The sequence below is a fragment of the Pseudomonas sp. FG-3G genome, assembly GCF_901007645.1.
Lineage (GTDB): Bacteria > Pseudomonadota > Gammaproteobacteria > Pseudomonadales > Pseudomonadaceae > Aquipseudomonas > Aquipseudomonas rhizophila.
This window is the reverse complement of record NZ_CAAKGZ010000030.1, coordinates 1-98223: the sequence shown is the minus strand read 5'-3', so window position 1 is coordinate 98223 and position 98223 is coordinate 1. Positions and strand designations below refer to the sequence as shown.

100 protein-coding genes are annotated in these 98223 nt (G+C 60.4%); 78 read left to right on the top strand and 22 right to left on the bottom strand.

Features of this window, described 5'->3' with window-relative positions; genetic code table 11:
- From PSEUDOMOFG3G_RS21220 to dapE, 3 genes are all read right to left on the bottom strand, one after another.
- Positions 1 to 369, bottom strand: a 369-nt coding sequence (locus PSEUDOMOFG3G_RS21220; protein ID WP_139051065.1) for a hypothetical protein, incomplete at its 3' end; no start/stop codon positions are given.
- 82 nt (positions 370 to 451) lie between these two features.
- Positions 452 to 1261, bottom strand: a complete 810-nt coding sequence (locus PSEUDOMOFG3G_RS21215) for a putative RNA methyltransferase (RefSeq protein WP_139051064.1) — start codon at positions 1259 to 1261, stop codon at positions 452 to 454.
- On the bottom strand, positions 1261 to 2412 hold the full coding sequence (gene dapE, locus PSEUDOMOFG3G_RS21210) for a succinyl-diaminopimelate desuccinylase (RefSeq protein ID WP_047227551.1): 1152 nt from the start codon (positions 2410 to 2412) through the stop codon (positions 1261 to 1263). The genes PSEUDOMOFG3G_RS21215 and dapE overlap by 1 nt, the downstream gene beginning before the upstream one ends.
- Before the next feature lie 399 nt (positions 2413 to 2811).
- Here dapE and tcdA point away from each other — a divergent pair, with 399 nt between their 5' ends.
- Positions 2812 to 3612, top strand: coding sequence for a tRNA cyclic N6-threonylcarbamoyladenosine(37) synthase TcdA (tcdA, locus tag PSEUDOMOFG3G_RS21205; protein WP_373685101.1), 801 nt, complete (start codon positions 2812 to 2814; stop codon positions 3610 to 3612).
- A 114-nt stretch (positions 3613 to 3726) separates the two neighbouring features.
- Here the strand turns inward: tcdA and PSEUDOMOFG3G_RS21200 are convergent, their stop codons facing one another.
- The 4 genes from PSEUDOMOFG3G_RS21200 to PSEUDOMOFG3G_RS21185 form a co-directional block, all read right to left on the bottom strand.
- Complete coding sequence (locus PSEUDOMOFG3G_RS21200) at positions 3727 to 4134, bottom strand: SufE family protein (RefSeq protein ID WP_139051063.1); 408 nt, start codon at positions 4132 to 4134, stop codon at positions 3727 to 3729.
- Positions 4131 to 5336, bottom strand: a complete 1206-nt coding sequence (locus tag PSEUDOMOFG3G_RS21195) for an aminotransferase class V-fold PLP-dependent enzyme (protein WP_139051062.1) — start codon at positions 5334 to 5336, stop codon at positions 4131 to 4133. Before PSEUDOMOFG3G_RS21195 ends, PSEUDOMOFG3G_RS21200 begins: the two co-directional genes overlap by 4 nt.
- Positions 5337 to 5412: 76 nt before the next feature.
- A complete protein-coding gene (gene dapD / locus PSEUDOMOFG3G_RS21190; RefSeq protein ID WP_047227554.1) occupies positions 5413 to 6447 on the bottom strand; it encodes a 2,3,4,5-tetrahydropyridine-2,6-dicarboxylate N-succinyltransferase in 1035 nt (344 codons plus the stop codon).
- Between the two features lie 32 nt (positions 6448 to 6479).
- Positions 6480 to 6842 carry an ArsC family reductase gene (locus PSEUDOMOFG3G_RS21185; RefSeq protein ID WP_076386191.1) on the bottom strand — a complete coding sequence of 121 codons (363 nt, stop codon included), beginning with the start codon at positions 6840 to 6842 and terminating at the stop codon, positions 6480 to 6482.
- Positions 6843 to 7161: 319 nt separating this feature from the next.
- Between PSEUDOMOFG3G_RS21185 and PSEUDOMOFG3G_RS21180 the strand changes: the two genes are divergently transcribed.
- The gene (locus PSEUDOMOFG3G_RS21180; protein ID WP_139051061.1) at positions 7162 to 8808 is read left to right on the top strand and encodes a Na+/H+ antiporter; all 1647 of its coding nucleotides are present in this window, start codon (positions 7162 to 7164) and stop codon (positions 8806 to 8808) included.
- A 474-nt stretch (positions 8809 to 9282) separates the two neighbouring features.
- Complete coding sequence (locus PSEUDOMOFG3G_RS21175) at positions 9283 to 9642, top strand: DUF6124 family protein (protein WP_139051060.1); 360 nt, start codon at positions 9283 to 9285, stop codon at positions 9640 to 9642.
- A gap of 318 nt (positions 9643 to 9960) precedes the next feature.
- Here PSEUDOMOFG3G_RS21175 and dapC read toward each other — a convergent pair whose 3' ends face one another.
- From dapC to map, 3 genes are all read right to left on the bottom strand, one after another.
- Positions 9961 to 11160 (bottom strand): succinyldiaminopimelate transaminase, encoded by a 1200-nt coding sequence (gene dapC / locus PSEUDOMOFG3G_RS21170; RefSeq protein ID WP_139051059.1) that lies wholly within the window; start codon positions 11158 to 11160, stop codon positions 9961 to 9963.
- Positions 11161 to 11296: 136 nt separating this feature from the next.
- Complete coding sequence (locus PSEUDOMOFG3G_RS21165; RefSeq protein ID WP_047227559.1) at positions 11297 to 13999, bottom strand: [protein-PII] uridylyltransferase; 2703 nt, start codon at positions 13997 to 13999, stop codon at positions 11297 to 11299.
- Between the two features lie 42 nt (positions 14000 to 14041).
- Complete coding sequence (gene map, locus PSEUDOMOFG3G_RS21160; RefSeq protein WP_047227560.1) at positions 14042 to 14824, bottom strand: type I methionyl aminopeptidase; 783 nt, start codon at positions 14822 to 14824, stop codon at positions 14042 to 14044.
- A 350-nt stretch (positions 14825 to 15174) separates the two neighbouring features.
- On the opposite strand from map, the gene rpsB reads away from it, so the two are divergent.
- The 23 genes from rpsB to ispD all read left to right on the top strand — a co-directional run bounded on the left by rpsB (position 15175) and on the right by ispD (position 41346).
- A complete protein-coding gene (gene rpsB / locus PSEUDOMOFG3G_RS21155; RefSeq protein WP_003198231.1) occupies positions 15175 to 15912 on the top strand; it encodes a 30S ribosomal protein S2 in 738 nt (245 codons plus the stop codon).
- A gap of 191 nt (positions 15913 to 16103) precedes the next feature.
- Positions 16104 to 16970: a translation elongation factor Ts gene (gene tsf, locus PSEUDOMOFG3G_RS21150; protein ID WP_047227561.1), complete on the top strand. Its 867-nt coding sequence runs from the start codon at positions 16104 to 16106 to the stop codon at positions 16968 to 16970.
- 210 nt (positions 16971 to 17180) lie between these two features.
- Positions 17181 to 17924 (top strand): UMP kinase, encoded by a 744-nt coding sequence (gene pyrH / locus PSEUDOMOFG3G_RS21145; RefSeq protein WP_024779012.1) that lies wholly within the window; start codon positions 17181 to 17183, stop codon positions 17922 to 17924.
- Positions 17921 to 18478, top strand: coding sequence for a ribosome recycling factor (frr, locus tag PSEUDOMOFG3G_RS21140; RefSeq protein WP_047227562.1), 558 nt, complete (start codon positions 17921 to 17923; stop codon positions 18476 to 18478). The genes pyrH and frr overlap by 4 nt, the downstream gene beginning before the upstream one ends.
- Positions 18479 to 18491: 13 nt before the next feature.
- Positions 18492 to 19247, top strand: a complete 756-nt coding sequence (gene uppS, locus PSEUDOMOFG3G_RS21135; protein ID WP_047227563.1) for a polyprenyl diphosphate synthase — start codon at positions 18492 to 18494, stop codon at positions 19245 to 19247.
- Positions 19247 to 20053 (top strand): phosphatidate cytidylyltransferase, encoded by an 807-nt coding sequence (locus tag PSEUDOMOFG3G_RS21130; protein ID WP_047227564.1) that lies wholly within the window; start codon positions 19247 to 19249, stop codon positions 20051 to 20053. Before uppS ends, PSEUDOMOFG3G_RS21130 begins: the two co-directional genes overlap by 1 nt.
- Positions 20050 to 21240, top strand: coding sequence for a 1-deoxy-D-xylulose-5-phosphate reductoisomerase (gene ispC, locus PSEUDOMOFG3G_RS21125; RefSeq protein ID WP_139051058.1), 1191 nt, complete (start codon positions 20050 to 20052; stop codon positions 21238 to 21240). The genes PSEUDOMOFG3G_RS21130 and ispC overlap by 4 nt, the downstream gene beginning before the upstream one ends.
- A 52-nt stretch (positions 21241 to 21292) precedes the next feature.
- Positions 21293 to 22645, top strand: a complete 1353-nt coding sequence (gene rseP / locus PSEUDOMOFG3G_RS21120; protein ID WP_139051057.1) for an RIP metalloprotease RseP — start codon at positions 21293 to 21295, stop codon at positions 22643 to 22645.
- Between the two features lie 74 nt (positions 22646 to 22719).
- On the top strand, positions 22720 to 25095 hold the full coding sequence (gene bamA / locus PSEUDOMOFG3G_RS21115; protein ID WP_139051056.1) for an outer membrane protein assembly factor BamA: 2376 nt from the start codon (positions 22720 to 22722) through the stop codon (positions 25093 to 25095).
- 45 nt (positions 25096 to 25140) lie between these two features.
- A complete protein-coding gene (locus tag PSEUDOMOFG3G_RS21110) occupies positions 25141 to 25644 on the top strand; it encodes an OmpH family outer membrane protein (protein ID WP_047227567.1) in 504 nt (167 codons plus the stop codon).
- 3 nt (positions 25645 to 25647) lie between these two features.
- Entirely contained in the window at positions 25648 to 26703 is a 1056-nt protein-coding gene (gene lpxD / locus PSEUDOMOFG3G_RS21105) for a UDP-3-O-(3-hydroxymyristoyl)glucosamine N-acyltransferase (RefSeq protein WP_139051055.1), read from the top strand.
- A 108-nt stretch (positions 26704 to 26811) separates the two neighbouring features.
- The gene (gene fabZ / locus PSEUDOMOFG3G_RS21100; RefSeq protein WP_047227569.1) at positions 26812 to 27252 is read left to right on the top strand and encodes a 3-hydroxyacyl-ACP dehydratase FabZ; all 441 of its coding nucleotides are present in this window, start codon (positions 26812 to 26814) and stop codon (positions 27250 to 27252) included.
- Positions 27249 to 28025, top strand: coding sequence for an acyl-ACP--UDP-N-acetylglucosamine O-acyltransferase (lpxA, locus tag PSEUDOMOFG3G_RS21095; RefSeq protein ID WP_047227570.1), 777 nt, complete (start codon positions 27249 to 27251; stop codon positions 28023 to 28025). The genes fabZ and lpxA overlap by 4 nt, the downstream gene beginning before the upstream one ends.
- Positions 28026 to 28027: 2 nt before the next feature.
- On the top strand, positions 28028 to 29158 hold the full coding sequence (lpxB, locus tag PSEUDOMOFG3G_RS21090; protein ID WP_139051054.1) for a lipid-A-disaccharide synthase: 1131 nt from the start codon (positions 28028 to 28030) through the stop codon (positions 29156 to 29158).
- An 11-nt stretch (positions 29159 to 29169) separates the two neighbouring features.
- Positions 29170 to 29814, top strand: a complete 645-nt coding sequence (rnhB, locus tag PSEUDOMOFG3G_RS21085; RefSeq protein ID WP_160891751.1) for a ribonuclease HII — start codon at positions 29170 to 29172, stop codon at positions 29812 to 29814.
- A gap of 96 nt (positions 29815 to 29910) precedes the next feature.
- Positions 29911 to 33432, top strand: coding sequence for a DNA polymerase III subunit alpha (gene dnaE / locus PSEUDOMOFG3G_RS21080; protein ID WP_139051053.1), 3522 nt, complete (start codon positions 29911 to 29913; stop codon positions 33430 to 33432).
- Between the two features lie 151 nt (positions 33433 to 33583).
- A complete protein-coding gene (locus PSEUDOMOFG3G_RS21075) occupies positions 33584 to 34531 on the top strand; it encodes an acetyl-CoA carboxylase carboxyltransferase subunit alpha (RefSeq protein ID WP_047227574.1) in 948 nt (315 codons plus the stop codon).
- Positions 34532 to 34662: 131 nt separating this feature from the next.
- A complete protein-coding gene (tilS, locus tag PSEUDOMOFG3G_RS21070; protein ID WP_139051052.1) occupies positions 34663 to 35964 on the top strand; it encodes a tRNA lysidine(34) synthetase TilS in 1302 nt (433 codons plus the stop codon).
- A 298-nt stretch (positions 35965 to 36262) separates the two neighbouring features.
- Positions 36263 to 37894, top strand: coding sequence for a CTP synthase (locus tag PSEUDOMOFG3G_RS21065; RefSeq protein ID WP_047227576.1), 1632 nt, complete (start codon positions 36263 to 36265; stop codon positions 37892 to 37894).
- A gap of 4 nt (positions 37895 to 37898) precedes the next feature.
- Entirely contained in the window at positions 37899 to 38744 is an 846-nt protein-coding gene (kdsA, locus tag PSEUDOMOFG3G_RS21060; RefSeq protein ID WP_139051051.1) for a 3-deoxy-8-phosphooctulonate synthase, read from the top strand.
- A 159-nt stretch (positions 38745 to 38903) separates the two neighbouring features.
- Positions 38904 to 40193: a phosphopyruvate hydratase gene (gene eno / locus PSEUDOMOFG3G_RS21055; RefSeq protein ID WP_139051050.1), complete on the top strand. Its 1290-nt coding sequence runs from the start codon at positions 38904 to 38906 to the stop codon at positions 40191 to 40193.
- 170 nt (positions 40194 to 40363) lie between these two features.
- A complete protein-coding gene (gene ftsB, locus PSEUDOMOFG3G_RS21050) occupies positions 40364 to 40642 on the top strand; it encodes a cell division protein FtsB (RefSeq protein WP_047227579.1) in 279 nt (92 codons plus the stop codon).
- Positions 40639 to 41346 carry a 2-C-methyl-D-erythritol 4-phosphate cytidylyltransferase gene (ispD, locus tag PSEUDOMOFG3G_RS21045; RefSeq protein WP_139051049.1) on the top strand — a complete coding sequence of 236 codons (708 nt, stop codon included), beginning with the start codon at positions 40639 to 40641 and terminating at the stop codon, positions 41344 to 41346. Before ftsB ends, ispD begins: the two co-directional genes overlap by 4 nt.
- Before the next feature lie 135 nt (positions 41347 to 41481).
- Here ispD and PSEUDOMOFG3G_RS21040 read toward each other — a convergent pair whose 3' ends face one another.
- On the bottom strand, positions 41482 to 42378 hold the full coding sequence (locus PSEUDOMOFG3G_RS21040; RefSeq protein ID WP_047227581.1) for a LysR substrate-binding domain-containing protein: 897 nt from the start codon (positions 42376 to 42378) through the stop codon (positions 41482 to 41484).
- Between the two features lie 107 nt (positions 42379 to 42485).
- On the opposite strand from PSEUDOMOFG3G_RS21040, the gene PSEUDOMOFG3G_RS21035 reads away from it, so the two are divergent.
- The 8 genes from PSEUDOMOFG3G_RS21035 to rpoS all read left to right on the top strand — a co-directional run bounded on the left by PSEUDOMOFG3G_RS21035 (position 42486) and on the right by rpoS (position 49757).
- Positions 42486 to 43598, top strand: a complete 1113-nt coding sequence (locus tag PSEUDOMOFG3G_RS21035) for an S-(hydroxymethyl)glutathione dehydrogenase/class III alcohol dehydrogenase (RefSeq protein WP_139051048.1) — start codon at positions 42486 to 42488, stop codon at positions 43596 to 43598.
- A gap of 82 nt (positions 43599 to 43680) precedes the next feature.
- Entirely contained in the window at positions 43681 to 44535 is an 855-nt protein-coding gene (fghA, locus tag PSEUDOMOFG3G_RS21030; protein WP_171061420.1) for an S-formylglutathione hydrolase, read from the top strand.
- Between the two features lie 93 nt (positions 44536 to 44628).
- Positions 44629 to 45102 (top strand): 2-C-methyl-D-erythritol 2,4-cyclodiphosphate synthase, encoded by a 474-nt coding sequence (gene ispF, locus PSEUDOMOFG3G_RS21025; RefSeq protein ID WP_076386175.1) that lies wholly within the window; start codon positions 44629 to 44631, stop codon positions 45100 to 45102.
- Positions 45099 to 46157: a tRNA pseudouridine(13) synthase TruD gene (gene truD / locus PSEUDOMOFG3G_RS21020; protein WP_047227584.1), complete on the top strand. Its 1059-nt coding sequence runs from the start codon at positions 45099 to 45101 to the stop codon at positions 46155 to 46157. Before ispF ends, truD begins: the two co-directional genes overlap by 4 nt.
- Positions 46145 to 46894: a 5'/3'-nucleotidase SurE gene (surE, locus tag PSEUDOMOFG3G_RS21015; protein WP_047227585.1), complete on the top strand. Its 750-nt coding sequence runs from the start codon at positions 46145 to 46147 to the stop codon at positions 46892 to 46894. Before truD ends, surE begins: the two co-directional genes overlap by 13 nt.
- 41 nt (positions 46895 to 46935) lie before the next feature.
- Entirely contained in the window at positions 46936 to 47571 is a 636-nt protein-coding gene (locus tag PSEUDOMOFG3G_RS21010) for a protein-L-isoaspartate(D-aspartate) O-methyltransferase (protein WP_171061419.1), read from the top strand.
- A gap of 226 nt (positions 47572 to 47797) precedes the next feature.
- A complete protein-coding gene (locus PSEUDOMOFG3G_RS21005) occupies positions 47798 to 48643 on the top strand; it encodes a peptidoglycan DD-metalloendopeptidase family protein (RefSeq protein ID WP_047227587.1) in 846 nt (281 codons plus the stop codon).
- Between the two features lie 106 nt (positions 48644 to 48749).
- Entirely contained in the window at positions 48750 to 49757 is a 1008-nt protein-coding gene (rpoS, locus tag PSEUDOMOFG3G_RS21000) for an RNA polymerase sigma factor RpoS (protein WP_047227588.1), read from the top strand.
- Between the two features lie 497 nt (positions 49758 to 50254).
- Here rpoS and fdxA read toward each other — a convergent pair whose 3' ends face one another.
- The 3 genes from fdxA to PSEUDOMOFG3G_RS20985 all read right to left on the bottom strand — a co-directional run bounded on the left by fdxA (position 50255) and on the right by PSEUDOMOFG3G_RS20985 (position 54319).
- Entirely contained in the window at positions 50255 to 50578 is a 324-nt protein-coding gene (fdxA, locus tag PSEUDOMOFG3G_RS20995) for a ferredoxin FdxA (protein WP_047227589.1), read from the bottom strand.
- 142 nt (positions 50579 to 50720) lie between these two features.
- Complete coding sequence (mutS, locus tag PSEUDOMOFG3G_RS20990; protein ID WP_139051046.1) at positions 50721 to 53300, bottom strand: DNA mismatch repair protein MutS; 2580 nt, start codon at positions 53298 to 53300, stop codon at positions 50721 to 50723.
- Between the two features lie 659 nt (positions 53301 to 53959).
- Complete coding sequence (locus PSEUDOMOFG3G_RS20985; protein ID WP_139051045.1) at positions 53960 to 54319, bottom strand: DUF6124 family protein; 360 nt, start codon at positions 54317 to 54319, stop codon at positions 53960 to 53962.
- A 645-nt stretch (positions 54320 to 54964) separates the two neighbouring features.
- Between PSEUDOMOFG3G_RS20985 and PSEUDOMOFG3G_RS20980 the strand changes: the two genes are divergently transcribed.
- From PSEUDOMOFG3G_RS20980 to recX, 38 genes are all read left to right on the top strand, one after another.
- Positions 54965 to 55699 carry an XRE family transcriptional regulator gene (locus PSEUDOMOFG3G_RS20980; RefSeq protein WP_139051067.1) on the top strand — a complete coding sequence of 245 codons (735 nt, stop codon included), beginning with the start codon at positions 54965 to 54967 and terminating at the stop codon, positions 55697 to 55699.
- A 515-nt stretch (positions 55700 to 56214) separates the two neighbouring features.
- A complete protein-coding gene (locus tag PSEUDOMOFG3G_RS20975) occupies positions 56215 to 56565 on the top strand; it encodes a phage holin family protein (protein ID WP_047229987.1) in 351 nt (116 codons plus the stop codon).
- A 47-nt stretch (positions 56566 to 56612) separates the two neighbouring features.
- A complete protein-coding gene (locus PSEUDOMOFG3G_RS20970) occupies positions 56613 to 57125 on the top strand; it encodes a hypothetical protein (RefSeq protein ID WP_139051044.1) in 513 nt (170 codons plus the stop codon).
- A gap of 3 nt (positions 57126 to 57128) precedes the next feature.
- Positions 57129 to 57740 (top strand): phage baseplate assembly protein V, encoded by a 612-nt coding sequence (locus PSEUDOMOFG3G_RS20965; RefSeq protein ID WP_076386163.1) that lies wholly within the window; start codon positions 57129 to 57131, stop codon positions 57738 to 57740.
- An 11-nt stretch (positions 57741 to 57751) separates the two neighbouring features.
- Positions 57752 to 58084 carry a phage baseplate protein gene (locus tag PSEUDOMOFG3G_RS20960; protein WP_047229990.1) on the top strand — a complete coding sequence of 111 codons (333 nt, stop codon included), beginning with the start codon at positions 57752 to 57754 and terminating at the stop codon, positions 58082 to 58084.
- Positions 58081 to 59076: a baseplate J/gp47 family protein gene (locus tag PSEUDOMOFG3G_RS20955; protein ID WP_139051043.1), complete on the top strand. Its 996-nt coding sequence runs from the start codon at positions 58081 to 58083 to the stop codon at positions 59074 to 59076. The genes PSEUDOMOFG3G_RS20960 and PSEUDOMOFG3G_RS20955 overlap by 4 nt, the downstream gene beginning before the upstream one ends.
- Complete coding sequence (locus PSEUDOMOFG3G_RS20950) at positions 59073 to 59708, top strand: phage tail protein I (RefSeq protein WP_139051042.1); 636 nt, start codon at positions 59073 to 59075, stop codon at positions 59706 to 59708. The genes PSEUDOMOFG3G_RS20955 and PSEUDOMOFG3G_RS20950 overlap by 4 nt, the downstream gene beginning before the upstream one ends.
- Complete coding sequence (locus PSEUDOMOFG3G_RS28160; protein WP_223194409.1) at positions 59709 to 61853, top strand: phage tail protein; 2145 nt, start codon at positions 59709 to 59711, stop codon at positions 61851 to 61853.
- Positions 61854 to 61858: 5 nt separating this feature from the next.
- Positions 61859 to 62260: a phage tail assembly chaperone gene (locus PSEUDOMOFG3G_RS20940; RefSeq protein WP_139051041.1), complete on the top strand. Its 402-nt coding sequence runs from the start codon at positions 61859 to 61861 to the stop codon at positions 62258 to 62260.
- Between the two features lie 100 nt (positions 62261 to 62360).
- A complete protein-coding gene (locus PSEUDOMOFG3G_RS20935; protein ID WP_139051040.1) occupies positions 62361 to 62570 on the top strand; it encodes a hypothetical protein in 210 nt (69 codons plus the stop codon).
- A 2-nt stretch (positions 62571 to 62572) separates the two neighbouring features.
- Complete coding sequence (locus PSEUDOMOFG3G_RS20930; RefSeq protein WP_139051039.1) at positions 62573 to 63739, top strand: phage tail protein; 1167 nt, start codon at positions 62573 to 62575, stop codon at positions 63737 to 63739.
- Positions 63739 to 64245, top strand: coding sequence for a phage major tail tube protein (locus tag PSEUDOMOFG3G_RS20925; RefSeq protein ID WP_076386151.1), 507 nt, complete (start codon positions 63739 to 63741; stop codon positions 64243 to 64245). Before PSEUDOMOFG3G_RS20930 ends, PSEUDOMOFG3G_RS20925 begins: the two co-directional genes overlap by 1 nt.
- Before the next feature lie 179 nt (positions 64246 to 64424).
- On the top strand, positions 64425 to 65000 hold the full coding sequence (locus PSEUDOMOFG3G_RS20920; protein ID WP_139051038.1) for a phage tail assembly protein: 576 nt from the start codon (positions 64425 to 64427) through the stop codon (positions 64998 to 65000).
- 128 nt (positions 65001 to 65128) lie between these two features.
- The gene (locus PSEUDOMOFG3G_RS20915) at positions 65129 to 67288 is read left to right on the top strand and encodes a phage tail tape measure protein (protein ID WP_139051037.1); all 2160 of its coding nucleotides are present in this window, start codon (positions 65129 to 65131) and stop codon (positions 67286 to 67288) included.
- On the top strand, positions 67288 to 67671 hold the full coding sequence (locus PSEUDOMOFG3G_RS20910; protein WP_076386147.1) for a phage tail protein: 384 nt from the start codon (positions 67288 to 67290) through the stop codon (positions 67669 to 67671). Before PSEUDOMOFG3G_RS20915 ends, PSEUDOMOFG3G_RS20910 begins: the two co-directional genes overlap by 1 nt.
- Positions 67664 to 67876 (top strand): tail protein X, encoded by a 213-nt coding sequence (locus PSEUDOMOFG3G_RS20905; RefSeq protein ID WP_047230001.1) that lies wholly within the window; start codon positions 67664 to 67666, stop codon positions 67874 to 67876. The genes PSEUDOMOFG3G_RS20910 and PSEUDOMOFG3G_RS20905 overlap by 8 nt, the downstream gene beginning before the upstream one ends.
- A 9-nt stretch (positions 67877 to 67885) precedes the next feature.
- Positions 67886 to 68902: a contractile injection system protein, VgrG/Pvc8 family gene (locus PSEUDOMOFG3G_RS20900; protein WP_076386145.1), complete on the top strand. Its 1017-nt coding sequence runs from the start codon at positions 67886 to 67888 to the stop codon at positions 68900 to 68902.
- 139 nt (positions 68903 to 69041) lie between these two features.
- Positions 69042 to 69626, top strand: coding sequence for a hypothetical protein (locus PSEUDOMOFG3G_RS20895; RefSeq protein WP_139051036.1), 585 nt, complete (start codon positions 69042 to 69044; stop codon positions 69624 to 69626).
- Positions 69623 to 69805, top strand: a complete 183-nt coding sequence (locus PSEUDOMOFG3G_RS20890) for a DUF2635 domain-containing protein (RefSeq protein WP_047230004.1) — start codon at positions 69623 to 69625, stop codon at positions 69803 to 69805. The genes PSEUDOMOFG3G_RS20895 and PSEUDOMOFG3G_RS20890 overlap by 4 nt, the downstream gene beginning before the upstream one ends.
- On the top strand, positions 69805 to 71301 hold the full coding sequence (locus PSEUDOMOFG3G_RS20885) for a phage tail sheath subtilisin-like domain-containing protein (protein WP_139051035.1): 1497 nt from the start codon (positions 69805 to 69807) through the stop codon (positions 71299 to 71301). Before PSEUDOMOFG3G_RS20890 ends, PSEUDOMOFG3G_RS20885 begins: the two co-directional genes overlap by 1 nt.
- 67 nt (positions 71302 to 71368) lie before the next feature.
- Positions 71369 to 71716 carry a phage tail tube protein gene (locus PSEUDOMOFG3G_RS20880; protein ID WP_003198314.1) on the top strand — a complete coding sequence of 116 codons (348 nt, stop codon included), beginning with the start codon at positions 71369 to 71371 and terminating at the stop codon, positions 71714 to 71716.
- Entirely contained in the window at positions 71713 to 72009 is a 297-nt protein-coding gene (locus PSEUDOMOFG3G_RS20875; RefSeq protein ID WP_047230006.1) for a phage tail assembly protein, read from the top strand. The genes PSEUDOMOFG3G_RS20880 and PSEUDOMOFG3G_RS20875 overlap by 4 nt, the downstream gene beginning before the upstream one ends.
- Before the next feature lie 130 nt (positions 72010 to 72139).
- On the top strand, positions 72140 to 73714 hold the full coding sequence (locus tag PSEUDOMOFG3G_RS20870) for a phage tail protein (protein WP_139051034.1): 1575 nt from the start codon (positions 72140 to 72142) through the stop codon (positions 73712 to 73714).
- Positions 73701 to 74939, top strand: coding sequence for a DNA circularization protein (locus PSEUDOMOFG3G_RS20865; RefSeq protein ID WP_076386137.1), 1239 nt, complete (start codon positions 73701 to 73703; stop codon positions 74937 to 74939). Before PSEUDOMOFG3G_RS20870 ends, PSEUDOMOFG3G_RS20865 begins: the two co-directional genes overlap by 14 nt.
- A gap of 3 nt (positions 74940 to 74942) precedes the next feature.
- On the top strand, positions 74943 to 75983 hold the full coding sequence (locus PSEUDOMOFG3G_RS20860; protein WP_107321591.1) for a phage baseplate assembly protein: 1041 nt from the start codon (positions 74943 to 74945) through the stop codon (positions 75981 to 75983).
- A 251-nt stretch (positions 75984 to 76234) separates the two neighbouring features.
- The gene (locus PSEUDOMOFG3G_RS20855; protein ID WP_076386133.1) at positions 76235 to 76744 is read left to right on the top strand and encodes a phage baseplate assembly protein V; all 510 of its coding nucleotides are present in this window, start codon (positions 76235 to 76237) and stop codon (positions 76742 to 76744) included.
- Positions 76744 to 77142, top strand: coding sequence for a phage GP46 family protein (locus PSEUDOMOFG3G_RS20850; protein ID WP_047230011.1), 399 nt, complete (start codon positions 76744 to 76746; stop codon positions 77140 to 77142). The genes PSEUDOMOFG3G_RS20855 and PSEUDOMOFG3G_RS20850 overlap by 1 nt, the downstream gene beginning before the upstream one ends.
- Positions 77132 to 78172: a baseplate J/gp47 family protein gene (locus PSEUDOMOFG3G_RS20845; protein WP_139051032.1), complete on the top strand. Its 1041-nt coding sequence runs from the start codon at positions 77132 to 77134 to the stop codon at positions 78170 to 78172. The genes PSEUDOMOFG3G_RS20850 and PSEUDOMOFG3G_RS20845 overlap by 11 nt, the downstream gene beginning before the upstream one ends.
- A complete protein-coding gene (locus PSEUDOMOFG3G_RS20840; RefSeq protein ID WP_139051031.1) occupies positions 78160 to 78759 on the top strand; it encodes a YmfQ family protein in 600 nt (199 codons plus the stop codon). The genes PSEUDOMOFG3G_RS20845 and PSEUDOMOFG3G_RS20840 overlap by 13 nt, the downstream gene beginning before the upstream one ends.
- A gap of 11 nt (positions 78760 to 78770) precedes the next feature.
- Complete coding sequence (locus tag PSEUDOMOFG3G_RS20835; RefSeq protein WP_139051030.1) at positions 78771 to 79940, top strand: phage tail protein; 1170 nt, start codon at positions 78771 to 78773, stop codon at positions 79938 to 79940.
- Entirely contained in the window at positions 79937 to 80446 is a 510-nt protein-coding gene (locus PSEUDOMOFG3G_RS20830) for a phage tail protein (protein ID WP_139051029.1), read from the top strand. The genes PSEUDOMOFG3G_RS20835 and PSEUDOMOFG3G_RS20830 overlap by 4 nt, the downstream gene beginning before the upstream one ends.
- A 27-nt stretch (positions 80447 to 80473) precedes the next feature.
- Positions 80474 to 81574, top strand: coding sequence for a phage tail protein (locus PSEUDOMOFG3G_RS20825; RefSeq protein WP_139051028.1), 1101 nt, complete (start codon positions 80474 to 80476; stop codon positions 81572 to 81574).
- A gap of 7 nt (positions 81575 to 81581) precedes the next feature.
- Positions 81582 to 82142, top strand: a complete 561-nt coding sequence (locus PSEUDOMOFG3G_RS20820; RefSeq protein ID WP_139051027.1) for a tail fiber assembly protein — start codon at positions 81582 to 81584, stop codon at positions 82140 to 82142.
- Between the two features lie 76 nt (positions 82143 to 82218).
- Positions 82219 to 82782 carry a glycoside hydrolase family 19 protein gene (locus PSEUDOMOFG3G_RS20815; RefSeq protein ID WP_139051026.1) on the top strand — a complete coding sequence of 188 codons (564 nt, stop codon included), beginning with the start codon at positions 82219 to 82221 and terminating at the stop codon, positions 82780 to 82782.
- Positions 82764 to 83300 carry a lysis system i-spanin subunit Rz gene (locus PSEUDOMOFG3G_RS20810; protein WP_139051025.1) on the top strand — a complete coding sequence of 179 codons (537 nt, stop codon included), beginning with the start codon at positions 82764 to 82766 and terminating at the stop codon, positions 83298 to 83300. The genes PSEUDOMOFG3G_RS20815 and PSEUDOMOFG3G_RS20810 overlap by 19 nt, the downstream gene beginning before the upstream one ends.
- Positions 83301 to 83369: 69 nt before the next feature.
- Positions 83370 to 83870 carry a CinA family protein gene (locus PSEUDOMOFG3G_RS20805; RefSeq protein ID WP_047230022.1) on the top strand — a complete coding sequence of 167 codons (501 nt, stop codon included), beginning with the start codon at positions 83370 to 83372 and terminating at the stop codon, positions 83868 to 83870.
- An 83-nt stretch (positions 83871 to 83953) separates the two neighbouring features.
- Positions 83954 to 85006 carry a recombinase RecA gene (gene recA, locus PSEUDOMOFG3G_RS20800; RefSeq protein WP_047230023.1) on the top strand — a complete coding sequence of 351 codons (1053 nt, stop codon included), beginning with the start codon at positions 83954 to 83956 and terminating at the stop codon, positions 85004 to 85006.
- Positions 85007 to 85014: 8 nt separating this feature from the next.
- On the top strand, positions 85015 to 85482 hold the full coding sequence (gene recX / locus PSEUDOMOFG3G_RS20795) for a recombination regulator RecX (protein ID WP_107321595.1): 468 nt from the start codon (positions 85015 to 85017) through the stop codon (positions 85480 to 85482).
- 46 nt (positions 85483 to 85528) lie between these two features.
- Here the strand turns inward: recX and PSEUDOMOFG3G_RS20790 are convergent, their stop codons facing one another.
- The gene (locus PSEUDOMOFG3G_RS20790; RefSeq protein WP_139051024.1) at positions 85529 to 86647 is read right to left on the bottom strand and encodes a TIGR00730 family Rossman fold protein; all 1119 of its coding nucleotides are present in this window, start codon (positions 86645 to 86647) and stop codon (positions 85529 to 85531) included.
- A 450-nt stretch (positions 86648 to 87097) separates the two neighbouring features.
- Here PSEUDOMOFG3G_RS20790 and PSEUDOMOFG3G_RS20785 point away from each other — a divergent pair, with 450 nt between their 5' ends.
- A complete protein-coding gene (locus tag PSEUDOMOFG3G_RS20785; protein ID WP_139051023.1) occupies positions 87098 to 87292 on the top strand; it encodes a hypothetical protein in 195 nt (64 codons plus the stop codon).
- Here the strand turns inward: PSEUDOMOFG3G_RS20785 and PSEUDOMOFG3G_RS20780 are convergent, their stop codons facing one another.
- Positions 87293 to 87715, bottom strand: coding sequence for a PA3611 family quorum-sensing-regulated virulence factor (locus PSEUDOMOFG3G_RS20780; protein WP_047230027.1), 423 nt, complete (start codon positions 87713 to 87715; stop codon positions 87293 to 87295).
- A 181-nt stretch (positions 87716 to 87896) separates the two neighbouring features.
- On the opposite strand from PSEUDOMOFG3G_RS20780, the gene PSEUDOMOFG3G_RS20775 reads away from it, so the two are divergent.
- From PSEUDOMOFG3G_RS20775 to PSEUDOMOFG3G_RS20765, 3 genes are all read left to right on the top strand, one after another.
- The gene (locus PSEUDOMOFG3G_RS20775) at positions 87897 to 88640 is read left to right on the top strand and encodes a tRNA-uridine aminocarboxypropyltransferase (protein ID WP_047230028.1); all 744 of its coding nucleotides are present in this window, start codon (positions 87897 to 87899) and stop codon (positions 88638 to 88640) included.
- A gap of 224 nt (positions 88641 to 88864) precedes the next feature.
- Entirely contained in the window at positions 88865 to 89518 is a 654-nt protein-coding gene (gene erdR / locus PSEUDOMOFG3G_RS20770) for a response regulator transcription factor ErdR (RefSeq protein WP_047230029.1), read from the top strand.
- A 69-nt stretch (positions 89519 to 89587) separates the two neighbouring features.
- Positions 89588 to 89950, top strand: coding sequence for a diacylglycerol kinase (locus tag PSEUDOMOFG3G_RS20765; protein WP_139051022.1), 363 nt, complete (start codon positions 89588 to 89590; stop codon positions 89948 to 89950).
- An 11-nt stretch (positions 89951 to 89961) separates the two neighbouring features.
- Here the strand turns inward: PSEUDOMOFG3G_RS20765 and PSEUDOMOFG3G_RS20760 are convergent, their stop codons facing one another.
- Positions 89962 to 90888 (bottom strand): LysR family transcriptional regulator, encoded by a 927-nt coding sequence (locus PSEUDOMOFG3G_RS20760; RefSeq protein WP_047230031.1) that lies wholly within the window; start codon positions 90886 to 90888, stop codon positions 89962 to 89964.
- Positions 90889 to 91009: 121 nt separating this feature from the next.
- On the opposite strand from PSEUDOMOFG3G_RS20760, the gene fpr reads away from it, so the two are divergent.
- Complete coding sequence (fpr, locus tag PSEUDOMOFG3G_RS20755; protein WP_003184787.1) at positions 91010 to 91789, top strand: ferredoxin-NADP reductase; 780 nt, start codon at positions 91010 to 91012, stop codon at positions 91787 to 91789.
- A 206-nt stretch (positions 91790 to 91995) separates the two neighbouring features.
- Here fpr and tsaA read toward each other — a convergent pair whose 3' ends face one another.
- From tsaA to rimO, 5 genes are all read right to left on the bottom strand, one after another.
- A complete protein-coding gene (gene tsaA, locus PSEUDOMOFG3G_RS20750) occupies positions 91996 to 92694 on the bottom strand; it encodes a tRNA (N6-threonylcarbamoyladenosine(37)-N6)-methyltransferase TrmO (RefSeq protein ID WP_139051066.1) in 699 nt (232 codons plus the stop codon).
- Positions 92695 to 92765: 71 nt separating this feature from the next.
- On the bottom strand, positions 92766 to 93227 hold the full coding sequence (locus PSEUDOMOFG3G_RS20745; protein ID WP_092401030.1) for a DUF1456 family protein: 462 nt from the start codon (positions 93225 to 93227) through the stop codon (positions 92766 to 92768).
- Between the two features lie 62 nt (positions 93228 to 93289).
- Complete coding sequence (locus tag PSEUDOMOFG3G_RS20740) at positions 93290 to 94000, bottom strand: rRNA pseudouridine synthase (protein WP_047230034.1); 711 nt, start codon at positions 93998 to 94000, stop codon at positions 93290 to 93292.
- A gap of 73 nt (positions 94001 to 94073) precedes the next feature.
- Positions 94074 to 94547: a GNAT family N-acetyltransferase gene (locus PSEUDOMOFG3G_RS20735; RefSeq protein WP_047230035.1), complete on the bottom strand. Its 474-nt coding sequence runs from the start codon at positions 94545 to 94547 to the stop codon at positions 94074 to 94076.
- Between the two features lie 157 nt (positions 94548 to 94704).
- A complete protein-coding gene (gene rimO / locus PSEUDOMOFG3G_RS20730; RefSeq protein ID WP_047230036.1) occupies positions 94705 to 96045 on the bottom strand; it encodes a 30S ribosomal protein S12 methylthiotransferase RimO in 1341 nt (446 codons plus the stop codon).
- Positions 96046 to 96379: 334 nt separating this feature from the next.
- Here rimO and PSEUDOMOFG3G_RS20725 point away from each other — a divergent pair, with 334 nt between their 5' ends.
- Entirely contained in the window at positions 96380 to 98221 is a 1842-nt protein-coding gene (locus tag PSEUDOMOFG3G_RS20725; protein WP_370695188.1) for a potassium transporter Kup, read from the top strand.
- Positions 98222 to 98223 lie beyond the last annotated feature (2 nt).

The following is a 98223-nucleotide window of genomic DNA, read 5'->3' as shown; positions in this document are numbered from 1 at the left end:
CTTCCAGGTAATCTCTTCTTCCCCATCGGCGCTGATGCGAATCCAGCGATCGGCCGACTCTTCACCTTCTTCCTCCACCCACGACCCAGGTGCGCAGCGCACTTCGACGTTCAGCGCGGCAAAGGCTGCACGGGCGCAGGCGATGTCGTCTTCCCACGGGGTCTGGTCGCTTTCCAGGTACAGGCTGTTCCATTTGCCCACAGCCTTGGGTAGCCAGGTCACCGGGATATCGCCGGCCTTGCACTTGTAGGTCTGGCCTTTCTGGACCCAGTCGCTGCACGGGCCCAGGGCCTGGCCGAGCCACGCGGCAATGGCCTTGTGATCGACGTCGGCGTCTTTGAGGTAAATCTCGATATCGGGTTGGCGCATGGATGTCCTCACTGCGGTCTTGAAAAATCCATTCGCGGATTTAACTGGCCTCTGGCGGTTGCCCGAGGCCGGGAATTAAAAGTTATTGAAGAACGAAATAATCGTAGCGCATCGACACGGTGACCTCGAACGGCTCGGCCTGCTCGATCACGCTGGCGCGGCGTTCGGCGCTGGCGCGCCAGCCGTGAGGCGTCATCGCCAACAGGTTGGCGCGGTCCTGGCTACTTGCGAGTGTGAGCTTGAACTCGAGGGTTTCGCTGTGATCGAGCACCATGCCCGACGGCACCAGGGCCAGGTGTTTGTCATCCGTGTACTGGCGCACTTCGTCGTACAGTCGCTCGCGCAATTCCATCAGGTGGCCGCTGGTCGGGCCGACCTTCATCAGGCCGCCACCGGGGCTGAGCAGGCGTTTGGCCTCCTGCCAGTCCAGCGGACTGAACACGCTGGCCAGAAACTGGCAGCAGCCGTCCGCCAGCGGTACGCGGGCCATGCTGGCGATCAACCAGGTCAGCCGTGGATCGCGTTTGCAGGCGCGTTTGACCGCCTCGCGGGAAATGTCCAGGGCGTAGCCATCGGCATCCGGCAAGGCGTCGGCGATCTGCGCGGTGTAGTAACCCTCGCCACAGCCGATGTCCAGCCAGCGACCGGGCGCGCGCTCGGCGGCCAGTTCGGCCAGGCGCCGGGCGACAGGGGCGTAATGCCCGGCGTTGAGGAAGTCGCGGCGGGCTTCGACCATCGCCTGGTTGTCGCCGGGATCGCGGCTGTTCTTGTGCTGCACCGGCAGCAGGTTCAGGTAACCCTGCCGCGCGCGGTCGAAGCGATGGCCGGCCGGGCACACCACGCCGTTGTCCACCGCGTTCAGCGGTTCACTGCAGATCGGGCAGGCGAGCATCAGGCGAGCAACTTGATCAGCGTCTTGTAGTAGATCTCGGTCAGTACGTCGAGATCGGCCGCCAGCACGCGCTCGTTGACCTGGTGGATGGTCGCGTTGACCGGCCCCAGTTCCACCACTTGGGTGCCCATGGTGGCGATGAAGCGGCCATCGGAGGTGCCACCGCTGGTGGAGGCTTTTGTCTCGCGACCGGTGACATCCTTGATGCTCGAAGACACGGCATCCAGCAACGCGCCTGGTTCGGTGAGGAATGGCAGGCCCGACAACGCCCAATCGATGTGCCAGTCCAGTTGATGCTTGTCGAGGATATCGGCGACGCGTTTTTGTAAGCCTTCGACGGTGGACTCGGTAGAGAAGCGGAAGTTGAACACCGCCACCAAGTCGCCAGGGATCACGTTGGTCGCGCCAGTGCCGGCGTTGAGGTTGGAAATCTGGAAACTGGTGGGCGGGAAGAAGTCGTTGCCGTGGTCCCAATGCTCGGCGGCCAACTCTGCCAGGGCCGGCGCGGCCAGATGGATGGGGTTCTTCGCCAGGTGCGGATAGGCCACGTGGCCTTGCTTGCCGCGCACCGTCAGTTTGGCGCCGAGGGAGCCGCGGCGGCCGTTCTTGACCACGTCACCCACCAGGGTGGTGCTCGACGGCTCGCCAACGATGCACCAGTCCAGGCGTTCCTGGCGGGCCTTGAGGCGCTCGACCACGGCCTTGGTGCCGTGGTGGGCCGGGCCTTCTTCGTCGCTGGTGATCAGAAAGGTGATCGAGCCCTTGTGGTCCGGGTAGTCGGCGACAAACCGTTCCGCTGCCACCACCATCGCCGCCAGGCTGCCTTTCATGTCCGCCGCGCCACGGCCACAGAGCATGCCGTGTTCATCGATGACCGCATCGAACGGGTCGAGCTGCCAGGCTTGCACCGGACCGGTCGGCACCACGTCGGTGTGCCCGGCGAAACACAGCACCGGGCCGTCATGCTTGCCATGGCTGGCCCAGAAGTTATCCACATCCTCGATGCGCATCGGTTCGAGCGTAAAGCCCGCGCTGCCCAGGCGCTGCATCATCAGTTTCTGGCAATCGGCATCCACCGGCGTCACGGACGGACGGCGGATCAGGTCGCAGGCGAGTTGCAGGGTCGGCGAGAGGTCGGCGTGGGCCGTCATGGAAAACTCCGAAAGCTGGAAAGGAGATCACAGTCCATGTGGGAGCGGGCTTGCTCGCGAAGCTTTTAGCGTCAGTGATGACGCCTTCGCGAGCAAGCCCGCTCCCACAGGTCCTGAGTTCGACCGTTGGATTGTATTCGGTCGAGGCTTACAAAATGGCGGTTATCTTATAGCAAAACGACCCCGGTGGGCCCCTGGTGCTGGTCAGTTGGACCACGAAACCTGTGGGAGCGAGCTTGCTCGCGATGGCGTCGGATCAGCCGCATCAATATTGACTGACACACCGCTATCGCGAGCAAGCTCGCTCCCACAAGGGAAATTGGTCGGATTCATTTCGCGACCGGCTCGAATTGCCGCAGCAAAGCCCTATAATGCGCGCCGGTTTTTGGGGTAATGGTCATGAGTACAGAAGATCCACGGTTTGCCGGTATCGCCCGTTTGTATGGCATCGAAGGCCTGGAGCGCCTGCGGGCGGCCCATGTGGCGATTGTCGGGGTGGGCGGCGTTGGTTCCTGGGCGGCGGAAGCCATCGCCCGTTGCGGCGTGGGCGAGATTTCGCTGTTCGACCTGGATGATGTCTGCGTCAGCAATGCCAACCGCCAACTGCACGCCCTGGACAGCACCGTCGGCAAACCCAAGGTCGAGGTGATGGCCGAGCGCCTGCGCGGCATCAACCCCGACTGCACGGTGCATGCCGTGGCGGATTTCGTCACCCGCGACACCATGGCCGAGTACATCACGCCGAACATCGATTGCGTGATCGACTGCATCGACAGCGTCAACGCCAAGGCGGCGCTGATCGCCTGGTGCAAACGCCGCAAGATCCAGATCATCACCACCGGCGGCGCGGGCGGGCAGATCGACCCGACGTTGATCCAGGTGTGCGACCTGAACCGCACGTTCAATGATCCGCTGGCCTCGAAAGTGCGTTCTACCTTGCGCCGCGATTACGGTTTTTCCCGTACCGTGACCCGCCATTACAGCGTGCCCTGCGTGTTCTCCACCGAGCAACTGCGCTACCCGAAACCGGACGGCAGCATTTGCTTGCAGAAGAGCTTTGTCGGCGATGGCGTCAAGCTCGACTGCGCTGGCGGGTTTGGTGCGGTGATGATGGTCACGGCGACGTTCGGCATGGTCGCGGCGACCAAGGCTGTGGATAAGATTGTGGCGGGTGTGCGGCGGCCGGCGGACCGGGTCTGACTGAAGATCGTTCCCACGCTCTGCGTGGGAATGCAGCCCGGGACGCTCTGCGTCCCTAATACAGCCGAACGCGGAGCGTCCGTAGAGGCATTCCCACGCGGAGCATGGGAACGATCATTGGCGGGTCAACTCAAGCATCCGCTGCAACACCGCATTCAAGCCATTGCTACGCGACGGTGACAACTGCCGCGACAATCCCAACTCATTGAACCACCCCGGCAAATCCACCTGCTGCAACTCCACGGCAGACAACCCATTGACCCGCGCCAGCAGCAACGCCACCAGCCCACGAATCAACCGCGCATCGCTGCTGGCGGCAAACTGCCAATGTCCGTCCTGCAGCCGTCCCACCAACCACACCTGACTTTCACAGCCGCTGACCAGATTGGCGTCGCATTTGTCCGCATCGCTCAAGGGCGGCAGACGCTCGCCCCATTGCATCAGCAGCCGGGCGCGTTGTTCCCAACCCGATGCGTCCTGAAACACTTGCAGCGCTGTGGCCGCGTCGGCCGGCAGGCTCATCGCAGCAGCTCCAAGGCTTGGTCCAGGGCTTCGAAGAAGCGTTCGATATCGGCGGAGTCGTTGTACAGCGCCAGCGACACGCGAATCGCCCCCGACAGCTTCAGATGTTTGAACAGCGGCATGGCGCAGTGATGCCCGGCGCGTACAGCGATGCCTTGTTCGGTCAGCAAGTGGGCCACGTCGGCGTTGTGCACGCCTTCGACCATGAAGCTGACCAGGGCCAGGCTCGGATTGCCCACCAGGCGGACGCCATTGCGCGCCAGCAGCCCGTGAAGCAGGTAGTCATGCAGTGCAGTTTCATGGTCGCTGACTGCCTGCGGGTCGAGGCCGGACAGGTAGTCGAGGGTCGCGCCCAGGCCGATCACACTGGCAATCGGCGGCGTGCCGGCTTCGAAGCCCAGTGGCGCCGGACGGAACGTGGCGCTGTGGTAGTCGGCCTGTTGCACCATCTCGCCGCCGAACTGCCAATGACGCAGTTGATGAAGCGCTTCGGTGCGGCCGAACAACACGCCCAGTCCTTCGGGGCCATAGAGCTTGTGGCTGGAAAATACATAAAAGTCGCAGCCCAGTGCCTCCACATCGTGACGGCCATGAACCACACCCTGGGCGCCATCGATCACCGTCAGCGCGCCTTGGACCTTGGCCAGGGCCAATAGCGCTGGCAAGGGCTGCCAGGTGCCCAGCACGTTGGACAGCTGGCTCACCGCCAGCAGGCGCGTACGTGGGCCGATCAGTTCGGCGGCGGCGCTGATATCGATCACCCCGTCGGCACCCAGCGGCAACACCACCAGCGTCAGCGCACGACGCTCGGCCAGTTGTTGCCACGGCAGCAGGTTGGCGTGGTGTTCCAGGGCACTGATGACGATTTCATCGCCCGGATTGAAAAGATGTTCCAGCCCATAGGCCAGAAGATTCAGCGCCGAAGTGGCGCCATGGGTGAAGACGATTTGCCCGCAATCCCCGGCATTGAGCCATTGCGACACTTTGAGTCGGCTGTCTTCGAATGCCTGGGTCGCATGGGCGCCCGGCAGATGCTGTGCGCGGTGCACGTTGGCCGCGCCATTGGCGTAGTAATGCGCCAGGGCGTCCAGCAGGGCTTGGGGTTTTTGCGTGGTGGCGGCATTGTCCAGGTAGGTCTGGCCTTGCCGTTGCAAGGCGGCGATGGCCGGGAAATCGGCGCGCCAGGGAGAGGGAATCAACATGCTTTCGGGCCCTGCTGGAGTTACGCCGGACCCTGTGGGAGCAAGGTTGCTCCCACAGGTGATGGTGTGAAGCGGCTTAGTTGTGGGCGTGCAGTGCTTCGTTCAGCTCGATGGCCGATTTATGGGTTTTGCATTCCACCGCGCCGGTCTCGGAGTTGCGGCGGAACAGCAGATCGGGCTGGCCGGCCAGCTCGCGGGCCTTGACCACCTTGACCAGTTGGTTGTTCTCGTCCAGCAGCGCCACCTTGGTGCCGGCGGTCACGTACAGGCCCGACTCCACGGTGTTGCGGTCGCCCAGCGGAATGCCGATGCCGGCGTTGGCACCGATCAGGCAGCCTTCACCGACCTTGATCACGATGTTGCCGCCGCCCGACAGGGTGCCCATGGTCGAGCAACCGCCGCCCAGGTCAGACCCCTTGCCAACGAATACGCCAGCCGATACACGGCCTTCGATCATGCCCGGGCCTTCGGTGCCGGCGTTGAAGTTGACGAAACCTTCGTGCATCACTGTGGTGCCTTCGCCTACGTAGGCGCCCAGGCGGATCCGCGCGGCATCGGCGATACGCACGCCGGCCGGGACCACGTAGTCAGTCATTTTCGGGAACTTGTCCACCGAGAACACTTCCAGCAGCTCGCCGCGCAGACGGGCTTCGAGCTGGTGCTCGGCCAGTTCGCCCAGGTCGATTGCGCCCTGGCTGGTCCAGGCCACGTTCGGCAGCAGCGGGAAAATACCGGTCAGGTTCAGGCCGTGAGGCTTGACCAGACGGTGCGACAACAGATGCAGCTTGAGGTAGGCCTCGGGCGTGGAGCTCAGTGGGGCGTCTTCAGCCAGCAGAGTGGCGACCAGCGGCTTGTGGCTCTCGGCCAGACGGGTCAGCAGCGCGGCTTGCGCGGCATCGACGCCCTTGAGCGCGTCAGCCAGTTGCGAAGCCTGTGCGGTGGTGAAGGTGATGGCCTGGTTGCCTTCGCTATAGCCCAGAATCGGCGCGATGGCCTTGACGATCTCGGCCGAAGGGTTGAGCAACGGTTGGGCGTAGAACACTTCCAGCCAGCTACCTTGACGGTTTTGCGTGCCGACACCGAAGGCCAGGCTGAACAGAGTATTGGACATGAAATTACCTCTACAAAATGGACTGGGCAGGCTTACTTGATCTCTGCCGCATAAATATCTGGCTTGAAGCCAATCAGGGTTCGGTCACCGAGATCAAGCACCGGGCGCTTGATCATCGAGGGTTGGCCGAGCATCAGTTCGATGGCTTTCGTCTGGTCGAGATCGGCTTTGCGTTCGTCGTCGAGTTTGCGAAAGGTCGTACCGGCACGGTTCAACACCACTTGCCAGCCATGCTCGTTGCACCATTGGGTCAGGTGCTCACGGTCGATGCCGGCGGTCTTGTAATCGTGAAAGTCGTAGTGCACAGCGTGTTCATCGAGCCAGGTGCGCGCCTTTTTCATCGTGTCACAGGCTTTGATACCGAAAAGGTGCAACGTTTTACTTGAATCGGTCAAGGAATTGCCCCCTTTGCAGGTGCTGGAAATAAAAGGTCAAGGATTATGCCATGACCGGACGGTTTCGCGACGCCAGATCGGCATGCACCCAAACCTGTGGGCGAGTCTGTGGGAGCAAAGCTTGCTCGCGATACAGGCGACACGGTTCAACTGCAAGACTGCGCCATCGTTCATCGCGAGCAAGCTTTGCTCCCACAGGCTCATTCCACAGGGCTGACTGCGACATAGGTGTAACGGCCAAGTTAATGCTAGGCGGTTAATATGGCACTTCAACGGCAAGCTGTTGCCGGATGTGTGTCGCTGTAAATGGAAACTCGTTATGCAAAGCGCTTATACCGTGCTGATTCTGTTGACGCTGGTGGGTGTTTCGCGGCTGATCGGACGGTTGATTCCGCTGCCGTTGCCCTTGGTGCAGATCGGCGCAGGGGCGTTGCTGGCCTGGCCATCCCTGGGTTTGCATGTAACGCTCAATCCGGAGTTGTTCCTGTTTTTATTCCTGCCACCGCTGCTGTTCTCCGACGGCTGGCGCATGCCCAAGCGCGAATTCTGGCGCCTGCGCGGGCCGATCCTGACGCTGGCGGTGGGGTTGGTGCTGTTTACGGTGGTGGGTGCCGGTTATTTCATTCACTGGCTGCTGCCGAGCATCCCGCTGCCGGTGGCGTTTGCCCTGGCGGCGGTCCTGTCGCCGACCGACGCGGTGGCGGTGTCGGCGATTGCTCGCGACCGCTTGCCCGGCCCCCTGATGCACATGCTCCAGGGCGAAGCGCTGATGAACGACGCCTCGGGCCTGGTCACCTTCAAGTTCGCCCTGGCGGCGGCCATCACCGGGGTGTTTTCCCTGGCCAACGCGAGCCTGGCCTTCGTGCTGGTGGCGATCGGTGGACTGCTGGTCGGCGTGGCCTTGAGTTGGCTGGTGGGCCGTATGCGGGCCTGGATGATCGGGCGCGGCTGGGACGACCCGGCCACCCACGTAGTGTTCATGTTGCTGTTGCCATTCGCGGCCTATGTGCTGGCTGAACGTTTGGGCGCTTCGGGGATTCTCTCGGCAGTGGCGGCCGGCATGATGCAGAGCTGGCTCGACCTGCTGCCGCGCCAGACCGGCACGCGCTTGCTCAACCGCAGCGTCTGGTCACTGCTGGAGTTCGCCTTCAACGGCTTGATCTTCCTGCTGCTGGGCCTGCAATTGCCGGACATCGCCAAGGCGGTGACCAGCCACGAAACCACATTGTGGCCGACGCTGTTCTACCGCTGCCTGGACGTGGTGGCGATTTTCCTGGTGTTGCTGGTGCTGCGGTTTGTCTGGGTGCAAAGCACCTGGCGCCTGTCCGGGCTATTGCGCCGCTGGCATGGCAAGGGCGAGCTGACGCTCGTGCCGACTGCGCGCTCCTGCTGGTTGCTGACCTTCGGCGGGGTGCGCGGAGCGGTGACACTGGCGGGCGTGCTGTCGGTGCCGATGCTGTTGGCGGCGGGCGAGGCGTTTCCCGAGCGAGACTTGCTGATCTTCATTGCCGCCGGGGTGATTCTGCTGTCATTGATCGCCGCCTGCATCGCCCTGCCATTGCTGCTGCGAGGTATCGAGAAAAGCCCCGATGACAAGCGCCGCCACGAAGTGCGCGATGCCTGGCGCAAAACTGCTGAAGCGGCGATCCATGCATTGGAAGTGGACGAAACGAGCGAGGCTGCCAGCGCGCCCGACGCGACCCAAGCGGCGCTGGCGACCGAGGTCAAGGCGCGGTTGATGTCTGAATATCGCCACCAGTTGGAGGTGTTCAACGACTCCGCCGAAGCCCAGGCGCTGGCGTTCGAAATGGACCTGCTGGAACGCCGGCTGCGCTTGAAGGCCTATCGGGCGCAGCGGCTGGAGTTGTATCGCCTCAGCCGTCATCACCAGATTGGGGATGATGTGCTGCGAGAGGTGCTGGGGGAGTTGGATCTGGCAGAGGCGAATTTGGGGTTGGGTAAATAGCAGCCATGGCGCAAAGCTAATTGTGGCGAGGGAGCTTGCTCCCGCTGGGGCGCGAAGCGGCCCTGGTACCAGACAATCCGGTGTATCAGGTAAATTGAGTTCACTGCTTTGGGGCTGCTGCGCAGCCCAGCGGGAGCAAGCTCCCTCGCCACAGGGATGGCGGTCTGTCAGACGCACCGAAGTTTCCGACAAGTTTTTAAGGTTGTCCGTCGGAAGCGAGGGCTCTAGCCTCTGGGTGTCGCTGCCAATTCAGCGACCGGACGTGAGAATCCGAACTCCTCTAGGCGCGAAGGCGCCGACCATATAAAGTGCAGGCGCTTTTTGTCTGTACATCATGTTATGGCGGCTGTGCGCGGGCATGCTTCGGCATGGCCGGGCTCCTAGAGACTCGGATTCTCACCCCGCGTACGGCTGCCACCCTCCGGTCCGTGAGAAGACTCGGTGGCGGCTCCCAATTCTCTAGGAGCAATAAACATGATCAAAGAAACTCCAAATCCTCCAAAGCCGGCCTCCACTTTCCCCTACGGCGATTACGCACCCGAAAAACTGCAAGAAGCCGCTGATCGTGTGCTGGATCACTATCTCAAACCTGACGACAGCGAGTCAGAACCCAAGCCCTCAGTACAGCTATTCACTGTGGCTGACGGTATCGACACCGAAGTGTTGCTGGCCAATCTCAGCGAAACCCTGGCTTCGGCCAATGCAATGCTCAATGACCTTGCCTTCGATCAGGACGGCTCGCGACGACATGTAGCATTGGGAGTGGCCCAGATGATTGAGTTGGGGATGTTGTTGGCGAACAAGTGCCTGGATCGGGTAGAGCTTCGGGCTTGATTGTAATAGTGCCGTCCTCATCGCGAGCAAGCTTTGCTCCCACAGGATCCGGTATCGATCACAAACTTTGTGAACAACACCAAACCACTGTGGGAGCAAAGCTTGCTCGCGATAAATCGAAAGGCAAACACAAAAATCCCGGCAGAGCACTAAACCTGTGGCGAGGGAGCTTGCTCCCGCTGGGGCGCGAAGCGGCCCTGAAACCGCACAACTCGGTATGTCAGGCAGATTGAGTTGACTGCTTTGGGGCCGCTGCGCAGCCCAGCGGGAGCAAGCTCCCTCGCCACAACAGCGGTCCGCTTCAGCGGGATATAGCCATCAACCCCGACGCTGAATGAACGCGCGAATCCGCTCCGCCGCTTCCACACATTCAGCCAATGGCGCGACCAGGGCCATGCGCACGCGTCCGGCGCCTGGGTTGACGCCATCCACTTCGCGGGACAGGTACGAGCCCGGTACCACGGTCACGTGTTCCTGTTCGAACAGGTCACGGCAGAACGCCGCATCATCGCCCGCTACGTTCGGCCACAGGTAGAAGCTACCGTCGGGGCGTTGCACGTCCAGTACCGGGCTGAGGATTTCCAGTACCGCGTCGAACTTTTCCCGGTACAGCGCGCGGCTGGCCCGTACGTGCACTTCGTCGTTCCATGCGGCGATGCTCGCCAGTTGGGTCTGAACCGGCATCGCGCAGCCGTGGTAGGTGCGATACAGCAAGAAGCCCTTGAGGATGTCCGCATCGCCGGCCACGAAACCGGAGCGCAGGCCTGGCAGGTTGGAGCGTTTGGACAGGCTGTGGAACACCACGCAGCGCTTGAAATCCTGGCGACCGAGCTCGACGCAGGCGCTGAGCAGCCCTGGTGGCGGGGTCTGTTCGTCGAAGTACAGCTCGCTGTAGCACTCGTCCGCGGCAATCACGAAGTCGTGCTCGTCGGCCAGGGCAATGAGCCTCTTCAGCACATCCACCGGGATCAGCGCACCGGTCGGGTTGCCCGGGGAGCACAGGAACAGGATCTGGCAGCGTTTCCAGATGTCCGGCGAGACTGCATCGAAATCCGGATTGAAGCCGTTTTCGTCCAGGCACGGCAGGTAGTGTGGCTTGGCCCCGGCCAGGAACGCGGCACCTTCATAGATCTGATAAAACGGATTCGGGCTGACCACCAGCGCGTCGTCGCCACGGTTGACCACGGTCTGGGTGAAGGCAAACAGCGCTTCACGGGTGCCATTGACCGGCAGCACGTGGCGCGCCGGGTCCAGCCAGCCGTTCGGCACGTTGAAGCGGCGCTCGCACCAGCCGGTGATGGCTTCACGCAATTCCGGGATGCCGAGGGTGGTCGGGTACACGGCCATTTTTTCCAGATTGCTGGCCAGGGCTTCAGCCACAAAGCTTGGCGAGCGGTGCTTGGGCTCGCCGATGGACAGCGCGATCGGGCGTTTGTCCGGGTTGGGCGTGACGCTGCCCAGCAGGGCGCGGAGCTTTTCGAACGGGTAGGGCTGCAACTGGTTCAGAGCGTTGTTCATCGGGGGCCTCGTCAATGTGGGCGCGGTCCTTGTGGGAGCGAGCTTGCTCGCGATAGCGGTGGGTCAGCAGAATCGATGCCGGATGTTCCGTCGCTATCGCGAGCAGGCTCGCTCCCACAGGGGGAAATTTGTTCGTTCAGATGCTGATCCGTGTCAGGTGAGCATCAGGTTCCTGGTTGACGCTCAACTGCCGGACAATCGCGTCCTGCAAGCGGCTGCACAGCTGCGGATCGGACAGCGGCTGGTTATGCGCGTCAGTGATGAAGAACACGTCTTCCACCCGTTCGCCCAAGGTGGCGATCTTGGCGTTCTGCAACGACAGGTCGAACTCCAGGAATATATGCCCGACCCGCGCCAGCAGGCCAGGGCGGTCCGGGGCGCTGAGCTCCAGCACCGTGACCTGACGCTGGGCGTCGTTGTGGATCGTTACCTGGGGAGCGAAGGCGAAGTGCTTGAGCTGGCGCGGGACCCGGCGCTGGATGATGGTCGGGTAATCCGCCGGGTTGCGCAGGGCCTCGGTGAGACCGTCGCGGATCTGTTTGACCCGCGTCGGGTTGTCGCCAATCGAATCGCCATCGGTGTCGAGCACAATGTAGGTGTCGAGGGTGAACTGGCTGCTGGAGGTAATGACCCGAGCGTCGTGAATGTTGAGGTTGAGCTGGTCCATCGCCGCCACAGTCACGGCGAAGAAGTCGTGCTGGTCCGGGGCGTAGATGAAAATCTGCGTGCCGCCCTCGAACTCGCGCTGGGTGGTTTCCTTGATCAGCACCAACGGCCCGCCGTCGGCCGGTTGCTGCAAAATCGCGTCGCTGTGCCAGGCGACGTCGCCGGCAGTGTGGCGCAGGAAATAGTCATCGCCCAACTGCGACCAGAGCTGTTCGACGTCGTCCGGATCGGTGCCGCCGCGCACCAGGATGTCCAGGGCGGCAGTTTGGGTGCGACGGATCTGCTCTTCGCGGTCCACCGGGTTTTCCAGGCCGCGGCGCAGGGCACGCTTGGTCTCGGTGTAGAGCTGGCGCAACAGGCTGGCGCGCCAGGAGTTCCACAGGCTCGGGTTGGTGGCATTGATATCGGCCACGGTCAGCACGTAGAGGTAATCCAGACGTGTTTCATCACCGACGATCTGGGCGAAGTCGTGGATCACTTGCGGGTCGGACAGGTCCTTGCGCTGGGCGGTGGTCGACATCACCAGGTGATTCTGCACCAGCCAGACGATCAGCCGGCTGTCCCATACCGGCAGTTGATGGCGCTGGCAGAACGCCTCGGCATCCACCGCGCCGATCTCGGAGTGGTCGCCCTGGCGACCCTTGCCGATGTCGTGGTAAAGCCCCGCCATGTAGATCAGTTCGGGCTTGGGCAGCTTGCCCATGAGCTTGCTGGCCAGCGGGAATTTTTCCGATACCTGGGTGTATTGCAACTTCCGCAGGTGTTTGATCAGGTTCAGCGTGTGGGCATCGACCGTATAGATGTGGAACAGGTCGTGCTGCATCTGACCGACGATGAAACCGAACTCCGGCAGGTAGCGCCCCAGAATGCCGTAGCGGTTCATCCGCCGCAGGTTGCGATGCACCCCGATCCTGCACTTGAACAGCTCGATGAACAGGCTGGTGTTGCGGATATCGTGGCGGAAGTCGTCGTCGATCAGGTGACGGTTTTCCCGCAGCAGGCGAATGGTGTCGGCGCGCACCCCCTTGATTTCCGGCTGCTGGGCCATGAGCACGAAAATCTCCAGCATGGCGAACGGCGTACGGCGGAATACATTGGCGTTGCGCGCTTCGATGTAACCATCGTGGAGCTGGAAGCGTGAGTTGATCGGCTGCGGCGGTTCTTCGTCTTCGGGGGCGAGGATGACCTCTTCGAAGTGCTGGATGATCAGTTCGCTGAGCTGGGCGATGCTCATCACCACCCGGTAGTACTGCTGCATGAAGTTTTCGATGGACTGCTTGGCATCCTGGCCCTCGAAACCCAGCAAGCCCGCGATGGAGCGCTGGTGATCGAACAGCAAGCGGTCTTCGGAGCGCCCGGCAAGCATGTGCAAGGCGTATCGCACTTTCCACAGGAATTCCTGGGACGAGGCCAGCAGGGCATTTTCGCTTTCCACCAGGAAGCCTTCGCCAGCCAGGGCGCGCAGGTTCAGGGTGCCGTACTGGCGACGGGCAACCCACAGGATGGTCTGGATGTCCCGCAATCCGCCAGGGGAGCCTTTGACGTTGGGTTCCAGGTTGTATTCGGTGTCGTTGTACTTGTGGTGGCGGGCCTTTTGTTCGGCGTGCTTGGCCAGGAAAAAGTCCTTGCTGGGCCACATGTGTGCGGTGCTGGTGACTTCGAGCATACGCTGGCGAAGGCGCTCGGGACCGGCGATGGTGCGGCTTTCCATCAGGTTGGTGATCACCGTCAGGTCGGCGCGGGCCTCGTCGGCGCATTCCTGCACCGAGCGCACGCTCTGACCGACTTCCAGGCCGATGTCCCACAGAAGTGTCAGGAAACGCTCGATGGAGTCGCGGAAAACTTCATGGTCGGCGCTGTCCAGCAGGATCAGCAGATCGATGTCGGAGTAAGGGTGCAGCTCACCGCGCCCATAGCCGCCCACCGCCACCAGGGCAATGTCGGCATCTTCGCTCCAGTTGAACTGCTCCCAGGCCTTTTGCAGGATGTTATCGACGAACCAGGCACGGTCTTCGATCAGCCGGCGAATATCCCGGCCACTGCGAAAGCGCTGGTCGAGCACTTCATGAGCCTGGCGGATCGCCTTCTTGAAGGCCGATATGGGGCTTGCCTTCAGGGCCAGTTCAGCCTGGAACTGGCCGCGGTCGAAGAGTTCGGGATCCACCTGCGGCATCGAATGGCTTTCCTTTCTTTCTATCTATAGCTGGGTTGTGGATCAGGCGGAAACGCGAGCGATGGTGTCATCGCTGCGCAGGGTGAAGATCTCGTACCCAGTCTCGGTAACCAGCAAGGTATGTTCCCACTGGGCCGACAGCTTGCGGTCCTTGGTGATGGCGGTCCAGCCGTCGCCCAGTACCTTGGTGTCGGCGCGACCCTGGTTGATCATTGGCTCGATGGTGAAGGTCATGCCCGCTTGCAGCTCCATGCCGGTGCCGGCACGGCCGTAGTGCAGGATCTGCGGTTCTTCATGGAACACTTTGCCGATACCGTGGCCGCAGAATTCGCGCACCACCGAAAAGCCGTTCTTCTGCGCGTGTTTCTGGATCACTTCACCGATGTCTCCCAGGCGGCAGCCCGGTTTCACCAGTTCGATGGCCATGTACATGCATTCCTGGGTGACTTTCGACAGGCGCTGGGCCCATTCCGGCACGTTGCCGACATGGAACATGCGGCTGGTGTCACCGTGGTAGCCATCCTTGATGACGGTAACGTCGATGTTCAGGGTGTCGCCATCCTTCAACGGCTTTTCGTTGGGGATGCCGTGGCAGACCACGTGGTTGATCGAGGTGCAGATCGACTTGGGGAAGCCTTTATAGTTGAGCGGGGCAGGGATGGCTTTCTGCTCGTTGACGATGTAGTCGTGGCAGATCCGGTCCAGTTCTTCGGTGGTAACGCCCGGCTTGACGTGTTCGGCAATCATTTCCAGCACGTCGGCGGCGAGTTTGCCGGCGACACGCATTTTTGCGATGTCCTCGGGGGTCTTGAGGGTGACGGTCATACAGGCTCTCTCTGCGCCCGGCGGCGCTGTTCAAAACGAAATAGGCGGCGGATGATGAGCAGCGCGGCCCTGAAAGAGGCGATTCTAACAGACGATCAGCGCAATGAACCCTATCGCCTGGATGGAACTCTGTGGCGAGGGGATAAAACCCCTTCCACAGGGGTTTTCAGAATCCGTGTTCCGTTTTCGCCCTCGCTGTGGTATAAAATGCGCCGCTTTCCGGGGATGACCCCGCAAGCTTAAATCCACACACGTGTCGACACGATGACCTGGGTGCCTTCGGCTTATATAGGCCGCTGGTTGGTCATTGGGATACGTGGAGGCCAAACCCGACTTATCAAGGAACTATCATGTCCCAAGTCAACATGCGCGATATGCTGAAGGCCGGTGTGCACTTCGGTCACCAGACCCGTTACTGGAACCCGAAAATGGGTAAGTACATTTTCGGCGCGCGTAACAAGATCCACATCATCAACCTTGAAAAAACCCTGCCGATGTTCAACGAAGCACTGACCTTCGTAGAGCGCCTGGCCCAGGGCAAAAACAAGATTCTGTTCGTCGGCACCAAGCGTTCCGCTGGCAAGATCGTTGCTGAAGAAGCAGCACGTTGCGGTTCGCCGTACGTCGATCACCGCTGGTTGGGCGGCATGCTGACCAACTTCAAGACCATTCGCGCTTCCATCAAGCGTCTGCGTGACCTTGAAGTGCAGTCCGAAGACGGTACTTTCGCCAAGCTGACCAAGAAAGAAGCGCTGATGCGCACTCGCGATCTTGAGAAGCTGGACCGCTCCCTGGGCGGTATCAAGGACATGGGCGGTCTGCCTGACGCACTGTTCGTGATCGACGTTGACCACGAGCGCATCGCGATCACCGAAGCCAACAAGCTGGGTATCCCGGTCATCGGCGTTGTCGATACCAACAGCAGCCCGGAAGGCGTTGACTACATCATCCCAGGCAACGATGACGCCATTCGCGCCATCCAGCTGTACATGGGTTCGATGGCTGACGCTGTTATCCGTGGTCGCAACAATGTTAATGGCGGCACCGAAGTCTTCGCTGAAGAAGCTCCGGCAGCAGCCGCTGAGTAATTGACGCCCTGGCGTTGACTCAGTAAGCAAAAAGGGGGCTTGGCCCCCTTTTTGCCACCTCGAAAACCATTTGTCAGCAGCGCAGCTACAGCATCTGTAACGTGCAGCGGCTAACAAAGGTGGTTCGGGAAGAATTGCACGCCCGTTCAATCGGGTGGAATGGTTGAAAACCTATCCAAGAGGATTTTGAAATGGCAGAGATTACTGCAGCGTTGGTCAAAGAACTGCGCGAGCGTACCGGCGAAGGCATGATGGACTGCAAGAAGGCCTTGACCAAGGCTGGCGGCGACATCGAGAAAGCCATTGATGACATGCGTGCTTCGGGCGCCATCAAGGCTGCCAAGAAAGCTGGCAACGTCGCCGCTGAAGGCGCCATCGCCATCAAGGACGACGGCAAGGTCGCCGTTCTGCTGGAAGTCAACTCCCAGACCGACTTCCTGGCTCTGCAGGATGACTTCAAGGCATTCGTCGCTGCCAGCGTCGAAAAAGCCTTTGCTGACAAACTGACTGATGTCGCTCCGCTGATCGAAGCTCGTGAAGCTGATCGTCTGGTTCTGGTCGGCAAGACCGGCGAGAACGTCAACATCCGTCGTCTGGCTCGCGTTGAAGGTGACGTGGTCGGTACTTACCTGCACGGTAACAAGATCGGTGTTGCAGTTGTCCTCAAGGGCGGTTCCGTTGAACTGGCCAAGGACATCGCCATGCACGTAGCGGCCAGCAACCCTGAGTTCCTGCTGCCATCGCAAGTTTCCGCTGAAGCCATCGAACGCGAAAAAGCCGTGTTCATGAGCCTCAACGAAGACAAGATGAAAGGCAAGCCAGCTGAAATCGTTGAAAAAATGATCGGCGGCCGCATCAGCAAGTTCCTGGCTGAAGCCAGCCTGGTTGAGCAAGCTTTCGTCAAGGACCCGGAAATCACCGTGGGTGCCCTGGCCAAGAAAGGCGGCGCTGAAATCGTTTCCTTCACTCGCTTTGCGGTAGGTGAAGGCATCGAGAAGCCAGTCGACAACTTCGCTGACGAAGTTGCTGCTCAGGTAGCGGCTGCTTCCAAGCAATAAGACGGTTTTTTTAACTGTCGCCCTGAAGAGGCTGCCCGCTCACGCGCGCAGCCTCTTTTTGGATGGGATACCGATTTTTATTGGTTTCCTGTCGGAACTGGCTTACAAAGCCGTGTTTCGATGGCGCTGTGTCAGCGTCAAGCTAGAGTGAACGCAGGCTGCAAACAGCCTGAAAGAATTTTCGAAAATACGCCGCAGGAGAGATTCGCAATGGCTCAGCAGGGCAGTGGTTATCAGGCTCGCTATAAACGCATTCTACTCAAGCTTAGCGGCGAGGCCCTGATGGGCTCGGAAGAGTTCGGGATCGATCCGAAAGTGCTGGATCGCATGGCGCTGGAAGTCGGCCAGTTGGTCGGAATTGGCGTTCAGGTCGGCCTGGTCATCGGCGGCGGCAACCTGTTCCGCGGCGCAGCGCTGAGCGCGGCCGGCATGGATCGGGTTACGGGCGACCACATGGGCATGCTGGCCACTGTGATGAACGCCCTGGCTATGCGCGATGCGCTGGAGCGTGCCAATATCTCGGCCATCGTAATGTCGGCCATTTCCATGGTCGGCGTGACCGATCACTACGACCGCCGCAAAGCCATGCGCCACCTCAATGCCAAGGAAGTGGTGATTTTTGCCGCCGGCACCGGTAATCCGTTCTTCACCACGGATTCGGCCGCCTGCCTGCGAGCGATCGAGATCGATGCCGATGTCGTGCTCAAGGCAACCAAGGTCGATGGCGTCTATACCGCTGACCCGTTCAAAGATCCGCATGCCGAGAAGTTCGATCATCTGACCTACGATGAAGTACTGGATCGCAAGCTGGGTGTCATGGACCTGACGGCTATCTGTCTGTGTCGCGACCACAAGATGCCGCTGCGCGTCTTTAACATGAACAAGCCCGGCGCCCTGCTGAATATCGTGCATGGCGGCGCCGAAGGAACACTGATCGAGGAAGTACAACAATGATCAACGAAATCAAGAAAGACGCTCAAGAGCGCATGCAGAAATCCGTGGAATCGCTGGCACACAACTTCGGTCGCATCCGTACCGGCCAGGCGCACCCAAGCATTCTCGAAGGCGTGATGGTGCCGTACTACGGCGCTGATACGCCGATCAAGCAAGTGGCCAACATCACCGTCAAGGATGCCCGGACCCTGCAAGTCGTTGCCTTTGAGCGCAACATGCTGGGCGCGGTCGACAAGGCCATCGGCAGTGCCGGCCTGAACCTGAACCCGACCAACCTGGGTGAGTTGCTGCTGATTTCCATGCCGGCCCTGACCGAGGAAACCCGTAAGGGCTTCACCAAGCAGGCCCGTGATGTGGCTGAAGACGCTCGCGTTGCCGTGCGCAACATCCGTCGTGATGCCAACAGCCAGCTCAAGGATCTGGTCAAGGAAAAGGAAATCAGTGAAGACGAAGAGCGTCGCGCCGCTGGCGAGATTGATGATCTGACCAAGAAGTACGTGGCTAAGATCGATGCGGATTTGGCGCAGAAAGAAAAAGACCTGATGGCCGTATAAGGGTCTCGTTTTCATGGAAAAGACCAAACAGGCCGTGCCGTTTGCGATTCCGCGTCACGTGGCGATCATCATGGATGGCAATAATCGCTGGGCCAAGAAGCGCTTTATGCCTGGCGTGGCCGGGCACAAGGCGGGGGTCGATGCAGTTCGCGCGGTCATCGAGGTGTGTGCCGAGGCCGGGGTCGAGGTGCTGACCCTGTTCGCCTTCTCCAGCGAGAACTGGCAGCGTCCGGCCGATGAAGTCAGCGCCTTGATGGATCTGTTCCTCAAGGCTCTGCGGCGTGAGGCCAAGCGCCTCAACGACAACAGCATCAGCCTGCGCATCATTGGTGACCGCTCGCGCTTTCATCCCGAGTTGCAGGCTGCGATGCGCGAAGCCGAGGCCGCCACGGCGGGTGCCAATCGGTTCGTCCTGCAAATTGCCGCCAACTATGGCGGCCAATGGGACATCGCCCAGGCAGCCCAGCGGCTGGCGCGGGAGGTCCAGGCCGGGCATCTGCGGCCGGAAGACATCACGCCTGAGCTGCTGCAGACCTGTCTGGCCACTGGCGACTTGCCGTTGCCGGACCTGTGCATTCGTACCGGTGGCGAGCATCGCATCAGTAACTTCCTGCTCTGGCAGCTGGCTTACGCCGAGCTGTATTTCTCCGACCTGTTCTGGCCGGACTTCAAACACGAAGCCATGCGCACGGCGCTGGCCGATTTCGCTTCCCGTCAGCGTCGTTTCGGTAAAACGAGCGAGCAGATCGAAGCTGGAGCCCGGGTTTAATGCTTAAACAACGAATCATCACCGCTCTGATCCTGTTGCCCATCGCCCTGGGTGGATTTTTCCTGCTTGAAGGTGCCAGTTTCGCGCTGTTCATCGGGTTGGTCGTGACCTTGGGGGCATGGGAGTGGGCGCGCTTGGCGGGCTTCCCGGCGCAGTCTGCGCGCGTGGCCTATGCCGTGGCCGTGGCGGCGATGCTGTTCGTCATGTACCTGGTGCCGGGTATCGCGCCCTGGGTTCTGGGGGCAGCGGTATTGTGGTGGGCCACGGCGACCTTCCTGGTGTTGACCTATCCGCGGACCACGCATCATTGGGCAGGTGCTGCCGCGAAGCTGGTGATTGGCCTGCTTATCCTGCTGCCGGCCTGGCAAGGGCTGATCTGGATCAAGCAAGGCCCGTTGGGCAATTGGCAGATCATGGCTGTGATGGTGTTGGTCTGGGGGGCGGATGTCGGTGCCTATTTCTCCGGACGGGCGTTTGGCAAGCGCAAGCTTGCTCCCAAGGTCAGTCCCGGCAAGAGCTGGGAAGGGGTCTATGGAGGCCTGGCCTTGAGCCTGGTGATCACAGCGGTGGTCGGCGTCGTGCGGGAGTGGAGTGCCGGGCAGTTGCTGATGGGCCTGTTTGGGGCTGCTCTCATCGTATTTGTATCGGTGGTCGGCGACCTGACCGAAAGCATGTTCAAGCGTCAGTCCGGCATCAAGGACAGCAGTAATCTGCTGCCCGGCCATGGTGGCGTGCTGGATCGCATCGACAGCCTGACCGCTGCGATTCCGATCTTTGCCGTGCTGCTATGGATGGCGGCATCGTGAGTCGCCCTCAACAAATTACCGTCCTGGGTGCTACCGGTTCGATCGGCCTGAGTACGCTTGATGTCATCGGCCGTCACCCGGAGCGCTATCAGGTATTTGCCCTCAGTGGTTTTACTCGCTTGAGTGAGCTGCTGGCGCTGTGCATACGCCATACCCCGCGTTTCGCCGTGGTGCCTGAGGCTGGCGTTGCCCGCGCCTTGCAGGACGACTTGCGCGCGGCGGGCTTGCCTACCCGTGTCCTGGTGGGGGAGGAAGGGTTGTGTCAGGTCGCCTCCGATCCTGAAGTCGACGCGGTGATGGCGGCGATTGTCGGCGCGGCGGGTTTGCGTCCAACGCTGGCGGCGGTAGAGGCAGGCAAGAAAATCCTGCTGGCCAATAAAGAAGCACTGGTCATGTCCGGCGCGCTGTTCATGCAGGCCGTGCGCAAAAGCGGTTCGGTGCTGCTGCCCATCGACAGCGAGCACAATGCGATTTTTCAATGCATGCCGCAGGACTTTTCCCTCGGCCTGGGCGCAGTGGGGGTCCGGCGGATTTTACTGACGGCTTCCGGCGGTCCGTTCCGGCAGACTCCGCTGGAAGAGTTGGTGCATGTTTCACCCGAGCAGGCTTGTGCTCACCCGAACTGGTCCATGGGGCGCAAGATTTCCGTGGATTCGGCCAGCATGATGAACAAGGGCCTGGAACTGATCGAGGCCTGCTGGTTGTTCGATGCCAAGCCGTCCCAGGTGGAAGTGGTGATTCACCCGCAGAGCGTGATTCACTCCCTGGTGGATTACATAGACGGTTCGGTGCTGGCTCAATTGGGCAACCCGGATATGCGTACTCCGATCGCCAATGCGCTGGCCTGGCCTGCGCGGATTGATTCGGGCGTGGCGCCGCTGGACCTGTTCGCCATTGCCCGCCTGGATTTCCAGGCGCCTGATGAGCAGCGCTTTCCATGCCTGCGTCTGGCGCGACAAGCGGCTGAGGCAGGCAACAGTGCTCCGGCCATGCTCAATGCTGCCAATGAAGTGGCGGTTGCAGCGTTTCTCGACGGACGTGTCCGTTACCTCGAGATCGCGAGTATCATCGAGGAGGTCTTGAACCTCGAGGCTGTGGTTTCGCTCGATGACCTCGATGCGGTATTCACGGCGGACGCCAGGGCTCGTGAGCTGGCGGGCCAATGGTTGAAGCGCCACGGGCGTTGAGGCTGCGGTACGTTAGCCAGGGTTGTCCTGGGCAGGATTGCGGAGAAAACAGATGAGCGCGCTCTATATGATTGTCGGCACCCTGGTTGCATTGGGGGTGTTGGTCACTTTTCACGAATTCGGTCATTTCTGGGTCGCGCGGCGCTGTGGCGTCAAGGTTCTGCGTTTTTCCGTCGGTTTCGGCATGCCGCTGCTGCGCTGGCATGACAAAAAGGGCACCGAATTCGTTGTGGCCGCCATTCCGCTGGGCGGCTACGTGAAGATGCTCGACGAGCGCGAAGGTGAAGTGCCGGCCGATCAGGTCGACCAATCCTTCAATCGCAAGACCGTCCGTCAGCGTATTGCCATCGTGGCGGCGGGGCCGATAGCCAACTTTTTGCTGGCCATGGTTTTTTTCTGGGCCCTGGCCATGCTGGGCAGCGAGCAGGTACGGCCGGTCATCGGTGGGGTGGAGGCCGGCAGCGTCGCCGCCCGTGCCGGGCTGGGTGTCGGGCAGGAAATCGTTGCCATCGATGGGGAGCCGACATCGGGCTGGGCGGCGGTCAACCTGCAACTGGTGCGTCGCCTGGGTGAGAGCGGTTCGTTGCAATTGATGGTGCGCGAGCAGGGTTCCACGGTGGATTCGCCTCGCGAACTGATCCTGGACAACTGGCTCAAGGGCGCCGACGAGCCGGATCCGATCCGTTCCCTGGGGATCAAGCCATGGCGTCCGGCCTTGCCGCCGATACTCGCCGAACTCGACCCGAAAGGCCCGGCCCAGGCTGCAGGCCTGAAGACCGGTGATCGGCTGCTGGCGCTCGATGGCCTGCCGGTCAGTGACTGGCAGCAGGTGGTCGATTCGGTTCGTGTACGTCCGGACAGCAAGATAGTGCTGCGCGTCGAGCGCGATGGTGCGCCGATCGACGTCCCGGTAACCCTGGGCGCCCGTGGCGAGAGCAAGGCGCCGACCGGCTATCTGGGTGCCGGCGTCAAGGCTGTCAACTGGCCGCCGGAAATGATCCGCGAGGTCAGTTTCGGCCCTGTGGCGGCGATTGGCGAGGGCGCGCGTCGTACCTGGACCATGAGCATCCTGACCCTCGATTCGCTCAAGAAAATGTTGTTCGGCGAGCTCTCGGTAAAAAACTTGAGTGGACCGATAACCATTGCTAAAGTGGCGGGCGCTTCTGCCCAGTCGGGCGTCGCTGATTTCCTGAATTTCCTTGCTTATCTGAGCATTAGCCTGGGGGTTCTGAATTTGCTGCCCATTCCGGTACTGGATGGGGGGCATTTGTTGTTTTATCTGATCGAGTGGGCGCGTGGTCGTCCCTTGTCGGATAGGGTGCAAGGTTGGGGGATACAGATCGGTATCAGCTTGGTGGTCGGGGTGATGTTGCTTGCCTTGGTCAACGATCTGGGTCGTCTGTAACGCTTCGCTGAATTGCGAATCTGCCGCATTTTGCGGCAGTTTGTTTATTGCCAGTTGGAATAAGAAAGGACTTCATGAAACGTCTGCTGCTAACTGCGGTTCTCACCGTATTGATGATCGCCGAAGTTCACGCCGAGTCCTTCACTATCTCTGATATTCGCGTCAATGGCCTCCAGCGGGTCTCCGCGGGTAGTGTCTTTGGTGCCTTGCCGTTAAACGTCGGCGAGCAGGCGGATGATCGGCGTCTGGTGGAATCCACTCGCGCGCTGTTCAAAACCGGCTTCTTTCAGGATATCCAGCTGGGTCGTGATGGCAATGTACTGGTCATCACGGTAGTTGAGCGTCCATCGGTTGCCAGTATCGAGATCGAAGGCAACAAGGCGATCTCCACTGAAGACCTGATGAAGGGCCTCAAACAGTCCGGTCTGGCCGAAGGCGAGATCTTCCAGCGCGCCACCCTCGAAGGTGTTCGTAACGAGCTGCAACGCCAGTACGTTGCCCAGGGCCGTTACTCGGCCACCGTCGACACCGAAGTGGTGCCGCAGCCGCGCAACCGCGTAGGCCTGAAGGTCAACATCAATGAAGGCACGGTGGCGGCGATCCAGCACATCAACGTGGTGGGCAACACCGTTTTCCCTGATGAAGACCTGATCGACCTGTTCGAACTCAAGACCACCAACTGGCTGTCGTTCTTCAAGAACGACGACAAGTACGCCCGTGAAAAGCTCTCCGGTGACCTGGAACGTCTGCGTTCCTACTACCTGGACCGCGGCTATATCAACATGGATATCGCTTCGACCCAGGTGTCCATCACCCCGGACAAGAAGCACGTCTACATCACCGTCAACGTCAACGAAGGCGACAAGTACACCGTTCGTGACGTCAAGCTCAGCGGCGACCTGAAGGTGCCGGAAGACCAGGTCACCTCGCTGCTGCTGGTGCAGAAGGGCCAAGTGTTCTCGCGCAAGCTGATGACCACCACTTCCGAACTGATCACCCGTCGTCTGGGTAACGAGGGCTACACCTTCGCCAACGTCAACGGCGTGCCGCAACCGCACGATGAAGACCATACCGTCGACATCACCTTCGCCGTGGATCCGGGCAAGCGTGCCTACGTCAACCGCATCAACTTCCGTGGCAACACCAAGTCCGAAGATGAGGTGCTGCGCCGTGAAATGCGCCAGATGGAAGGTGGCTGGGCGTCGACCTACCTGATCGACCAGTCCAAGACCCGTCTGGAGCGCCTGGGCTTCTTCAAGGAAGTCAACGTCGAGACCCCGGCAGTACCGGGCGTCGATGACCAGGTCGATGTGAACTACAGCGTTGAAGAGCAGGCGTCCGGCTCGATCACCGCCAGCGTCGGTTTCGCCCAGAGCGCCGGCCTGATCCTCGGTGGTTCGATCACCCAGAACAACTTCCTGGGTACCGGTAACCGGGTCAGCGTTGGCTTGACCCGCAGCGAATACCAGACCCGCTACAACTTCGGTTTCGTGGACCCCTACTGGACTGCTGACGGTGTGAGCCTGGGCTACAACGCCTTCTATCGCACCACTGACTATGATGAGCTCGACTCCGACATCTCCAGCTATGCCGTGGACAGCCTGGGTGCAGGCGTAAACGTGGGTTATCCAATCAGCGAGACTTCGCGTCTGACGTTCGGTCTCACCGCACAGCAGGACGAGATCAGCACCGGGCGTTATACCGTTGACGAGATTTTTGACTTCGTTGAAAAGGAAGGCGACAAGTACCTGAACTTCAAGGCGTCTGTCGGTTGGTCCGAATCGACCCTGAACAAAGGTGTGCTGGCGACCCGTGGTCGTTCCCAGAGCCTGGTATTGGAAACTACCACCCCTGGCAGCGACCTCTCGTTCTTCAAGCTCGACTATCGTGGCCAACTGTTCCAGCCGCTGTCTGATAATTACACCATGCGCCTGCACACTGAGCTGGGTTATGGCGACGGTTATGGTTCCACCGACGGCTTGCCGTTCTACGAGAACTACTATGCTGGTGGTTTCAACTCGGTCCGTGGCTTCAAGGACAGCACCCTTGGTCCGCGCAGTACGCCAAGCAAGGGCACCAACCCGGGAACCATACGTGATCCGGACCAGGATCCGCTGCCGTTCGGTGGTAATGTCCTGATCCAGGGCGGTGTCGAGCTGTTGTTCCCGATGCCGTTCGTCAAGGATCAGCGCTCCTTGCGTACCTCGGTATTCTGGGACGTGGGTAACGTATTCGACTCTTCGTGCGAGGACACCACCAACGCCGACGGCACCAGGTCCAATACCAAGTGCAACGACATCAGCCTGAGCAACATGGCAAGTTCCGTGGGCGTGGGTGTGACCTGGGTCACCGCGCTCGGTCCATTGAGCTTCGCCCTGGCGATGCCGATCAAGAAACCGGATGACGCTGAAACCCAAGTGTTCCAATTCTCCCTCGGCCAGACGTTCTAAGCGTCTGACCCAAGATAACGACAATGGATTTTGTAGGAGTACATCGTGCGTAAGTTGACTCAATTGGTTCTCCTGGCGACCTTGATGGTCGCAGGTCCGGCTTTTGCCGACATGAAGATTGCCGTACTGAACTATCAGATGGCCCTGCTGGAATCCGACGCGGCGAAGAAATACGCCGTGGATGCTGAGAAGAAGTTCGGCCCGCAACTGACCAAGCTCAAGAGCCTGGAGAGCAGCGCCAAGGGTATCCAGGATCGTCTGGTCTCCGGTGGCGACAAAATGGCCCAGGGCGAGCGTGAGCGTCTGGAGCTTGAGTTCAAGCAAAAGGCTCGTGACTTCCAGTTCCAGTCCAAGGAGCTGAACGAAGCGAAAGCCGTTGCCGACCGCGAGATGCTCAAGCAGCTCAAGCCAAAGCTCGACCGGGCGGTGGAAGAAGTCATCAAGAAAGGTGGTTTTGACCTGGTGTTCGAGCGTGGTGCAGTGATTGACGTCAAACCCCAGTACGACATCACGCGCCAGGTTATCGAGCGCATGAATCAGCTGAAGTAATCCATGACAGCGATTATCAAGCTCGGCCAACTGGCTGAGTTCCTCGGCGCCACCCTGCGTGGCGACCCGGAGAAGGTCATCACTGGGCTAGCCACTTTACAAGAGGCTGGCCCAGCTCAGTTGAGCTTCCTGGCAAATCCTCAATATCGCAAATACTTGGCCGACAGCCGGGCCGCAGCGCTGTTGCTCAAGCCTGCCGATGCCGACGGGTTTGCAGGCGATGCGCTGATCGTGCCGGATCCCTATCTGGCGTATGCGCGGATTTCCCACCTGTTCGACCCCAAGCCCAAGTCGGCCCCCGGCATTCATCCCAGCGCGGTCATCGCGGCGGATGCGGTGGTTGATCCCACGGCCAGCATCGGTCCTTTTGTCGTCATTGAAAGCGCCGCCCGGGTCGGCCCGGGCGTCACGCTGGGCGCCCATTGCTTCATCGGTGCGCGCTGCGAGATCGGTGAGGGTGGCTGGCTTGCTCCGCGGGTCACGTTGTATCACGACGTGCGTATCGGAAAGCGGGTGGTGATCCAGTCGGGCGCGGTACTGGGCGGTGAAGGTTTCGGTTTTGCCAAGGAAAAGGGGATCTGGCAAAAGATCGCCCAGATCGGCGGCGTGACCATCGGTGATGACGTGGAAATCGGTGTCAACACCGCGATCGACCGTGGTGCCCTGTCTGATACGGTCATCGGCAATGGCGTCAAGCTCGACAACCAGATTCAGATCGCTCACAACGTCCAGGTCGGTGATCACACCGCCATGGCCGCCTGCGTAGGCATTTCCGGCAGCACCCGGATCGGCAAGCATTGCATGCTCGCCGGTGGTGTGGGGCTGGTGGGGCACATTGATATTTGTGACAACGTATTCCTCACCGGAATGACCATGGTGACCCATTCGATCACCGAGCCGGGTGCTTATTCTTCCGGCACGGCGATGCAACCGGCGGCCGAATGGCGCAAGAGCGCGGCCCGAATCCGCCAGCTCGATGACATCGCGCGGCGTTTGCGTCAGTTGGAAAAGCGTGTAGGGGACGTGACCCCTGACGGTAATGCTTCATCAGATGGCTGATACCATTTCCATATCAAGTGTGCACAGCCGCTAGACTGCCTCCTTGATTTGCTAGAGGGGCGCGCGTCGATCGTGCGCTTCCAATCTTTACATAGGCTTCCCCCCGAAATGATGGACATCAACGAGATTCGCGAATACCTGCCTCACCGTTACCCGTTCCTGCTGGTGGACCGGGTGGTGGAACTTGACGTTGAAGGCAAGCGGATTCGCGCCTACAAGAATGTCAGCATCAACGAACCGTTCTTCAATGGTCACTTTCCCGCGCATCCAATCATGCCCGGCGTGCTGATCATCGAGGCAATGGCTCAGGCTGCCGGGATCCTTGGTTTCAAAATGCTCGACGTGAAGCCTGCCGACGGCACGCTTTACTACTTCGTGGGCTCCGACAAGCTGCGTTTTCGCCAGCCGGTCACCCCGGGCGATCAGCTGATCCTCGAAGCCACATTCATCAGTTGCAAGCGCCAGATCTGGAAGTTCGAATGCCAGGCTTCGGTCGACGGCAAGCCAGTCTGCTCCGCTGAAATCATCTGTGCGGAACGCAAACTATGAGTTTGATTGACCCTCGCGCAATCATCGATCCGGCGGCAGTCCTGGCCGCCGATGTCGAGGTCGGCCCATGGTCGATCATCGGCCCAGGTGTGGAAATCGGCGAGGGTACGGTGATCGGGCCCCATGTAGTTCTCAAGGGTCCGACCCGGATCGGTCGGCACAACCGCATCTACCAGTTTTCTTCGGTAGGCGAGGACACGCCCGATCTCAAGTACAAAGGTGAAGAAACCCGGCTGGTCATTGGCGATCACAACGTGATCCGCGAAGGCGTGACGATTCACCGTGGCACCGTTCAGGATCGTTCCGAAACGACCCTGGGCAACCATAACCTGATCATGGCCTACGCCCATATCGGTCATGACAGCGTCATTGGCAACCATTGCATCCTGGTCAACAACACCGCATTGGCTGGCCACGTGCATGTGGACGACTGGGCGATCCTGTCCGGTTTCACCTTGGTCCATCAATATTGTCATATCGGCGCCCACAGCTTCTCGGGCATGGGCACCGCCATCGGCAAGGACGTACCGGCCTATGTCACTGTGTTCGGTAACCCGGCCGAAGCCCGCAGTATGAATTTCGAAGGCATGCGCCGTCGTGGTTTCAGCGAAGAGGCGATCACGGCATTGCGGCGCGCCTACAAGGTTGTGTACCGCCAGGGGTTGACCGTCGAACAGGCCCTTGTCGAGCTGGCCGAGGCTTCGGCGCAGTTCCCGGAAGTCGCGATATTCCGTGACTCCATCCAGTCCTCGACTCGCGGCATCACTCGCTAACCATGGCTAACTTGCGTATAGCACTGGTGGCGGGAGAGGCTTCCGGTGACATTCTGGGTGCCGGTCTGATGCGCGCGCTCAAGGCGCAGCACCCAGCAGTGGAGTTCATCGGTGTCGGTGGCCCCTTGATGCAGGCCGAAGGGCTGGCGTCATATTTCCCCATGGAACGCCTGTCGGTGATGGGGCTGGTTGAGGTGCTCGGACGTCTGCGCGAACTGCTGGCTCGCCGCAAGAAGCTGATCGCGACACTGATCGACGAAAAACCGGATGTGTTCATCGGCATCGATGCGCCGGATTTCACTCTCAATATCGAACTCAAGTTGCGTCAGGCCGGTATCAAGACGGTGCATTACGTCAGCCCCTCGGTCTGGGCCTGGCGGCAGAAGCGCGTGTTGAAAATCCGCGAAGGCTGCGACCTGATGCTCACGCTGCTGCCGTTCGAAGCCCGATTCTACGAAGAGAAGGGCGTGCCGGTACGGTTTGTCGGCCATACCCTGGCCGATACCATTCCCCTGGAAGCGGATCGTGACGCGGCGCGTCAGACGTTGGGCCTGCCCGACGGCCCGCTGGTGGCCTTGATGCCCGGTAGCCGTGGCGGCGAGGTCAGTCGCCTGGGAGGCTTGTTCTTCGACGCCGCCGAGCGTCTGCGAGCAATGCGTCCCGGCGTGCGTTTTGTTCTGCCCTGTGCCAGCCCGCAACGACGGGCTCAGCTTGAAGCGCTGCTGGCCGGGCGCGATCTGCCTGTCACATTGCTCGATGGCCGCTCTCATCTCGCACTGGCTGCGTGTGACGCCGTGTTGATTGCTTCCGGCACTGCTACCCTTGAGGCGTTGCTGTACAAACGCCCGATGGTGGTCGCCTATCGCCTGGCGCCGTTGACGTTCTGGATCCTCAAACGCATGGTCAAGAGCCCTTACATCTCCTTGCCCAATCTGTTGGCCCAGCGCTTGCTGGTGCCTGAATTGCTGCAGGACGAGGCAACCGCCGATGCGCTGGCCCGTACGTTGTCGCCCTTGATCGACGGTGGCCAGGAGCAGACCCGGGGCTTTGATGACATTCACCGTACCTTGCGCCGCGATGCCTCCAACCAGGCCGCCGACGCAGTATTGACCCTGATCGGCGCCAAACCATGAGTAACGTGAAATTGCAGATGGGCCTGGACTTCAATCTGGTGGCTGAAGTTGAAGAACTGGTGGCCGGTGTTGATGAGGTCGGTCGTGGTCCGTTGTGCGGCGCAGTGGTGACGGCAGCGGTGATTCTCGATCCAAACCGGCCCATTCTGGGCCTCAACGACTCCAAGAAGCTCACCGAAGCCCGTCGCGAAAAGCTCTACGACGAAATCTGCGAGAAAGCCCTGAGCTGGTGCATTGCCCGGGCTGAAGTGGAAGAGATCGACGAGCTGAATATCCTGCACGCCACCATGCTTGCGATGCAGCGTGCCGTGGAAGGCCTGCACATCACCCCGAAACTGGCGATGATCGATGGCAATCGGTGTCCGAAGCTGTCTATGCGCGCCGAAGCAGTCGTTCAGGGGGACGGCAAGGTGCCGGCCATTGCGGCGGCATCGATTCTGGCCAAGGTCAGCCGTGATCGGGAAATGAGCGCCTTTGAATTGATTTACCCGGGCTACGGCATCGGCGGCCACAAGGGCTACCCGACGCCCGTTCATCTGGAAGCGCTGGCGCGCCTTGGGCCAACGCCGATCCATCGGCGCTCGTTCGCGCCGGTGCGGCTGGCTTATGAAGCCCGTGAGGGTTTGATCGTAAGTCATCAGACTGCGGTCTCTTGATGCAGGCTTTTGTGGCAAGGCAATCATGCTGATGTTTTACCCAAGGCTCGGTACAATCCGGGCCTTGTTGTTTTCATGACTTAACGCAGGATCACTATGCCGGCTTCATTCGTTCATCTACGCCTGCACACTGAATACTCCCTGGTCGATGGCCTGGTGCGGATCAAGCCACTGGTCAAGACCCTGGTGGGCATGAACATGCCTGCTGTGGCGGTCACCGACCAGAACAACATGTGTTCGCTGGTCAAGTTCTACAAAAATGCCATGGGCGCCGGGATCAAGCCGATCTGCGGGGCCGACCTGTGGCTGTCGAACAAAGACCCGGACGCGCCGCTGAGCCGCATCAGCCTGCTGGTGATGAACGCCGTGGGTTACCGCAACCTCACCGAGTTGATCTCCCGCGGTTTTATCGATGGCCAGCGCAACGGCTCGATCATCATCGAGCGCGAATGGGTAGCTGAGGCCAATGAAGGTTTGATCATGCTGTCGGCGGCCAAGGAAGGTGAAATCGGCCTGGCCCTGCTCAGTGGCAATCCAGAAGAAGCCGAAGTGCTGGCCCGCGATTGGATGGCGGTGTTCCCGGACCGCTTCTACATTGAAGTGCAACGCACCAATCGCCCCAACGACGAAGAACACCTGCATGCCGCCGTGGCCCTGGCCGACAAGATCGGCGCGCCGCTGGTGGCGACCAACGACGTGCGCTTCATCAAGCAGGAAGATTTCGAAGCTCACGAAACCCGCGTCTGTATCGGTGAAGGCCGGGCGCTCGATGATCCGCGTCGTCCGAAAAACTACAGCGATCAGCAATACCTCAAAAGCGCCGAGGAAATGGCCGAGTTGTTCAGCGACCTGCCGGAAGCGCTGGAAAACACCGTCGAGATTGCCAAGCGCTGCAACATCGAAGTGAAGCTGGGCAAGCACTTCCTGCCCAACTTCCCGATCCCCGATGGCATGACCATCGACGAGTATTTCCGCAAGGTATCCTTCGATGGCCTGGACGAGCGCCTCAGCGTTCTCTTGCCCAAGGACACCACCGAAGATTACGAAGCCAAGCGCCAGGTCTATGTCGACCGGTTGAATTTCGAGCTGGATATCATCATCCAGATGGGCTTCCCCGGTTACTTCCTGATCGTGATGGACTTCATCCAATGGGCCAAGAGCAACGGCGTGCCGGTGGGGCCAGGCCGGGGGTCGGGTGCAGGCTCCCTGGTGGCTTACGTGCAGAAGATCACCGACCTCGACCCGCTGGAATATGACCTGCTGTTCGAACGTTTCCTCAACCCGGAACGGGTGTCCATGCCCGACTTCGACGTCGACTTCTGCATGGACGGTCGCGACCGGGTGATCGATTACGTGGCCGAGAAGTACGGCCGCAACGCGGTGAGCCAGATCATCACCTTCGGTTCCATGGCCGCCAAGGCTGTGGTGCGTGACGTGGCGCGGGTGCAGGGCAAGTCCTACGGTTTGGCGGATCGTCTGTCGAAGATGATCCCGTTCGAAGTCGGCATGACCCTGGAAAAAGCCTACGAGCAGGAAGAAATCCTTCGGGACTTCATCAAGGTCGATGAAGAAGCCGCGGAAATCTGGGAGATGGCCCGCAAGCTTGAAGGCGTGGTGCGTAACGTCGGCAAGCACGCCGGGGGCGTGGTGATCGCGCCGACCAAGCTGACTGACTTCTCGCCGATCTATTGCGATGAAGAGGGCGACGGCCTGGTAACCCAGTTCGACAAGGATGACGTCGAGGCGGCGGGCCTGGTGAAGTTCGACTTCCTTGGCCTGCGGACCCTGACGATCATCGACTGGGCGCTGAAAACCATCAACCGTGATCGGGCCAAGGTCGGCGATGCGCCGCTGGACATCGCGTTTATTCCGCTGGATGACAAGCCGACCTACAGCCTGTTGCAAAAAGCCGAAACCACGGCGGTGTTCCAGCTTGAATCCCGGGGTATGAAGGAGCTGATCAAAAAGCTCAAGCCCGACTGCCTCGAAGACCTGATCGCACTGGTGGCCCTGTTCCGTCCGGGCCCGCTGCAATCGGGCATGGTGGATGACTTTATCAACCGTAAGCACGGGCGCGCCGAGCTGGCGTACCCGCACCCGGATTATCAGTACGACGGCCTCAAGCCGGTACTGGCGCCGACCTACGGCATCATCCTGTACCAGGAACAGGTGATGCAGATTGCCCAGGTGATGGCCGGTTACACCCTCGGCGGCGCGGACATGCTGCGTCGGGCGATGGGTAAGAAAAAGCCCGAGGAAATGGCCAAGCAGCGCGGCGGTTTCATTGAGGGTTGTGCGAACAACGGCATTGATGCGGACCTGGCCGGTAACATCTTCGACCTGGTGGAAAAATTCGCCGGTTACGGCTTCAACAAATCCCACTCGGCCGCCTATGGTCTGGTGTCGTACCAGACCGCGTGGCTGAAGGCCCACTACCCGGCGCCATTCATGGCCGCGGTACTGTCGGCGGATATGCACAACACCGACAAGGTCGTGACCTTGATCGAAGAAGTGCGGACCATGAAGTTGCGCCTCGACGCGCCGGACGTGAACGCTTCGGAGTTCAAGTTCACGGTGAACGACGAAGGCCGCATCATTTATGGACTGGGGGCGATCAAGGGCGTGGGTGAAGGACCGGTGGAAGCCATCACCGAAGCCCGTCAGGACGGACCGTTCAAGGACCTGTTCGATTTTTGCGCCCGGGTCGATCTCAAACGCATCAACAAACGTACCCTCGACGGTTTGATCCGCAGCGGTGCATTGGACCGTCTGGGCCCGTACTTCCAGGATGAACCCAAGGCCTACCAGGCCAACATCGACCGCAACCGCGCGGTGCTGCTGGCGGCCATGGAAGAAGCGATCAAGGCCGCCGAGCAGACCGCCCGGACCCATGACAGTGGTCACGCCGACCTGTTTGGCGGGTTGTTTGTCGAGGAAGATGCCGATGTCTACGGTAATCACCGCAAGGCCAAGGAGCTGACGCTCAAGGAGCGTCTCAAGGGTGAGAAAGACACCTTGGGCCTGTACCTCACGGGTCACCCGATCGACGAGTACGAAGGCGAGATCCGCCGGTTCGCCCGCCAGCGCATCATTGATCTGAAGCCGGCGCGTGACACGCAGACCGTCGCCGGTATGATCATTGCCCTGCGGGTAATGAAAAACAAAAAGGGCGACAAGATGGGCTTTATCACCCTCGACGACCGCTCCGGGCGCATCGAGGCGTCGTTGTTTGCCGATGCGTTCCATTCGGCCCAGTCGCTGTTGCAGACTGACGCGATGGTTGTGGTGGAAGGCGAAGTCAGCAACGACGATTTTTCCGGTGGCCTGCGGCTGCGGGTCAAACGGGTGATGAGCATGGAAGATGCCCGGACCAACCTGGCCGAGAGCCTGCGCCTGAAATTGCAGACCCAGGATCTCAAGGGCGATCAGCTACGCTGGCTGGGGGAGTTGTTCAAGCGCCATCGCGGTGCTTGCCCGATTACCATGGAGTACGTGCGCCCCGACGCCAAGGCTGTGCTGCAGTTCGGCGAAGGCTGGCGGATCGATCCGGCGGATGCGTTGATTCAAGCCTTGCGTGACCAGTTTGGCAAAGACAACGTCTTCCTCCAATACCGTTGACGGCCAGGTGCCACTCCTGAACCTTGGAGCGGCCCTGATCTCGACCCGAATTTTTAATCTCGACCTGAACGCGCCTCTCCCTTAAGGTAGGGCGCGAATAGACAACCGGCCGGCCCAAGCTCTCTTGGACGTCGACCCAAGACGGACGCCTATGAACCCGAATTTTCTAGATTTCGAACAGCCGATCGCCGACCTGCAAGCCAAGATCGAAGAGTTGCGCTTGGTCGGTAATGACAATTCGCTGAATATCGGCGATGAAATCTCTCGTCTGCAGGACAAAAGCCGCACGCTGACCGAAGACATCTTTGGCAAGCTGACCAGCTGGCAGATCGCCCGCCTGGCGCGTCATCCGCGTCGTCCCTACACCCTGGACTATATCGAGCACATCTTCACTGAGTTCGATGAGCTGCACGGCGATCGGCATTTCTCCGACGACGCCGCGATCGTGGGGGGCGTCGCCCGTCTGGACGACCAGCCAGTGATGGTCATCGGCCATCAGAAAGGCCGCGAAGTCCGCGAGAAGGTGCGCCGCAACTTCGGCATGCCGCGTCCGGAAGGCTACCGCAAGGCCTGCCGCCTGATGGAAATGGCCGAGCGCTTCAAGATGCCGATCCTGACCTTCATCGACACGCCGGGCGCTTATCCGGGCATCGACGCCGAAGAGCGCAACCAGAGCGAAGCGATCGCCTGGAACCTGCGCGTAATGGCGCGACTGAAAACCCCGATCATCGCCACGGTGATCGGCGAAGGCGGTTCCGGCGGTGCGCTGGCCATTGGTGTCTGCGATCAACTGAACATGCTGCAATACTCCACCTACGCGGTGATCTCGCCGGAAGGCTGCGCCTCGATTCTGTGGAAAACCGCCGAGAAGGCGCCGGATGCCGCCGAAGCCATGGGCATCACCGCTGAGCGTCTCAAAGGCCTGGGTATCGTGGATAAAGTGATCAGCGAGCCTGTAGGCGGCGCTCATCGTGATCCGGCCGCGGCTGCGGCGCTGATTCGTGCCGAGCTGAGCTCGCAACTGTCGATGCTCAAGAAGTTCGACAACGAGGCGCTGCTGGCCCGTCGCTATGAGCGGCTGATGAGCTACGGTCTCTGATCCGACCGCAATACCCATGTGGGAGCGAGCCTGCTCGCGATACGGTTTAACATTCAACAAATGAGTTGACTGATATACCGCCATCGCGAGCAGGTTCGCTCCCACAGTTGTTTGTGCCAAGGCTGACTCCTATGAACTCAAGCGCGGATCTGCCAACCCGGCTCCTCACACAGCTATCCCCCTGGCGCAACGCCGTCACCTGGCGCATCGCCTTCTCCGGTGGCCTCGATTCCACCGTCCTGCTGCACCTGCTCGCGTCTCTCTCCAAAAATGAAGCCCTGCCACCGTTACGTGCTGTCCACGTCCATCATGGCCTTCAGGCTGTGGCCGATGCATGGCCGGACCATTGTCGCTCGGTCTGCAAGGCCCTTGGGGTGCCGCTGGAAGTAGTGAACGTGCAAGTCCCGGCCGGTGCCAGCGTCGAGCGTGCCGCCCGGGAGGCGCGCTATGCTGCCTTCGTGGCGCTGCTCCACAGCAATGAAGTGCTGCTCACCGGTCAACATCGCGACGATCAGGCTGAAACCCTGTTGTTTCGTTTGTTGCGCGGGGCAGGGGTGAGGGGCTTGTCGGCGATGCCTCGGCAGCGTCCTCTGGGCCAGGGGTACTTGCTGCGACCCTTGCTCGATGTGTCCCGGGCGGAGCTGGAAGCCTACGCGACGCAACAGGGCTTGAACTGGATCGAAGACCCTTCCAACGACGATCACCGGTACGCGCGCAATTTCCTGCGCCAGCGAATTTTCCCGGTATTGACCGAGCAGTGGCCCCAGACCTCGACGACCCTCGCTCGCAGCGCTGCGCACCTGAGTGAGGCGCAAGGCTTGCTGGATGACTTGGCGCGAATCGATCTGTACCGAGCCATCACGCCCTGCGCGTTCGACTGGCTTGGGTTGCGGTCGCTTGAGTTGGCCCCGTTGCGAGCCTTGTCGCCGGCCCGTCAGCGTAATGCGTTGAGTCATTGGCTGGTTTCGATGACAACGCTGCCCGACAGCGATCATTGGTCTGGCTGGGACTCGTTGCGCGATGCAGCGGACGATGCCCGGCCGATCTGGCGGCTGGCCGGTGGTGAACTGCACCGCGCCGGCGGACGCGTCTGGTGGTTATCCGACCGCTGGCTGCGACCGGCCGCAGGCCCCGTAGAATGGACGCTGACTGCTCAAGCATTGACCCTGCCAGACAACGGCACGGTGGCCCTCGACGGTAAAATGCCCGACGGACCGCTCTGCGTCCGCTATCGTCAGGGAGGTGAAGCCATGATGTTGCCTGGCCGCGGCCACCGGGACCTCAAGCGTTTGCTCAACGAAAGTGGTGTGCCGGCGTTTGCGCGCGGTCGATTGCCACTGCTGTATCGGGACGAGCAATTGCTGGCAGTGGCTGGCTTGCCAGGACTCGACAGCGGCATTGATGGCAACTGGCAACTGATCTGGCAGCCATGAAACCAAGATCTGGGTTTGAGCTGAAAGGGGCTTTCCGGTAGACTACGCTCCCTTCTTGATACAACTTCTGTGGATTCGCCTGAATTGCAGGAGTTGCCGATTACCAAGCAGTCTTTGCTGGGCGATTCCAAAAAATGTGTAGCGAGCAACGTACCGGTGATTTCACTTCCGGTCTGTCCCAACGCGGCGGTTTTTTTGAAAGGTGCACTGTGATTAATGCAGGTGATCGGGGGCTTCGGCCTTCCTTCGCTTTCCCCGGCGGCTCGGACCGCTTTAACGCAGACTTCTAGGGTTTTTCATGACGCGCTACATATTCGTCACGGGCGGTGTTGTTTCTTCATTGGGGAAAGGCATTGCCTCGGCTTCATTGGCGGCCATCCTGGAGGCGCGGGGACTTAAGGTCACCATGCTCAAGCTGGACCCGTACATCAACGTCGACCCGGGCACCATGAGCCCGTTCCAGCACGGTGAAGTGTTCGTCACCCACGACGGCGCCGAGACCGACCTGGACCTGGGCCACTACGAGCGGTTCATCCGCACGACCATGACCCAGAACAACAACTTCACCACCGGCCGTGTCTACGAGCACGTGCTGCGCAAAGAGCGCCGTGGTGATTACCTGGGGGCGACCATCCAGGTCATCCCGCACATCACCGACGAAATCAAGCGCCGCATCATCAAGGGTGCCGGCGACGCCGACGTGGCGATGGTCGAAATCGGCGGCACTGTGGGTGACATCGAGTCCCAGCCGTTCCTCGAAGCCATCCGCCAGTTGCGTTTCGAAATCGGCGCCAAGCGCGCGATGCTGATGCACCTGACCCTGGTTCCGTACATCGCCACCGCTGGCGAAACCAAGACCAAGCCCACCCAGCACTCGGTCAAGGAACTGCGCTCCATCGGCCTGCAGCCGGATGTGCTGATCTGCCGCTCCGACCACCCGATCGATATTTCTTCGCGGCGCAAGATCGCCCAGTTCACCAACGTTGAAGAGCGTGCGGTGATCGGCCTGGAAGACGCTGACACCATCTACAAGATCCCGGGCATCCTGCACTCCCAGGGCCTGGACGATTTCGTCGTCGAGCGTTTCGGCTTGCAGTGCGCCAGCGCCGACCTGTCCGAATGGGAAGCGGTGGTCGATGCCAAGCTCAACCCGGAACACGAAGTCACCATCGCCATGGTCGGCAAGTACATGGAGCTGCTGGATGCCTACAAGTCGCTGATCGAGGCGATGAGTCACGCCGGTATCAGCAACCGTACCAAGGTCAACCTGCGCTATATCGACTCTGAAGACATCGAGAACCAGGGCACCGGTCTGCTCGAAGGCGCCGATGCGATCCTCGTGCCGGGCGGCTTTGGCCTGCGGGGCGTGGAAGGCAAGATCACCGCTGTTCAATACGCTCGCGAAAACAAGGTGCCTTACCTGGGCATCTGCCTGGGCATGCAAGTGGCGGTCATTGAGTTCGCCCGTAACGTGATGGGCTGGAAGGACGCCAACTCCACCGAATTCGATCGCGCCAGCGGTCACCCGGTCGTGGGCCTGATCACCGAGTGGGAAGATGCCACCGGCGCTGTGGAAGTACGCACCGAAGCCTCCGACCTGGGCGGCACCATGCGTCTCGGTGCCCAGGAATGCCTGCTTGAAGCCGGCTCCAAGGTGCACGATTGCTACGCCAAGGATGTGATCGTCGAGCGTCACCGCCATCGCTACGAAGTGAACAACAACCTGCTGCCGCAACTGATCGAGGCCGGCCTGAAAATCTCCGGTCGTTCCGGTGACGGCGCGCTGGTGGAGGTGGTCGAAGCCCCGGATCATCCATGGTTCGTTGCTTGCCAGTTTCACCCCGAGTTCACCTCGACGCCACGGGACGGCCACCCGCTGTTCAGTGGTTTCGTGAAAGCCGCATTGGCTCAACACCAGAAGAAGGCATAAAACGATGGCCCAGAAGATCATTCGCGTCGGCGACATCGAGATTGCCAACGACAAGCCCATGGTGCTGTTCGGCGGCATGAACGTACTGGAAAGCCGTGACATGGCGATGCAGGTCTGCGAGGAGTACGTGAAGGTCGCCCAGAAGCTGGGCATCCCTTATGTCTTCAAGGCCAGTTTCGACAAGGCCAATCGCTCGTCCGTGACCTCTTACCGTGGCCCGGGCCTGGAAGAGGGCATGCGCATCTTCCAGGACATCAAACAAGCCTTCGGCGTGCCGATCATCACCGACGTCCACGAGCCTGAGCAGGCCGCGGTGGTCGCCGAGGTCTGCGACATCATTCAGTTGCCGGCCTTCCTGTCGCGCCAGACCGACCTGGTGGTCGCGATGGCCAAGACCGGTGCGGTGATCAACATCAAGAAAGCCCAGTTTCTCGCGCCCCAGGAGATGAAACACATCCTGAGCAAATGCGAAGAGGCCGGCAATGACCAGTTGATCCTCTGCGAGCGTGGTTCGAGCTTCGGCTACAACAACCTGGTGGTGGACATGCTTGGCTTCGGCATCATGAAGCAGTTCGAATACCCGGTGTTCTTCGACGTGACCCACGCGCTGCAAATGCCCGGTGGTCGTTCCGATTCCGCAGGGGGGCGGCGCGCCCAGGTCACCGACCTGGCCAAGGCCGGCATGAGCCAGTCCCTGGCAGGTCTGTTCCTCGAGGCCCACCCGGACCCGGACAATGCCAAGTGTGACGGCCCTTGTGCCTTGCGCTTGAACAAGCTGGAACCCTTCTTGTCTCAGCTCAAGGCGTTGGACGAACTGGTCAAGAGTTTTCCGACGATAGAAACCGCGTAACGCGGTTTTCTCCGGTAAAGTACCGCTCGATTATCGCTCTGGCCCGCTGGCCGCACTGCTTTTGTGGGAGCATGGCTTGCCAGCGATGACGTCCTTCGGGACCGTCGTCGGCAAGCCTTACTGTTACAGCGTTTCGTCAACTTTGGAGTGTTTACAACAATGGCAAAAATCGTCGACATCAAAGGTCGTGAAGTTCTCGACTCCCGTGGCAACCCCACTGTTGAAGCGGACGTGCTTCTCGACAACGGTATCATCGGCAGCGCCTGCGCGCCGTCCGGTGCTTCCACTGGCTCGCGCGAAGCGCTGGAGCTGCGTGATGGCGACAAGAGTCGTTACCTGGGCAAGGGCGTGCTCAAAGCCGTCGCCAACATCAATGGTCCGATCCGTGACCTGTTGCTGGGCAAGGATCCTGCCGACCAGAAAGCCCTCGATCACGCGATGATCAAGCTCGACGGTACCGAAAACAAAGCCACCCTGGGCGCCAACGCGATCCTCGCCGTGTCCCTGGCCGCTGCCAAGGCTGCCGCCCAGGACCAGGACCTGCCGCTGTACGCACACATCGCCAACCTCAACGGTACCCCGGGTGTCTACTCGATGCCGGTGCCGATGATGAACATCATCAACGGTGGCGAGCACGCCGATAACAACGTCGACATCCAGGAATTCATGGTCCAGCCAGTGGGCGCCAAGTCCTTCTCCGAAGGCCTGCGCATGGGCACCGAGATTTTCCATCACCTCAAGGCTGTGCTGAAGGCCCGTGGCCTGAGCACTGCCGTTGGCGACGAAGGCGGTTTCGCACCGAACCTGGCGTCCAACGAAGACGCGCTGAGAGTGATCTCCGAAGCCGTGGCCAACGCAGGTTACAAGCTGGGCACCGACGTGACCCTGGCCCTGGACTGCGCGGCCAGTGAGTTCTTCGAAGACGGCAAGTACAACCTGTCCGGTGAAGGCCAGGTATTCACCGCCGAAGGTTTTGCCGACTACCTCAAGGGCCTGACCGAGCGCTACCCGATCATCTCCATCGAAGATGGCCTGGACGAGTCCGACTGGGCCGGCTGGAAAATCCTCACCGACAAGATCGGCGAAAAAACCCAGCTGGTAGGCGACGACCTGTTCGTAACCAACACCAAGATCCTGAAAGAAGGCATCGACAAGAAGATCGCCAACTCGATCCTGATCAAGTTCAACCAGATCGGCACCCTGACCGAAACCCTGGAAGCCATCCAGATGGCCAAGGCCGCCGGCTACACTGCCGTGATCTCCCACCGCTCCGGCGAAACCGAAGATTCGACCATTGCCGACCTGGCCGTGGGCACTGCGGCAGGCCAGATCAAGACCGGTTCGCTGTGCCGTTCCGATCGCGTCTCCAAGTACAACCAACTGCTGCGTATTGAAGAGCAGTTGAACGGCAAGGCCAAGTACAACGGTCGTGCCGAGTTTCGCGGTTAAGCGGTAGATGGTAAAAAGACACCGGATGATGTCAAAAAAGTCGCAATAGCGGCGGTTTTGCCTCTAATCTGATGCCTTATCAAGCACAAGCCTGGTTTTTCCAGGCTTCGTGCTATCAGACGCTTCAAAGTGTGGCATGGCTGTCTTTTTCACTGGAAACCTGAGATTCGATGCGCAGTCCCAATTGGTTGTTTCTTGTCTTGCTCCTGTTGCTGGCTGGCCTGCAGTACCGCCTTTGGGTGGGTAATGGCAGCCTGGCGCAAGTGGCGGACCTGACTCAGCAGATTGCCGAACAGCATGCCGAAAACGAGGCGTTGCTGGAGCGTAACCGGGTGATGGACGCCGAAGTCAGTGAACTGAAAAAAGGCATGGAGACCGTTGAAGAGCGGGCTCGCCATGAACTGGGCATGGTTAAAGAGGGCGAAACCCTCTACCAGTTGGCCCAATGAGTATCCGTTTGCCGGCCTTCTGGGCCGTGATTCCTGCCGCGGGCGTTGGAGCCCGTATGGCTGCGGACCGTCCCAAGCAATACCTGCAACTGGGCGGACGCACAATTCTCGAACACAGCCTTGGCTGTTTCCTCGATCATCCGACCGTAAAAGGCGTGGTGGTCAGTATTGCACACGATGACCCTTATTGGCCGACCCTGGCCTGTGCCAGCGATACACGCATCCAGCGCGTGGACGGTGGCGAACAACGTTCGGATTCGGTGCTCAATGCCTTGCTGCATCTTCACGGACAGGGTGCCGATGATCACGACTGGGTCTTGGTGCACGACGCCGCCCGGCCCAACCTGGCCCGGGACGATCTGGACACATTGCTCAGGGAACTGGCGAATGATCCGGTCGGCGGCCTCCTGGCTGTGCCGGCGCGTGACACCCTCAAGCGAGTCGACAAGCACGGCCGTGTAGTGGAAACCGTTGACCGCAGCGTCATCTGGCAAGCCTATACACCGCAAATGTTTCGTCTCGGAGCCCTGCACCGGGCCCTGGCTGACAGCCTGGTGGCCGATGCCATGATTACCGACGAAGCGTCCGCCATGGAATGGGCAGGTCAAGCGCCACGCCTGATCGAAGGGCGGGCCGATAACCTCAAGGTCACACGCCCTGAAGATCTGGAGTGGTTGCGCCAGCGTTGGGCGAATCGCCATTAAGTGGAATCGCCATCGCGAGCAGGCTCGCTCCCACAAGGCACTTTGGCTGTACACAAAATTTGTAGCCGCTGAAGATCCAGTGTGGGAGCGAGCCTGCTCGCGATAGCAATCGCTCAGATAACATAAAAACCAGTGTTACCCCCGATACTCCGGCCGCTGCGCCAACCCCTCCTTCAAGTAATCCACCAACTTGCGCACCTTCGGCGACAAATGCCGTTGCTGCGGATACAACGCCCACACCGCTGTATTCGGCGGCTGGTGAGCCTCTAACAGCGATATCAACGCCCCGCTGTGCAAATGCTCCAACACGTAATAATCCGGCAACTGACACAATCCCACCCCTTGCAAAGCCGCATCCAGCACCGCCTGCCCGCTGTTACAACGCCAGTTTCCCTGCACTCGTTGGGAAAATTCCCGCCCGTTCTGCTCCAGTTGCCAGAGGTCGGAGCTGCCGATCAGGCAATTGTGGCGGCTCAATTCCGACAAGCTATGGGGCCGACCGTAGCGCTCCAGGTAGGACGCCGATGCGCACAGGTACATGCGCCGTGGCGCCAGTCGCGTGGCAACCAGGCGTGAGTCCTGCAAACGGCCCAGGCGAATCGCCAGGTCCAGGCCTTCGTGAACCAGATCGAGGGGGCGGTTGCTCAGTTCGATGTCCACCCGCAATTGCGGATAAAGCGTCATGAACCGTGTCACCAGCGGCACAATGAACCGCTCGCCGTAGGCCACGGCACAGGTCATGCGCAACATGCCCTTGGGTTCGCTGGTGAGGTCGCCCACCGCCCGCAGTGCTTCTTCGCGTCCGTCCTGCAGGCGCTGGCAATGCTGCAAGAACGTCTGGCCGGCCTCGGTCAGAGTGACCCTGCGGGTACTGCGATACAGCAGTCGTGTCTGCAGACGCTCTTCAAGCCGTACGATTTGTCGACTGATGTGGGAAGACGAAACGCCCAGGCGTTCGGCGGCGGCGGTGAATTGGCTGCATTCGGCCACGGCGACGAATTCGTCAATGCCCTCCCAGCGGTTATCGGACATGAATGATTATCCCTGTGCAGCAATAATGTTTTGCTTTTGGTTGGATTATTCATCGTCCGGTGAGGGATTACACTCCCTGTCTTGTTTTTATTTGCTGGAGACTCCCCATGATCAAGTCACGCGCGGCCGTTGCCTTCGAGGCCAAGAAACCCCTGGAAATCGTTGAAGTCGACGTCGCCATGCCCAAGGCGGGCGAAGTGTTGCTGCGCGTGGTGGCCTCGGGTGTCTGCCACACCGATGCCTACACCTTGTCGGGCGCTGATCCGGAAGGGATCTTCCCGTCGATCCTCGGCCATGAAGGTGGCGCCATCGTCGAAGCTATCGGCGAAGGCGTGACGTCGGTGGCCGTGGGCGATCACGTCATTCCGCTGTACACGCCGGAATGCGGGCAGTGCAAATTCTGTAAGTCGGGCAAGACCAACCTGTGTCAGGCGATTCGCGCCACCCAAGGCAAAGGCCTGATGCCAGATGGCACCTCGCGCTTTTCCTACAAGGGTGAGACGATTTTCCACTACATGGGGACCTCGACGTTCTCCGAATACACCGTATTGCCAGAAATTTCCGTGGCGAAAATCCCCAAAGAAGCGCCGCTGGAAAAAGTCTGCCTGCTGGGGTGCGGCGTCACCACCGGTATCGGCGCGGTCCTCAACACCGCCAAGGTCAAGCCGGGTGACACCGTGGCGATCTTCGGCCTGGGCGGCATTGGCCTGTCGGCGGTGATTGGTGCGGTGAAAGCCAAGGCATCGCGCATCATTGCCATCGACATCAACCCGGCCAAGTTCGAAATCGCCAAGCAACTGGGTGCCACCGATTGCGTCAACCCGAAGGATTTCGACCGTCCGATCCAGGAAGTCATCGTCGACATGACGGACGGCGGCGTGGACTTTTCCTTCGAGTGCATCGGCAATGTGCAGTTGATGCGCGCCGCATTGGAATGCTGCCACAAGGGCTGGGGCGAGTCGGTGATCATCGGTGTGGCCGGGGCCGGCCAGGAAATCGCCACCCGTCCATTCCAGTTGGTGACCGGGCGCGTCTGGCGCGGTTCGGCGTTTGGCGGCGTGCGCGGGCGCAGCGAATTGCCAAGCTACGTGGAAATGGCCGAGAAGGGCGAGATTCCGCTGGATACCTTCATCACCCACACCATGGGCCTGGAAGATATCAACAAGGCGTTCGACCTGATGCATGAAGGCAAGAGCATCCGTACCGTTATTAATTTCTAAGGAGCAGCCATGAGCTTCAAGCCACAAGCTGCAAGTCGGTACACCGCCACTTGCCGCTTGAAGCTTGTCGCTTGCAGCTGAAATGCCAATGAACCTTGAAAACATTTCCTGCCAGAAAAGCTTCGGCGGCTGGCACAAGCGTTACCGGCATCGTTCCGAAGTGCTTGGTTGTGACATGGTGTTTGCCGTGTACCTGCCGCCCCAGGCCGAGCAGGGCGGCAAGTTGCCTGTGGTGTATTGGTTGTCCGGGTTGACCTGCACCGACGAGAACTTCATGCAAAAGGCCGGCGCCCAGCGCATGGCTGCCGAACTGGGCCTGATTATTGTCGCGCCGGACACCAGCCCGCGCGGCGCCGACGTGCCGGGCGATCCGGACGGTGCCTGGGACTTTGGCCTGGGTGCGGGGTTTTATCTGAACGCCACGCAGGAACCGTGGGCGCGGCACTATCGGATGCATGACTACGTGGTGCAGGAATTGCCGGCCTTGGTCGAAGCGCATTTCCCGGCCTCGGATAAGCGCGGCATCAGTGGTCACTCCATGGGGGGCCACGGCGCGCTGGTCTGCGCTTTGCGTAACCCGGGGCGTTACCGCTCGGTGTCGGCATTTTCGCCGATCAACAATCCGATGGATTGCCCGTGGGGCCAGAAGGCGTTTTCTCGTTATCTGGGGGAAGACCGCTCGAAGTGGCGTGAGTGGGATGCCTGTGCATTGATCGCCGAAGCTGGCGAAAAGCTGCCGTTGCTGGTGGATCAGGGCGATCGCGATGATTTCCTGGCCAACCAGCTCAAGCCCGAAGCCTTGCAGCAAGCGGCCAAGGCTGCCGGTCATCCGTTGGAGTTGCGCCTGCAACCGGGCTACGACCACAGCTACTTCTTCATCGCCAGCTTCATTGAGGATCACTTGCAACATCATGCCCACGCTTTAGGGGGCTCTTAGTCTGTTTCCCCTTGGCGAGGGAGCTAATTGAGGGCGCTCCCCACGCTGAATGCAGGTAGAATCACGCCCTGACAAAAATCGGGGCGTTTTTTTATGCGTATTGGCCACGGCTACGATGTTCACCGTTTCGCTGAAGGCGACTTCATTACTCTGGGCGGCGTGCGTATTGCACACAGCTTCGGGCTGCTCGCGCATTCTGACGGTGACGTCCTGCTGCACGCCTTGAGCGACGCCTTGCTTGGCGCGGCCGCGCTGGGGGATATTGGCAAACATTTCCCCGACACCGACCCGCAGTTCAAGGGCGCCGACAGCCGGGTGCTGCTGCGCCATGTGGTCTCGCTGATCCACGCCAAGGGCTGGAAAGTCGGCAATGTCGATAACACCATCGTCGCCCAGGCGCCAAAAATGGCGCCACACATCGAAACGATGCGTCGGTTGATTGCCGAGGACCTGCAAGTTGAGCTGGACCAGGTCAACGTGAAAGCCACCACCACCGAGAAACTTGGTTTCGTCGGTCGCGAAGAAGGCATTGCCGTTCATAGCGTTGCCTTGTTGCTGCGCCCATGACCGAACTGGAACTATTAGGCCCCCGTGCCTACGGCGAGTCGTTGGGCAGCGCAGTACTCAAGGCCACTGCTGAAGATTTTCAGGTCGACGAAGTGCTCGACATCCCGCTCACGGGCGAAGGCGAGCACTTATGGATCTGGGTTGAAAAACGCGGTTTGAACACTGAAGAAGCAGCCCGGCGAATTGCCAAGGCCGCTGGCGTATCGTTGCGCACCGTCAGTTATGCCGGTCTCAAGGACCGCCAGGCGCTGACCCGCCAGTGGTTCAGCGTCCAGTTGCCGGGCAAGGCCGACCCGGACCTGTCGGCGGCCGAAAACGAAACGCTGAAGATCCTCAAGACCGGTCGCCATAAACGCAAGCTGCAACGCGGCGCGCACTCGGCCAATGGCTTTACTTTGCGCCTGACCCAGTTCAAGGGCGATCCAGCGGCGATCGATGCGCGTCTGCAACAGATCGCCCGTCTGGGCATTCCCAATTATTTCGGCGCCCAGCGCTTCGGGCATGACGGCGGTAACCTCGTCGATGCCCGCGCCTGGGCGGCGCGCAAGGCTTTGCCGGAACAGCGCAATGTGCGTTCGCGGCTGTTGTCCACCGCCCGCAGTTTTCTGTTCAACCGGGTGTTGGCGGCTCGGGTGGCCGATGGCACCTGGCAGCACGCGCAGGTGGGCGACTTGCTGGCCTTCACTGACAGCCGCAGTTTTTTCCCCGCCGGCGAGGCCGAGTGCAGTGACCCACGCCTGGCGATTCTCGACCTGCACCCCACCGGGCCGCAGTGGGGCGAGGGACCTTCGCCTGCCGCCGGCGCGGTCCATGATCTGGAGCAGGCCATCGCCGAGGCGGAGGCCGATCTGCGCGACTGGTTGATAAACGCGGGAATGAGTCACGAACGTCGCATCCTGCGACTGCCCATTGGCGGCCTGTCGTGGCATTATCCCTCGCCTGACATTCTGCAACTGGAATTCGTCCTGCCGGCCGGATGTTTCGCCACTGTCTTGGTGCGCGAACTCGTCGATCTGGTGCCGGTGGGGCAGACGGACAGCCCATGCGTATTCTGATTTCTAACGACGACGGGGTGACAGCACCCGGCCTTGCCGCGCTTTATGCTGCGCTGGCGGATTTTGCCGAATGCGTGGTCATCGCCCCGGACCAGGACAAAAGCGGCGCCAGCAGTTCGCTGACGCTCGACCGACCATTGCACCCGTGCTATCTGGATAATGGTTTCATCAGCCTCAACGGCACCCCCACCGACTGCGTGCACCTGGGCCTCAACGGCTTGCTGGAGCGCGAGCCGGACATGGTGGTTTCGGGCATCAACCTGGGGGCCAACCTGGGGGATGACGTGCTTTACTCCGGCACCGTGGCCGCCGCCCTTGAGGGCCGTTTCCTCGGGCATCCGTCGTTTGCCTTTTCGTTTGTTTCGCGGCAAGTCGATAATCTGCCTACTGCCGCCTACTTCGCTCGCAAGTTGGTCGAGGCCCATGGCGAGCTGGACCTGCCACCGCGCACGGTGCTGAACGTGAATATTCCGAACCTGCCACTGGATCACATCCGAGGCATCCAGCTCACTCGCCTGGGTCATCGTGCCCGCGCGGCCAAACCCATGCAGGTGGTCGATCCCCGGGGCAAGGCCGGTTACTGGATCGCCGCCGCCGGTGATGCCGAGGATGGCGGGCCGGGCACCGATTTTCATGCAGTGATGCAAGGCTATGTCTCGATAACGCCGTTGCAGCTGGATCGGACCTTCAACGATGCTTTTCGAACGCTCGATGGCTGGCTGGAGGGGCTGCGCTGATGGCTCGCGAGCAAGACGATATACTGCGCCGCGGAATCGGCATGACCTCCCAGCGTACCCGGGAGCGCCTGATTCAACGGCTCTATGAAGAAGGCCTTTCCAACGCCCAGGTGCTGGAAGTGATTCGCCGCACCCCACGGCATTTGTTCGTCGATGAAGCCTTGGCCCATCGCGCCTACGAAGACACCGCATTGCCGATCGGCCACAACCAGACCATTTCCCAGCCTTATATGGTGGCCCGCATGAGCGAGTTGCTGCTGGAGGCGGGGCCGCTGGACAAGGTGCTGGAGATTGGCACCGGTTCGGGTTACCAGACGGCGGTGTTGTCGCAGCTGGTGGAGCGGGTATTTTCCGTGGAGCGGATCAAGGTGCTGCAGGATCGCGCCAAGGAACGCCTGGTGGAACTGAACCTGCGCAATGTGGTGTTTCGCTGGGGTGATGGCTGGGAAGGCTGGCCGGCCCTGGCACCTTATAACGGCATCATCGTGACCGCCGTTGCCACTGATGTGCCCCAGGCCTTGCTGGATCAACTGGCTCCCGGCGGCCGGCTGGTGATTCCGGTGGGGGCTGGTGAAGTCCAGCAGTTGATGCTGATCGTGCGCGAAGAACAGGGTTTTTCTCGCCACGTGCTGGGGGCGGTTCGGTTCGTTCCGTTGCTTAACGGGCCATTGGCCTGAGCATTTATAAACAGACGCTGAATTCCGTGGCGTGGGTTGTGTCTTACACCGGCGCTGATCAATTAACCGTTGATTGGTTAAACGGATTGCAACGGCGTCGAGCAAACGTGTGCGGCAGCGCCTCGCGCTTCATTAATAGAGGTGGGGTTGCGGCCAGCTGTATTTGTAATACCGTTGCCTGCACAGGCAGTTTCCAATTTTTCAACCACCACAAAGGGAGCGGCGGGTGAGTCTCACAGTCATTGCGCAGCGTATGGGTATCACGAGCTTTCAGCGCCTGGTGACTGGCCTTGTCTTGAGTACCTTGCTGGTCGGTTGCTCCAGTACCCCGTCGGGTAACGTCCGGGTTGTCGATCGCACCAACGCAACGCCTCAACGTCCTACAGTAACGACCGGTCAGTATGTAGTCCGTCGCGGTGATACGCTGTTTTCCATCGCTTTTCGCTATGGCTGGGACTACAAAGCCCTCGCAGCGCGAAACAACATTCCTGCGCCTTATACGATTCATCCGGGTCAGAGAATTCGCTTTGATGGGCGCAGTGGTTCAACGCCTACCGCGGTGGTGACTCAGTCCGGTTCGACGGCTTCGTCGTCGAGTAGAACCACGGTGATTCAACGTCCGGTCGGTGCCGCAACGGCAACAGTACCGTCCGTCGCGAGCAAACCGACACCTGCTCCTACCCCCGCGCCAGGCCCCAGCCCGAGCGGCTGGGGATGGCCTTCTAATGGCGTTCTTATTGGAAAATTCTCTTCAAACGGTAGTTTGAATAAAGGAATTGATATCGCCGGGGATTTGGGACAGCCTGTTTTAGCCGCGTCTGATGGCACGGTTGTGTACGCCGGGAGTGGTTTAAGGGGCTACGGCGAACTCGTGATCATCAAACACAGCGATACCTACGTCAGTGCCTACGGTCACAACCGCAGGCTGTTGGTTCGGGAGGGGCAGCAGGTCAAGGTCGGGCAAAAAATTGCCGAAATGGGATCAACGGGAACGGACCGGGTGAAACTGCATTTTGAGATTCGCCGACAAGGTAAGCCAGTCGATCCGCTGCAATTCCTGCCACGTCGTTGATTTGATTGTCAGCCTGTTCCGTCACGTAGAGGGAACAGGCTCCAGCGTTGCCAAGGATAAAGGCGTCGCTTGAGCTTGAGGTCGAACTCACCAAAGGACTATAACAATGGCTCTCAGTAAAGAAGTGCCGGAGTTTGACATCGACGATGAGGTTCTCCTTATGGAGACCGGCATCGCTATGGATTCGATGTCGAATGATGAAGGGGCGACTCCACCTTCCGTTCGTGCCAAATCCAGACACTCCGCTTCGCTTAAACAACATAAGTACATCGACTACACACGGGCGCTGGACGCCACTCAGCTGTACCTCAACGAAATCGGCTTCTCGCCGCTGCTCTCCCCCGAGGAAGAAGTTCATTTTGCGCGTCTGTCGCAAAGTGGCGACCCGGCCGGGCGAAAACGCATGATTGAAAGCAACCTGCGCCTGGTGGTGAAAATCGCCCGACGCTACGTCAATCGTGGCCTATCGCTGCTGGACCTGATCGAAGAGGGTAACCTGGGGCTGATTCGCGCTGTCGAGAAATTCGACCCCGAGCGAGGCTTCCGTTTCTCGACCTACGCGACTTGGTGGATTCGCCAGACCATCGAGCGGGCGATCATGAATCAGACCCGGACCATCCGGTTGCCGATCCATGTGGTCAAGGAGCTGAACGTCTACCTGCGGGCTGCCCGTGAACTCACCCAAAAGCTCGACCACGAACCCTCACCCGAAGAGATCGCCAACCTGCTGGAGAAACCGGTGGGCGAGGTCAAGCGCATGCTTGGGCTCAACGAGCGGGTTTCTTCGGTTGATGTCTCGCTGGGGCCGGACTCGGATAAGACCCTGCTGGACACGCTCACCGATGACCGACCTACCGACCCGTGCGAACTGCTCCAGGACGATGACTTGTCCCAGAGCATCGACCAGTGGCTCTCGGAGCTCACGGACAAGCAACGGGAAGTGGTGATTCGCCGCTTCGGCTTGCGCGGTCATGAAAGCAGCACCCTTGAAGATGTGGGCCTGGAAATTGGGCTGACCCGTGAGCGGGTCAGGCAGATTCAGGTCGAAGGCCTCAAACGTCTTCGGGAGATCCTGGAGAAGAACGGCCTGTCGAGCGAGTCGTTGTTCCAATAACGGGAACGCACGCGTAATAAGAAAAGCCCCGACTGGTTCGGGGCTTTTTCGTTTCTTTGGCGGCTGTTGCAGCGCTTACTCTGTTTGCCGGCTTGGCGTGTAAGCTTTTGCCTAGTGTTGCGTAAGCGTTTGGTTTCCCGTCGAAGGGATAGACGACTATAAAGGCCGTCGTATTTTTCGTATGTTGTTGATATATAGCTATATTTTTATGTATTTCAGTCCTGTGACGAGGCACGGCGACGGCGTTTGGCCAATTGCACTCGCTGGGGAAAATACTAATATCAGTCCTGTGTCGACGGACAGACACACCTGTCACGGACGATGGGGAAGGAAGGACATCGCAGGATGCGATTCATCAGGACGATGAAAAGGATCAAAGGGATTAGGGAAAAAATGTGGGCGGGTCAAACCGCCCCTTTTTTTTGCCTGCGATTTATTGAATCCGAGAAAACAAAAAGGCCCGCAAGGGGCCTTTTTCAACGAGCGCAGGGGTGATATCAGCGTTCGAGTTCTTTGAGCTTGTCTGGCTTGCCATCCCACTCATCGGCTTCTGGCAGCTTGTCTTTCTTTTCGGTGATATTTGGCCAGATGTCCGCCAGTTCGGCGTTCAGCTCGATGAAGTTCTCCATGCCGGCCGGCACTTCGTCTTCCGAGAAGATGGCAGTCGCCGGGCATTCCGGTTCACACAGGGCGCAATCGATGCACTCGTCCGGGTGAATGACCAGGAAGTTCGGCCCTTCGTAAAAGCAGTCCACCGGACAGACTTCTACGCAGTCGGTGTACTTGCACTTGATGCAGTTGTCGGTGACGACGAAGGTCATTTCTAATTCTCTCCTCAGGCGGCGGCAGCGGAACCCCTTCACGGTGGGCTCGCCAGGTTCGGGAGCGATAGTCTGCGGACCAGGCTAATAGTCCGCAGCATCCCAAACCGCGCGAGATTCTACCAGCTTGAACGCCAGTGCGTTAGATCCGTGTCTTCAATGAATAAAGCAATTCAAGTGCCCGACGTGGCGTCAGGTCGTCCAGATCCACTTTGGCCAGTTCATCAAGCACCGGATGCGGCAGGCTGGCGAACAGGTCGCTCTGCTGCGGAGCCGCCGGTTTGCCTTTGCTCGGGCGCGGTGTTTCGTGGGGCAGGCTGGTGGTTTCCAGACGGCTCAGATGCTCGCGCGCACGGCTGATCACTTCGCTGGGGACGCCGGCCAGTTGCGCCACCGCCAGGCCGTAGCTCTGGCTGGCCGGGCCGGGCAGCACATGGTGCAGGAATACGATGCGCTCGTTGTGCTCGGTGGCATTGAGATGCACGTTAGCCACCAGTGGCTGGCTTTCCGGCAGTACGGTGAGTTCGAAATAGTGGGTGGCAAACAGCGTGTACGCCCGCAGGTGCGCCAGCCGTTCGGCCGCTGCCCAAGCCAGGGAGAGGCCGTCGAAGGTGCTGGTGCCGCGTCCGACCTCGTCCATCAGCACCAGGCTGCGTTCGGTGGCGTTGTGCAGGATGTTCGCGGTTTCGCTCATTTCCACCATGAAGGTCGAACGCCCGCCGGCCAGGTCATCGCTGGAACCGATGCGGGTAAAGATCCGGTCCACCAAGGACAATTCGCAACTGGCTGCCGGTACGAAACTGCCAATGTGGGCCAGCAGCACGATCAAGGCGGTCTGACGCATGTAGGTGGATTTACCGCCCATGTTCGGACCGGTGATCACCAGCATGCGGGTGTTGTCATCCAGGCTCAGGTCGTTGGCCACGAACGGCGTGGTCAATACCTGCTCAACCACCGGGTGACGACCCTGGGTGATGCGCATGCACGGCTCGCTGACAAACCGCGGGCAGTTGAGGTCCAGGTTCAGCGCGCGTTCGGCCAGGTTGCTCAGCACGTCCAGCTCCGCCAAGGCGCCGGCGGTGTCCTGCAGCGGCGGCAGTTGGCTGATCAAGTCTTCGAGCAGCGCCTCATAAAGCATCTTTTCCCGGGCCAGGGCGCGGCTCTTGGCCGACAACGCCTTGTCTTCGAACGCCTTGAGTTCCGGGGTGATGAAACGCTCGGCGCCTTTGAGCGTCTGGCGACGAATGTAGTCAGCTGGCGCCTGTTCGGCCTGTTTGCTCGGCAATTCGATGAAGTAACCGTGGATACGGTTGTAACCGACCTTGAGATTGGCCAGGCCGGTACGGGCTTTTTCCCGGGCTTCGAGGTCGATCAGGAACTGCCCGGCGTTCTCGCTCAGCGATTGCAACTCGTCGAGTTCGGCGTCGTAGCCGGTTTTCAGCACACCGCCGTCACGGATCACCGCTGGCGGGTTGTCGATAATGGCCTTTTCCAGCAGCGCAGCCAGCTCCGGGTAAGTGCTGGTGGTGCGCGCCAGTTGTTGCAGGTGCGGCGCTTCCAGGTCGGTCATCGCCACCTGAAGCTCGGGCAGGGCGCCGAGGGCATCGCGCAGGCGCGCCAGGTCACGGGGGCGGGCGTTGCGCAGGCCGATACGCGCCAGGATCCGCTCGATGTCCCCGATTTCCTTGAGTTGCGGTTGCAACTGCTCGAAGCGATAACGATCCAGCAGGCAGGTAATAGAGCTCTGACGCGCCAGCAGCACCGTCAGGTCTCGCAGCGGACGGTTCAGCCAACGGGTCAGCAGACGGCTGCCCATGGCGGTCTGGCAGCGATCGACCACCGATTGCAGGGTGTTGTCGCGCCCGCCGGCCAGGTTGGTGTCCAGCTCCAGGTTGCGTCGGCTCGCGCCGTCCAGCACCACGGTGTCATCCAGGCGCTCATGACGCAGGCTGCGCAAGTGGGGCAGGGCGGTGCGCTGGGTTTCCTTGGCGTAAGCCAGCAGGCAGCCGGCAGCGCTAATGGCCAGGGTCAGGTTTTCGCAACCGAAGCCTTTAAGGTCCTGAGTGGAGAACTGCTGGCAGAGACTTTTCAGCGCCGAGTCGCGCTCAAAATCCCACGGCGCCCGGCGCCGCACGCCACGGCGTTTTTCCGCCGGCAGGTCTTTGGGCCAGTCATCCGGGATCAGCAACTCCACCGGATTGACCCGCTCCAATTCCGCCAGCAGGTTTTCCCAGCCCTTGATTTCCAGCACCGAGAAATTGCCGCTGGTGATGTCCAGCACCGCCAGGCCGAACAGGCGCTCATCGCCCAGCACGGCGGCGATCAGGTTGTCCCGGCGTTCATCCAGCAAGGCTTCATCACTGACCGTGCCCGGCGTGATGATCCGTACGACTTGGCGTTCCACCGGTCCTTTACTGGTAGCCGGGTCGCCGACCTGCTCGCAGATCACCACCGACTCGCCGAGCTTGACCAGCTTGGCCAGGTAACCTTCCGCCGCGTGGTAAGGAATCCCACACATCGGAATCGCCATGCCCGCCGATTGCCCACGCGCCGTCAGGGTGATGTCCAATAGCTTGGCGGCTTTCTTCGCGTCCTCGTAGAAGATCTCGTAGAAGTCGCCCATGCGGTAGAACATCAGCTGATCGGGGTGCTGATTCTTCAGGCGCCAGTATTGTTGCATCATCGGCGTGTGGCTGGAGAGGTCGTTTACGGCTGTATTCATGGGTGTCAGGGAGGCTCGTTGAAAGGTGTGGGGCAAAAGGAGGGGCATTGGCCCGGCTTTTCCGCGATGGGCGCAAGGTTAACATGGGCGGTCGGGGGGGACCCAGGGATGAGTGTTGTTGGGATCGTATGTATATCCGTTGCTGCGGTAACGGCTGCTTATGGTTCCGCCCTTACGGCGGGTCACTTTCGAAAAGCGCGAAAGTAACCAAAGCGCTTCTGCCCCACCACTCGGTGCCTCGCTTAGGCTCGGCATGCCTGAACGAAGGCATTGCTCCGTGGGCCGCCGCGAAGGGCCATCCATGGCCCAGCGCGGCTAACCCGGCATCCATGCCGGGTTGCCCACTGCGCAATGCCTTCGTTCAGCCAGCGTGGTTAATGGGGCGCCGAGATCAACGTCCACCGCGAGGCGGCCTGATAGCCGACCTGGTTCTTGGTGGGTTCGCGTTTCTCCTGAGGGAGCGAGCCTGCTCGCGAAGGCGGTCTGACAGCCGGCCTGGTGCTCTGGCTGTACGCCGATCCAATTGTGGGAGCGAGCCTGCTCGCGATGACGGCTGCCAATACAACTTAGTTGTAACTGGACTACCGCTATCGCGAGCAAGCTCGCTCCCACAGTGATTACTCGGGCTTCTCTTAGGTCTCGGCTTGCATCGTGAATGCCTACCTCGGCTCAACCACATCCAGCGTCCGATTCGCCAGCAACTGCCCCAGTTCGATCATCTGCTGGACCCCCAGCGCGATATGCCGTCGCGAGCCCTCCAGGTCGAATGCCAGATCACTGACCATGGCGTTGGCCGAGGCCAGGGTTTCGCTGTGGTTGGCGAGCAGGCACTCGGCGTCGATGTTCGGAGCGATGACGTAAAGGGTATCGAGTGTGTCGGATGTTTCTTTGTCGGCTGGCGGCTTGAGGTAGTAGTTCAGAGCGCGGGTGGCGGCTTCGTCGAGTTTTTTGGCTTTGGCCGATTGGGTGCGGGCGATGTGATCGTCTGAAGTTGGGGGATTTGGAGTGTTCTTGAACATGCTTTTGGATCCTTGAGATTGAGCCACCACTCACTCGCGACTAAACGAGGGGGGGGCAGCTGTACGCAGGTTAGTCGACCGGGGATCCAAGGAACCGGCGCGCCCGAGGGCGCCCTGCGCACAGCCACCATCAAGTGCAGGAGTGGGGATACCTGACTGAATGGAGCAATGAGCACCTTGGAATACCGAGCGACTAAACCCGATCACTGATGGGCAGTGACGGGATCAAAAGTACTAATTGGATCCAAGGTGGACAAGCCGGCGGATTCTGGCGCAGTTGTAGGCAGAGGCGCAAGGCGACGTAGCCCGGCCTCGCAAATTTGAAGGACGCAGATCGGGCGGTTTCCCACGAGGTTGTAGGGGGTTTCCAAGCGCTGACAATAGCTGACACCAGCCCAGCGCGTTAGGGCCGTCTGCATCGGTGTTGAATGTTCCGCCGTCATCGCGAGCAGGCTCGCTCCCACAGTTTTACCGAGTCGTTCACAGAACTCGCATACACCCCAAATCCCCTGTGGGAGCGAGCTTGCTCGCGATAGCGGTGGTTCAGCTTGCATTGATGTTGGACGGAAACACTTCATCATCGATATGCATACTTATGCAAAACAGCATTTGTCTTCTGCAAAAAGAACCCGCATCATGCGCGCTATGCAAAAACGCAACGTTTCTTCCGTATTAAGAGCATTGCTCGATCAGCACGGGATCTCCCCCACGGAGCTTCACCGTCGTACCGGCGTGCCTCAGTCAACCCTGTCGCGGATTCTCAGCGGCAAGATTGTCGACCCTTCGGATAAACACATCTCGAAGATCGCCGAATACTTTGCCGTGAGTACCGATCAGTTGCGCGGGCGCGCGGACATTGCGTCTGCCGGCCATCCGCGCCGCGACGAGCCGCATTCCGAACTCAAGGACATAAGCCTGTGGGATGACGACACCCCCGTCGAAGAAGACGAGGTGTCGGTCCCTTTTCTGCGTGAGGTTGAATTGGCTGCTGGATCAGGAAGATTCGTCATCGAGGAAAGCGAGCGCTCAAGTCTGCGCTTTGGCAAGCGCAGCCTGCGTCATAACGGCGTGCAGTTCGACCAGGCCAAATGCGTGACGGTACGCGGCAACAGCATGTTGCCAGTGCTGCGCGATGGCGCCACGGTCGGGGTGAACGCAGGCAAATGCGGGATCGGCGACATCGTCGACGGCGATCTCTATGCCATCAACCACAACGGTCAACTGCGGGTGAAGCAGCTTTACCGCCTGCCCACCGGCATCCGCCTGCGCAGCTTCAACCGCGACGAGCATCCAGATGAGGACTACACCTTCCAGGACATGCAGGATGAGCAAATCGTCATCCTCGGCCACGTCTTCTGGTGGGGAATGTACGCCCGTTAACCCCTCCGCTGTCAGATAAAACCCGCCATCGTGCGGGTTTTTTTACGCCTGTGAAAATCCCCTGACCCCTGTGTTTGCTGGGCTTTATGCGTCTATGCATTCGCCGCGCATAAATAAATGCATTTACGCATTGACTGTATATGCATCCATGCATATTCTGTGTCCAAGCCGCTCGACAAAGCGGCTGGCAACGAAGCTCTTTAGTTCCACCAACAGGCAGCGATGAACCGGCCTTAACGGTTCAGAGGGTTGGCAACTGACCCGGGTGTGCAGCGTAAAGCACCAGAAGCAGTTATCCGGCGGGCAGGGACCGCGGTCGGAAAAACAATATGAATGGATCCGTACCGCGCCAGTCGCGCCGAAAGATCAACTTCCTTCTGGCCATCGGCCAGGGAAGGCGAAGGACCGCATTACTGAAAAGCCCGGTTCACCCCGGGCTTTTTGGAATGCCTACCTCAAGAGACATCGTTTGAACCCAACACACATTTCTCATCCATCACCCCAGGAGGCGTGACATGACAAACGAGCAACAAGCGTTGCTGGACATGCCGATCTGGCTGGTCATCGTGCTCGCCCTGGTGGGCGGCGTGACCGGCGAGATGTGGCGTGCCGACAAAGAGGGCGCCCGCGGCTGGTCGCTACTGCGTCGCCTGGCCCTGCGTTCCGGCGCCTGCATGGTCTGCGGCGTCTCGGCGATCATGCTGTTGTACGCCATGGGCCTGTCGATCTGGGCCGCAGGAGCCTTCGGTTGCCTGACGGCGATGGCCGGGGCGGACGTGGCCATCGGGCTTTACGAACGCTGGGCCGCCAAGCGGATGGGCGTCAGTGAGCTGCCGCCGCGTGATTCCCGTTCCGACCAACATTGATCCCTCGCTGCTGATCTTCGTGCCGCCATAAAAAACAGGAGACCTTGATGCCTGCCGCCCTCGAAAAACCGTCGCAGCTGTTCTTCGCCATTGCCCAGACGCTACGCGCCACTTATCCCACTTTGAAAATCGGCAGCCCCCAGGAGTTCGATGGCACCGACGACCAACCCTGGGTGCTGATTGCCCTCGAACGTGATGCGTCAGGCAACCGCGCCAACGACGGACGTATCGCCCATGTCCTGACGGTTTCCCTGCAAGTGGTCATGGCCGTTGCGGGATGGGAGGCGTGCGATCTGGCCGGTGAGCTGAAACATCTGGTGGTGGATAACCGCTGGGGGCTGTCGGGCGATCAATGTGATCTGCCCACGGAGATCGATGGCCGTGCATCCACGTTCACCCACGAAGCCCGGGCATACACCGCCTGGACCCTTTCCTTCACTCAAACCCTGTACCTCGGCCCGACGCTGCTGGAGGACCCGTTGGGCATCCCGAAATTTGCCCGGACCTGGGAAGTCTCGAACATCGATGACCCGGCTCAATACACCGCACTTGAGGGCTGACCCATGTTTGATGCGCTATTACGGATGCATCTGGGGCCGCTCATCGAGCGTCTGGCCGAGATGGAAACCGAGCTGGAAGACCTGCATCGGCGCGCCGACAGTTTCTGTCGCATCGGCGTTTGTCAGGAAGTCGACGCGGCCAGCAACACCTGCAAGGTCAGCCATGGCGAATTGCTGACCCCCGCGATCCGTTTTTTCAATCCCAGCGCTGGCGAACAGAGCGAGTCGCGGATTCCCTCCGTGGGCGAGCAGTGCCTGCTGCTGAACCATGGCGGCGGTGAGAGCGGTGGGCAGTCGGTTGCGTTGTTCGGCCTCAATGGCGGTCAATTCCCGCCCGTCTCCACACAGGCATCACTGACGCGACGCCGCTATCAGGACGGCACGGAAAACGGCTACGACCACGCCAGCCATGTCCTGCACTGGCAAAACGGCCCGACGGCATTCACCGGTTCCCGTGAGTCCATCGACTTAAGCATTGGCCCGGCGAGGCTGGCGATGACGCCGCAGGCCATCGAATTGCAACTGGGCGCCGTCGGCATACGGCTCGACGCGTCCGGTGTGCACCTGAGCGGCCCGGTGGTGGATCACCAGGGGCGCGTCATCAGTACCGCATAAGAGATTTCCTCATGATTGGAATCGATCGAAATACCGGCGCCACGGTCGACGACTGGCTGCAGTTCGTGCAGCGCGCCACCCGTGCATTGACCACGCCGTTGGGCACTCGCCAGAAGCGCCCTCTGTATGGCTGCGCCCTCACGCAATTGCTCGGGCAGAACCTCGGCGATGACCTGCTGATCCTTGCCCAGAGCCACGCGGCCCAAGCGTTCTACAACCCGGACAACGGCATCGGCGACTTCGAGCCGCAGGTCATTGTTGCCAGCCGACACGGCGCCGGCTTGTTGTTGCGCTTCGCCGGCACCTGGAAAAACCGCAAACAGACTTTCGAGGTGGTGACATGAGCATGTTGATACCCGGCCAGAACCAATTGGCCGAACCGGCAATCGTCACTGTCGAAGCGTTCGAAGACTTGCTCGCAGAGTTCAAGACCTTCGTGGTCGAGTACGTCGCCGCACGCTCTCCCGCCAGCGCGGCGAAGCTGGTGGACAGCCTCGAAAACGAAAGCGAATTGCTGACCCTGGCCCTGGAGGCGTTCTGCGTCCGCCTGCAAACCCACGAACGCAAATACAACGCCCGCATCAAGCAGATGCTGGCGTGGTGGGCCACGGGGACCAACCTCGATGCCCGCCTCGCGGACATGGGCCTCGAACGCCAGTTGCTCGATCCTGGCGACCCGGCAGCATTCCCGCCCATCCCTCCGGTTTACGAGAGCGATGATGACGCCCGCTTGCGCTATTACCTTGCGCCCCATGCCCCGGCGGCCGGCTCGCGCATGCAGTATCGGCGGGAGATTTTTACCCTGGGTGAACGGCCCGTCGTGAAGGTGGAAAACGCCTCGGCCGGTGTCGTGACGGTTACCTACACCTTCAACCCGGATGGCTATGCGGCGCAGGTCAAGGACGGCAACGGACGCCGCACCGCGCCGGGCGAAGTCACGGTCACGGTGCTGTCCCGGGAGGGCGATGGCACACCGTCCGAGACACTCCTTGAGGGTGTTCGTCAGCACTTCGCTCGTCCTGATGTGCGACCGGAGACGGATCACGTCATCGTCCAGGCTGCGCAAATCAAACCCTACAAAATCCGCGTCGTGGCGAAGATCAATGCCGGCCCGGATTCGGGTTTGACCCAGGTTGCGGCACAACAGCAGCTGCAGGCGTACGCCGAGGCCTGTCATCACTTGGAGGGCCGGGTGGACCCGAGTTGGATCGACTACACGCTGCACAGCGCGGGGGCGGTTCAGCTGCAGATTCTCGAACCGCTCGAGCCGATTGTGACAACGGCTTTTCAAGCTCCGTACTGCACGGGTGTCGAGGTCGAGGTGGATACGTTATGAGTGACGACACACCTCGCCCAAGCCTGCTGCCGGCCAACAGTTCGCCGCTGGAAAGGGCGCTCGATCTGGGTTTCGCCCGGCTGCTGGAGCGTATCGATCCGCCGTTTCCCGAGTTGATGAATCCGGCAGCCACGCCTTTGGCGTTCCTGCCCTATCTCGCGGCGGATCGCGGGGTCAGTGAGTGGAGCTCTGCGGCGCCCGAAGCTGAAAAGCGCCTGACGGTTGAACTGGCCTGGCCCACCGCACGGCAAGCCGGGACGCGAAAGGCGCTGGAAAACGCCGCCAAGGGTTTGCAACTGATGCCTGAGGTGCGCGCTTGGCATGAGCAAACGCCCCCCGGCCCGCCCTACAGCTTTTACGTCAGGGCGTTTACCGAACAGCCCTACAGCGAAGCCATCGACGCCCGTCTCGACCGCCGTCTGGCCGACGCCAAAAGCGAGCGCGACACCTTGACGGTCTCTGTCGGCTTGAGTGCGTTCGGCCGTCACGTCATCGGCGCCGCCACGGTGTGCGGCGAACTCACCACGGTTTATCCGATTGTCATCGAAGGGCTTGAAGCCTCGGGCCAGGCCTTCAAGGCCGCCGCGCTCTACACCGTCGAAACCTCCACTATTTATCCACAGGGGTCCTAAATGGCCGACTACTACACCCTGCTCACCGATGCGGGGATCGCCTACGAAACCGCCTGCAAGGCGGCGGGCACACCGATCAAGCTGTCGCAGATTTCTGTCGGTGACGGCGGCGGCGAAGTTTACAACCCGGCCGCAACCGCCACGGCGCTCAAACGCGAAGTGTGGCGCGGGCCACTCAATGCGCTGTTCCAGGATGAGAAAAACCCGAGCTGGTTGCTCGCTGAAGTCACCATCCCGCCCGACGTGGGCGGCTGGTATGTGCGTGAGGCCGGGATCTGGACCGATACCGGGGTTCTGTATGCGATCGTCAAATATCCGGAGTCGTTCAAGCCGGTGTTGGCGACGTCGGGTTCGGGGAAAGAGTTTTATATCCGGTCTATTTTCGAGACCAGTAATGCTGAGTTGGTGACGCTGCTGATTGATGACACGGTGGTCAAGGCGACGCGGGCTTGGGTTGCCAGCTACGTCGCTGATGAGCTGGCCAAGCTCGACAGGAAGCAGTCTGTGCGGGTGGCGACGACGGCTAACATTGTTTTGAGTGGTGCCCAGGCGATTGACGGTGTTGCCGTGGTTGCCGGGAATCGGGTGCTTGTTAAATCCCAGACCTTGGCGAAAGACAACGGTATCTACGTTGCTGCGAACGGCGCTTGGGTTCGGGCAAAGGATGCTGATGCGAATGCCGAGGTTACTTCAGGATTGAGTGTTCCGGTCGAAGAGGGGGCGACGCTTGCTAATACGATTTGGCAGTTAGTTACGGATGGTGGGATTGTTCTGGGCACTACGGCGTTGAGTTTTCAGAATGTGACGCAGGGGTTTGCGCCTCTTAATTCCCCGGCCTTGTCGGGCACACCAACGGCCCCGACAGTAGCGGGAACCGACAACAGCTCCCAGATTGCTACGTCAGCGGCGGTTCGGGCCATCATGGCTCAGTTTGGTTTGGGTGCTACCGCATTCAACTATGCCGGGAACCTCGACACTCTCTCGCTGACTGGCGTGTACATGGTCACCACCAGTACAACCGGTACCAAGCCAGTTTATCCAGAGCCGCAAGGCACGGGGGCAATCCCGAACGGTACTGTGTTTCACATGGAGCGCGGCAATAGCAACATGGCTACGCAATTTTGGGATTCATTGGTGAACGCCATTCTGCCGATCACCTGCATGCGCACGCGTACTGCTAACGGTGTCTGGACTCCCTGGACGCAGATATGGAGTAGCGGCAACACGCCAAAACAGGCTAACCCGCTCGATTTAACTCCGGGCGCCATGCTTGGCACAGGGTCGTTTGGGGTCGGCCGGGCAATCGTCGGTACAGCGCAGGATTTGAATGACTACACAGTGCCTGGTGATTACCTGACAGCCGCGGCTGGCCAGCTCAACCTCCCACCTGGTTGGAGTCCTACCAGACGTTACGGTCTCAAGGTTTCTGGCCTTTCCAATGTTGGCGAGCGTCTGACGCAAACGCTGATCTCGGGAATGTCGGGGGATGAGGTTGGCATGGCGATCCGTGCACGTCGTGAGGATGGGCAGTGGAAAGACTGGGAGGAAATCACAACCAGTCGACACGGCCCTTTCAAGGCGACTCAGACCTACAAGGCCGCAGGGGTGTTTACCTGGGCGGTGCCAGCCGGGGTTAAGAAGGTCTGGGTTACGGTAATTGGGGGTGGGGGCGGCGGCGGTCGTGCAAGAGTCTCCGGGGCAGGATCAGGTGGCGGTGGTGGCGGTGGTTGGGCGCAAAAGTTAGTTGATCTCTCGAACGTAACCAGCGTTACCGTGACTGTAGGCGCTGGTGGCGATGGCGCTACCGTGGAGGGAAGCATCGGTGAAACCGGCGCAACATCGTCGTTTGGAACCTATCTATCCGCAACCGGTGGGATTGGTGGCATAGGCAACGCGGCGGCGGGTTTGGCGAATGGACCTGGGAATGGCGGGGTCGGTACTGGTGGGGATTTCAATACGTCTCTTGGGGTTGGGCACGTTAGCTATGGGACTGTGGGCGGCTCAGGTGGCGGACCCGGCGGTCGATGCACGCAAGGGCCATATCCAGGTAACGGGGGTATGGGGCCTGGCGGCGGTGGGTCAGGTGCGTACTTCGGCTACAACGGCGGCCCCGGTGCCGCCGGCAACGTAATTATTCAGTGGTGATCAGCATGTGGGCAAGAATCGAAAACGGGACGGTAGTCGAAACTACCGACGTTGATCCAACGGAACGCTTCCACCCCGATCTGTTGTGGCGGGCTTGTCCCGAGGATGTTCGGCCGGACTGGACGTTAACGGACGGCGAGTTTTCTCCGCCACCGGCAATTTCTACTTCCGAGCAGGTCGATACCGAGCGGGTATGGCGTAACTATGAATTGCAAAGCACGGAATGGCTTGTAACACGACACCGCGATGAACAGGACATTGAGCACGAGACCACGCTTACGGCCGCTCAATATTCTGAACTACTTGGCTACCGGCAGGCACTTCGGGATTGGCCGCAAACAGTTACTTTCCCAAGTACTGAGTCGCGGCCGATTGCACCCCCTTGGCTCGCTGACCAACCCCAATAAAACGCCCCGCACCGACGGGGCGTTTTCTTTTCCGCAACATCACAAAAACCTGACAACAGCCCCGCACACACGGGGCTTTTTCGTATCTGGAGAACCCCAAATGGCACTACGCCAAACCTACACCGTGCTCCTCCCATTCCCCACCGGCGGCGGCCATTGGTCGAGTGTTGGGCAGGAACTCGACCTGCTCGACGTCGAGGCCAACGCTTGGCATAGCGCTGGTCGTCTGCAGTTGAAAAAAACCGAGGTCGCCGAAGCGGCTTCTGCATCCACCCCGGCCAAAAAGGCCACAACCAAAAAGGCTGAATAACCATGGCTGAGGTTTTGAACTTCGAGCACAACGGCATCACCGTCAATGCCACTGAATCTCCCGAGGCCATGGGTGGCCTGGGCGACAACGTCATCGGGCTGGTCGGCACCGCGCCGAATGCCAACCTGTTGATTCCGAAAAACACCCCATTTCGCATCAACAGCTTCACCACTCAGGCCCAGTTGGACCCGACCGGTGCTGAGGCGGGGACGCTGTTTCAGGCGGTTTACCAGATCCTCAAAGTGGTCAAGGTGCCGGTCTACGTGGTCATCGTCGAAGAGGGTGCCACACCGGCCGACACGCAGAACAACGTGATTGGCGGCATCGAGGCCGAGACCGGGCGCAAACTCGGTCTGGCGGCGCTCAGTGGGGTCGCTGAAGACCTGACCATCATCGGCGCGCCAGGCTTCACCGGCACCAAGGCGGTAGCGAGCGAGTTCGCCTCGTTCGGCAAGCGTATCAAGGCGCGTGTGGTGCTCGACGGCAAGGACGCTGCGGTTGCTGATCAAGTGACCTACAGCCAGGAACTGGGCGGCGCGGAACTCGGTTTCGATCGTTGCCTGGTGGTGCACAACATGCCGGCGGTGTACTCGAAAGCGGCGAAGAAAAACGTCTTCCTGGCGCCGTCGAGCCTGGCCATCGCCGCACTGGCCAAGGTCAAGCAATGGGAGAGCCCGGGCAACCAGGTGACCTATGCCGAAGACGTCTCGCGCACCGTGGAATACAACATCCTCGACACCTCCACCGAAGGCGATCTGCTCAACCGTTACGGCGTTTGCTACTACGCCCGGACCATTCTCGGCGGCTTCTCGCTGCTGGGTAACCGCTCCGTCACTGGCAAGTTCATCAGCTACGTCGGCCTGGAAGATGCCATCAGTCGCAAGCTGGTGAAAGCCGGCCAGAAGGCCATGGCCAAGAACCTGACCAAATCGTTCATGGATCAGGAGGTCAAGCGCATCAACGACTGGCTGCAAACCCTGGTCGCCGACGAAACCATCCCCGGCGGCAGCGTGTACCTGCACCCGGAATTGAACAGCGTCGAGAAGTACAAGAACGGCACCTGGTACGTGGTCATCGACTACGGCCGCTACGCGCCGAACGAACACATGATTTATCAACTCAATGCCCGCGATGAAATCATCGAGCAGTTCCTGGAGGACGTTCTCTAATGTTTACCAACCGCGTAAGACAGGCCATCGCGGCCACCCTGCAAGGCCTGCCGTTGTCGGCGACGGTGGAAGAGTTCACGCCGCCGAAGATCGAGTTCGACATGGAGGCGATGGTCGGTGGACGCTTCATTGCCGAAGAAATGGCCAAGAGCGGCAAGGTGCTGAACGCTACCCTCGTACTGCAAGGAGCCGGGCCGGAAATCATGCTCGCCCTGGGTGTGCAACTAGGCGATGACATTCTGCTGAACGTGCGTGAAGCCGGTCAGGATCAGGATGGCAACACCTGGTTCACCTACCACACCGTCGGCGGCAAGCTCAAATCCCTGGAAGAGGCCAAGCTGAAGATGGGCGACAAACCCACCACGACACTTGAGCTGGCCTGCCGTACCTACAACCGTCTCGAAAATGGTGTCCCGGTGATCGACATCGACGTGCGCACCCAGAAGTTCGTGCTCAACGGCGTCGACATCCTCGGCGACGCCCGTCGTGCGGTGTTGTTGCCCTAAACAAATGCCTGGCAACTGAACGCAATCCGGTGGGAGCGAGCCTGCTCGCGATAGCGGTGTGTCAGACACCTTGATGCTGGGTGTACCGCCGTCATCGCGAGCAGGCTCGCTCCCACAGGTTGCGTCCTCCACTGACCGGCACCGCGCAACTTCCCATGATTGACCAAGGAATTCATTTCATGTCCTGGACACCTCCTGTTCACGTCTTGCTGTCGCCGATCACCGGTGATGACGGGGCGCAAATCGAGCAGCTTCAGCTCAAGCCGCTGCACTACGCCGCACAGAAAGATGCCCTGGCCCGTGCCGGCGACGATGAGGACGATCAGTTTTTCGAGCTGGCCAAAATGGCCACTGGCCTGTCGGTCAAGGAGCTGGATCAGCTCAAGCGCCCGGACTACGTGAGCATTGCGCAATACGTGCACGAAATGTCCACTCGCCCGACGTCCCACTTTCTGGAATCGACGGAAGGCGCAGCAGTCGACCCCGACCAGGTGCAACTGCTCCAAACGCTCAACGTCGCTGGCCGCAGCCTGACCTCGCTGACCCTGGAAATGCCCGTGCTGCGAGCGACCAAGGCGATGAAAAAACTGAAGACGGCCAAGGAACGCGCCGAGTTCATCACCGCCCATTGCACCGGCCTGATGATTCCCGATCTGGACCTGCTGACCGTGCCCGACTGGACACAGCTTCAGGTACGCATCGACGATTTTTTAAACAAACCGGCGGACTTCTTTCGGAGCGCGACATCGAAGTGATCCTCGATGTGGTGCCGCTCATTTACCCGGTAAGTGAAGCGGAAATTCTGGAGTGGGACGTCGGCAAGGCATTACGTCGTTACGACATCGCGATGACTCGCCTTGGCGTGAAAAAGGAGTAGGGCCGGATGGCGGACGATAAATATTCGCTCAAATACGCAGCCTTCAATGAGAGCGGGCTGGCGTTCGGTAATACCAGCCTCACGAGTGGTGTGGCAGCGCAAGGTGCGTTCGCCGGGGATCAGCTGTCGAGCCTCGATCGGGTGCTGGAAAAACTCGGGCTCAAACTCGGGTTGTTGACCACGGCGATTGAGTCGCTGACCGTGAAACTGTCGGCGCAACGATTGTTCTCCCAAACGATGGGCGCCGGCGCCAAGGGTGAGTCAGCCAGTGAGCCTAAGGGTAAGTCGGGTGGCGGTATCGAACCACCGGTGCTGCTCAAACCGGCGATAGCGATGGATTCGGCCATGGCCGATCTGAAAAAGGCCAGCCAATTCGGGCCGCGCCAGATTCAACAGGTGGGTGAGTCAACCCAGCAGATCGCCACCGCACCGCTGGTGGCGGCCGGGGGCACCACGGCGGTTGACGTGGTGAGGATGCAAAGCCTGGCGGCCAGGAAAGGCATCGGTAGCGATGTGCACGATGCCTCGGAGCGACAGTTGGTCCTGTCGAACTTCGCCTCGGATGCTGGCGTCACCGCGGCGGCGTTCGAGATGCCGGCCATGAAGGCCGCCGAAATGCTGGCCGACTGGCGCATCTCCATGAAGCTCAGCGGCGCGCAAGCCTTTGACTTGGCGGATGCCGCCAACCAATTGGGCAAATTACCCAACGGTGCGAAAGCGGCTGAGATTGGCGCGGTCTTGCAGCATGACGGTGCCGCTGCGACGACGGCGGGCCTGGCCCCTGCACAAGCCGCCGCGTTGACGGCGGCATTGCTCAATACCGGTACCCAACAAGCTGAAGCCGGGGTGGCGCTGGATAGTTTCACGACGGCCCTGGGCAAGGGTGACCAGGCCTCCGCCACCGAGCAAACGGCCTGGAAACAGCTGGGTCTGGCGCCCACGGCGGTGGCGAGCGGCTTGCGTGACCAGGACACGGCGTCTGGCACGGTGATGACGGTGCTGGCGGCCTTGAACGCGCAACCGGCCGACAAGCGCTCGGCCCTTGCCGGCACGCTCTTCGGCAATGGCGATGAGGCGGTGCTGCGCATGGCGCAGAAACTGCCTGATGTGAACGCAGCCTTCTTGCAGGTGAAAGACCCAGGCCAATATGCCACGTCGCAATTGGGCAACGACGGCTCGGTGCGGCAGGACGCGTTGGCGCTGTCGAAAACCCAACAAGGCCAGCTGAACATCCTCAACGCCCGTAGCGAGCGTTTGTCGGTGGCTACGGGAAATGCCCTGATGCCTTCGGCGGATACCTCGTCCCAGTGGCTGGGTTCGCTGGCCGATGGCATGAGTGAATTGGCTGAATCCTCACCTAAAGCCACCGCTGCAATTGTGCTTGTTGCCGCAGCGATCAAACCGCTGGTGGGTGTGCTGCTCAAGGCCGTAGTGGATGAAATGTCCAGTCAGGTGGCCAAGCGAGTGCTGGGTAGGGCCGCCCCGCACCTTCCCGGCCGATTGGGTGAGGTGATCTCCGAAGATTTCAGAAATCCTCGTGTGGGCAAGCTGGATACAAGCAATGCCAACCAGCGTCCCGAATCCACGAGAAGGCCACGAGGCTCACAGGGAGGCGCAGGGCGTTTTTCACTCGCGCCAACGGCCTCATTGCGCTCGATGACTCGCGAGGCGCCCGGCCCGTTGAAAGTCGTCGGCGCCGTCGCTGATGTAGCCGAGGGAGTGCTCACCGGCGACAAACGGATGATGGGCGCAGGCCTGGGAGCCGCAGGTGGCGGCTGGGCAGGCGCTGCCGCAGGTTCCGCGGCCGGTGCCGCTTTGGGCAGCGTCGTTCCGGTGATCGGCACTGCCATTGGTGGGCTGATCGGCGGACTGCTGGGCGGTTGGTTGGGGAGCGATGCCGGGGCGTCTCTGGGCGAAAAACTCGTCGCACCCACCGACAGACTCGCCGCTCCAGAGCAGGTCAGCAAAGACCTGACCAGCACCCCGACAACCACTCATCAGAACACCATGACCGCAAACATCTACATCAACGGCCAGGACCAGGCCAGCGCCAGTCAGTTGGCCAACCTGGTTGTGCAACAGCTCTCGGGCCAGTTCGGCCTGACAACCATGCCCAACTCACTCGCCATGCGCAGTGACGCGGCGCTGACTGACGGAGGTACGTGATGCGTCAGCAAATGGCACTGGGCAGTTTCATTTTCGGTCTGTCCAGAAACTTCGCCTACCACTCCTTGGTCCGCACCTCGGATGGCGGTTGGAAAAGCATCGACATCCTCACCAGCAAACCCAAATCCAGTCAGGTCGGTCAAGGGCTGCAAGCGCTGACGATCACCGGCAAGTCGATGTACGCCACTGCCATGGACCGACTCGATGAGCTGCGTGCATTACAGGCCCGACGCGCTCCGGTGCCGTTGGTTGACGGCATCGGCCGCAACTGGGGGCTGTGGCAGATCAACAAGGTGTCGGAAACCCAGACCGAGGTCATTGATGACGGCACCGCGATGGTGGTCGGCTGGGTGATTGAATTGACGGAGTTCGCCAATGCGTAGGGTTCGAAGTATCGCCGGTGATTCGGTGAATCTGTTGCTGTACCGCGAGCTTGAGCGTTGTGACGATGCCGCCGAAGAGGCGCTCTGGCGACTCAATCCGAAGCTGGCCGAGTGGGGGCCGGTATTGCCGGCGGGTGTATGGATTGTCCTGCCGGAAGTGGATCTACAACCCGTCGCACCCACACCGGTTTCGGCCTGGGATTAAGGAGGCAATATGTCACTGGGTTTCACGCCAGCGGTGGAAATCTACGGTGCGAACGCGGCGCTGCTCAACGAACGCTTGCTCAGTTGGACGCACATCGACGCGGCGGGGATTGAGTCCGATCAACTGACGCTCACCATCAGCCTGGAAGGGCTTGAAGGATTGCCCAGCCTGGGCGGGAAAATCGGCCTGCGGGTCGGTTATCTGGAGTCGGGGCTGGTGGATAAAGGCGAGTTCGTCGTGACCCGGCGCACGCCGACGCTGTTTCCCCTGCGCCTGACGCTTGTCGCGACGGCGGCGCCGTTCAGTGCGGCCGATCAGACCGGTTTCAAGCAGCGCCGATCCGTCAGTCATGGCCCGACGACCCTGGGCGCGCTGTTTCGTCAGTTGACCTCCAGACACGGGTTTTCCCCGCGTGTGGCGCCGGACCTGGCGCTGATAAAAATCGAGCACATCGATCAGTCCAACGAAACCGACATGGGTTTTCTGACGCGACTGGCTCACCGTTATGACGCCGTCGCCAAGCCGGTCAACGAGCTGTATGTGCTGGCGCGCCGGGGGCAGGCGAAGTCTTTGTCGGGCAAAGTCCTGCCCGAGACAAAACTGTCGGTGACGACGAATAACCGCCCGGGCGACAACGCCTTTATCTCCGCCGTCCTGGATGACACCGCCCGGGCGAAATACCAGGGCTGCAAGGCCAGTTGGTGGGATGCGGCGGCAGGAAAAATGCGGGTCGAGGAGAGCGGCATCGCGCCGTTCAAGACCCTTCGCCAGCGCTTTCAAAGCGCCAACGATGCTCGCGCCGCCGGTGAAGGCGAGGTACGCCGGATGATGCGCGAAGCACTCAAGGTGGCGATCGAGTGCCCGGGCAATCCAGGTTTGTGTGCCGAAGGCATCGTGCTGTTGGACGCCTCCTGGCCGGACTTCATGCGCGGGCGCTGGTCGATCGACAAAGTCACCGCCAGCGGCGATCGGGAAAAAAGCTATCGCAGCAGGATTGATGCAACCTGCCTGGATGCCAGGGCCTAAACACCACTCCCCTGTGGGAGCGAGCCTGCTCGCGATGAGGCCGTCATAGCCAGCATTGATGTTGCCTGACACACCGCCATCGCGAGCAGGCTCGCTCCCACAGTTCTGACTGCGCCTTCCATACAACTGGAGCACCTCCATGAAGATCACTCCGATCCTCACGCAACTGCGTGGGCAATGTCCGACGCTCGGCAATCGCGTGGCGGCAGGTTTTGACCTCGTCACGTTGCAAGCCGACACGCCGCTGCAAACCCCCTGCGCCTATGTCCTGCCAAGCGCCGACATTGCCAGCAAGAACGCCGCCCAGAACGCCACGCTGCAAGCGGTGCGTGACCGTTTCGACACCGTACTGGTGCTCGACGCCACCGATGCGACAAAAGCGCTGGATCTGTTGCACGACCTGCGCGCCGAACTGTGGCGGGCGCTGGTGGGGTTCAAGCCCGGTGGTGACTACACCGGCATCGAGTACGACGGCAGTGAACTGGTTTCCATCAACAGCAGCCGCGTGTTGTACCGGCTGCACTTTTTCGCCGAGTTCCAGCTGGGCCGCAATCTGGCGAGCCAGCCTGCCGAAAGCTGGCACGAGCGTGAACTGGACGGCTTGTCGTCCTTTACCGGGGCCACCGTGCGGGTCGATGCCATCGACCCGGCGGACCCCAACCTGAAACGTCCCGGCCCTGATGGGCGCGTGGAACTGACCTTCTCTGGAGACGTAACCCCATGAGCAAACGCATCACCGTGCTGCCGGCCCCGGGCCGTGCCGTACCGGACCCGGAAGCGGGCGATCTGTTGCCCCTCGAGGGCCGTGAAGTACCGGACAGCGCCTGGTGGCGTCGACGTCTGGCCGATGGCGATATCACTACCAAAACCGTGAAAGCGGCAAAACCACAGGGAGCCAAATAATGGCGATCGGATTCAGCAACATCCCCGCGGACATTCGTGTTCCGCTGTTCTACGCCGAAATGGACAACTCGGCGGCCAATAGCGCGTCGTCGGCCATGCGCCGTTTGATCGTGGCCCAGGTCAACGACAACGTGGCCCCGGCCGAGGTCGGTAAACTGGTGCTGGTGTCCAGCGTTGCGCTGGCCAAAAACATCGGCGGTCAAGGTTCGATGCTTGCCTCGATGTACGAAACCTGGCGCAAGACCGACCCGCTGGGCGAGATCTGGTGCCTGCCGCTGCACAACGTCGAAGGTGCCATTGCCCAGGGCGTGCTGACCCTGACCGGCGCCGCCACTCAAAGCGGCATGCTCAATCTGTATGTGGGTGGCGTGCGTGTTCAAGCGGCTATCGTCAATGGAGCGACGGCCGCTCAAGCCGCCACTGCGCTGGCCTTGAAGATCAACGCGGCGGCCGATCTGCCGGTGATTGCTGCGGCTGCCGAGGGTGTTGTGACCCTGAGCGCCAAATGGACCGGCGACAGCGGTAACGACATCAGCCTGCAATTCAATCGCCTGGGCAAGAGTAATGACGAAGACACCCCGGCCGGCCTGACCACCGCCATCACGGCAATGACCGGTGGGGCCGGTGTACCGGACCAGACCGCCGCCGTCGCGGCGCTGGGTGACGAGCCGTTCGAATTCATCGCGATGCCGTGGTCCGATGTGGCAAGTCTCAACACCTGGCAAGCGGTCATGGACGACAGCACTGGTCGCTGGTCCTGGGCCAAGCAGTTGTTCGGCCATGTCTACAGCGCCAAGCGCGGCACCATCGGCACCCTGGTGGCGGCCGGTCAGGCGCGCAACGACCAGCACATGACTATCCAGGCCCTGGAATTGGGTGTGCCGCAACCGTTCTGGGTCCAGGCCGCTGCATTGGCCGCCCGTACTGCGGTGTTCATTTCCGCCGACGCCAGCCGTCCGACCCAGAGCGGCAGTCTGCCAGGCCTGGATCCGGCGCCGGCCAGCGAACGTTTCACCCTGACCGAGCGTCAGTCGCTGCTCAACTACGGTATCGCCACGGCCTACTACGAAGGTGGCTACGTGCGCATCCAGCGTTCGATCACCACCTATCAGAAGAACGCTTTTGGCCAGGCTGACAATTCCTACCTGGACAGCGAAACCATGCACCAGTCGGCGTTCATCGTGCGTCGCCTGCAAAGTGTGATCACCAGCAAATATGGGCGCCACAAACTGGCTGCCGACGGCACCCGTTTCGGCGCCGGCCAGCCCATCGTGACGCCGAGCACCATTCGCGGCGAGTTGATCGCCCAGTACGCCAAGCTGGAGCTGGAAGGCCACGTGGAAAACGCCGAGCTGTTCGCCGAGCACCTGGTTGTCGAGCGTGACAGTCAGGACCCGAGCCGGGTCAATGTGCTGTTCCCGCCGGACTACATCAATGGTTTGCGGGTGTTCGCACTGCTCAACCAGTTCCGTCTGCAATACGACGACGCCGCCTGAAAGTCGCGTTTGAACGTATGAACTGCGCCCACCTCGTGTGGGCTTTTTATTTGAAGGGAGAAACACCATGGGTCAACTGATTGCGGGCACCTGCTACGTCAAAGTGGACGGCGCTCAACTGACCATCAACGGCGGCTGCGAAGCGCCACTGATGTTCACCAAACGCGAAACCGTCGTACCGGGTTTCTATAAGGAAACCGACATTGCCCCGTCCTTCAAGGTGACGGCGCTGCACACCGCGGACTTCCCGCTCAAGCAACTGGTCGCCGGCACCGACATGACCGTCACCTGCGAATTCAACAATGGCAAGGTTTACGTACTGGCCGGCGCCTACCTGGTGGAAGAGCCGGTGTCCAAGGGCGACGACGCCACCATCGAACTGAAATTCGAAGGCATCAAGGGGACCTGGCAATGAGCGATGTCGTGACGCTGCGCGTGGCCATCGAGGCCCACGGCGAGCCGCTGAGCGAACTGACCCTGCGCCGTCCGACGGTGCAGGAGGTCCGGGCGATCAAGGCGCTGCCGTACAAGATCGACAAGAGCGAGGAGGTGAGCCTGGACATGGACGTCGCGGCCAAATACATCGCGGTCTGCGCCGGCATCCCGCCGTCGTCGGTCAACCAGTTGGACCTGGCTGACCTCAACGCATTGAGCTGGGCCGTCGCGAGTTTTTTCATGAGTGCGGCGTCGCAGCCATCGGCGACCTGATCGCAGCCGCCTATGACCTGGCCTGGTTCTGGAAGGTTGACCCCGAACAGATGATGGCCAGGCCACTGGATGTGCTCCGCGAGTCCCTGGAGCACGCGCAACGGATCAATGCGATGCAGCAGGTGCAGTGATGGCAGAGACACAAAAGGTAGAGAAAAAAGCAGTGCTGCTGACCGGCATCGATGAGCTGTCGCCCAAGCTTGCCAGCCTTCGAGCGAAGGTCGCCAGCTTCAAGCAGAACCTCGATGCCACGGGCCTTGGCAGCCTGGATATTTCCGCTCTGCTCCCCGAGGGCGGCCTGGCCAAACCGTTCATGGAGGGGCTCACGTCAGCAGAGGCTTTCAAAGGTGAAGTGGGCGCGGCGAACGCGGCGGCCAGCAGCTTGAAGGCACCTGAAGCGCCGCGTGTGGCGGCACAAAGCCTGGATGGATTGAAGACTTCCATCAGCAATGTGTCGGTGCAGTTCGGTTCGGCCCTGGGGCCGGCGGTCAACGCGGCGGCAGCCAGCTTGCAGCCGATGGTCACGGGTGTGGCCCAGGTGCTGCAGGATAACCCGCAATTGGTGCAGGGCCTGGCGACTGGCGTCGTGGCGTTCAATGCGATTCAAACGGCGGTCAGTGGTGCGAGCCAGGCGCTGGAAGTGGTCAACCTGGCCTTGAAGATGAACCCCATCGGCTTGATTGCCATGGGCATCGCCTTGGCGGCCGGAATGATCATCGCCCATTGGACACCGATTTCGGCGTTCTTCGCCGGGCTCTGGCAGAAGCTAGCGCCGATCGTCTTGCCGATGGTCGAGTTCTTCAAGACGATGTTCGCCTTCACCCCGATGGGGTTGGTGATCAGCAACTGGGGCCCGATCAGCAGTTTTTTCGGCGCGCTCTGGAATGTGATCGTGGCGGCGGCAACGCCAGTCATCGGTTTCATGCAGACGCTGTTCGCCTGGTCACCGTTGGGTTTGATCATCAGCAACTGGGCGCCCCTGACCGGGTTGTTCGCAGCGATCTGGGATCTGCTCAAGGCGTTGACTGTGCCGGTAATGGACGCGCTGAAAGGTCTGTTCGACTGGACGCCGCTGGGGCTGATCATGGCCAACTGGGGCACGATTGGGGAAGTCTTCGCCGGGATCTGGGAAGGCATTCGCAATCAGGTATCGATCATGCTGGCGGTGTTCAGCGGCCTGTTCGACTGGTCACCCATCGAGGGCCTGACCCGACAGTGGGGGCCGGTGGGTGAATGGTTCAGCCAGTGGTGGGACGAACTGCAGGGCGTGATTGCACCGATCAAGGCGTTCTTCAACGGCGGCTTCGGTGAAATTATCACCTCGTTCACCGGCAAGGTCGAAGGGTTGACCGAGGCGCAGCGCCAGACCAATGCCGAAGGCAAGGGCGAGCTGGCGCCGGCGTTTTTTGGTGGGGCCAGTGAGCCGCCAGCGGGCCTGTCTTCCAGTCTTGCGCCGGCGTCCGGCAACCTGCCGATGAAAACCTCATTGACGCCAGGCGCATTGCCGCAAACCTCCAGCGCCCTGGTGCAACAAAGCGCCGCCAACAATCGTACGCAGCTCGAAGGCGGCCTGACCGTGCGCTTCGAAAATGCGCCGGCCGGTTTGCGCGCCGATCCACCACAGACCAATCAACCGGCCCTGGCGGTGAGTTCGCGCATCGGCTATCGCTCACTTTCCACAGGAGGTTCCAATGAGCTGGCGTGATCGTTTGTTGCCGGCGTCGTTTCGTGGTGTCGGGTTCTGGGTCGATCAGGCGAAAACCCCGGTCGGCCACAAGGGCCAGTTGCATGAATATCCCCAGCGTGACCAGCCGTTCTTCGAAGGTCTCGGTCAGCAAGCGAAGATTCATGAGCTGACCGCGTTCATCGTCGGCCCCGATTGCCTGGAGCAGCGCGACAAGTTGCTCAAGGCCCTGGAGCAGGGCAGCGGCGAACTGGTGCATCCGTGGTTGGGGCGCCTGCAGGTCAAGGTCGGTGAATGCGACATGACCCACACCCGCCAGGACGGTGGCCTGGTGACCTTCGCCCTGAAGTTCTACCCCGACCAGCCGCTGCAATTCCCGTCGGCCGCGATCAACAGCCAGAAACTGTTGCTGGTGTCGGCTGACAGTTTCCTGGGTGCGGCGGTGCGGCGCTTCGAAGACGCGATGACGCTGATCAAAGCCGCGCGGATCGGCATCGCTGACCTGCGCAACAGCCTCAAGGATGTCTACGGCGTCATCGAGCAGGAACTCAAACCGTTGATCGAGACTTATCGGCAACTCAGCGATCTGGTCAAGGCGGTGAAGGAGCTGCCCAAGGAAGTGGCGGCCGAGTTCAAAGGGTTGCTGGGGGACATCCGGGAATTGAAGGACTTTGCCCGTGACGGCTATCGCGGCGTGATTGCCAGCGTGTCGCAACAGGTCGAGGCGATTCGCAAGGCGGACGCCCCCAAACTCACCACTGGCAAGGACACCACGGCGGCGGCCCAGGCCGTAGCCGATCTGGTCCAGGACACGCTGCTGGTGCAGGCCGCGCAATGGATTGCGGCGATGCCGGTGGCCGCACCGGCGGTCAAGTTGGGCGCCACCCCATCGGTGGCGCAGCAGGCGGTGCAGCCGGTCCAGCGTCGTGACGTGCCGGTGGCCGACGATGTGCTGGCCCTGCGCGATGCCCTCAACGAGGCCATCTGGCAAGCCTCGCTCAAGGCCGATCCGGATCACTACCAGGCAATGAACAATTTGCGTCAGCAGATGGCCGCGCACCTGACGGCGGTAGCGTCGTCGGGCGTAAGGCTGATCAACCTGTCGTTCAAGCAAAGCCTGCCGGCGTTGGTGGTGGCGTATCAGCAATTTGCCGATGCTACCCGGGTCACCGAAGTGACCCAGCGCAATGGCGTGGCTCACCCTGGTTTCCTGCCGCCCAACGACCTGAAAGTCTCGGGGGAATAAACCATGAACGAGCTCGACAACGCAGTCTCGCTCACCGTCGGCGGGCTGGATTACGGCGGCTGGAAAAGCGTGGAAATCAGTGCGGACCTGGAGCGGCAGTTCCGCACCTTCAAACTCGACATCACTTGGCAATGGCCAGGGCAGACCCAGTCGGTGCCAATTCGTCCTGGGGATGAATGTCAGGTGCGCATCGGTGCCGACCTGGTGCTCAGCGGCTACGTGTTCAAAGCCCCGGTCAGTTATGACGGGCGCCAGATCAGCCTGAGCATCGAGGGTGGTTCCAGGACCCAGGACTTGGTGGACTGCGCGGCGATCAATCGCCCGAGCCAATGGCGCGGGCAAACGGTGCTGAGCATCGTCCAGGCCCTGGCCTCGCAATATGGCGTGGGAGTGATCAGTGAGATCCCTGAAACCGCTCGGTTGAGCGAACACAGCATCGTGCCGGGGGAAACGGTCTTTCAATCCATCGACCGTCTGCTGACGTTGTTCCGGGTGTTTTCCACTGACGATGCCGAAGGCCGCGTGTTGCTGGCCAAACCCGGGAGTGGCGGGCGAGCCAGTGATGTGCTGGAACTGGGGAAAAACATTCTCTCGGGCAATGCACCGATGGACTACAGCCAGGTGTTCTCCGAATACCGGGTCATCGGCCAGCACAAAGGCAGTGATCAGCAGAGCGGGGCGGCGGTGAGCGAAGTTTCCGGCATCGCGACCGACCTGGGCTTCAAGCGCAAGCGGGTCACGGTGATCAGCGAAAGCGCGCAATTGACCTTCGAGCTGGCCCAGCAACGAGCCGATTGGGAAAGCGCTATCCGCACTGGCAAGGCCCTGACCACGACCTACCGCGTGCAGGGCTGGCGTCAGGCCAATGGTGATTTGTGGCGACATAACACGCTGGTGCGAGTGATCGACCCGGTGCTGGGGTTTGACGGCGACATGCTGATCTCCAAAGTGACGTATTCACTCTCCGCCCAAGGCTCCGTCACCACCCTGCAAGTCGCCCCGCCCCATACGTTCGACGCGAACCCGGTGCCGCCCAAAACCTGAGCCCAACGCAAAACTCCTTGTGGGAGCGGGCTTGCTCGCGAAAGCGGTGGGTCAGCTTGCCTCAATGTTGAATGAGCCCGCGCCATCGCGAGCAGGCTCGCTCCCACAGGGGGATCTTTGCCGAATACAAAACTTGATCCACTGGATATCTCTTGTGGGAGCGAGCCTGCTCGCGATGGCGTCGGTACAGCCAACAGAAGTTATGGCCAATAAACACCGCTTTCAAACTTCCGATTCCGAAGGAAACCTCAATGAGCCTACTGACCCGACTCCTGGCGCGCGGCACTGTCGTGCTCGCCAATTCGGCCACCAAGTTGCAATCGCTGCAAATGCGCCTCACCGCCGGTGAAGTGAACGACGATATGGAGCACTTCGAACCCTACGGCTTCACCAGCAACCCGTTGGCGGGTGCCGAGGGCATCGCCACGTTCCTGGGCGGTGACCGTTCCCATGCCGTGGTGCTGGTGGTCGCCGACCGTCGTTTCCGCCTCAAGGCCCTGGCCCCTGGCGAAGTGGCGATCTACACCGATGAAGGCGACAAGATCCACTTCAAGCGCGGTCGGGTCATCGACATCGACACCGCGACCTTGAACATCCGCGCCAGCAGCGCGGTGAATATCGACAGCCCGGTCATCAACCACACCGGCAAGCTCGTTTCCCAGGGCGACCAGATCGCCGGCGGCATCAGCCAGATCAAGCATGTGCACGTCGGCGTGCAGGCCGGCAACGGCCAGACCGGCGTGCCGGCGGGGGGCCAATGATGTTCATCAGCCAGAACCTGCACGCCGCGCTGACCCGCTCGGTGCTGATCAGTCTGTTCACCTGGCGCCGCGCCGCTGACGACGATGCCGTGGATGACGAGCAACGTTTCGGCTGGTGGGGCGACACTTTTCCCACCGTCGCCGACGACCGCATCGGTTCGCGGCTATGGCTGTTGCGCCGGGTCAAGCTGACCCGGCAGACCCAACTTGACGCCGAATTCTATGCCCGCGAAGCCTTGCAATGGCTGATCGACGACGGCCATTGCAGCGCCATCGACATCATCAGCGAACGCCTCGACGCCCAGCGCCTGAATCTGCGCACGGTTTTGACCCTGGCCGACGGCGAGCGCCTGGACATCAACCCCGATAACAGTTGGCAGGTGACCTATGCCGTTTGAAACCCCTTCGCTGCCGGTGCTCATCAAGCGCGCCCAAAGCGACCTGGCCAGCGATTCGCTGCGCCAGTCCGATGCCCAAGTGCTGGCTCGCACCCTGGGTGGCGCCGCCTATGGCCTGTATGGCTACCTGGATTGGATCGCTGAGCAGATCCTGCCAGACAAGGCCGACGAATCCACCCTGGAGCGCATCGCCGCCCTGCGCCTGAACCAGGCGCGCAAAGCGGCCCAGGTGGCCAGCGGCAGTGTCAGTTTCACCGCCACCGCGGGTGCGGTGCTGGATGTCGACACGCTGCTGCAATCCAGCGATGGGCGCACCTACAAAGTGACCAGCGCCCGCACCACCAGCAATGGCCTGAACAGCACCACTGTCGCCGCGTTGGACGCCGGCAGCCTGGGGAATGCCGATGCCGGCCTGGTGTTGACGCCGGTGCAGCCGATCCTTGGGATCGGCAACAGCTTCACCGTGCTCGCGCCCGGGTTGACCGGCGGCCTCGCCCGGGAAAGCCTCGAATCCCTGCGAGCCAGAGTGATCCGCTCCTACCGCATCATTCCCCACGGCGGTTCCGCGCAGGACTATGAAACCTGGGCCCTGGAATGCCCTGGCATCACCCGCGCCTGGTGTCGCGGCAGTTACCTGGGGCCCGGCACCGTTGGCGTGTTCGTCATGCGTGACGACGATCCGCTGCCGATTCCCAACGCCGAACAACTGGAAGAAGTCCGGGCCTATATCGAGCCGCTGCGCCCGGTCACCGCCGAGGTGCATGTGCTGGCGCCAACCCAGGTGCCGGTGACCTACCGGCTGCGCATTACCCCGGACACCAGCACCGTGCGCGCCGCCATCGAAGCGCAACTGCGCGACCTGCATAACCGCGAAGCTGGCCTCGGCGAAACCCTGTTGCTGACCCACATCGCCGAAGCCATCAGCAGCGCCACCGGCGAAACCGACCACAAACTCACCGCACCCATCGCTGACGTGGTCGCTGCCAGCAATCAGTTGCTGACCTTCGGAGGCTGCGTATGGCTGGAATAAGAACCGCCGAGCAGTACCAGGCCCAACTGCGCAGCCTGCTGCCCAGCGGTCCGGCATGGGACCCGGAGCGTGTGCCGGAACTGGAAGAGGTGCTCGAAGGCATCGCCCAGGAACTGGCGCGTCTCGACGCCCGCGCCGCCGACCTGCTCCACGAAATGGACCCGGCGGGTGTGAGTGAGCTGGTGTCGGATTGGGAGCGGGTGATGAACCTGCCCGACCCGTGCCTCGGCGCTACACCGCTGTATGACGATCGCCGGTTGGCGGTGCGTCGGCGATTGTTGGCGGTGGGCAGTCAGGCCATCGCTTATTACGTGGAAATCGCCAAGAGCCAGGGCTACCCCAACGCCACCATCACCGAACTCAAGGCTCCCCGCATGGGCCGCGCCCGCTTCGGCGAAGCGCACTTCGGCACCTGGCAGGCGCAATTCATGTGGACCCTCAACACCGGCGGCCGCCTGCTGCTCGGCCGACGTTTTGGCGCCAGCTATTGGGGGGAGCGTTTCGGCGTCAATCCGGGTTCGGCGCTCGAGTGCCTGATTCATCGTAGTGCGCCGGCGCATACGAAGGTTCACATCAATTATGACTAGGGAGTAGATGAATGGATTATCCGAAGAGTGTGCCCAGCGCCGGGCTGGTGAATGGGAAGTTCGTGGATGAAAACCCGTTGACCGGGACGCCGGGGTCGTTGATTCCGGCGGCCTGGGGGAATGGGGTGACGCAGGAGATTGTGAATGTCATCAAGGCGGGGGATCTGGCGCCAGATGAAACCCAAAACGATCAATTACTCGAAGCGATTCAGTCGGTCGCCGCCAAGGGCTGGAACCAGGATCTCGCGCTTCCGATCGCCGCTTTGTCGCTGCCGACGATTGCAACGGCGGATGCCCGTCTGGCAGTAACGCCTACGGCCGTGTCCACCAGCGGCGGCCGCGTTTCGATTCCGATGGGTGTGTACATCAGCATCGGACAAGACGTGGTGAGTGGACGGTTGGGCCGTTCACGTACCTACGTGACGACGGCGTGGAGCAGCGCCGATCTGTTGCCCAGCGCCAGCTATTTTCTAAGAGCACAGGTCATAGGCGGCGCACTGACATTCTATGTGCAGCGTGGAAGCCTGTATGACCTCCCGCCGGAGTCCTTGAAGGGGACTGTCAACGGCGCGTCCGGCGGTGGGTTTGCGTCGACGCCCCTGGACATCTGCCTGGCCTGGGTGATGACCGGGGCGCCGGGCTCCTTGCCGACGATTCGCACGATCTATAACCGTGCTCAATTGACCTGGACGCAAACTTTAAATGGGACTGGGGTGGTTTATTTGCCGCTCGATCCGCACGCCCGGGCGGCGCGGCTTGTGGCGGGTAATCCTACTCCTCCACCGAATGCAGTGACGTCGCTGACATTCGTTCAGGCTGGGTGGGTCGGGGGCAATTACAGCTACCTGTCACCTGTCTCAGTAACTCCCGGCAACAACGCGATGGGTTGGGCTAATCCCGCAAGTGCGCCAATGGCAATGTGCGTGTTGTTCTCCAATAACGTTGTCAATGATGTAACGGTCGCCACAGTTACAGCCAGTTTTGACCATGCCCAGTCGCGTTCGCTTTGGCAGTCGTACCAGGCCGAGCACACATTGGGCGCCACCAATGCCGATAGCGACGAGTTGCTATTGAGCATGGGGATCAAGGGGCACCAGGCCCTGACGGATTACAGCGTGGGCATCGCCGTCAACTTTACCAACGCAGTCAATGTTCACCTGTCTTGGGAGCTGATCCGATGAAAGTCATTCAAGAGCTGCACCAATACGAAGATGGACTTCGCTCGCCTGCGCCTTCTTCCGCCCATATCTGGGAGGACGGTACGTGGGTGCTTACCGAAGAGAATGCCGCCGAGCAGTTGCGTCAGGAAGCCGAACGCTTGTGCGCCACGGTCGATACCGCTGCCGACAGCGCCCGCCGCACGTTGGCCGGTGATCCCTTGCGTGCCTTGGAATACCAACAAGCCGCCCTGGAGGCGCAGGCCTTCAAGGATCAGGGCTACCCGAAAAAATTGGTTCCGTTGTCCGTTTCTGCGTGGGTCGTCAAAGGGCGCACAGCCAAGCAGGCGGCGGATCAGATTCTCGCCAAGGCCGCCGAATTTGAAGCAAACCTGCTGGCGCTTCGCGAACTGCGTCTCAAGGCCAAGGCACAGATTCGCGCACACATGGCCAAAGGCAAGGCGGATCTTGCCAGCCAAGCCGTTGATGATGTGCTCACGACTATCCGAGCGCTACCTCTTCGCGCTTGAGCCCCATCTCATAGAGAGTAATAAAACATGGATTATCCAAAAAGTGTTCCCAGCGTCGGGCTGGTGAACGGTCGGTTTGTGGATGAAAATCCGCTGGCGGGCACTCCCGGGTCGTTGATTCCAGCAGTATGGGGAAACAGTGTCACTCAGGAAATCCTGGGCGTGATCTCCGCGGCCGGCATGACGCCGTCCGAAGCGGATAACGGTCAGTTGATCAAGGCACTGCAAACCATTCTCGGGCGTAGTAGTCCGATGCGTTCAGTTGTCACGCGGCTTACCACATCAAAGGTGTTGGCCGCCGACGAGTTGGGGCTGGTGCTGATTGATTCAAGTGCTGGTGCGAGCACAGTAACCCTACCTGCGGCCAATGCGGTGCTCGGTGTTCGCGATGTGATTGTGCGTCGCGTGGATAACAGTGGTAACCGTCTGATGGTGCGCGCTTCCGGTACCGATCGGATCCGCTTTCATACCCACCTGGCGGCCAGCGGCTATCCATTTCTGGTATTGATGGGCAGTGGCGATTGGTGGCATTTGCGCAGTGATGAAACCGGAGCTTGGTGGCCGGTAGGCCGGTTTGATGCAACGGCGCTGGGGCGCGTTTCTTTCGAGAGCACTCGCCAAGTCATTCCGGGTGGGTATGCAGTGCTTAACGGAAACCTATTGGTGCGTAGCGATTGGCCGTGGCTGTGGGATCACGCGCAATTGTCCGGTGCGTTGGTGAGCGAAGCCAGTAGGTCGGGAAATGAAGGCGCGTGGACGAGCGGTGATGGGGCTACAACGTTTCGGATTCCCGATATTCGCGGCGAGTTCTTGCGCGTATTGGATGAGGCACGAGGGGTAGATATTGACCGTTCGGCGGGCAGCAGACAGATGTATACCCTTGAAAGCCACAACCATTATTTGCCCACCAGCTCGGGAAGTGCTAATCGCCCTGGTCCTGCTATTGCTGATGCGTCTTGGGACGTCACCCGCGATGTCAATGCTGCGCCTGCAACAGGGATAGTCGGTACGACTTATCCAAATCCACTGTTTTTTTCCAGTCCGGCCATGGTCGGCAATATAGGGAGCTTCGGCACTGAAACCCGCCCCAGGAACATCGCCTATCCCGCCCGAATCAAGCTGATCTGAGGTGACTATGTTTATTTATCTGTTTGACGACGCCGGTGTTCTATCGGGGCCGGTAGACCTTTTCGTGACCCCAGGGATGGGGATTCAGATCCCTGGTAACGGCATCCAACTTTCCTTCGAACTACCTCCCGCCCAAGACCATCATTCTTGGGTCATGGTCAATGGCGTTCCTCGAGAAATGGTGGACTGGCGTGGTTCGGTGTATCGCAAGGACAACGGCGCTCTTCTGGAGTGGACCGAGTTCGGTGAGTTGCCAGATACCTACACAGCCGAGCCGTGGCCGGGCAATTACCATGTATGGCACGAGAACCGCTGGGTATTCGACGAGGCTCTACAGCAGGTCGATCTCAAGCGCGAAGTCTTGGCAAGACGCGATAAATTGCTGCGTGAAGCGGTTCAAAGAATTGCTCCCTTCCAGTACGCCGAAGACATCGGGGATGCGAGCGATCAGGAGCAACTGACGCTGATGGAGTGGAAACTCTACAGCGTTGAGTTGAATCGCATCCAGCATCAGGTCGGTTTTCCTAGCGATATCAACTGGCCGGCCTTGCCCGAGCCCGCCCTGTAATACCGTCACCGCAAAATGGCAAACACTCACTCCGGTTGGCCGGGCATTTCAATAACGTGTTTTCGATGATCTGATCATGGACGTTACACCGCAGCAACTCATCAACATCATGCCCAACGCCCGCTCTCAAGCGGGCGTTTTTATTTCCGCGCTGAACACCGCCATGTCGCACCATCGCATCGACACACCCAAACGCATGGCCGCGTTTCTGGCCCAGATTGGCCATGAATCAGGGCAATTGCGCTACGTGCGCGAACTTGGCAGTGAGCAATATCTCAGCAAGTACGACACGGGATCGTTGGCCGTTCGCCTGGGCAATACGCCCCAGGCCGACGGTGACGGTCAGCAATATCGTGGTCGCGGCCTGATTCAGATTACCGGGCGTGACAATTATCGACGTTGCAGCTTGGGTTTGTTCGGCGATGAACGACTGTTGGCGTTGCCGCAACTGCTGGAGCAACCGCAATGGGCGGCTGAGTCTGCCGCCTGGTTCTGGAATCAGAACGGTTTGAACGAACTGGCCGACCGCGATCAGTTCAACACCATCACCCGCCGTATCAACGGCGGTTTGAATGGCTTGCAGGATCGTCTGCAACTCTGGGCGCGGGCGAGGGCGGTGTTATGTCAGCCTTCGGTTTGATGCCTTTTTTTTCTCGCTCCTTTGGTGTTGCTGTGTTGCTGGCGTTGGTGGCCGGCGGCCCGGCGGTGTTGGCCTGGCAAGTCCAGGCGTGGCGTTATGACCGGCAACTGGCGCAAGCGGCTCAGGTCCAGGCGCAGACGCTGAATCAAATCACCCAGGCAGCAGCGATTCAACAGAAGGCCGAGCAAGACAAGCGCCTGGCCCTGGAACAACAACTCTCCGCCAGCGAACAATCCCATTACCGAGCCTTGAGCGATGCCCAACGTGACCAGGATCGCTTGCGCGATCGTCTTGCTACTGCCGATGTCCGGCTGTCAGTCCTCCTCGACGCCGACGATGTTGCCGCCGGTTGTGCAGTGCCTGCCACCGCCGGCGCCGGCGGCGTGGATCATGGCCCCCCACGCGCCCGACTTGACCCGGCGCATGCTCAACGAATTATCGCCATCACCGACGCAGGGGATCGTGGATTGATCGCTCTGCAAGCCTGTCAGGCGTACGTCAGGGCATTGGGGCGCTGATCCGGCGAGCCTTGCAAGCCTGGAATGCTCGTGTACGGTAGGGCCCTTGCATCGAATCAGGAGAGCATCATGGACGACATTACCGAATTGGCCGCTGAACTGGGCCGACGCCTGCAGCGGGTCAATGCCCATGTGAGCACGGCCGAATCCTGTACCGGAGGCGGGATTGCCGAGGCGATTACCCGCATTCCCGGGAGTTCGGCGTGGTTCGAGGCGGGTTATGTCACCTATTCCAACCGCCAGAAGACTCAGCAGCTGGGTGTGCCGGCCGAGCTGTTCGCAACGGTGGGGGCGGTCAGTCGCGAGGTGGTCGAGGCAATGGTGCGGGGCGCGCAGCAAAAAAGTCTGGCGCGTTTTGCCGTGGCGGTCAGCGGCGTGGCCGGCCCCGATGGTGGTACGCCGAACAAACCAGTGGGCACTGTATGGCTGGCCTGGGGCGTTGGCGAGACGGTCATCAGTGAGCAGCGATTCTTCCCGGGTAACCGCGACGAGGTCCGCCGACAAACGGTGAAGGCCGCGCTAGAGGGGCTGTTGCAACATGCCGCTGTAGAAATCTCAAATCAGGGGTAGGCGATCCTCAATCGCTGTGGAATAATACTGGCTACTTATACAGGTGTTGGCCGTCAGGCCTTATTGATTACGTGAGGACTTTAATGGACGACAACAAGAAGAAAGCCTTGGCTGCGGCCTTGGGTCAGATCGAACGTCAATTCGGCAAGGGTGCCGTAATGCGTATGGGCGATCAGGACCGTCAGGCTATTCCTTCCATCTCCACCGGCTCCCTGGGCCTGGACATTGCGCTTGGCATCGGCGGCCTGCCAAAAGGCCGTATCGTTGAAATCTATGGTCCTGAATCTTCCGGTAAAACCACGCTGACCCTGTCCGTGATCGCCCAGGCTCAAAAAGCCGGTGCGACCTGCGCCTTCGTCGATGCCGAACACGCCCTGGACCCGGAATATGCCGGCAAGTTGGGCGTTAACGTCGATGACCTGCTGGTTTCCCAGCCGGACACCGGTGAGCAGGCCCTGGAAATCACCGACATGCTGGTGCGTTCCAATGCCGTTGACGTGATCATCGTCGACTCCGTGGCTGCACTGGTACCAAAAGCGGAAATCGAAGGTGAAATGGGCGACATGCACGTGGGCCTCCAGGCTCGTCTGATGTCCCAGGCCCTGCGCAAGATCACCGGTAACATCAAGAACGCCAACTGCCTGGTGATCTTCATCAACCAGATCCGCATGAAGATCGGCGTGATGTTCGGCAGCCCGGAAACCACCACCGGTGGTAACGCGCTGAAGTTCTACGCTTCGGTTCGTCTGGATATCCGCCGCACTGGCGCCGTGAAAGAAGGCGATGAGGTTGTCGGCAGTGAAACCCGCGTCAAGGTTGTGAAGAACAAGGTCGCTTCGCCGTTCCGTCAGGCGGAGTTCCAGATTCTTTACGGCAAGGGTATCTACCTTAATGGCGAGATGATCGACCTGGGTGTGTTGCACGGTTTTGTCGAAAAATCCGGCGCCTGGTATGCCTACAACGGCACCAAGATCGGTCAGGGCAAGGCCAACTCGGCCAAGTTCCTGGCGGATAACCCGGAAATTGCAGCAACCCTCGAGAAGCAACTGCGTGACAAGCTTCTGAGCCCAGTTGCGGACGTCAAGTCGGTGGCTAACCGCGAGACTGCAGACGACCTGGCTGACGCTGACATCTGATCGATTCGATGACCGTCGTACTCGATAACCTCGTCGCGGTGCGGCGAACCGCGATGGACCTGCTCGCCAGGCGCGAGCACGGTCGAGTCGAGCTGACGCGTAAGCTGCGTCAGCGCGGCGCTCCAGATGAGTTGATCGACACGGCCCTCGACCGTTTGACGGAAGAGGGCTTGTTGTCGGAGTCTCGTTACCTTGAGAGCTTTGTCTCTTATCGCGCTCGCTCTGGATACGGCCCCTTGCGAATTCGTGAGGAACTCGGTCAGCGTGGCTTGCAGCGCCCGGATATCGAACTGGCCTTGCGCGAAAGCGGTATCGATTGGCAGGCGCAACTGATGGACACTTGGCGCCGCAAGTTCTCAGGGCATCTGCCCATCGATGCTAGGGAGCGAGCCAAGCAAGGACGTTTCCTGGCATATCGAGGATATTCCATGGAAATGATCAACCGTTTATTCAGCGGTCGCGGCATGGACGACTAAACAACAATGGCCCGCTATTTTGATAGCGGGCCGTTTTTTTATGGACTCAGGTCACCTTGATCGGCTCCCAGGTGAGGGGTTGGGCCTTGGTGGCGGGCTGGGCCCAGTTTTCCGACAGGTTGATGTAATCCACCAGTTCCCTCAAACGACCGTGATCGCGGGCATTGAAGGTAAAGGCCAGTCGGGTCAGATGGCTGAAACGGGCCTCGTCGTGTTCCTCGCCGGCGTAGGCGTGTTGATGAAAACAATCGTTGAGGCACAGGTCGGCAAACTCCGCCTGCAAATGCCCAAGGGCCTGCTCGTTCAGCTTGTGATTCATACGGATCACGAATTGATGTTTGAGCCAGCGGCTGGAGTGGAAGTTGCTGTAAAACTGATTGATCTCCTCTACTGCCTCTTGAGCGCTGTACACCAGGCGCATCAACTTCATATCGGTGGGCAGGATGTAGCGGTTTTCTTCCAGTTGCTCACGGATGAAGTGCAGGGCGCCTTGCCAGAACTTGCCTCCCGGTACATCCAGCAGCACCACCGGCACCAGCGGGCTTTTACCGGTTTGCACCAACGTCAGGACTTCCAACGCTTCATCGAGGGTGCCGAAACCGCCCGGGCAGAGCACCAGTGCGTCGGCCTCTTTGACGAAGAACAGCTTCCGGGTGAAGAAAAAGTGGAACGGCAGCAGATTCTGCGTGCCGTCAACGGTCGGATTCGCATGCTGTTCGAAAGGCAAGGTGATGTTGAAACCCAGGCTGTGGTCCCGGCCAGCGCCTTCATGGGCGGCCGCCATGATGCCACCGCCGGCGCCAGTGATGACCATCATGTCCGAGCGTGCCAACTCCGCCCCCAGTTCCCGGGCCAGGCCGTACAGCGGATGTTCGATGGGCGTTCGGGCCGAACCGAAGACCGTGACCTTGCGTCGGCCCTTGAATTGTTCGAGCGTGCGAAAAGCGTGCTCCAGTTCTCGCAAGGCCTGCAGCGTGATCTTGGCATTCCAGCGGTTGTGATCTTCCTGGGCCATGCGCAGGACGGTCAGGATCATGTCTCGGTAGATGGGGAGGTTCGGGCTGTTGGGGGAGACCAGGTTGAGTTGCTCTTCGACCTTGCGGGTGAGGTCGTGTCCATGGTTCTCAAAATGACGACTCAGCAAGTCATTCGGTTTGTAAGGCATTCAGCTTCTCCTTCTTGGCAAAACCCCAGCCCGAACGAGAGATTCGTCAGGGCCACGACACTCCGTGTGTCGTTGTCAGCCCAGGACCGTGCCTGGACGTTCGACCTGGTTCGACGCGGCGTGCGACAGGCGACCAAGCCATCCTGCGGGTTCTGCGTTTCCCTTGTATGAAAGAACTGTCACGCGCAAAGGTGTCGGTAGGGCAGCCTCGTTCTGCCTTAAGCAAAGAGATACTTTTGAATCTAGTCCCTCGCGCGGATCTTCGCTGTCTTGATCATGGCGCTCAAAAAATATCGTTGGCAACCGCTCAAATGTCATGCCGCTCGTCAGATTGCCAACTAGGTGCGTGCCGCTCTGATTAACTGATTAGCAAGCATTCAATGCTATGGCGCGTCCAGGACTGGACGCTGCGCGATGGATTGAAGTGGATCGGGCATGGAGGCGGGACTGATGACCAGAGTAACTTTGGAGCTCGACAAGCAGTTGTACCAGACGCTGTTGGAAGCGGCTCATGCTAATCGGGTAAGCCTCGAGGAGGAGTGCTGTCGCCGGTTGGAAGGCCGAGCATGGCGCTCGCGCTACCTGCAGGCGCTGGTGGCGGAACTGCGCGCCGACGATGAGCAGCGGCGCGCCAGTTCGGGTTGATTATTTTTTGGTCTTGGCCGGTTTCGGGCAGTCGGATTCCTGGAAGCGCTCAGTCGCAATGGGGCGATTGGTCTTAACTTCGGTGAACTCGTAGCGCATGGTCGCGCCCTGGGCCATCAATTTGCGCAAGCCTGGGTTGGTACACACGGTGGCACCTAGCTGGAAATAGACGGCCTTGGGGTCGGCCCGCATTTTCTGGGCGTGGCTGCTTTGCACGCTCAGATGATTGATCAGCTCAGTGCCTTCTACGGTGTAGCCCTGGTCGAGAATGTCCTCGTTGATTGCCCGGGGCGTGCCGGCGCTGCTTTGCGCGGCTACATTGCGCAGCATCTTGTTCAGTTCGAGTTCTTTCAGCGAAGCGGCCTGTGCGGTGACGGACGTCGCCAGTAGCACGGCAACGGTGGGGACGATAAGGCGCAGCATGAAACTCTCCTGGTTCAGTGACTGGTGGTTCGACCGGTCACATGGCTGTGCGTTCAGTGGTGGCGAATTATAGGGTAGGCCGGGTGGACGGTACAGGTTTGCGCGCTCTGGTAGACTGCCGGCCTTTATCCTGCCGAGTCTTGTTCGTGTCGATTTTCCCTGCCTGTCGGCGTCGCCTGCGATGAACCATGCCCCTAACGCCGTAGCCCGTCTGCGCGACCTGCGCATCGATGAAGGTATCAAGCCGATTCAGGCCCGTGGCTGGCGCGCGCCCCGTTGCAGCGCCTGCCGGGTGATCGAGAGCCATTGCCTGTGCGCCTGGCGTCCGAGCGTCGAGGCTCGTTCGGGTGTCTGCCTGATCATGACCAACAAGGAAGTGTTCAAGCCGAGCAACACGGGTTGGCTGATTGCTGACGTAGTGCGCGACAATCACGCGTTCATCTGGTCACGCACCGACGTCGACGAACAACTGCTGGCGCTGCTCAACGACCCGCAATGGCAGCCATATCTGGTGTTTCCCGGTGAGTATGTCGAACCATCGCGGGTCACACATACCGTCAACCTCGATCAGGGCAAGCGTCCGTTGTTCATTCTGCTGGATGCGACCTGGACCGAGGCGCGCAAGATTTTCCGTAAAAGCCCGTATTTCGACCGTTTGCCGATTCTGAGCCTGCTGCCCGACAGGCTGTCGCGCTACCGCTTGCGCCGCTCGACTCGCAGCGAGCATCTGTGCACCGCCGAAGTGGCGGCGTTATGTCTGGAACTGGCTGGGGACAGTGACGCTGCCTCGGCCCTGGATGCCTATTTCGATGTGTTCAGCCAGCATTACCTGGGTGCCAAACGACAGCAGGAGATGGATGTGTCCACTGCGGCCCACGCTGAGTTGCAGCCCTTTATTCGTACGGCGCAGCCAGTGTTGGCTTAATAGTGGCCCATACTGAACACGGTAGCGGCCGTGCTGCTTGACCACCCCGGTTTCGCTGGGCATGCTTGGCGCCGATTAGGGTACGGCCAAGGTTTGAAACGCCGTGTTTTTACGTGTTGGCGTTGAACGTACCCCTTTGATGCCGCGGCATGTCGGTATCTTGAGTTGCTTGGGCAAGGCGTGAGTGCATCAGGCCTGCCATTAAAAACAGGATCATTTGAAAAATGGCCACATACGAAATCCTGATAGCCGATGACCATCCGCTCTTTCGCAGCGCGTTACATCAGGCGGTGACCATGGGGCTGGGCCCCGATGTCCGACTCACGGAAGTGGCCAGTATTGCGGAACTGGAGGCCCGGCTGACTGAAAAGGCCGATTGGGATCTTGTGCTGCTGGATCTGAACATGCCGGGCGCTTATGGTTTTTCCGGGCTGGTCTTGCTGCGCGGCCAATACCCGCAAATTCCTGTGGTGATGGTATCGGCCCAGGAAGAAGCTTCGGTGATGGTCAAGGCCCGGGAGTTCGGCGCCAGTGGCTTCATTCCTAAATCCAGTTCCCTTGAGATGATCCAGGTAGCCGTCAAGGCGGTCCTGGATGGCGATGTGTCCTGGCCTCCCCAGGCATTCGAAGCAGTGAGCGTATCCGACGAAGCCAAGGCCGCCAGCGAAGGGCTGGCCAGCCTCACTCCGCAGCAGTTCCGCGTGTTGACCATGGTGTGTGAAGGTCTGCTGAACAAGCAGATTGCCTATGAGTTGAACGTGTCCGAAGCCACCATCAAGGCCCATGTCACTGCAATCTTTCGTAAACTGAATGTGCGCACCCGGACCCAGGCGGCCTTGCTGCTGCAGCAACTTGAGTCCATTTCACCGCAATCGTAGCGTTTTGTTCACGCTTTTTTGACCGGGTTTGAATTAGCTTCTCCACCCCTTTTGATCAGTTGCCCACTTATGTCGCCTTTTAAAGGCCAAACCGGCCTGAAACGCATCCTCAACGCCTCCGGCTATTCTCTGGACGGCCTGCGCGCGGCCTTCGTTGGTGAAGCCGCGTTTCGTCAGTTGGTCTTGCTCAACGTCATCCTGATTCCGTTGTCGTTCTTCCTGAATGTCAGCCGTGTCGAGCAGGCGCTGCTGATTGCGGTCTGCCTGCTGGCATTGATCGTGGAGTTGCTCAACTCGGCGGTGGAGGCGGCCATCGACCGCATTTCCCTGGAGCTGCACCCGTTGTCGAAAAATGCCAAGGACATGGGCAGTGCCGCTCAGTTCGTTGCTTTGAGCATGATTGCCTTGGTGTGGGGCCTGATTTTGCTCTAGTGCCCCGGCGCTCAGGCAATGGGGGGCAGGACGATTTCGTCGCTGCGCTGCACGCCAGCGGTGAATGCCCGGCACAGTTCGAGGAATTCGCGCATGGCCGACGTCTGGTATTTTTGTTTGTGCCAGATGAAATAAAACTGCCGGGCCAGGTCCATGTCCGGGGTTTCCACGGCTACGAGACTGCCGCGCCGGAAGGCATCACGCAGGGCCAGGCGTGAAATGCAGCCAATCCCCAGGCCCGATTCCACGGCTCGCTTGATGGCTTCGGTGTGTTCCAGTTCCAGACGCACGTTCAGCGCACTGCGATGGTGACGCATGGCCTGGTCGAAGGTCAGGCGGGTGCCGGAACCTTGCTCCCGCAGAATCCACGCCTCATGGGTCAGTTCCTCCATGGTCGCCTGGCCGCGTTTGGCCAGCGGATGTTGAGGGGCGCAAAACACCACCAGTTCATCCTCGACCCAGCTCTGGACCTCGATGTCCGGATGGCTGCAGTCGCCTTCGATTAGACCCAGATCAATTTCATAGTGAGCAACCTGGTGCACGATATTGGCAGTGTTTTGCACATGCAGCTTCACCTGGCTTTCCGGATGACGCTGCATGAAACTGCCGATCAGCAAGGTCGCCAGGTAATTGCCGATGGTCAGGGTGGCGCCGACCGCCAGTGAGCCGAAACCGGACTTGCCGTTGAGCAGGTCTTCGATCTCCTTGGATTGGTCCAGCAGCGCCACCGCCTGGGGCAGCAGTTGTTTGCCCAAGGCATTGAGACTCAGGCGTTTGCCGGCGCGGTCGAACAATTGGCAGCTGGACTGGCGCTCCAGTTCGGTGATGGAGGTGCTGGCCGCCGACTGCGAAAGATTGAGCAGGCCCGCGGCACGGGACACGCTCTCTTGCTGGGCGACGGCGACGAAGACTTGAAGTTGACGTAGAGTAAATCGCATATCGATATAACCGATAACCCTTATCTTAATAATTCATTTAACAGATATTGTCGCCGCCATTAGAATGCGATGCAATTGCGCAAATTAACGACGCAGGCATCATTCCCAGGAGTCCCCGTACATGAGCAACATGAACCACGAGCGTGTCCTCAGTGTTCATCACTGGAACGACACTCTGTTCAGCTTCAAGTGCACCCGTGATCCGGGCCTGCGCTTCGAGAACGGTCAGTTCGTGATGATCGGCCTGCAGCAGCCCAACGGCCGCCCGCTTATGCGCGCTTACTCGATCGCCAGTCCGAACTGGGAAGAGCATCTCGAATTTTTCAGCATCAAGGTGCCTGACGGCCCGTTGACTTCCCAGTTGCAGCATCTGAAGGAAGGCGACGAGATCATCATCAGCAAGAAGCCCACCGGCACCCTGGTGCTGGACGATCTCAAGCCTGGCAAGCATTTGTACCTGCTGAGCACCGGCACTGGGCTGGCGCCATTCATGAGCGTGATCCAGGATCCGGAAACCTACGAGCGTTTCGAAAAAGTGATCCTGTGCCACGGCGTACGGTACGTCAATGAAGTTGCCTACCGCGAGTTCATTACCGAACACCTGCCGCAGAACGAATTCTTCGGCGAAGCGCTGCGTGACAAACTGATCTACTACCCGACCGTTACTCGCGAACCATTCGAGAACGAAGGCCGCCTGACCGACCTGATGCGCAGCGGCAAGCTGTTCCGCGACATCGGCCTGCCGCCGATCAACCCGCAGGACGACCGCGCCATGCTGTGCGGTAGCCCGAGCATGCTCGACGAGACCAGCGAAGTGCTCAACAGTTTCGGCCTGACTGTTTCGCCACGCATGCGTGAGCCGGGTGATTACCTGATCGAGCGGGCGTTTGTAGAGAAGTAAACCTCGGTTTATGCGGTGTTGATCGATCGCCATCGCGAGCAGGCTCGCTCCCACAATGGAATATGTGGGAACACAAATCTTGTGGCCACTGAAGTTCAAAGGTGGGAGCGAGCCTGCTCGCGATAGCCGCAACCCGGTCTGCAGTTACCCATGAAAAAGCCCGCGCTACCTGAAGAAGGCAGCGCGGGCTTTTTCGTTTCTGGCGGTTACGATTTCGCCGGAATCACTTCCAGCACCTTGATCACCCCGGGCTGCGGATAATGCCAACGCACATCCAGATCCCAGAACTGCGCACCATATTCCCGTTCGGGCGTGGGAATCTGGTACGCCGGACGTGGGTCTTGGGCCAGGCACTGTTCGATCAGCTCCACCAGGGGTTCTTCCAGGCGCTTGGCGTGGTCGCGGGCCTGATGCAGGGCAGAGCTGGCCCATCGCACCGCAATCAGCTCAGGCGCTGCGCTGGCGATGTTGTTGTGCGCCGAGCCGATGATGTCTGCGTAGGGCACGTAGGGTTTGATATCCAGCACTGGGGTGCCGTCCAGCAAGTCGATGCCCGAGATCCACAGGCGCCCGGCTTCGACCCGCTCCAGTTTCACCACCGACTGGCCGATGCCGTTGGGGCGATGGGTGGCGCGAGTGGCGAACACCCCCATGGACTTATTGCCGCCCAGACGCGGCGGGCGCACTTTCAGCCGTGGCTTGTCTTCCAGGGCCTGGTGGAACAGAAACAGCAGCCAGACATGGCTGACCTGCTCCAGGCCCTGCACCGCATCGCCCTGATCGAATGGCGCCACCAACTCCAGCACACCGCGCGCGGCCGGGGCCAGTTGCGGTTGACGGGGAATGGCGAACTTCTCCTTGAAGCAGGAGCGGACGTAGCCGATGGGGGAGACGTTGTAGGCCATTTCAAGAGCTTCAAGTTGCAAGCTGCAAGCTGCAAGTTATGAACTTGTCGCTTGAAGCTTTTAGCGGTTGTTTAAGCTCTGACGCGCAGCGTCAGCCCCTTGAGGAAGTTGCGCAGTAACTGGTCACCGCACGGGCGGTAGTTGGTGTGGCCGAACTTGCGGAACAATGCGCTCAGTTCCGGCTTGGACACCGGGAACTCCGCGGCCTTGAGGATGGCGTGCATGTCGTCTTCCTTCAGTTCGAAGGCCACCCGCAGCTTCTTGAGGATGATGTTGTTGGTGACCGGCACTTCGATTGGCTGCGGTGGACGGCTTTCGTCCTTGCCGCGCTTGAAGATCACCAGGCCGTCGAGAAAATGCGCCATGACTTCGTCAGGGCAGAACACGAAGCCTTCTTCCTCGTCTTTCTTGAGGTAACCCACCAGATCCGCCATGGGCACTTCCAGGCCACCCAGCTTGATGATCTCGATGACTTTCTTGTCGCTGATGTCGAGCATGTAGCGCACGCTGCGAAGTACGTCGTTGTGAACCATGTGTGCAATCCTGATCAATCGGCAGTGGGCACCGCAGCTCGGTGCGGCGCCGGAAAAAGAAACTAGAACTTCTCTTTGGTGGACAGGTAACGCCACTGGCCCAAGGGCACCTTACCGATGGACACGCCGCCAATGCGGATGCGCCGAATGGCCACCACCTTGAGGCCGACCGCCTGGCAAAACAGCGCGATCACCCCCGGTTGCGGGTTCTTCATGGCAAAGCGCAAGCGGTTCTCGTTCTGCCAACTGGCCTTGACCGCCGGCAACTCCTTGCCTTTGTAGGTCAGGCCATGGTTCAGGCGATTGAGGCCATGGGCGACCATTTCGCCTTCGACTTCCACCACGTACTCCTGCTCGATCTTGGCGGCGTCGGCGGTGAGCTTGCGCAGAATCTTCCAGTCCTGGGTGAACACCAGCAACCCACTGGCGTTGGCCTGCAGGTCGGCACTGGCGGTCAGGCGCAGAAAGTGGCCCTTGAGGGGGCGCTTGCCGAAGCGGTGTTCTTCGCTCAGGGTCTGTGGTCCAAGGGACGCCATCGCCGTGTCTGCATCCATGCCCGCCGGGGCGTTCAACAGGAGGGTGACCGGCTCTGGCGCGGTGGCCTTGGCCTCGGGGTCGAGTTCGACTTTCTGGGTAGTGACCTTGAACTGCGGTTCGTCGATCACTTCGCCGTCCACGGTGACCCAGCCGCCCTCGATGAACAGCTCAGCCTCCCGACGGGAACAGCCGACGAGTTCGATGAGGCGTTTGGAGAGACGAATCGGGTCAGTCATGACAGGGCCGTAACAAAAAGAGGGTGGGCATTGTACCTGCCTGGCGCCGGTTAATCGCGGGTCCATTTGCCTTTTAGCCGCGTTGGACCTTCAGGTCGGGCTGTTTGTAGCGCATGTGCAGCAACGGGTACGGCTGGTTCATGCCGTCCTTTGCCGAACGGCCGACCACTTCGAAGCCTTGCTTGAGGTAAAAACCCAAGGCTTGCGGGTTCTGTTCGTTGACATCCAGCTGATCGGCGTTCATGTGCTCCATGGCATAACGCAACAGCTGTTTGCCCAGGCCCTGGCCACGGTGTTGCGGGTCGATGAAAAGCATCTCGATCTTGCCGGCTGCGACGCCGGCGAAACCGGTAATGCGCTGGCGAGTGTCCCGGGTGCAGATGAGCATGACCGCGTCCAGATAACGGGTGAGCACCAGGTTCTTCAACAGTTCGATGTAGCTGTCCGGCAGAAAATCGTGGGTGGCGCGTACCGAGGCCTCCCAGACCCGGGTCAGTTCCTGATAGTCGCTGGATTTCGGTGTGTGGATGACCGAATGCTGACGCATGCCCGCCTGCTCCTTGTGCTGGATATCTCCATACGATAGCTGCAAAAAAGCCTCGCATCTTGTGAGGATGGCGAGGCTCTTCAATTTTTCGGCCTGTAAAAGAACCTGTGGGAGCTCGGCTCCCACAGGTATCACATTGAGTCTGTGAAGAAGCAGATCAACCGATCTGTTCAGCCCACAGATCGTATTCGTCAGCGTCGGTCACCTTGCACCAGACCTTGTCGCCCGGCTTGAGATTGCTGCCGTTGTCGATGAATACGTTGCCATCGATTTCCGGGGCGTCGAAGAAGCAGCGGCCCACGGCGCCTTGTTCATCCACTTCATCCACCAGTACTTCGATTTCACGGCCGATGCGCATTTGCAGGCGCGCCGAGCTGATGGCCTGCTGGTGCGCCATGAAACGCTCCCAACGATCCTGCTTGACCTCGTCCGGCACCACATCCAGGTCCAGGTCGTTGGCCGGTGCGCCTTCGACGGGCGAATACTGGAAGCAACCGACGCGGTCGAGCTGGGCTTCGGTCAGCCAATCCAGCAGGTACTGGAAGTCTTCCTCGGTTTCGCCAGGGAAGCCGACGATGAAGGTCGAGCGAATGATCAGGTCCGGGCAGATCTGGCGCCAGTTCTTGATGCGGGCCAGGGTCTTGTCTTCGAAAGCCGGGCGCTTCATGGCCTTGAGGACTTTCGGGCTGGCGTGCTGGAACGGGATGTCCAGGTACGGCAGGATCTTGCCGGCGGCCATCAGCGGGATCAGTTCGTCGACATGCGGATACGGGTAGACGTAATGCAGGCGGACCCACACGCCGAGGGTGCTGAGGGCTTCGCACAGTTCGGTCATGCGGGTTTTCACCGGCGCGCCGTTCCAGAAGCCAGTGCGGTATTTCACGTCGACGCCATAAGCGCTGGTGTCCTGGGAGATCACCAGCAGCTCTTTGACGCCGGCCTTGACCAGGCGCTGGGCCTCATCGAGCACATCACCCACCGGGCGGCTTACCAGTTTGCCGCGCATCGAGGGGATGATGCAGAAGCTGCAACTGTGGTTGCAGCCTTCGGAAATCTTCAGGTAAGCGTAGTGGCGCGGGGTCAGCTTGATGCCTTGCGGCGGCACCAGGTCGATCAGCGGGTTGTGGTCCTGGCGGGGCGGCACTACGTCGTGCACGGCATTGACGACCTGCTCGTACTGCTGCGGACCGGTCACGGCCAGCACGCTGGGGTGCACGTCGCGGATATTGCCTTCTTCCACACCCATGCAGCCGGTCACGATGACCTTGCCGTTTTCCTTGATGGCTTCGCCGATCACTTCCAGGGACTCGGCCTTGGCCGAATCGATGAAGCCGCAGGTGTTGACCACTACCACGTCGGCGTCCTGGTACGTGGATACGACGTCATAACCTTCCATGCGCAGCTGGGTCAGGATGCGCTCGGAGTCGACCAGAGCCTTCGGGCAACCCAGGGATACGAAGCCAACCTTGGGGTTGGCCGGCGCGGTAGTGGTGGACATGTCTAACCTCGGTGTAGGGGAGATCGTCTCTTGTGGAGACAGGACGCTTGACGCGCCTCTGATCAAAAAGTGCGCAATTCTAGCGGTGCTGGAAGCGCTTGACCAGCTTTATACGGGGAAAAACGACGAGTGCTGCGCTATGCTTCGCGCCGTCCAGCGCAACTGAATCTCTACAGTCAATCATTTGTCTGTAACAGGAAGTAAGGTGGCCTGGACGCAAGGTCAATCAGGGTGCTTCTTTCCAGCAGCGCGGATCAGGTAGTGGGAGTGTTGGATGGAGCAGGCAGAGAGTCAGGTGTCGGGTGCCGGGCATGCAGCGGCCAGGCCCGTGGGAATGTTGGTGGCCGCCGCGGGGGTGGTCTATGGCGACATCGGCACCAGTCCCTTGTACACCATCAAGGAAGTGTTTTCCGGTCAATATGGTGTGCAGGTCAACCATGACGGAGTGTTCGGGATTCTGGCGCTGATCTTCTGGTCGCTGGTCTGGGTCGTCTCGATCAAATACGTGCTGTTTATCCTGCGCGCCGACAACCAGGGCGAAGGCGGCATCATGTCGTTGACCGCGCTGGCCCGGCGGGCGTCCACCCCTTATCCCCGGTTGCGTTCGGTGCTGGTGATTCTCGGGCTGATCGGCGCCTCGTTGTTTTACGGTGACAGCATGATCACCCCGGCCATTTCCGTATTGTCGGCCGTGGAGGGTCTGGAAGTGGCCTTTGATGGGCTGGATCACTGGGTTGTGCCGATGGCGCTGGTGATTCTGGTGGCGCTTTTCCTGATTCAGAAACACGGGACCGATCGGATCGGTAAATTGTTCGGGCCGGTCATGGTGCTGTGGTTCGTGGTCCTTGGCGGCCTGGGCATTCATGGCATTGTCCAGCATCCGCAGGTGCTCGAGGCGTTGAACCCGGCCTGGGGCGTGCGCTTTTTCATGGTGCATCCGGGGGTTGGCGTTGCGATCCTGGGGGCCGTGGTACTGGCCTTGACCGGCGCCGAAGCCTTGTATGCGGACATGGGGCATTTCGGCCGCAAACCGATTGCCCGGGCCTGGTTCGTCCTGGTGTTGCCAGGACTGGTGCTCAACTATTTCGGTCAGGGCGCCTTGCTGTTGGAGAACCCGGAGGCCGCTCGTAACCCGTTTTATCTGTTGGCCCCAGGCTGGGCGCTGGTGCCGCTGGTGGTGCTCTCGACCTTCGCCACGGTGATCGCATCCCAAGCGGTGATTTCCGGCGCGTTTTCCCTCACACGCCAAGCCATCCAGCTCGGCTATATCCCGCGCATGTACATCCAGCACACCTCCAGCGCCGAACAAGGGCAGATCTACATTGGCGCGGTGAACTGGGCGTTGATGGTTGGCGTGATCCTGCTGGTGCTTGGCTTCGAGTCGTCCGGCGCGTTGGCCTCTGCCTATGGCGTGGCAGTGACCGGCACCATGCTGATCACCAGCATCCTGGTGTCGGCGGTGGCGTTGCTGCTGTGGAAATGGCCACCTCTGCTGACGGTGCCGTTGCTGGTCGGTTTTCTATTGGTGGACGGCCTGTTCTTTGCCGCCAATGTCCCGAAAATCCTGCAGGGTGGCGCATTTCCGGTGTTGGCGGGGATCGTGTTGTTCATTCTGATGACCACGTGGAAGCGCGGGAAGGAACTGTTGGTAGATCGGTTGGATGAAGGCGCTCTGCCGTTGCCGGTATTTATCAGCAGCATCCGTGTCGAACCTCCCCATCGGGTCAAGGGCACGGCGGTTTTCCTCACTGCCCGCCCGGATGCCGTGCCTCACGCGCTGCTCCATAACCTGTTGCACAACCAGGTGCTGCACGAGCAAGTGGTGCTGCTGACGGTGGTGTACGAAGACATCCCCCGGGTGCCGCCGCAACGGCGCTTCGAGGTGGATTCCTACGGCGAAGGTTTTTTCCGGGTGATCCTGCACTTTGGTTTCACTGACGAACCGGACGTGCCACAGGCGCTCAGGCTGTGTCATCTGGATGAGCTGGACTTCAGCCCGATGCGCACTACCTATTTCCTCAGCCGCGAGACGGTCATCGCTTCCAAGCTTGAAAGCATGGCCCGTTGGCGCGAAGTGCTATTCGCCTTCATGCTGAAAAACGCCAACGGCAATTTGCGCTTTTTCAATTTGCCGCTGAACCGGGTGATTGAACTGGGGACCCAGGTGGAAATGTAGCC

Bases quoted from the DNA above. Each gene is read 5' to 3' on its own strand.
- PSEUDOMOFG3G_RS21215 (WP_139051064.1), bottom strand. From the start codon at position 1,261: ATGCTCGCCTGCCCGATCTGCAGTGAACCGCTGAACGCGGTGGACAAC.
- dapE (WP_047227551.1), bottom strand. From the start codon at position 2,412: ATGACGGCCCACGCCGACCTCTCGCCGACCCTGCAACTCGCCTGCGAC.
- tcdA (WP_373685101.1), top strand. From the start codon at position 2,812: ATGAGTACAGAAGATCCACGGTTTGCCGGTATCGCCCGTTTGTATGGC.
- PSEUDOMOFG3G_RS21200 (WP_139051063.1), bottom strand. From the start codon at position 4,134: ATGAGCCTGCCGGCCGACGCGGCCACAGCGCTGCAAGTGTTTCAGGAC.
- PSEUDOMOFG3G_RS21195 (WP_139051062.1), bottom strand. From the start codon at position 5,336: ATGTTGATTCCCTCTCCCTGGCGCGCCGATTTCCCGGCCATCGCCGCC.
- dapD (WP_047227554.1), bottom strand. From the start codon at position 6,447: ATGTCCAATACTCTGTTCAGCCTGGCCTTCGGTGTCGGCACGCAAAAC.
- PSEUDOMOFG3G_RS21180 (WP_139051061.1), top strand. From the start codon at position 7,162: ATGCAAAGCGCTTATACCGTGCTGATTCTGTTGACGCTGGTGGGTGTT.
- PSEUDOMOFG3G_RS21175 (WP_139051060.1), top strand. From the start codon at position 9,283: ATGATCAAAGAAACTCCAAATCCTCCAAAGCCGGCCTCCACTTTCCCC.
- dapC (WP_139051059.1), bottom strand. From the start codon at position 11,160: ATGAACAACGCTCTGAACCAGTTGCAGCCCTACCCGTTCGAAAAGCTC.
- PSEUDOMOFG3G_RS21165 (WP_047227559.1), bottom strand. From the start codon at position 13,999: ATGCCGCAGGTGGATCCCGAACTCTTCGACCGCGGCCAGTTCCAGGCT.
- map (WP_047227560.1), bottom strand. From the start codon at position 14,824: ATGACCGTCACCCTCAAGACCCCCGAGGACATCGCAAAAATGCGTGTC.
- rpsB (WP_003198231.1), top strand. From the start codon at position 15,175: ATGTCCCAAGTCAACATGCGCGATATGCTGAAGGCCGGTGTGCACTTC.
- tsf (WP_047227561.1), top strand. From the start codon at position 16,104: ATGGCAGAGATTACTGCAGCGTTGGTCAAAGAACTGCGCGAGCGTACC.
- pyrH (WP_024779012.1), top strand. From the start codon at position 17,181: ATGGCTCAGCAGGGCAGTGGTTATCAGGCTCGCTATAAACGCATTCTA.
- frr (WP_047227562.1), top strand. From the start codon at position 17,921: ATGATCAACGAAATCAAGAAAGACGCTCAAGAGCGCATGCAGAAATCC.
- uppS (WP_047227563.1), top strand. From the start codon at position 18,492: ATGGAAAAGACCAAACAGGCCGTGCCGTTTGCGATTCCGCGTCACGTG.
- PSEUDOMOFG3G_RS21130 (WP_047227564.1), top strand. From the start codon at position 19,247: ATGCTTAAACAACGAATCATCACCGCTCTGATCCTGTTGCCCATCGCC.
- rseP (WP_139051057.1), top strand. From the start codon at position 21,293: ATGAGCGCGCTCTATATGATTGTCGGCACCCTGGTTGCATTGGGGGTG.
- bamA (WP_139051056.1), top strand. From the start codon at position 22,720: ATGAAACGTCTGCTGCTAACTGCGGTTCTCACCGTATTGATGATCGCC.
- lpxD (WP_139051055.1), top strand. From the start codon at position 25,648: ATGACAGCGATTATCAAGCTCGGCCAACTGGCTGAGTTCCTCGGCGCC.
- fabZ (WP_047227569.1), top strand. From the start codon at position 26,812: ATGATGGACATCAACGAGATTCGCGAATACCTGCCTCACCGTTACCCG.
- lpxA (WP_047227570.1), top strand. From the start codon at position 27,249: ATGAGTTTGATTGACCCTCGCGCAATCATCGATCCGGCGGCAGTCCTG.
- lpxB (WP_139051054.1), top strand. From the start codon at position 28,028: ATGGCTAACTTGCGTATAGCACTGGTGGCGGGAGAGGCTTCCGGTGAC.
- dnaE (WP_139051053.1), top strand. From the start codon at position 29,911: ATGCCGGCTTCATTCGTTCATCTACGCCTGCACACTGAATACTCCCTG.
- PSEUDOMOFG3G_RS21075 (WP_047227574.1), top strand. From the start codon at position 33,584: ATGAACCCGAATTTTCTAGATTTCGAACAGCCGATCGCCGACCTGCAA.
- tilS (WP_139051052.1), top strand. From the start codon at position 34,663: ATGAACTCAAGCGCGGATCTGCCAACCCGGCTCCTCACACAGCTATCC.
- PSEUDOMOFG3G_RS21065 (WP_047227576.1), top strand. From the start codon at position 36,263: ATGACGCGCTACATATTCGTCACGGGCGGTGTTGTTTCTTCATTGGGG.
- kdsA (WP_139051051.1), top strand. From the start codon at position 37,899: ATGGCCCAGAAGATCATTCGCGTCGGCGACATCGAGATTGCCAACGAC.
- eno (WP_139051050.1), top strand. From the start codon at position 38,904: ATGGCAAAAATCGTCGACATCAAAGGTCGTGAAGTTCTCGACTCCCGT.
- ftsB (WP_047227579.1), top strand. From the start codon at position 40,364: ATGCGCAGTCCCAATTGGTTGTTTCTTGTCTTGCTCCTGTTGCTGGCT.
- ispD (WP_139051049.1), top strand. From the start codon at position 40,639: ATGAGTATCCGTTTGCCGGCCTTCTGGGCCGTGATTCCTGCCGCGGGC.
- PSEUDOMOFG3G_RS21040 (WP_047227581.1), bottom strand. From the start codon at position 42,378: ATGTCCGATAACCGCTGGGAGGGCATTGACGAATTCGTCGCCGTGGCC.
- PSEUDOMOFG3G_RS21035 (WP_139051048.1), top strand. From the start codon at position 42,486: ATGATCAAGTCACGCGCGGCCGTTGCCTTCGAGGCCAAGAAACCCCTG.
- fghA (WP_171061420.1), top strand. From the start codon at position 43,681: ATGCCAATGAACCTTGAAAACATTTCCTGCCAGAAAAGCTTCGGCGGC.
- ispF (WP_076386175.1), top strand. From the start codon at position 44,629: ATGCGTATTGGCCACGGCTACGATGTTCACCGTTTCGCTGAAGGCGAC.
- truD (WP_047227584.1), top strand. From the start codon at position 45,099: ATGACCGAACTGGAACTATTAGGCCCCCGTGCCTACGGCGAGTCGTTG.
- surE (WP_047227585.1), top strand. From the start codon at position 46,145: ATGCGTATTCTGATTTCTAACGACGACGGGGTGACAGCACCCGGCCTT.
- PSEUDOMOFG3G_RS21010 (WP_171061419.1), top strand. From the start codon at position 46,936: ATGACCTCCCAGCGTACCCGGGAGCGCCTGATTCAACGGCTCTATGAA.
- rpoS (WP_047227588.1), top strand. From the start codon at position 48,750: ATGGCTCTCAGTAAAGAAGTGCCGGAGTTTGACATCGACGATGAGGTT.
- fdxA (WP_047227589.1), bottom strand. From the start codon at position 50,578: ATGACCTTCGTCGTCACCGACAACTGCATCAAGTGCAAGTACACCGAC.
- mutS (WP_139051046.1), bottom strand. From the start codon at position 53,300: ATGAATACAGCCGTAAACGACCTCTCCAGCCACACGCCGATGATGCAA.
- PSEUDOMOFG3G_RS20985 (WP_139051045.1), bottom strand. From the start codon at position 54,319: ATGTTCAAGAACACTCCAAATCCCCCAACTTCAGACGATCACATCGCC.
- PSEUDOMOFG3G_RS20980 (WP_139051067.1), top strand. From the start codon at position 54,965: ATGCAAAAACGCAACGTTTCTTCCGTATTAAGAGCATTGCTCGATCAG.
- PSEUDOMOFG3G_RS20975 (WP_047229987.1), top strand. From the start codon at position 56,215: ATGACAAACGAGCAACAAGCGTTGCTGGACATGCCGATCTGGCTGGTC.
- PSEUDOMOFG3G_RS20970 (WP_139051044.1), top strand. From the start codon at position 56,613: ATGCCTGCCGCCCTCGAAAAACCGTCGCAGCTGTTCTTCGCCATTGCC.
- PSEUDOMOFG3G_RS20965 (WP_076386163.1), top strand. From the start codon at position 57,129: ATGTTTGATGCGCTATTACGGATGCATCTGGGGCCGCTCATCGAGCGT.
- PSEUDOMOFG3G_RS20960 (WP_047229990.1), top strand. From the start codon at position 57,752: ATGATTGGAATCGATCGAAATACCGGCGCCACGGTCGACGACTGGCTG.
- PSEUDOMOFG3G_RS20955 (WP_139051043.1), top strand. From the start codon at position 58,081: ATGAGCATGTTGATACCCGGCCAGAACCAATTGGCCGAACCGGCAATC.
- PSEUDOMOFG3G_RS20950 (WP_139051042.1), top strand. From the start codon at position 59,073: ATGAGTGACGACACACCTCGCCCAAGCCTGCTGCCGGCCAACAGTTCG.
- PSEUDOMOFG3G_RS28160 (WP_223194409.1), top strand. From the start codon at position 59,709: ATGGCCGACTACTACACCCTGCTCACCGATGCGGGGATCGCCTACGAA.
- PSEUDOMOFG3G_RS20940 (WP_139051041.1), top strand. From the start codon at position 61,859: ATGTGGGCAAGAATCGAAAACGGGACGGTAGTCGAAACTACCGACGTT.
- PSEUDOMOFG3G_RS20935 (WP_139051040.1), top strand. From the start codon at position 62,361: ATGGCACTACGCCAAACCTACACCGTGCTCCTCCCATTCCCCACCGGC.
- PSEUDOMOFG3G_RS20930 (WP_139051039.1), top strand. From the start codon at position 62,573: ATGGCTGAGGTTTTGAACTTCGAGCACAACGGCATCACCGTCAATGCC.
- PSEUDOMOFG3G_RS20925 (WP_076386151.1), top strand. From the start codon at position 63,739: ATGTTTACCAACCGCGTAAGACAGGCCATCGCGGCCACCCTGCAAGGC.
- PSEUDOMOFG3G_RS20920 (WP_139051038.1), top strand. From the start codon at position 64,425: ATGTCCTGGACACCTCCTGTTCACGTCTTGCTGTCGCCGATCACCGGT.
- PSEUDOMOFG3G_RS20915 (WP_139051037.1), top strand. From the start codon at position 65,129: ATGGCGGACGATAAATATTCGCTCAAATACGCAGCCTTCAATGAGAGC.
- PSEUDOMOFG3G_RS20910 (WP_076386147.1), top strand. From the start codon at position 67,288: ATGCGTCAGCAAATGGCACTGGGCAGTTTCATTTTCGGTCTGTCCAGA.
- PSEUDOMOFG3G_RS20905 (WP_047230001.1), top strand. From the start codon at position 67,664: ATGCGTAGGGTTCGAAGTATCGCCGGTGATTCGGTGAATCTGTTGCTG.
- PSEUDOMOFG3G_RS20900 (WP_076386145.1), top strand. From the start codon at position 67,886: ATGTCACTGGGTTTCACGCCAGCGGTGGAAATCTACGGTGCGAACGCG.
- PSEUDOMOFG3G_RS20895 (WP_139051036.1), top strand. From the start codon at position 69,042: ATGAAGATCACTCCGATCCTCACGCAACTGCGTGGGCAATGTCCGACG.
- PSEUDOMOFG3G_RS20890 (WP_047230004.1), top strand. From the start codon at position 69,623: ATGAGCAAACGCATCACCGTGCTGCCGGCCCCGGGCCGTGCCGTACCG.
- PSEUDOMOFG3G_RS20885 (WP_139051035.1), top strand. From the start codon at position 69,805: ATGGCGATCGGATTCAGCAACATCCCCGCGGACATTCGTGTTCCGCTG.
- PSEUDOMOFG3G_RS20880 (WP_003198314.1), top strand. From the start codon at position 71,369: ATGGGTCAACTGATTGCGGGCACCTGCTACGTCAAAGTGGACGGCGCT.
- PSEUDOMOFG3G_RS20875 (WP_047230006.1), top strand. From the start codon at position 71,713: ATGAGCGATGTCGTGACGCTGCGCGTGGCCATCGAGGCCCACGGCGAG.
- PSEUDOMOFG3G_RS20870 (WP_139051034.1), top strand. From the start codon at position 72,140: ATGGCAGAGACACAAAAGGTAGAGAAAAAAGCAGTGCTGCTGACCGGC.
- PSEUDOMOFG3G_RS20865 (WP_076386137.1), top strand. From the start codon at position 73,701: ATGAGCTGGCGTGATCGTTTGTTGCCGGCGTCGTTTCGTGGTGTCGGG.
- PSEUDOMOFG3G_RS20860 (WP_107321591.1), top strand. From the start codon at position 74,943: ATGAACGAGCTCGACAACGCAGTCTCGCTCACCGTCGGCGGGCTGGAT.
- PSEUDOMOFG3G_RS20855 (WP_076386133.1), top strand. From the start codon at position 76,235: ATGAGCCTACTGACCCGACTCCTGGCGCGCGGCACTGTCGTGCTCGCC.
- PSEUDOMOFG3G_RS20850 (WP_047230011.1), top strand. From the start codon at position 76,744: ATGTTCATCAGCCAGAACCTGCACGCCGCGCTGACCCGCTCGGTGCTG.
- PSEUDOMOFG3G_RS20845 (WP_139051032.1), top strand. From the start codon at position 77,132: ATGCCGTTTGAAACCCCTTCGCTGCCGGTGCTCATCAAGCGCGCCCAA.
- PSEUDOMOFG3G_RS20840 (WP_139051031.1), top strand. From the start codon at position 78,160: ATGGCTGGAATAAGAACCGCCGAGCAGTACCAGGCCCAACTGCGCAGC.
- PSEUDOMOFG3G_RS20835 (WP_139051030.1), top strand. From the start codon at position 78,771: ATGGATTATCCGAAGAGTGTGCCCAGCGCCGGGCTGGTGAATGGGAAG.
- PSEUDOMOFG3G_RS20830 (WP_139051029.1), top strand. From the start codon at position 79,937: ATGAAAGTCATTCAAGAGCTGCACCAATACGAAGATGGACTTCGCTCG.
- PSEUDOMOFG3G_RS20825 (WP_139051028.1), top strand. From the start codon at position 80,474: ATGGATTATCCAAAAAGTGTTCCCAGCGTCGGGCTGGTGAACGGTCGG.
- PSEUDOMOFG3G_RS20820 (WP_139051027.1), top strand. From the start codon at position 81,582: ATGTTTATTTATCTGTTTGACGACGCCGGTGTTCTATCGGGGCCGGTA.
- PSEUDOMOFG3G_RS20815 (WP_139051026.1), top strand. From the start codon at position 82,219: ATGGACGTTACACCGCAGCAACTCATCAACATCATGCCCAACGCCCGC.
- PSEUDOMOFG3G_RS20810 (WP_139051025.1), top strand. From the start codon at position 82,764: ATGTCAGCCTTCGGTTTGATGCCTTTTTTTTCTCGCTCCTTTGGTGTT.
- PSEUDOMOFG3G_RS20805 (WP_047230022.1), top strand. From the start codon at position 83,370: ATGGACGACATTACCGAATTGGCCGCTGAACTGGGCCGACGCCTGCAG.
- recA (WP_047230023.1), top strand. From the start codon at position 83,954: ATGGACGACAACAAGAAGAAAGCCTTGGCTGCGGCCTTGGGTCAGATC.
- recX (WP_107321595.1), top strand. From the start codon at position 85,015: ATGACCGTCGTACTCGATAACCTCGTCGCGGTGCGGCGAACCGCGATG.
- PSEUDOMOFG3G_RS20790 (WP_139051024.1), bottom strand. From the start codon at position 86,647: ATGCCTTACAAACCGAATGACTTGCTGAGTCGTCATTTTGAGAACCAT.
- PSEUDOMOFG3G_RS20785 (WP_139051023.1), top strand. From the start codon at position 87,098: ATGACCAGAGTAACTTTGGAGCTCGACAAGCAGTTGTACCAGACGCTG.
- PSEUDOMOFG3G_RS20780 (WP_047230027.1), bottom strand. From the start codon at position 87,715: ATGCTGCGCCTTATCGTCCCCACCGTTGCCGTGCTACTGGCGACGTCC.
- PSEUDOMOFG3G_RS20775 (WP_047230028.1), top strand. From the start codon at position 87,897: ATGAACCATGCCCCTAACGCCGTAGCCCGTCTGCGCGACCTGCGCATC.
- erdR (WP_047230029.1), top strand. From the start codon at position 88,865: ATGGCCACATACGAAATCCTGATAGCCGATGACCATCCGCTCTTTCGC.
- PSEUDOMOFG3G_RS20765 (WP_139051022.1), top strand. From the start codon at position 89,588: ATGTCGCCTTTTAAAGGCCAAACCGGCCTGAAACGCATCCTCAACGCC.
- PSEUDOMOFG3G_RS20760 (WP_047230031.1), bottom strand. From the start codon at position 90,888: ATGCGATTTACTCTACGTCAACTTCAAGTCTTCGTCGCCGTCGCCCAG.
- fpr (WP_003184787.1), top strand. From the start codon at position 91,010: ATGAGCAACATGAACCACGAGCGTGTCCTCAGTGTTCATCACTGGAAC.
- tsaA (WP_139051066.1), bottom strand. From the start codon at position 92,694: ATGGCCTACAACGTCTCCCCCATCGGCTACGTCCGCTCCTGCTTCAAG.
- PSEUDOMOFG3G_RS20745 (WP_092401030.1), bottom strand. From the start codon at position 93,227: ATGGTTCACAACGACGTACTTCGCAGCGTGCGCTACATGCTCGACATC.
- PSEUDOMOFG3G_RS20740 (WP_047230034.1), bottom strand. From the start codon at position 94,000: ATGACTGACCCGATTCGTCTCTCCAAACGCCTCATCGAACTCGTCGGC.
- PSEUDOMOFG3G_RS20735 (WP_047230035.1), bottom strand. From the start codon at position 94,547: ATGCGTCAGCATTCGGTCATCCACACACCGAAATCCAGCGACTATCAG.
- rimO (WP_047230036.1), bottom strand. From the start codon at position 96,045: ATGTCCACCACTACCGCGCCGGCCAACCCCAAGGTTGGCTTCGTATCC.
- PSEUDOMOFG3G_RS20725 (WP_370695188.1), top strand. From the start codon at position 96,380: ATGTTGGTGGCCGCCGCGGGGGTGGTCTATGGCGACATCGGCACCAGT.